Origin of the sequence: Bradyrhizobium sp. CCBAU 25360 (assembly GCF_028128695.1) — a bacterium.
GTDB classification, from domain to species: Bacteria; Pseudomonadota; Alphaproteobacteria; order Rhizobiales; family Xanthobacteraceae; genus Bradyrhizobium; species Bradyrhizobium ottawaense.
In genome coordinates this window covers 519,044-631,108 of the sequence record NZ_LBJA01000044.1, presented here as the reverse complement: position 1 = coordinate 631,108, position 112,065 = coordinate 519,044, and the positions used below count along the sequence as shown (strand labels likewise).

109 protein-coding genes, 1 other RNA gene and 1 riboswitch (2 of these 111 only partly in view) are annotated in these 112,065 nt (G+C 65.5%); of the genes, 60 read left to right on the top strand and 50 right to left on the bottom strand.

Features of this window, described 5'->3' with window-relative positions:
* The 3 genes from XH81_RS33250 to XH81_RS33240 all read left to right on the top strand — a co-directional run.
* Positions 1-1,558, top strand: the 3' portion of a protein-coding gene (locus XH81_RS33250) for a GMC family oxidoreductase (RefSeq protein ID WP_028145615.1). 89 nt of this gene lie to the left of the window's left edge; only the last 1,558 of its 1,647 coding nucleotides appear in the window; the start codon falls outside the window, past its left edge; it ends in the stop codon at positions 1,556-1,558.
* A 181-nt stretch (positions 1,559-1,739) separates the two neighbouring features.
* Positions 1,740-2,000, top strand: coding sequence for a BrnT family toxin (locus XH81_RS33245; RefSeq protein ID WP_028145614.1), 261 nt, complete (start codon positions 1,740-1,742; stop codon positions 1,998-2,000).
* A complete protein-coding gene (locus XH81_RS33240) occupies positions 1,987-2,280 on the top strand; it encodes a BrnA antitoxin family protein (protein WP_028145613.1) in 294 nt (97 codons plus the stop codon). Before XH81_RS33245 ends, XH81_RS33240 begins: the two co-directional genes overlap by 14 nt.
* Before the next feature lie 1,003 nt (positions 2,281-3,283).
* Here the strand turns inward: XH81_RS33240 and XH81_RS33235 are convergent.
* Together XH81_RS33235 and XH81_RS33230 are read right to left on the bottom strand one after the other, a co-directional pair.
* Positions 3,284-4,126, bottom strand: a complete 843-nt coding sequence (locus XH81_RS33235) for an AAA family ATPase (RefSeq protein ID WP_028145612.1) — start codon at positions 4,124-4,126, stop codon at positions 3,284-3,286.
* Between the two features lie 95 nt (positions 4,127-4,221).
* Positions 4,222-4,467 carry a GlsB/YeaQ/YmgE family stress response membrane protein gene (locus tag XH81_RS33230; RefSeq protein WP_018318587.1) on the bottom strand — a complete coding sequence of 82 codons (246 nt, stop codon included), beginning with the start codon at positions 4,465-4,467 and terminating at the stop codon, positions 4,222-4,224.
* Between the two features lie 123 nt (positions 4,468-4,590).
* Between XH81_RS33230 and XH81_RS33225 the strand changes: the two genes are divergently transcribed.
* The 3 genes from XH81_RS33225 (at position 4,591) to sseA (ending at position 7,308) form a co-directional block, all read left to right on the top strand.
* On the top strand, positions 4,591-5,766 hold the full coding sequence (locus XH81_RS33225) for a vWA domain-containing protein (protein ID WP_271596763.1): 1,176 nt from the start codon (positions 4,591-4,593) through the stop codon (positions 5,764-5,766).
* 126 nt (positions 5,767-5,892) lie between these two features.
* Positions 5,893-6,306, top strand: a complete 414-nt coding sequence (locus XH81_RS33220) for a rhodanese-like domain-containing protein (protein ID WP_028145610.1) — start codon at positions 5,893-5,895, stop codon at positions 6,304-6,306.
* Between the two features lie 141 nt (positions 6,307-6,447).
* Entirely contained in the window at positions 6,448-7,308 is an 861-nt protein-coding gene (gene sseA / locus XH81_RS33215; RefSeq protein WP_028145609.1) for a 3-mercaptopyruvate sulfurtransferase, read from the top strand.
* 105 nt (positions 7,309-7,413) lie between these two features.
* On the opposite strand, the gene XH81_RS33210 is transcribed toward sseA, so the two are convergent.
* The gene (locus XH81_RS33210; RefSeq protein ID WP_028145608.1) at positions 7,414-8,199 is read right to left on the bottom strand and encodes a hypothetical protein; all 786 of its coding nucleotides are present in this window, start codon (positions 8,197-8,199) and stop codon (positions 7,414-7,416) included.
* 369 nt (positions 8,200-8,568) lie between these two features.
* Here XH81_RS33210 and XH81_RS33205 point away from each other — a divergent pair, with 369 nt between their 5' ends.
* Entirely contained in the window at positions 8,569-9,774 is a 1,206-nt protein-coding gene (locus XH81_RS33205; RefSeq protein WP_028145607.1) for a L,D-transpeptidase family protein, read from the top strand.
* A 59-nt stretch (positions 9,775-9,833) separates the two neighbouring features.
* Here XH81_RS33205 and XH81_RS33200 read toward each other — a convergent pair whose 3' ends face one another.
* Both XH81_RS33200 and XH81_RS33195 read right to left on the bottom strand, forming a co-directional pair.
* Positions 9,834-10,796 (bottom strand): D-2-hydroxyacid dehydrogenase family protein, encoded by a 963-nt coding sequence (locus XH81_RS33200; protein WP_028145606.1) that lies wholly within the window; start codon positions 10,794-10,796, stop codon positions 9,834-9,836.
* A 143-nt stretch (positions 10,797-10,939) separates the two neighbouring features.
* Positions 10,940-11,155 (bottom strand): hypothetical protein, encoded by a 216-nt coding sequence (locus XH81_RS33195; protein WP_028145605.1) that lies wholly within the window; start codon positions 11,153-11,155, stop codon positions 10,940-10,942.
* Positions 11,156-11,389: 234 nt separating this feature from the next.
* On the opposite strand from XH81_RS33195, the gene ettA reads away from it, so the two are divergent.
* Positions 11,390-13,039 (top strand): energy-dependent translational throttle protein EttA, encoded by a 1,650-nt coding sequence (ettA, locus tag XH81_RS33190; protein WP_028145604.1) that lies wholly within the window; start codon positions 11,390-11,392, stop codon positions 13,037-13,039.
* Between the two features lie 7 nt (positions 13,040-13,046).
* On the top strand, positions 13,047-14,273 hold the full coding sequence (locus tag XH81_RS33185) for a lytic murein transglycosylase (protein WP_028145603.1): 1,227 nt from the start codon (positions 13,047-13,049) through the stop codon (positions 14,271-14,273).
* 80 nt (positions 14,274-14,353) lie between these two features.
* Here the strand turns inward: XH81_RS33185 and XH81_RS33180 are convergent, their stop codons facing one another.
* Together XH81_RS33180 and XH81_RS33175 are read right to left on the bottom strand one after the other, a co-directional pair.
* Positions 14,354-14,638, bottom strand: a complete 285-nt coding sequence (locus tag XH81_RS33180; protein ID WP_028145602.1) for a hypothetical protein — start codon at positions 14,636-14,638, stop codon at positions 14,354-14,356.
* A 238-nt stretch (positions 14,639-14,876) separates the two neighbouring features.
* Entirely contained in the window at positions 14,877-15,200 is a 324-nt protein-coding gene (locus tag XH81_RS33175; protein WP_028145601.1) for a hypothetical protein, read from the bottom strand.
* 136 nt (positions 15,201-15,336) lie between these two features.
* On the opposite strand from XH81_RS33175, the gene XH81_RS33170 reads away from it, so the two are divergent.
* From XH81_RS33170 to bfr, 3 genes are all read left to right on the top strand, one after another.
* Positions 15,337-15,642 carry a hypothetical protein gene (locus XH81_RS33170; protein ID WP_028145600.1) on the top strand — a complete coding sequence of 102 codons (306 nt, stop codon included), beginning with the start codon at positions 15,337-15,339 and terminating at the stop codon, positions 15,640-15,642.
* A 161-nt stretch (positions 15,643-15,803) separates the two neighbouring features.
* Entirely contained in the window at positions 15,804-16,076 is a 273-nt protein-coding gene (locus tag XH81_RS33165; RefSeq protein ID WP_018318601.1) for a (2Fe-2S)-binding protein, read from the top strand.
* Between the two features lie 132 nt (positions 16,077-16,208).
* Positions 16,209-16,697: a bacterioferritin gene (gene bfr / locus XH81_RS33160; RefSeq protein WP_011089420.1), complete on the top strand. Its 489-nt coding sequence runs from the start codon at positions 16,209-16,211 to the stop codon at positions 16,695-16,697.
* Positions 16,698-16,893: 196 nt separating this feature from the next.
* Here the strand turns inward: bfr and XH81_RS33155 are convergent, their stop codons facing one another.
* The 3 genes from XH81_RS33155 to XH81_RS33145 form a co-directional block, all read right to left on the bottom strand.
* Entirely contained in the window at positions 16,894-17,496 is a 603-nt protein-coding gene (locus tag XH81_RS33155; protein WP_028145599.1) for a pyridoxamine 5'-phosphate oxidase family protein, read from the bottom strand.
* Between the two features lie 77 nt (positions 17,497-17,573).
* Complete coding sequence (locus tag XH81_RS33150; RefSeq protein WP_028145598.1) at positions 17,574-17,927, bottom strand: hypothetical protein; 354 nt, start codon at positions 17,925-17,927, stop codon at positions 17,574-17,576.
* A 148-nt stretch (positions 17,928-18,075) separates the two neighbouring features.
* A complete protein-coding gene (locus XH81_RS33145) occupies positions 18,076-19,152 on the bottom strand; it encodes an alpha/beta fold hydrolase (protein ID WP_028145597.1) in 1,077 nt (358 codons plus the stop codon).
* Positions 19,153-19,281: 129 nt separating this feature from the next.
* Here XH81_RS33145 and XH81_RS33140 point away from each other — a divergent pair, with 129 nt between their 5' ends.
* Positions 19,282-19,548, top strand: a complete 267-nt coding sequence (locus tag XH81_RS33140; RefSeq protein WP_028145596.1) for a DUF2277 domain-containing protein — start codon at positions 19,282-19,284, stop codon at positions 19,546-19,548.
* A 97-nt stretch (positions 19,549-19,645) separates the two neighbouring features.
* The gene (locus XH81_RS33135) at positions 19,646-19,867 is read left to right on the top strand and encodes a hypothetical protein (protein WP_028145595.1); all 222 of its coding nucleotides are present in this window, start codon (positions 19,646-19,648) and stop codon (positions 19,865-19,867) included.
* Between the two features lie 148 nt (positions 19,868-20,015).
* Here XH81_RS33135 and XH81_RS33130 read toward each other — a convergent pair whose 3' ends face one another.
* Positions 20,016-20,528, bottom strand: a complete 513-nt coding sequence (locus XH81_RS33130) for a collagen-like protein (protein WP_028145594.1) — start codon at positions 20,526-20,528, stop codon at positions 20,016-20,018.
* An 81-nt stretch (positions 20,529-20,609) separates the two neighbouring features.
* Here XH81_RS33130 and XH81_RS33125 point away from each other — a divergent pair, with 81 nt between their 5' ends.
* On the top strand, positions 20,610-20,927 hold the full coding sequence (locus XH81_RS33125; RefSeq protein ID WP_240536316.1) for a hypothetical protein: 318 nt from the start codon (positions 20,610-20,612) through the stop codon (positions 20,925-20,927).
* Here the strand turns inward: XH81_RS33125 and XH81_RS33120 are convergent.
* Complete coding sequence (locus XH81_RS33120; RefSeq protein ID WP_028145592.1) at positions 20,924-21,172, bottom strand: helix-turn-helix domain-containing protein; 249 nt, start codon at positions 21,170-21,172, stop codon at positions 20,924-20,926. The two genes, XH81_RS33125 and XH81_RS33120, sit on opposite strands and share 4 nt — an antisense overlap.
* Positions 21,173-21,458: 286 nt before the next feature.
* Positions 21,459-22,226: an SDR family NAD(P)-dependent oxidoreductase gene (locus XH81_RS33115; RefSeq protein ID WP_028145591.1), complete on the bottom strand. Its 768-nt coding sequence runs from the start codon at positions 22,224-22,226 to the stop codon at positions 21,459-21,461.
* Positions 22,227-22,337: 111 nt separating this feature from the next.
* On the opposite strand from XH81_RS33115, the gene XH81_RS33110 reads away from it, so the two are divergent.
* Entirely contained in the window at positions 22,338-22,835 is a 498-nt protein-coding gene (locus XH81_RS33110) for a molecular chaperone DnaJ (protein ID WP_028145590.1), read from the top strand.
* Between the two features lie 178 nt (positions 22,836-23,013).
* On the opposite strand, the gene XH81_RS33105 is transcribed toward XH81_RS33110, so the two are convergent.
* From XH81_RS33105 to XH81_RS33095, 3 genes are all read right to left on the bottom strand, one after another.
* Positions 23,014-23,265 (bottom strand): hypothetical protein, encoded by a 252-nt coding sequence (locus tag XH81_RS33105; protein ID WP_028145589.1) that lies wholly within the window; start codon positions 23,263-23,265, stop codon positions 23,014-23,016.
* 232 nt (positions 23,266-23,497) lie between these two features.
* Positions 23,498-23,758, bottom strand: a complete 261-nt coding sequence (locus XH81_RS33100; protein ID WP_028145588.1) for a hypothetical protein — start codon at positions 23,756-23,758, stop codon at positions 23,498-23,500.
* 151 nt (positions 23,759-23,909) lie between these two features.
* Positions 23,910-24,293, bottom strand: a complete 384-nt coding sequence (locus XH81_RS33095) for a RidA family protein (protein ID WP_028145587.1) — start codon at positions 24,291-24,293, stop codon at positions 23,910-23,912.
* Between the two features lie 485 nt (positions 24,294-24,778).
* Here XH81_RS33095 and XH81_RS33090 point away from each other — a divergent pair, with 485 nt between their 5' ends.
* Positions 24,779-25,213: a hypothetical protein gene (locus XH81_RS33090; protein WP_028145586.1), complete on the top strand. Its 435-nt coding sequence runs from the start codon at positions 24,779-24,781 to the stop codon at positions 25,211-25,213.
* 126 nt (positions 25,214-25,339) lie between these two features.
* On the opposite strand, the gene XH81_RS33085 is transcribed toward XH81_RS33090, so the two are convergent.
* Positions 25,340-26,035, bottom strand: coding sequence for a glutathione S-transferase family protein (locus XH81_RS33085; protein ID WP_028145585.1), 696 nt, complete (start codon positions 26,033-26,035; stop codon positions 25,340-25,342).
* 181 nt (positions 26,036-26,216) lie between these two features.
* On the opposite strand from XH81_RS33085, the gene XH81_RS33080 reads away from it, so the two are divergent.
* Positions 26,217-27,773 carry an outer membrane protein gene (locus XH81_RS33080; protein WP_049824295.1) on the top strand — a complete coding sequence of 519 codons (1,557 nt, stop codon included), beginning with the start codon at positions 26,217-26,219 and terminating at the stop codon, positions 27,771-27,773.
* Between the two features lie 64 nt (positions 27,774-27,837).
* On the opposite strand, the gene XH81_RS33075 is transcribed toward XH81_RS33080, so the two are convergent.
* The 8 genes from XH81_RS33075 to XH81_RS33040 form a co-directional block, all read right to left on the bottom strand.
* Entirely contained in the window at positions 27,838-28,488 is a 651-nt protein-coding gene (locus XH81_RS33075) for a glutathione S-transferase family protein (RefSeq protein ID WP_028145583.1), read from the bottom strand.
* 250 nt (positions 28,489-28,738) lie between these two features.
* Complete coding sequence (locus XH81_RS33070; RefSeq protein WP_028145582.1) at positions 28,739-29,260, bottom strand: mismatch-specific DNA-glycosylase; 522 nt, start codon at positions 29,258-29,260, stop codon at positions 28,739-28,741.
* A 364-nt stretch (positions 29,261-29,624) separates the two neighbouring features.
* Entirely contained in the window at positions 29,625-31,523 is a 1,899-nt protein-coding gene (thiC, locus tag XH81_RS33065) for a phosphomethylpyrimidine synthase ThiC (protein WP_028145581.1), read from the bottom strand.
* A gap of 183 nt (positions 31,524-31,706) precedes the next feature.
* The gene (locus XH81_RS33060) at positions 31,707-32,315 is read right to left on the bottom strand and encodes a thiamine phosphate synthase (protein WP_028145580.1); all 609 of its coding nucleotides are present in this window, start codon (positions 32,313-32,315) and stop codon (positions 31,707-31,709) included.
* Complete coding sequence (locus XH81_RS33055; RefSeq protein ID WP_028145579.1) at positions 32,302-33,084, bottom strand: thiazole synthase; 783 nt, start codon at positions 33,082-33,084, stop codon at positions 32,302-32,304. Before XH81_RS33055 ends, XH81_RS33060 begins: the two co-directional genes overlap by 14 nt.
* Positions 33,085-33,255: 171 nt before the next feature.
* Positions 33,256-33,453 (bottom strand): sulfur carrier protein ThiS, encoded by a 198-nt coding sequence (gene thiS / locus XH81_RS33050; protein WP_028145578.1) that lies wholly within the window; start codon positions 33,451-33,453, stop codon positions 33,256-33,258.
* Positions 33,444-34,454, bottom strand: coding sequence for an FAD-dependent oxidoreductase (locus XH81_RS33045; protein WP_028145577.1), 1,011 nt, complete (start codon positions 34,452-34,454; stop codon positions 33,444-33,446). Before XH81_RS33045 ends, thiS begins: the two co-directional genes overlap by 10 nt.
* Positions 34,442-34,570, bottom strand: a riboswitch (TPP riboswitch). (Overlaps the previous gene by 13 nt.)
* Before the next feature lie 181 nt (positions 34,571-34,751).
* Entirely contained in the window at positions 34,752-35,309 is a 558-nt protein-coding gene (locus XH81_RS33040; protein ID WP_028145576.1) for a lytic transglycosylase domain-containing protein, read from the bottom strand.
* Positions 35,310-35,552: 243 nt separating this feature from the next.
* Between XH81_RS33040 and XH81_RS33035 the strand changes: the two genes are divergently transcribed.
* Positions 35,553-35,768: a hypothetical protein gene (locus XH81_RS33035; protein WP_028145575.1), complete on the top strand. Its 216-nt coding sequence runs from the start codon at positions 35,553-35,555 to the stop codon at positions 35,766-35,768.
* 1 nt (position 35,769) lies between these two features.
* Here XH81_RS33035 and XH81_RS33030 read toward each other — a convergent pair whose 3' ends face one another.
* Positions 35,770-37,092, bottom strand: a complete 1,323-nt coding sequence (locus XH81_RS33030) for an ATP-binding protein (RefSeq protein WP_028145574.1) — start codon at positions 37,090-37,092, stop codon at positions 35,770-35,772.
* A 14-nt stretch (positions 37,093-37,106) separates the two neighbouring features.
* Positions 37,107-37,892, bottom strand: a complete 786-nt coding sequence (locus XH81_RS33025) for a response regulator (RefSeq protein ID WP_028145573.1) — start codon at positions 37,890-37,892, stop codon at positions 37,107-37,109.
* A gap of 181 nt (positions 37,893-38,073) precedes the next feature.
* On the opposite strand from XH81_RS33025, the gene XH81_RS33020 reads away from it, so the two are divergent.
* Complete coding sequence (locus XH81_RS33020; RefSeq protein WP_028145572.1) at positions 38,074-38,646, top strand: hypothetical protein; 573 nt, start codon at positions 38,074-38,076, stop codon at positions 38,644-38,646.
* Between the two features lie 230 nt (positions 38,647-38,876).
* Positions 38,877-39,407 (top strand): PRC-barrel domain-containing protein, encoded by a 531-nt coding sequence (locus XH81_RS33015; RefSeq protein ID WP_018318630.1) that lies wholly within the window; start codon positions 38,877-38,879, stop codon positions 39,405-39,407.
* A gap of 105 nt (positions 39,408-39,512) precedes the next feature.
* Here the strand turns inward: XH81_RS33015 and XH81_RS33010 are convergent, their stop codons facing one another.
* The 8 genes from XH81_RS33010 to XH81_RS32975 form a co-directional block, all read right to left on the bottom strand.
* On the bottom strand, positions 39,513-40,724 hold the full coding sequence (locus tag XH81_RS33010) for an ABC transporter substrate-binding protein (protein ID WP_028145571.1): 1,212 nt from the start codon (positions 40,722-40,724) through the stop codon (positions 39,513-39,515).
* A gap of 313 nt (positions 40,725-41,037) precedes the next feature.
* Positions 41,038-41,865 (bottom strand): ABC transporter permease, encoded by an 828-nt coding sequence (locus XH81_RS33005; protein ID WP_028145570.1) that lies wholly within the window; start codon positions 41,863-41,865, stop codon positions 41,038-41,040.
* Entirely contained in the window at positions 41,862-43,124 is a 1,263-nt protein-coding gene (locus tag XH81_RS33000) for an ABC transporter permease (RefSeq protein ID WP_028145569.1), read from the bottom strand. The genes XH81_RS33005 and XH81_RS33000 overlap by 4 nt, the downstream gene beginning before the upstream one ends.
* A 22-nt stretch (positions 43,125-43,146) precedes the next feature.
* A complete protein-coding gene (locus tag XH81_RS32995; RefSeq protein WP_028145568.1) occupies positions 43,147-44,205 on the bottom strand; it encodes an ABC transporter substrate-binding protein in 1,059 nt (352 codons plus the stop codon).
* A 48-nt stretch (positions 44,206-44,253) separates the two neighbouring features.
* Entirely contained in the window at positions 44,254-45,363 is a 1,110-nt protein-coding gene (locus XH81_RS32990) for an ABC transporter ATP-binding protein (RefSeq protein ID WP_028145567.1), read from the bottom strand.
* A gap of 136 nt (positions 45,364-45,499) precedes the next feature.
* The gene (locus XH81_RS32985) at positions 45,500-47,068 is read right to left on the bottom strand and encodes a DUF4403 family protein (protein WP_271596762.1); all 1,569 of its coding nucleotides are present in this window, start codon (positions 47,066-47,068) and stop codon (positions 45,500-45,502) included.
* A gap of 122 nt (positions 47,069-47,190) precedes the next feature.
* Complete coding sequence (locus XH81_RS32980) at positions 47,191-47,832, bottom strand: Vgb family protein (protein ID WP_028145565.1); 642 nt, start codon at positions 47,830-47,832, stop codon at positions 47,191-47,193.
* 29 nt (positions 47,833-47,861) lie between these two features.
* Complete coding sequence (locus XH81_RS32975; RefSeq protein ID WP_271596761.1) at positions 47,862-49,082, bottom strand: helix-turn-helix domain-containing protein; 1,221 nt, start codon at positions 49,080-49,082, stop codon at positions 47,862-47,864.
* A gap of 153 nt (positions 49,083-49,235) precedes the next feature.
* Between XH81_RS32975 and XH81_RS32970 the strand changes: the two genes are divergently transcribed.
* Both XH81_RS32970 and XH81_RS32965 read left to right on the top strand, forming a co-directional pair.
* Positions 49,236-50,027, top strand: a complete 792-nt coding sequence (locus tag XH81_RS32970) for a DUF899 domain-containing protein (RefSeq protein WP_370125096.1) — start codon at positions 49,236-49,238, stop codon at positions 50,025-50,027.
* Positions 50,020-50,244: a hypothetical protein gene (locus XH81_RS32965; RefSeq protein WP_212475183.1), complete on the top strand. Its 225-nt coding sequence runs from the start codon at positions 50,020-50,022 to the stop codon at positions 50,242-50,244. Before XH81_RS32970 ends, XH81_RS32965 begins: the two co-directional genes overlap by 8 nt.
* Before the next feature lie 215 nt (positions 50,245-50,459).
* On the opposite strand, the gene XH81_RS32960 is transcribed toward XH81_RS32965, so the two are convergent.
* Both XH81_RS32960 and XH81_RS32955 read right to left on the bottom strand, forming a co-directional pair.
* The gene (locus XH81_RS32960) at positions 50,460-50,879 is read right to left on the bottom strand and encodes a c-type cytochrome (RefSeq protein WP_370125885.1); all 420 of its coding nucleotides are present in this window, start codon (positions 50,877-50,879) and stop codon (positions 50,460-50,462) included.
* A 114-nt stretch (positions 50,880-50,993) separates the two neighbouring features.
* Complete coding sequence (locus tag XH81_RS32955; protein WP_212475185.1) at positions 50,994-51,710, bottom strand: L,D-transpeptidase; 717 nt, start codon at positions 51,708-51,710, stop codon at positions 50,994-50,996.
* Positions 51,711-51,984: 274 nt separating this feature from the next.
* On the opposite strand from XH81_RS32955, the gene XH81_RS32950 reads away from it, so the two are divergent.
* The 3 genes from XH81_RS32950 (at position 51,985) to XH81_RS32940 (ending at position 54,547) form a co-directional block, all read left to right on the top strand.
* Entirely contained in the window at positions 51,985-53,037 is a 1,053-nt protein-coding gene (locus XH81_RS32950) for a glycosyltransferase family 4 protein (RefSeq protein ID WP_212475186.1), read from the top strand.
* A gap of 35 nt (positions 53,038-53,072) precedes the next feature.
* Positions 53,073-53,762 (top strand): class I SAM-dependent methyltransferase, encoded by a 690-nt coding sequence (locus XH81_RS32945; RefSeq protein WP_271596760.1) that lies wholly within the window; start codon positions 53,073-53,075, stop codon positions 53,760-53,762.
* Between the two features lie 125 nt (positions 53,763-53,887).
* Positions 53,888-54,547: a hypothetical protein gene (locus tag XH81_RS32940; protein ID WP_095426050.1), complete on the top strand. Its 660-nt coding sequence runs from the start codon at positions 53,888-53,890 to the stop codon at positions 54,545-54,547.
* A 302-nt stretch (positions 54,548-54,849) separates the two neighbouring features.
* On the opposite strand, the gene XH81_RS32935 is transcribed toward XH81_RS32940, so the two are convergent.
* Positions 54,850-56,514 (bottom strand): aminotransferase class III-fold pyridoxal phosphate-dependent enzyme, encoded by a 1,665-nt coding sequence (locus XH81_RS32935; protein ID WP_271596759.1) that lies wholly within the window; start codon positions 56,512-56,514, stop codon positions 54,850-54,852.
* Positions 56,515-56,549: 35 nt separating this feature from the next.
* Between XH81_RS32935 and asd the strand changes: the two genes are divergently transcribed.
* Both asd and XH81_RS32925 read left to right on the top strand, forming a co-directional pair.
* Positions 56,550-57,413, top strand: a complete 864-nt coding sequence (asd, locus tag XH81_RS32930) for an archaetidylserine decarboxylase (protein ID WP_028145556.1) — start codon at positions 56,550-56,552, stop codon at positions 57,411-57,413.
* A 69-nt stretch (positions 57,414-57,482) separates the two neighbouring features.
* Positions 57,483-58,052, top strand: coding sequence for an NUDIX hydrolase (locus XH81_RS32925; protein WP_038947705.1), 570 nt, complete (start codon positions 57,483-57,485; stop codon positions 58,050-58,052).
* Between the two features lie 184 nt (positions 58,053-58,236).
* Here the strand turns inward: XH81_RS32925 and XH81_RS32920 are convergent, their stop codons facing one another.
* Positions 58,237-59,691: a FecR domain-containing protein gene (locus XH81_RS32920; RefSeq protein ID WP_271596787.1), complete on the bottom strand. Its 1,455-nt coding sequence runs from the start codon at positions 59,689-59,691 to the stop codon at positions 58,237-58,239.
* Between the two features lie 308 nt (positions 59,692-59,999).
* Entirely contained in the window at positions 60,000-60,758 is a 759-nt protein-coding gene (locus tag XH81_RS32915) for a DUF2147 domain-containing protein (RefSeq protein WP_271596758.1), read from the bottom strand.
* 194 nt (positions 60,759-60,952) lie between these two features.
* Here XH81_RS32915 and XH81_RS32910 point away from each other — a divergent pair, with 194 nt between their 5' ends.
* Both XH81_RS32910 and XH81_RS32905 read left to right on the top strand, forming a co-directional pair.
* Complete coding sequence (locus XH81_RS32910) at positions 60,953-61,828, top strand: DUF2147 domain-containing protein (RefSeq protein ID WP_028145552.1); 876 nt, start codon at positions 60,953-60,955, stop codon at positions 61,826-61,828.
* A gap of 326 nt (positions 61,829-62,154) precedes the next feature.
* Positions 62,155-63,360 (top strand): extensin family protein, encoded by a 1,206-nt coding sequence (locus XH81_RS32905; RefSeq protein ID WP_028145551.1) that lies wholly within the window; start codon positions 62,155-62,157, stop codon positions 63,358-63,360.
* Between the two features lie 126 nt (positions 63,361-63,486).
* Here XH81_RS32905 and XH81_RS32900 read toward each other — a convergent pair whose 3' ends face one another.
* The gene (locus XH81_RS32900; protein ID WP_038947698.1) at positions 63,487-63,822 is read right to left on the bottom strand and encodes a DUF6665 family protein; all 336 of its coding nucleotides are present in this window, start codon (positions 63,820-63,822) and stop codon (positions 63,487-63,489) included.
* A 44-nt stretch (positions 63,823-63,866) separates the two neighbouring features.
* A complete protein-coding gene (locus tag XH81_RS32895) occupies positions 63,867-64,502 on the bottom strand; it encodes a TetR/AcrR family transcriptional regulator (RefSeq protein ID WP_028145550.1) in 636 nt (211 codons plus the stop codon).
* A 196-nt stretch (positions 64,503-64,698) separates the two neighbouring features.
* Between XH81_RS32895 and XH81_RS32890 the strand changes: the two genes are divergently transcribed.
* From XH81_RS32890 to XH81_RS32870, 5 genes are all read left to right on the top strand, one after another.
* A complete protein-coding gene (locus tag XH81_RS32890) occupies positions 64,699-66,012 on the top strand; it encodes an HlyD family secretion protein (protein ID WP_028145549.1) in 1,314 nt (437 codons plus the stop codon).
* A 29-nt stretch (positions 66,013-66,041) separates the two neighbouring features.
* Positions 66,042-67,625, top strand: a complete 1,584-nt coding sequence (locus XH81_RS32885) for a DHA2 family efflux MFS transporter permease subunit (protein WP_028145548.1) — start codon at positions 66,042-66,044, stop codon at positions 67,623-67,625.
* 520 nt (positions 67,626-68,145) lie between these two features.
* The gene (locus tag XH81_RS32880; protein ID WP_028145547.1) at positions 68,146-69,945 is read left to right on the top strand and encodes an ABC transporter ATP-binding protein; all 1,800 of its coding nucleotides are present in this window, start codon (positions 68,146-68,148) and stop codon (positions 69,943-69,945) included.
* Between the two features lie 67 nt (positions 69,946-70,012).
* On the top strand, positions 70,013-71,419 hold the full coding sequence (locus tag XH81_RS32875) for an MATE family efflux transporter (protein ID WP_028145546.1): 1,407 nt from the start codon (positions 70,013-70,015) through the stop codon (positions 71,417-71,419).
* Positions 71,420-71,492: 73 nt separating this feature from the next.
* Complete coding sequence (locus XH81_RS32870) at positions 71,493-72,815, top strand: O-antigen ligase family protein (RefSeq protein ID WP_271596757.1); 1,323 nt, start codon at positions 71,493-71,495, stop codon at positions 72,813-72,815.
* 47 nt (positions 72,816-72,862) lie between these two features.
* Here the strand turns inward: XH81_RS32870 and XH81_RS32865 are convergent, their stop codons facing one another.
* Complete coding sequence (locus tag XH81_RS32865) at positions 72,863-73,606, bottom strand: sulfite exporter TauE/SafE family protein (RefSeq protein WP_028145545.1); 744 nt, start codon at positions 73,604-73,606, stop codon at positions 72,863-72,865.
* A gap of 227 nt (positions 73,607-73,833) precedes the next feature.
* Here XH81_RS32865 and XH81_RS32860 point away from each other — a divergent pair, with 227 nt between their 5' ends.
* The gene (locus XH81_RS32860; RefSeq protein ID WP_038971261.1) at positions 73,834-74,097 is read left to right on the top strand and encodes a hypothetical protein; all 264 of its coding nucleotides are present in this window, start codon (positions 73,834-73,836) and stop codon (positions 74,095-74,097) included.
* Between the two features lies 1 nt (position 74,098).
* On the opposite strand, the gene XH81_RS32855 is transcribed toward XH81_RS32860, so the two are convergent.
* On the bottom strand, positions 74,099-75,469 hold the full coding sequence (locus tag XH81_RS32855; protein ID WP_028145543.1) for an aminotransferase-like domain-containing protein: 1,371 nt from the start codon (positions 75,467-75,469) through the stop codon (positions 74,099-74,101).
* 49 nt (positions 75,470-75,518) lie between these two features.
* On the opposite strand from XH81_RS32855, the gene XH81_RS32850 reads away from it, so the two are divergent.
* Positions 75,519-75,977, top strand: a complete 459-nt coding sequence (locus tag XH81_RS32850; RefSeq protein ID WP_080670328.1) for a DUF983 domain-containing protein — start codon at positions 75,519-75,521, stop codon at positions 75,975-75,977.
* A gap of 188 nt (positions 75,978-76,165) precedes the next feature.
* On the opposite strand, the gene rnpB is transcribed toward XH81_RS32850, so the two are convergent.
* Positions 76,166-76,592: RNase P RNA component class A (gene rnpB / locus XH81_RS32845), an RNA gene on the bottom strand.
* A 150-nt stretch (positions 76,593-76,742) separates the two neighbouring features.
* Between rnpB and XH81_RS32840 the strand changes: the two genes are divergently transcribed.
* Both XH81_RS32840 and XH81_RS32835 read left to right on the top strand, forming a co-directional pair.
* The gene (locus XH81_RS32840; RefSeq protein WP_026202052.1) at positions 76,743-77,096 is read left to right on the top strand and encodes a YciI family protein; all 354 of its coding nucleotides are present in this window, start codon (positions 76,743-76,745) and stop codon (positions 77,094-77,096) included.
* A gap of 22 nt (positions 77,097-77,118) precedes the next feature.
* Positions 77,119-78,351 (top strand): RNA polymerase sigma factor, encoded by a 1,233-nt coding sequence (locus tag XH81_RS32835; RefSeq protein ID WP_028145541.1) that lies wholly within the window; start codon positions 77,119-77,121, stop codon positions 78,349-78,351.
* Between the two features lie 149 nt (positions 78,352-78,500).
* Here XH81_RS32835 and XH81_RS32830 read toward each other — a convergent pair whose 3' ends face one another.
* On the bottom strand, positions 78,501-79,283 hold the full coding sequence (locus XH81_RS32830) for an N-acetylmuramoyl-L-alanine amidase (protein WP_038971256.1): 783 nt from the start codon (positions 79,281-79,283) through the stop codon (positions 78,501-78,503).
* A 523-nt stretch (positions 79,284-79,806) separates the two neighbouring features.
* On the opposite strand from XH81_RS32830, the gene rsmH reads away from it, so the two are divergent.
* The 19 genes from rsmH (at position 79,807) to ligA (ending at position 106,055) form a co-directional block, all read left to right on the top strand.
* Positions 79,807-80,796, top strand: a complete 990-nt coding sequence (rsmH, locus tag XH81_RS32825; RefSeq protein ID WP_038947685.1) for a 16S rRNA (cytosine(1402)-N(4))-methyltransferase RsmH — start codon at positions 79,807-79,809, stop codon at positions 80,794-80,796.
* Positions 80,797-80,799: 3 nt separating this feature from the next.
* Entirely contained in the window at positions 80,800-81,192 is a 393-nt protein-coding gene (ftsL, locus tag XH81_RS32820; protein WP_271596756.1) for a cell division protein FtsL, read from the top strand.
* Positions 81,189-82,931, top strand: coding sequence for a peptidoglycan D,D-transpeptidase FtsI family protein (locus XH81_RS32815; protein WP_028145537.1), 1,743 nt, complete (start codon positions 81,189-81,191; stop codon positions 82,929-82,931). Before ftsL ends, XH81_RS32815 begins: the two co-directional genes overlap by 4 nt.
* 84 nt (positions 82,932-83,015) lie before the next feature.
* Positions 83,016-84,485, top strand: a complete 1,470-nt coding sequence (locus XH81_RS32810; protein WP_028145536.1) for a UDP-N-acetylmuramoyl-L-alanyl-D-glutamate--2,6-diaminopimelate ligase — start codon at positions 83,016-83,018, stop codon at positions 84,483-84,485.
* Positions 84,482-85,861, top strand: a complete 1,380-nt coding sequence (locus tag XH81_RS32805) for a UDP-N-acetylmuramoyl-tripeptide--D-alanyl-D-alanine ligase (RefSeq protein ID WP_028145535.1) — start codon at positions 84,482-84,484, stop codon at positions 85,859-85,861. Before XH81_RS32810 ends, XH81_RS32805 begins: the two co-directional genes overlap by 4 nt.
* 178 nt (positions 85,862-86,039) lie before the next feature.
* On the top strand, positions 86,040-87,143 hold the full coding sequence (mraY, locus tag XH81_RS32800) for a phospho-N-acetylmuramoyl-pentapeptide-transferase (protein ID WP_018318673.1): 1,104 nt from the start codon (positions 86,040-86,042) through the stop codon (positions 87,141-87,143).
* Positions 87,144-87,153: 10 nt separating this feature from the next.
* On the top strand, positions 87,154-88,551 hold the full coding sequence (murD, locus tag XH81_RS32795) for a UDP-N-acetylmuramoyl-L-alanine--D-glutamate ligase (RefSeq protein WP_028145534.1): 1,398 nt from the start codon (positions 87,154-87,156) through the stop codon (positions 88,549-88,551).
* A 229-nt stretch (positions 88,552-88,780) separates the two neighbouring features.
* Positions 88,781-89,932: a putative lipid II flippase FtsW gene (gene ftsW / locus XH81_RS32790; RefSeq protein ID WP_028145532.1), complete on the top strand. Its 1,152-nt coding sequence runs from the start codon at positions 88,781-88,783 to the stop codon at positions 89,930-89,932.
* A gap of 208 nt (positions 89,933-90,140) precedes the next feature.
* Complete coding sequence (gene murG, locus XH81_RS32785; protein WP_028145531.1) at positions 90,141-91,241, top strand: undecaprenyldiphospho-muramoylpentapeptide beta-N-acetylglucosaminyltransferase; 1,101 nt, start codon at positions 90,141-90,143, stop codon at positions 91,239-91,241.
* A 121-nt stretch (positions 91,242-91,362) separates the two neighbouring features.
* Positions 91,363-92,766 carry a UDP-N-acetylmuramate--L-alanine ligase gene (gene murC / locus XH81_RS32780; protein WP_028145530.1) on the top strand — a complete coding sequence of 468 codons (1,404 nt, stop codon included), beginning with the start codon at positions 91,363-91,365 and terminating at the stop codon, positions 92,764-92,766.
* A gap of 210 nt (positions 92,767-92,976) precedes the next feature.
* Positions 92,977-93,897 (top strand): UDP-N-acetylmuramate dehydrogenase, encoded by a 921-nt coding sequence (gene murB / locus XH81_RS32775; RefSeq protein ID WP_028145529.1) that lies wholly within the window; start codon positions 92,977-92,979, stop codon positions 93,895-93,897.
* A 132-nt stretch (positions 93,898-94,029) separates the two neighbouring features.
* Complete coding sequence (locus tag XH81_RS32770; RefSeq protein ID WP_028145528.1) at positions 94,030-95,016, top strand: D-alanine--D-alanine ligase family protein; 987 nt, start codon at positions 94,030-94,032, stop codon at positions 95,014-95,016.
* Positions 95,017-95,365: 349 nt separating this feature from the next.
* On the top strand, positions 95,366-96,388 hold the full coding sequence (locus XH81_RS32765) for a cell division protein FtsQ/DivIB (protein WP_028145527.1): 1,023 nt from the start codon (positions 95,366-95,368) through the stop codon (positions 96,386-96,388).
* Positions 96,385-97,707, top strand: coding sequence for a cell division protein FtsA (gene ftsA, locus XH81_RS32760; RefSeq protein ID WP_028145526.1), 1,323 nt, complete (start codon positions 96,385-96,387; stop codon positions 97,705-97,707). Before XH81_RS32765 ends, ftsA begins: the two co-directional genes overlap by 4 nt.
* Before the next feature lie 87 nt (positions 97,708-97,794).
* A complete protein-coding gene (gene ftsZ / locus XH81_RS32755; protein ID WP_028145525.1) occupies positions 97,795-99,594 on the top strand; it encodes a cell division protein FtsZ in 1,800 nt (599 codons plus the stop codon).
* A 363-nt stretch (positions 99,595-99,957) separates the two neighbouring features.
* Complete coding sequence (gene lpxC, locus XH81_RS32750; protein ID WP_028145524.1) at positions 99,958-100,920, top strand: UDP-3-O-acyl-N-acetylglucosamine deacetylase; 963 nt, start codon at positions 99,958-99,960, stop codon at positions 100,918-100,920.
* Between the two features lie 245 nt (positions 100,921-101,165).
* Positions 101,166-102,056: an outer membrane protein assembly factor BamD gene (locus XH81_RS32745; RefSeq protein ID WP_028145523.1), complete on the top strand. Its 891-nt coding sequence runs from the start codon at positions 101,166-101,168 to the stop codon at positions 102,054-102,056.
* A gap of 13 nt (positions 102,057-102,069) precedes the next feature.
* Positions 102,070-103,740, top strand: a complete 1,671-nt coding sequence (gene recN, locus XH81_RS32740; RefSeq protein WP_028145522.1) for a DNA repair protein RecN — start codon at positions 102,070-102,072, stop codon at positions 103,738-103,740.
* 161 nt (positions 103,741-103,901) lie between these two features.
* Positions 103,902-106,055 (top strand): NAD-dependent DNA ligase LigA, encoded by a 2,154-nt coding sequence (gene ligA / locus XH81_RS32735; protein ID WP_028145521.1) that lies wholly within the window; start codon positions 103,902-103,904, stop codon positions 106,053-106,055.
* A gap of 167 nt (positions 106,056-106,222) precedes the next feature.
* Here ligA and XH81_RS32730 read toward each other — a convergent pair whose 3' ends face one another.
* Together XH81_RS32730 and XH81_RS32725 are read right to left on the bottom strand one after the other, a co-directional pair.
* Positions 106,223-107,497, bottom strand: a complete 1,275-nt coding sequence (locus tag XH81_RS32730) for a multidrug effflux MFS transporter (protein WP_028145520.1) — start codon at positions 107,495-107,497, stop codon at positions 106,223-106,225.
* Between the two features lie 187 nt (positions 107,498-107,684).
* Entirely contained in the window at positions 107,685-109,514 is a 1,830-nt protein-coding gene (locus tag XH81_RS32725) for an aminopeptidase P family protein (protein WP_038971243.1), read from the bottom strand.
* 186 nt (positions 109,515-109,700) lie between these two features.
* Here XH81_RS32725 and XH81_RS32720 point away from each other — a divergent pair, with 186 nt between their 5' ends.
* Positions 109,701-109,880, top strand: coding sequence for a hypothetical protein (locus tag XH81_RS32720; protein WP_028145518.1), 180 nt, complete (start codon positions 109,701-109,703; stop codon positions 109,878-109,880).
* A 116-nt stretch (positions 109,881-109,996) separates the two neighbouring features.
* Here the strand turns inward: XH81_RS32720 and XH81_RS32715 are convergent, their stop codons facing one another.
* On the bottom strand, positions 109,997-110,884 hold the full coding sequence (locus XH81_RS32715; RefSeq protein WP_028145517.1) for a 50S ribosomal protein L11 methyltransferase: 888 nt from the start codon (positions 110,882-110,884) through the stop codon (positions 109,997-109,999).
* Positions 110,885-111,047: 163 nt separating this feature from the next.
* Here XH81_RS32715 and XH81_RS32710 point away from each other — a divergent pair, with 163 nt between their 5' ends.
* Positions 111,048-111,203: a Flp family type IVb pilin gene (locus tag XH81_RS32710; RefSeq protein WP_018322539.1), complete on the top strand. Its 156-nt coding sequence runs from the start codon at positions 111,048-111,050 to the stop codon at positions 111,201-111,203.
* A gap of 273 nt (positions 111,204-111,476) precedes the next feature.
* On the opposite strand, the gene XH81_RS32705 is transcribed toward XH81_RS32710, so the two are convergent.
* On the bottom strand, positions 111,477-112,065 hold the 3' end of the coding sequence (locus XH81_RS32705; RefSeq protein WP_028145516.1) for a phytoene desaturase family protein. 1,022 nt of this gene lie beyond the right edge of the window; the window shows 589 of its 1,611 coding nt (coding positions 1,023-1,611); its start codon lies off the right edge, out of view — the gene reads right to left on this strand; its stop codon occupies positions 111,477-111,479.

Genomic DNA, 112,065 nt, shown 5'->3' with positions numbered 1-112,065 from the left:
CTGCGTGCTGGAAGCCGGCCCGTCCGACTGGCATCCCTACATCCATCTGCCGGCGGGCTTCATCAAGACCTTCCACATGAAGAGCATCAACTGGGCCTATCAGCAGGAGCCGGGGCCCTGGACCGGCGGGCGCAGCATCTATGCGCCGCGTGGCAAGACGCTCGGCGGCTCCTCCTCGATCAACGGCCACATCTACAACCGCGGCCAGCGCATGGATTTTGACACCTGGGCGCAGATGGGCAATCGCGGCTGGGGCTATGCCGACGTGCTGCCTTACTTCAAGCGGCTGGAGAAGCGGGTCGGCGAGGGCGACAGCACCTTCCGCGGCCGCGACGGCAAGCTCACGGTCACGACCATGGAGTGGCGCGACCCGCTCTGCGAGGCCTTCATGGAAGGCGCGGTCTCGCTCGGCATCCCGCGCAACCCCGACTATAACGGCGCCAAGCAAGAGGGCGTCTCGTACTGCCAGCGCACCATCGACAAGGGCCTGCGCGTCTCCGGCTCGACCGCCTTCCTCAAGCCCGCGATGAAGCGGCCCAACGTGCATGTGCATACGCACGCGCATGCCACCGAGATCATCTTCGAGGGCAAGCGCGCCGTCGGCGTGCGCTACACCAAGGGCGGCCGGGGCGGCACGCCGGTGGAGGTGCGCGCCAACAAGGAAGTCATCCTGTCGGGCGGCACCTATAACTCGCCGCAGCTCTTGCAGCTCTCCGGCGTCGGCTCGCCGGACCTGCTGGCCGCGCACGGCATCGCAGTGCGTCACGCGCTGCCGGTCGGTGAAGGCCTGCAGGACCACTACGCCCCCCGCACGGTGGCGCGCGTCAAGGACATCAAGACCATCAACGAGCTCCGCCGCGGTGTCTCGCTGTGGATCGAGGCGTTGAAATGGGCGACCGCGCGCCGCGGCCTGCTCTCGCTGTCGCCGACCATGGTTTATTGCTTCTGGCACTCCGGCGAGAGTGCCGACTCATCCGACCTCCAGCTCACCTTCACGCCGGCGTCCTACAAGGAAGGCGTGCAGGGCCAGCTCGAAGACGAGCCCGGCATGACGGTCGCCTCCTGGCAGCAGCGCCCGGAGAGCCGCGGCTATGTCCGCATCCGCTCCAATGATCCCTTCGCGCCGCCGATCATCCAGACCAACTATCTCGACGCCGAGCTCGACCGCCGCGTCATCGTCGGCGGCATGAAGCTCGCGCGGCGCCTGCTCAAGAGTGCGCCGCTCTCGCCTTATTACGCCTACGAGGATTTCCCCGGTCCCAACATCAACACCGACGACGAGTTTTTGGCGGCCGCCACCGAGCGTGGCACCACCACATTCCACCCCGGCTGCACCTGCCGCATGGGCCCGGCGGATTCGACCTGGGCGGTGGTCGACGACCAGCTCCGCGTCCACGGCCTCGAAGGTCTCCGCGTCATCGACGCCTCCGTGATGCCGCGCATGATCTCGGCCAACTTGAATGCGTCGACGATGATGATCGCGGATCGTGCCTCGGACCTGATCCGTGGCAAGGCGCCGATGGAAGCCGCAAGGATTCCGGACGCCGCGGTGGCGTGAGGATCTGCGTAGGGTGGGTTAGCTAGCGGGCTGCGCGAAGCGCAGTTCGCTGGCGTAACCCACCACTTCTGCCGATGCGGAAACGGAAGAGGTGGGTTACGCTGACGCTAACCCACCCTACGAGCTATTTTGTAGCTACAAGATATTGACAGACGGCTAAATCGTAGCTACATTAAAGGCAATGAAGATCGTCTGGGACGAACCGAAGCGGCTCGCCAACTTCGACAAGCACGGGCTGGACTTTGCCGATCTCAACGAAGCGTTCTTCGACACCGCGCTGGTCATTCCCTCGCACAACAAGAGCAAGCGCTGGATCGCGGTCGGCGTGAGCATCCGTGGCGTCATTGTTGTCGTATTCGCCCGGCTCGGCCGCGAGGGCGTCAGCATCATCAGCATGCGACCGGCAAGCCGCAGCGAAAGGAAACTCTATGCCGAACGCTAGGAAGAAGTCAGGCTACACAAAGAGGGACCTGCGCGCAGTCAGCGATAATCCGGAGCTGACAAAGGCGGACTTTGCCAAGGCGCGACCGTTTGCCGAGGTCTTCCCAGATCTCGGCGCATCCATCCGGAAGGGCCGCGGCCCGAACAAGGCGCCGACGAAGAAGCTCGTCTCGTTGCGCCTCAGCCCGGAGGTGGTCGAGCATTTCAAGTCGACCGGGCCGGGCTGGCAATCGCGGATCGACGAGACCTTGCGCAAGGCGGTCAAGCGCAAGGCGCCGTGATGGCCGAGATGGGCGATGCGGAGGGATGTTGCCCCGCGATCTTCGGGGGAAGCCTGAACAATCCATCTTTCGTGTCCCGTCGGGCAAAACACCCGCAACCCGTCAACCCCTTCTCGCAAAAATATTCCACTTTACCGAAATTCGGAATTGCGGCATACATCGAAGCAGCCCGGCCCGACGAAGAGGGGCGGTTCGCGAGTCGTTCGAAACGCGGGCCGGGTTGCGGTGGACGCGGCAGCGTCGTGCGCGAGAGGCGTGGGCAGGGCGGGTAGTCCCTGTGAGCCCGAGGCTTCGTGCGGACGAGCGGCGCTGAAGTCCGGCGAAGCCTCTTGGCGAAGCCGGATGAGCTGCGTACGGCAAAACCGTGTGGTCCTGGCCGTCGTTGCTACGGTCAAGCCTGTCGCGGAGATGTGCGCGAGCCCAACCGGGCAGACGGCATCATCCAATTCGCGGGGCGAGGGAGGCCAGAGGGAAAGTTCGGCTCCCGGGAGATCACGGCATAAGCCGTCCGACCATCGCGCAGGGAAGGCCGTGTGTTCGGCCGCACCTGTATGCCGCTGTGCAGTCCTTTTGCGCTATCTGCGCACAGCGGACCGCGGGTGCCAAGCCGGCACCCGGCCTTCCCTGCGCCCTCTTTCCTTGGGGGCGACGGAGAGAGCAAAGCTCGGGCGAGATGCGTCGCGAGGCTGCGAAGGTGTGTCTGCGATTCAAAATGCGAGTCGGAAGGGCAACTGCTGCCTCATACTCCGTCATTGCGAGCGCAGCTAAGCAATCCAGACTGTCACCGCGGAGGGATTCCGGATTGCTTCGCTGCGCTCGCAATGACGGTGTGGAGAAAGCGGCGCACCGAACTCTACTCTCGTGCCCCGGACGCAGCGCAGCGTCTCTTGACGGTGCGCTGCAGAGCCGGGGCCCATGTCGCCGCATTGTACCGTGTCGCCTACTGGGTCCCGGCTCTGCGCAGCAGCGTTGCACGCTGCAGCGCGTCCGGGACACGGGAAGGTCACACTTCCCGTCTGCTCAAAAATGCCAGCCGCTCGAACAGATGCACGTCCTGCTCGTTCTTCAGCAGCGCGCCGTGCAGCGGCGGGATCAGCTTGCGCGGGTCGCGCTCGCGCAGCTGCTCGACGCTCATGTCCTCGTTGAGCAGCAGCTTGAGCCAGTCCAGAAGCTCCGACGTGGACGGCTTCTTCTTCAGGCCGGGCACCTCGCGCACCTCGAAGAAGATGCGCAGCGCTTCCTCGACCAGGCGCTTCTTGATGCCGGGGAAGTGGACGTCGACGATGCGGCCCATCGTGTCGGCGTCGGGGAACTTGATGTAGTGGAAGAAGCAGCGGCGCAGGAACGCGTCCGGCAGCTCCTTCTCGTTGTTGGAGGTGATCATCATGATCGGGCGCTGCTTGGCCTTGATCGTCTCGCCGGTCTCGTAGACATGGAATTCCATGCGGTCGAGCTCGAGCAGGAGGTCGTTCGGGAATTCGATGTCGGCCTTGTCGATCTCGTCGATCAAGAGCACCGGCCGCTGCTCGGCGGTGAAGGCGTCCCACAGCTTGCCGCGCTTGATGTAGTTCTTGATGTCAGACACCCTGCTATCACCGAGCTGGCTGTCGCGCAGGCGCGACACCGCGTCGTATTCGTAGAGGCCCTGCTGCGCCTTGGTGGTGGACTTGATGTGCCAGGTCAGCAGCGGCGCGTTCAGAGCCTTCGCGACTTCCTCCGCCAGCACCGTCTTGCCGGTGCCGGGCTCACCCTTGATGAGGAGCGGGCGCTCGAGCACGATCGAGGCATTGACGGCGACCTTGAGATCGTCGGTCGCAACATAGTCCTTGGTGCCGGTAAATTTCATCGCGTGTCCTTGGGTCATCGTCGGCGAGAGGCGTCGGCCCCGTCGCGACAAGCGAACGGCCGCTCGCGGCGGCTGTTCCTGGTTCGGTCAGGCTTTCAGACCCGTTTTATCAGCGAAAGGATGACGAGCACAATCACCGCGCCGATCGTGGCGTCCACGATGGCGCCGACCGTGCCCGTTGCCAGCTGGATGTGCAGCTGGGGCAACACCCAGCTTGCGACCAGCGCACCGATGATGCCGACGACGATGTTGCCGATCAGTCCAAATCCCGCCCCGTGGACAATCTTGCCCGCAAGCCAGCCCGCGATCGCACCGATGATGAGTGCTGCGACAATTCCCATTGCAAACGTCCCCAAAACAACCCCGTGAGGGCCCCAATTCTAGAGCAAAAAGCTTCGCGGTCCAGCACCCCGCGGCGGTCTCCGCCCCTTGACGTCAGCCACCCGACGGGCAATCTGTCACCCATGTTCCTGCAATTCTTCACTTCTCTGCGCGATGCGCAGGTCCCCGTGACGCTGCGCGAATACCTCACGCTGATGGAGGCGCTCGACGCTGACCTGTCGGATTATTCGGTGGAGAATTTCTACTACCTGTCGCGCACCTCGCTGGTGAAGGACGAGCGCAACCTCGACAAGTTCGACCGCGTCTTCGGCACGGTGTTCAAGGGGCTGGAAAACCTGCTCGACGCCATGGAGAAGGCGGAGATCCCCGAGGAGTGGCTGAAGAAGCTCGCCGAAAAATACCTGACTGACGAAGAGAAGAAGCAGATCGAGGCCATGGGCTGGGACAAGCTCATGGAGACCCTGAAGAAGCGCCTCGAAGAGCAGAAGGGGCGGCACCAGGGGGGCTCGAAGTGGATCGGCACCGCCGGCACCTCGCCGTTCGGCGCCCACGGTTACAATCCCGAGGGCGTGCGCATCGGCCAGGAGAAGAACCGCAACAACCACGCCGTGAAGGTGTGGGACAAGCGCGAGTTCAAGGACCTCGACGGCAATGTCGAGCTCGGCATCCGCAACATCAAGGTGGCGCTGCGCCGCCTGCGCAAATTCGCGCGCACCGGCGCACCCGACGAGCTCGATCTCGACACCACCATCCGCGAGACCGCCAATCACGGCTATCTCGACGTCCACATGCGCCCCGAGCGGCGCAATGCGGTGAAGCTTTTGGTGTTCTTCGACATCGGCGGCTCCATGGACGCGCATATCGAGCAGGTCGAGGAGCTGTTCTCGGCGGCGAAGAGCGAGTTCAAGCACATGGAGTATTTCTACTTCCACAACTGCCTCTATGAGGGCGTGTGGAAGCAGAACAAGCGCCGCTTCACCGACCGCACGCCGACCTGGGACGTGCTGCACAAATACCCGCACGACTACAAGATCGTGTTCGTCGGCGATGCGTCGATGAGCCCGTACGAGATCATGGTGCCCGGCGGCTCGGTCGAGCATGTCAACGAGGAGCCGGGCTCGGTCTGGCTCGACCGCATCATCCGCACCTATCCGCATGCGGTGTGGCTCAATCCGGTCGCTCAGAAGCATTGGGACTATTCGGAATCGACCACCATCATCAAACGCATTTTTGCGAACCGCATGTACCCGATCACGATCGAGGGGCTTGAGGGTGCGATGAAGGAATTGACGCACTAGCTTCCGCCGTCATTCCGGGGCGCCCGAAGGGCGAGCCCGGAATCCATCGGGCCGCAGTGCGTGTAGAGGAATGGATTCCGGGCTCGCGCTGCGCGCGCCCCGGAATGACAACAAGAGGGAAGACCCATGCCCCAAAACATCACCCGCGGCATCAAGGCGCTGATCGACGAGGCCAATGCCGAGATCGAGACGCTCAACGCCAAGGACGCCATCGAGATCTCCAAGAATGGCGACGTCGTCATCGTCGACATCCGCGACCCTCGCGAGATCGAGCGCGACGGTCGCATCCCCGGCGCGTTCGCCTGCACGCGCGGCATGCTGGAATTCTGGATCGACCCGCAGAGCCCCTACGCCAAGCCGGTCTTCCAGGAGGACAAGAAGTTCGTCTTCCACTGCGCCGGGGGCCTGCGCTCCGCACTCGCGGCCAAGACCGCGCAGGACATGGGCCTGAAGCCCGTCGCCCACATCGCCGGCGGCTACGCCGCCTGGCGCGATGCCGGTGGGCCGACGGAAGCGTGGGAACCGAAGAAGAAGGGGTGAATTGGATACCGCGCGTACCACACACTCCGTCATGGCCGGGCCTGTCCCGGCCATCCACGTTCTTGCTCGCGCGCCGAAAGACGTGGATGCCCGGGACAAGCCCGGGCATGACGACCGACAAAGTTGCCAGAGAGTACATCAATGACTGACACCCCCACCGACCCCCTCGTCTCCACCGAATGGCTCGCCGCGCACATCAACGATTCCAACGTCAAAGTGCTCGACGCCAGCTTCAAGCTGCCGGGCGTGCTGCCGCTGCCCAAGGACGATTATCTCGCCGCGCACCTGCCCGGCGCCGTGTTCTTCGACGTCGATGCGGTGTCGGATCATTCCAACCCGCTGCCGCACATGTATCCGAGCGCCGAGCAGTTCGGCCGTGACATCGGCAATCTCGGCATCTCCAACGCCGACACCGTCGTGCTCTACGATGCCGGCGGCTGGGTCGCCGCGCCCCGCGCCTGGTGGATGTTCCTGGCCTTCGGCCATAGCAACGTGCGCATCCTCAATGGCGGCCTGAAGAAGTGGCGCGCCGAGGGGCGAGCGGTCGAGAGCGGCGAGGTGAAGCCGAAGCCAGCGACGTTCAAGGCGAGCTACGATTCAAATCGCGTGCGCAGCATGCAGCAGCTGATCGCCAATGTGGAAAGCCGTGCCGAGCAGGTGATCGACGCGCGCGCCGGCGACCGCTTCGAGGGCCGCGCCCCCGAGCCGCGCGCCGGCATCCGCTCCGGCCACATCCCCGGCGCGCGCAACGTGCCCTACAATCAGCTGTTCGATGCCGCGACCGGCACGATGAAGCCGCTCGAGGACTTGCGCGCCGCCTTCACGAGCGCCGGCGTCAAGCTCGATGCGCCGATCGTGACGAGCTGCGGCTCGGGCGTCTCAGCCGGGGTGCTGACGCTCGCGCTCTATCGCCTTGGGATCACCGACACCGCGCTCTATGACGGCTCGTGGTCGGAATGGGGCCAGGAGGGCGGCCCGGCCATCGCGACCGGGCCGGCGTGAGCGTCACGATGACGGTGCGCGCCCTCGCGCTCTCGACGCCTTGAGCGCGCGCCTCGAAGGATGGCCACAAGCGAAATCGCTCCCGCAAGCGGGGCGCGGTGAAGATCACCGCGTGCGCGTTGTCGTCGTCGCAAACGTCTGCGGCTGGCCGAACGGATCGAGCTGCTGCTGCAACTGCTGAGGCGGCGGACGACGCACCACGCGATGCCGCTTCTTGGCCTTCGCCTTGCGCTTGGTCGCCTTGTCGTCGGCCTTGGTATCTGCCTTGCTCTCGGTCTTGGCCTTCGCCGGCGCATCCTTCACGGCCGTCGTCGCCGGCTCGTTCAAAGCGGCCAGCTTGGCCGAGGCGGCATCGAGTGCGGAGGAGGCCACGGCCGCGCTGGGATCGACCGGCGCTGGCTCGCTGGCGGTCGCGGCAGGCTCGGCCGCGGGGATCGACGCCGTGGTGTCGGCCGGGGTGAGCGTGTCGGCGGGCGCCGGCGCTGCGGCCTCCGTCGTCGTCTCGGCCTTCGTTGTCTCGGCCTTGGCCGGTTCTGCGACCGGGACGTCAGCCGGAGGTGCCGCGACCTGGGACTGGGCCTCGGTCTCGGTCGTCAGCACGGCGACCTGGTCGGGCTCGCTTTCGGGTAGTCCAATGGTCGGCACCTTGTCGCGCAGCGACGGCTCGGGCTCGGCGGTCGGCTCCGGCTCCGCGCGGAGGACCGCGAGCACCGGCTGGGCCGGCTCGGGAGCCTGCGCGAACACCTGCTCCTGCGGGCCGTTCCGCCAGGAGGGGTTGCTGACATACTGCTCGTGGCTCGCCCGCAGCAGTGCGGCGGCGCCCAGGCCGAACACCAGGATGGAGACTGACAGCAGGATCGCGGCAAACAGGAAGCGAAAGCCGGGAAGCATCGAGCGATTGCGAATTTCCGCCCCGGCGGCGAAGAGGCCAGGGCCCAAGAGCCATCTGAACGCGGTGACGGTACTGTTTGCCGCGTTCGCCACGCGGGGATCGGGAGCTCAAATGGGCGGCGAATCAGGCTGATTCGAACATACCGCAACGATTCCGACCCGTTCCGCAAAAAACGGGGCCGAAGACTCCGGCAATTGACGCCATGAGCTGATTTCCGCCCCGTGATGCAACGGGGCAACGGTAGTCTTGCGGATCACAAATCGGCAGGTCCCGCGCAAATAAGCCTGATATGTCTTGAATGTGCCGCTATCTTCGGCCATCTGGCCGTTAACGGTCCGATCGGGCTTGGGGACTATACAAGAGCGATGATGATCAAACATTTTCTGACGATATGCGCTGCCGCAACAGTCGCTGCGGCGGGAACCTCGCTCGCGCAGGCTCAGAGCTATCCGGTTCAGCAGGCGCCGAGCTACGGCGCCCCGGCCGAATATCGGCCCGGCGACCGCACGCCGAATTTCGACGCGCTGGAAGATGACGACGACGCGATGCCGCAGGCATCGTTGCCGCCGCCCGGCCCAGCCGACGATCCGCGCTATGGCCGTCCGGTCGGTGCTCCCCCGGTCTACTCGGCCGCGCCGCCGCAGGGTCCGGTGATGTCGCCGGATGATCCGCGTTATGGCCGCCCGACTGGGGCGCCGGTCTATTCGGCCGCACCGTCGCAGGGCCCCGTGATGTCGCCCGACGATCCCCGCTACGGCCGCCCCGCGGGTCCGCCGCCAGTGATCTATGCCAATCGTCCGGGCCAGCAGGGGCAGGCTCCCGCCGGTGACGGCATGCGTCCGCCGGAGGCCGTTGGTGGTCCCGCCGCGACCGGAACGGTCCAGGCCGGGCAGCCGCCGGTCGGCGCTGACGGAAGGCCGATGACGATGGCCGCGCTGCCGCCTGAGGAGCAGCCCGATGCTGCGCCGGTGCAGCTGCCGCAGAACCTGCGCCGCCAGGAGGTCTCGTTCCAGACCAAGGAGCCCGCGGGCACCCTCGTGGTCGATACCCCCAACACCTACCTCTATTACGTGCTCGGTGGCGGCCGAGCGATCCGCTACGGCGTCCGCGTCGGCCGCGACGGCTTCACCTGGACCGGCGTGCAGAAGATCACCCGCAAGGCCGAGTGGCCGGATTGGCATCCGCCGACCGAGATGATCGAGCGCCAGCCCTATCTGCCGCGTTTCATGGCCGGCGGCCCCGGCAATCCGCTCGGCGCCCGCGCGATGTATCTCGGCTCGACCGTCTACCGCATCCACGGCACCAACCAGCCCTCGACCATCGGCAAGTTCGTCTCGTCCGGCTGCATCGGCATGCTGAACGAGGACGTCTCCGACCTGTTCGATCGCGTCAAGGTCGGCACCCGCGTGGTGGTGATGCCGGGTGGTCCGCCGCCGGGAACCGCGACGGCGTCCGCCGCGCCGGCGCCCGGTCCTGCCGCAGGTCCGGCTCCGATGGCCGCGCAGGCCGGTCCGGTCCCGGGCACGCAGCCGACCGTGGTGCCGCCGCTACCCGCGCCGGTCACCGTGCGCTAAGCGCGCCGCGAGGCAATTCAGATTGCGAAGGGCGTGCCATCGGCGCGCCCTTCATCGTTTCAGGCCAGCTTCCGCGGCAGCTCGCGGCCCCCAGTGAAGGCGTCGATCGCCTCGACCATCTGGCCGTAATGGATGCGCAGGCCGTCTGAGGTCGCGTAGCCGAGATGCGGCGTCAGCACGAGGTTGTCGAGCTTGCGGAAGGGATGGTCGACCGGCAACGGCTCGACCGCGAACACGTCGATGCCGGCGCCCGCGATCTTGCGCTGCTGCAAGGCCTCGAGCAGCGCCGCCTCATCGACAATTGGCCCGCGCGCGGTGTTGACGAGGAAGGCCGTCGGCTTCATCCGCGCGAGATCGTCGCGGCTCACCAGCCCGCGCGAGCGCTCGCTCAGCACCACATGGATGGTGACGATATCGGCCTTGGCGAACAGCTCCTCCTTGGTGGCGTAGCCGACGCCGGCCGCCGCGCATTTCTCCGGCGTCAGGTTCGGGCTCCAGGCAATCACGTTCATGCCGAACGCCTTGGCGATCCCGGCCATCCTGCTGCCGAGCTTGCCGAGCCCGACAATGCCGAGCGTCATGCCCTCGATCTCGACGCCGGCAAAGGTCTGCCAGGGCTCGCCAGCATGCATGCGCGCGTTCTCGCGGCCGATGCCGCGGGTCAGCTCCAGGATCAGGCCCATGGTCAGCGGTGCGGTGGGATCGCGCGAATATTGCGTGCCTGCGACGGTGACGCCGCGCGCCTTCGCGGCTTCCATGTCGATCGCGGCGTTGCGCATGCCCGACGTGAGCAGCAGCTTCAGCTTCGGCAGGCTCTCGAACAGGCTCTTCGGGAAGGCCGTGCGCTCGCGCATCGCGCAGATGATCTCGAAATCGGCCAGCGCGCTGGCCGCAGCCCGCTCGGAGGCGAAGGGATGGCTGAACACGGTGACGTCGAGGCGGTCGGACAGTTTCTGCCAGTCGGCGACGTCGAGCGCGAGATTGAAATAGTCGTCGAGAATTGCACAGCGCAGCCGGCTCATCAGCGTTCATCCAGGGCCAGAGTTGATGGCGAGAGGTGAGGGCGCTGGGCGCGCGCCATCGTCGGAACCGGGCCATGGTTGCGCGCAATCAGGACGGCGCGCAAGCCGCTTGCGTCTTCAAAAGTCCGATAGGAAGGAGGCGCTCAGAGATCCCGGGGCTTCAGGCGGAACGGCGCATCCATGCCGTGCTTGGCGCGCCATGCCGGACCGGGGCCACGCATGTAGTGCAGTTCGGGCCGGTAGGGATTGAAGGCGGTGGCGAAGAAGCGCTTCCAGAATCCCTTGATCTCCGAGACGAAGCCGGAGACGTGGCCGGCTTCTGCCGGAACAGGAAGAGAATGGGTCTCGATCAGAGCCATGATGCGGCCTCGCTGTGCTCCCGTTCGTTCTGAGCGGGTGGCGCTGTTTCCGCGCGAAACCGAGCTTTCGGCCTGATTTATTAAAAGATGGTTTCAATTGTCCGGATCGGTGACCGGATGGTGTCCGTCCCGTATTCATCCGTGGTGAACGGACGGAAAACATTGCCCTTTGGGGGCGGGATCGCTACATCGCAGGCTAAGCAAATTTCCTCAAATCGAAGGTTTTCGGGACCGATGGCACGCCAGTTCATCTATTTCATGCAGGGCCTGACCAAGAGCTACCCGACCCGGAAGGTGCTCGATAACATCCATCTGTCGTTCTACCCGGACGCCAAGATCGGCGTGCTCGGCGTCAACGGCTCGGGCAAGTCGACGCTGCTCAAGATCATGGCTGGCCTCGACAAGGAGTATAACGGCGAGGCCTGGGTCGCGCAGGGCGCCCGTGTCGGCTATCTCGAGCAGGAGCCGCACCTCGATCCGGCACTCAGCGTGCGCGAGAACGTCATGCTGGGCGTCGCCAAGCAGAAGGCCATCCTCGATCGCTACAACGAGCTGGCGATGAACTACTCCGAGGAAACCGCCGACGAGATGACCAAGCTACAGGACGAGATCGAGGCCCAGGGCCTCTGGGATCTCGACAGCAAGGTCGACCAGGCCATGGACGCGCTGCGCTGCCCGCCCGACGATGCGGATGTCACGAAGCTCTCCGGCGGTGAGCGCCGCCGCGTCGCGCTGTGCAAGCTGCTGCTCGACCAGCCCGAGCTGCTGCTGCTGGACGAGCCGACCAACCATCTCGATGCCGAGTCGGTGTCCTGGCTCGAAGGCCATCTGCGCAACTATCCCGGCGCGATCCTGATCGTGACCCATGATCGCTACTTCCTCGACAACGTCACGAGCTGGATTCTCGAGCTCGATCGCGGCAAGGGCATTCCCTACGAGGGCAATTACTCGTCCTGGCTGGTGCAGAAGCAGAAGCGGCTGGAGCAGGAGGGACGCGAGGACGCAGCGCATCAGAAGACGCTCGCGCGCGAGCAGGAATGGGTCGCCTCGTCACCGAAGGCACGCCAAGCCAAGTCCAAGGCGCGCTATCAGCGCTACGAGGATCTGCTCAAGCAGGCGAGCGAGAAGCAGACCCAGACCGCGCAGATCATCATTCCGGTCGCCGAGCGGCTTGGCGCCAACGTCGTCGACTTCGAAGGTCTCAGCAAAGGCTTCGGCGACCGCCTGCTGATCGACGATCTCACCTTCAAGCTGCCGCCCGGCGGCATCGTCGGTGTGATCGGCCCCAACGGCGCCGGCAAGACCACGCTGTTCAAGATGATCACCAAGCAGGAACAGCCGGACAACGGCACCATCACGGTCGGCGAGACCGTGCATCTCGGTTATGTCGACCAGTCGCGCGACGCGCTCGACGGCAGCAAGAACGTGTGGGAGGAGATCTCCGGCGGCAACGAGCTGATCCTGCTCGGCAAGAAGGAAGTCAACTCGCGTGGCTATTGCTCGGCGTTCAACTTCAAGGGTGCCGACCAGCAGAAGAAGGTCGGCGCGCTGTCCGGCGGTGAACGCAATCGCGTGCATCTCGCCAAGATGCTGAAGTCCGGCGCCAACGTGCTGCTGCTGGACGAGCCGACCAACGACCTCGACGTCGACACGCTGCGCGCGCTCGAAGAGGCGCTGGAGGATTTCGCAGGCTGCGCCGTCATCATCAGCCATGACCGCTGGTTCCTCGACCGTATCGCGACCCACATCCTGGCCTTCGAAGGCGACAGCCATGTCGAATGGTTCGAAGGCAACTTCCAGGATTACGAGAAGGACAAGATGCGCCGGCTCGGCCAGGACAGCATCATTCCGCACCGCGTGAAGTACAAGAAGCTGACGCGGTGATTTCGGCATGATGCGGCGGGCGCTCATCGCTGCGGTGATCGTGGTCACCTGCGGCTGGACGTCCGCGCGCGCCGCCGATGCCGCCTTCACCCAGTTCATCGCCTCGCTGTGGCCGGAGGCGCAGGCAGAAGGCGTCTCGCGCAAGACGTTCGACGAGCAGACGCGCGGGCTCGAGCCCGACTACAAGCTGCCCGATCTGATCCTGCCCGGACGGCCCGCGCTAGGTGCGCCGTCGCAGGCCGAGTTCGTGCAGGTGCCGGCCGACTACGTCAAGGAAGCCTCGATCGCGCGGCTTGCGGGCGAAGGACAGCGGCTGCTGCAGAAATATCGCGCCTCGCTGAGCGAGATCGAGAAGAAGTCCGGCGTGCCGGCAACCGTGATGCTCGCGATCTGGGGCCGCGAGACCGATTACGGCCGCTACACGCTGCCTTACGATCTCGTCCGCGTGCTGGCGACGCAGGCCTATGTCGGGCGACGCAAGGATCAATACCGCACCGAGTTCATCCTTGCGCTGAAGATCCTCGGCGAAGGCGTGGTGACGCGCAAGGACATGCGCTCGTCCTGGGCCGGCGCCACCGGGCTGACGCAGTTCCTGCCGTCCGAATATTACAAGCACGGTGTCGATTTCGACGGCGACGGCCGCATCGACATCTGGCATTCGGTGCCGGATGCGCTGGCCTCAGCCGCGCAGCAACTCGTCAACAAGGGCTGGCAGAGCGGCGTGCGCTGGGCCTACGAGGTGCAGGCGCCGGCCAAGGTCGATTGCACCACCGGTGTGCCCGAGGTGACGAAGCCGCTGGGCCAGTGGTTGCGCGAAGGCCTTGTGCCGGTGCGCGGGCAGAAGCTTAGTGCCACCGAGCAGGCGCAGCCGGCTTCGCTGTTGCAGCCGGAAGGCATCTATGGCCCGTCATTCCTGACCACGAAGAACTACTTCGTCATCAAGGAATACAATTTCTCCGACCTCTATGTGCTGTTCGTCGGTCATCTGGCCGACCGCATGACGAGCCCGCTTCCGTTCGCAACGCCATGGGCGGCCTCGAAGCAATTGCGCACCAGGGATGTCGAGACCATGCAGCGTGGGCTTACGCGCGTCGGGCTCTACAAGGACAAGATCGACGGCAAGGCCGGCATGCAGACGCGCGCCGCGCTCGGTGCCTATCAGAAGTCGGCGGGCCTCAAGGTCGATTGCTGGCCCAGCGAAGAGGTGCTGCGCTCGATCCAGGCGGCGCGATAGCGCGCGACCAAAGAAAAAGCCCGGCCGATGGTCTCGGCCGGGCTTCGATCGCGGCGCTCACGAGCGCCGGTGCGATCAGATCAGTAGCAGACGCGAACCGGACGAACGACCCAGCCGTAACCGTCCCAATAACGCTGACGCTGCCAGTAGCAGGGCGGGGGCGGCGGGCCGGGCTCGGCGACGTAAACGGGGCCGCCATAGGCCGGACGGCTCGACGCGATGGCGCCGCCGACGATGGCGCCGCCGATCAGGCCGGCCGCGATGCCGGCGCCAACGCCGTCATGGGCCTTGGCGGACGGAGTGGCGGTCACCAGCGAACCGGCGACCGTCGCAACCGTGAGGGCGGCAACTAAAGTCTTCTTCATGCTCTTGGCTCTCCTGGGAGATGGGTTCCTCTTGTTAGAGGCGCCCGGGTTTCAAAGGTTCACGCACACGCTGATGGAATTGGCCGTGCAGCTAGGAAGCGCGCAATTGGTCAACCCACGGTAAACGCACACGGAGCTGTGACGAGAAAAAGCGGTCTTTTTCAGGCCCGGAGATGAACGGCGAATCCGTAGTGAACCGGTCAGCCGATGTGGTCGCGATGGACCGGTTCGAGTCGCCTCAGCCGCAGACTCTGACGCGGCGGACGCGCCAGGCATAGCCGTCCCAGAAGCGCTGCTTCTGCCAGACGCAGCCGCCGCCGTAATAGTCGTCAGAGACATAGCCCGGGCCCGGCGCATAGTAGCGGGGCGGGTAATAGCCGGGTTCGTAATAGCCGGGTCCGGGTCCGTAATAATACGGAGAGGCCAGCGCGCCGCCGACAATGGCGCCGCCGATGATGCCGGCCGCTACGCCCGCCGCGACGCCGCGCTGTGCATGGGCCGGGGTTCCGGCCGCAACGGCCAGGGAGGCGACGGCGGCGACCGTCAGGAGCAACTTCTTCATCGGCTTGACCTTTCGTACGAACACGCGGGAACCCTTTGGGAGCAGAGTTCCATACTTCGTTTGAATGATCAATGAACGGCACCTTGGTGGCGGGCGACCAATTGATGTGAACCGCAGGCTCGGCCAGGAGGCGACGATGGGCAACGCGATGATCAATGCATTGATTGCTGCCGGGGTCGTGTCCGCGATCGGTTACGGCTGGCTCACCCATCTCCAGAACCGCGGCCAGCGGCGCTCCCGCGCCGGGGCGGGTGGCGATGGCAGCAGCAGCGGCGACACCTATTCGGGCAGCAATAACGGCTTCTCGCTGGGAAGCTGGTTTTCCAGCGACAGTTCGGGCAGCTCGGCCGACAGCGGCAGCTGTTCCAGCAGCGACAGCGGCAGCAGTGGTGGCGATTGCGGAGGCGGCGGCGATGGTGGGGGAGGCGGAGGCGGCGATTAGATCCGCTCCAATCTTGATCCAGCGCAACGCTGAAATTTAGGGCCGTTCTAGGCTGCTTTTGGGCCAGTTTGGAATAGCTTCAAATACCGCTTTTTCCTTTTGCATCCGGCGGGCTCGTTAAATATCGATGATGACGCATCACCGAAGGGCCTGCCGCTTCCATGATCGTTTGTTCCTGTAACGTGCTGAGCGATGACGACATCCGTGCCGCCGTCGCCGAGTCCGACGACGCCGTGCGCCATGCCAAGCAGGTCTATGGATGCCTCGGCTGCAGCGCCGAATGCGGTCGCTGCGCCCGGACGATCAAGACCATCATCGACGAAGCCCTTGGCCCCTGCGCCCAGTCCTGCTGTGCCGGCTGTCCGCACAACCACACTGTGGCTGCCAATGACGAAGCGGCTGAGCCCGCCCAGTTCGCCCTCGCGGCCTGCTGAAAGCCTTCGCAGCTCGGTTGAGCATTTCCCCGGCCGCGCCGCCGTAGCCAGTTGCCCTCATTCGTAAACTGACTTAGAAGCGTTCTAAATTCGGTTTTGGGCCGATTTGGACTGCAAGAGCTGGAGTGAACCATGCAGGGCGACGCAAAAGTCATCGACTATCTCAACAAGGCACTGCGTCACGAACTGACTGCGATCAACCAGTACTGGCTGCACTACCGCTTCCTCGACAATTGGGGCCTCCTCGACATGGCCAAGGTCTGGCGCAAGGAGTCCATCGAGGAGATGGAGCACGCCGACAAGCTCACCGCGCGCATCCTGTTCTTCGACGGCTTTCCGAACATGCAGGTGCTCGATCCCTTGCGCATCGGCCAGAACGTCAAGGAGATCATCGAGTGCGACCTCGCTGCCGAGATGAGCGCGCGTGCGCTCTACCAGGAAGCGGCGACCTACTGCCACGGCGTCAAGGACTACGTCACGCGTGACTTGTTCGAGAAGCTGATGAGCGACGAGGAGCACCACATCGACTTCCTCGAAACCCAGCTCGACCTGATCGGCCGCATCGGCCTCGAGCTCTACACCCAGAAGCACGTCGGTGGGCTCGAGGGTGAGGGGCACTAAGCTTCGGCTCTGGCGCATACTCGGTGTCGTCCCGGCGAAAGCCGGGACCCATACCGCGTGATCTATCTGGATGCGCCGGTATGAGTACCGTGGGACGAGTTCTTCACTGCGAGTCTTCGCAAAACCACTCCCTGTGGCTATGGATCCCGGATCTGCGCTGCGCTTGTCCGGGACGACACCGTGATTGTCGCCCCACCTACAACTGCGTCTTGTAGATCTCTTCCACGGTCTCCTGGCTCGCCGGTTCGCCGAGGCCGGTCTGGTCGTGGATGACCGTGACGATGCTGGGCATCACCGAGCGCTGCACTTTCTCCGGCGACCACAGCTTCGAGCGCATCAGCGCCTTGCCGCAATGGAAATAGACTTCGCTGACGGCGACGTTCAGCACCGCCCGCGGTGGCTTGCCGAATTCCACCATGGAAGCGAGCAGATCCGGATCGGCCGACAGCGTGCCGCGTCCGCCGACGCGTAGCGTCTCGTCGATGCCGGGCACGAAGAACAACAGATGCACGAAGCCCGAGCCTTCGACGACGTTGCGGAAACTGTCGATCCGGTTGTTGCCGGAGCGGTCAGGCATCAATAGCTGGTTCGGACCGGCGACGTGGACGAAGCCGGTGCCGCCGCCGCGTGGCGAGGCATCGACGCTGCCGTCCGCGCCCGACGTCGCGAGCACGCAGAACGGCGACATCTCGATGAACTTCCTCGCATGCGCGTCGATCGCGGGACGCGCTTTCGCGATCACGCGCGGGCTCGGCTTGGCGTAGATGGTGGTGAGGTCTTCGGCGCAAAGATCGGTCAATGGCGTGCCTCCGCTTCAGCTTGGCGGCAAGCTACCCAATCGGGCCGCCTCCAGCCAATGGAATCGATCAAGACGTTTTACACGGCATCGGCCGGCACGAAGCAGCTGATGATGATGGCGCCGCGGTGGCGAACGTACCACACCACGGCCTGGCCGACCGGATTGCCCCGGTCGCGGATGATGGCGCGCTCGGGCACCTCCATCCATTGCCCTTCGATCGGCACCCAATAAGCGCCGCTGCGCACATCGTAGTCGGTGCGATGGCCGTCCGAGACATCGCAGCAGGGCACGCCGTTCGGCGCGATCACGCTCTTGAACCAGGCGCGGATATCGGGCGGGATGTGGTCATATTGCCCGTTGTCGAATGCGAGTGCGGCGCTGGTCAGCGCCGTCATCGCGACCAGCCAAACGCACAGTGCGAGCCTGTGCATGCGATCCCTCCTCGTCGCGTTCCGCTATTCGCGCGCGAGTCTTGCTCGCGTCGATTCCATCGGTGACGCGATTAAGCCCGAGCTGTCAGCGCATTGCATGCCCAAATAATATGCGGCTCCGAAGTGCCGCACATGATGCGCTGCAAAATCAGCGACGCGCCGATTCGATCGTTTGTTGCGGCGTGCTCTCCAGCAATTGCCGCACCTGCTCGCTGTAGAATTTCGCATTGCCGGTGGTGCCGTGGCCGCGCGTCTCGGCGCTCGCCGGGATCAGATAGAGGCGGCCGTTTTTGACCCGCTTCATGGCCGCGTCCGTGATGCCGGTCTCGGGCGGGTTGCGCTCGTCGTCGGCGGAATTGATCAGCAGCAGCGATGCTTCGATGGCTTCCAGCTTCTCGCCGGCATTATAGTCGTGCGAGGACTCCCACTGGTAGACGAAGTCGTTGGCATCCGCCGTGATCGGCGTCGCCAACCGGTCGTTGACGATCTTGTCGGCCTTGGCCGCGGTCGGCGCCTGCGATTGGTAGGCCAGGGTGCCGCCGATGCTGGCGATGCCGTAGGCGGTGATGGCATATCTCATCATGCGCGGCTGGCTGGTGTAATTGCCGCCATTGTAGTCCGGGTCGTTGCGGATGGTGTCGAGCATGATCCGCCGCAGCATCCAGTTGCGCGACGCCATCTCGGTCGGCTGCGAGGCCATCGGGATCAGCGCGTCCATCGCGTTCGGATATTTCTCGCCCCACAGCCAGGTGTGCATGCCGCCCATCGAATTGCCGATGACGAGCCGCAGATGCTTGACGCCGAGTCCTTCCGTCACCAGGCGATGCTGCGCCTCGACCATGTCGTCATAATCGTATTTCGGGAAGCTCGTCTTCATGCCGTCCGAGGGTTTTGACGATTTGCCATGACCGATGCCGTCGGGAAGGATGATGTAATATTTGGAGGCGTCGAGCGGTTGCCCCGCGCCGAACAGCTCCCCGGCGAAGGCGGGTGACAGCATGCTTGTGCCCGAGCCGCCCGTGCCGTGCAGCACGAGCACCGGTTGGCCTGAGGGCTCGCCGATTGTGGTGTAGTGCAGCTTCAGCTCCGGCATGGTCTCACCGGTGTGGAACTTGAAGTCCCTGGCGATCCAGTCGCCCTGCTTGGGTGCCGGATAATCGGCGGCCAGGACCGGCATTGAAAAGGACAGCAGGACAGCCGACAGCGCGGCGCAGGAAGCCTTCATGTTTCTCTCCCCATTGCGGCTCATGGTCGGCGGCCGCGTTGGAGCGGAACTTAGCAGAAGTGCGCGGAAGGATGTAGGATTTCGGCTCCGCCGATCGTCTTCAAGGAAACATCCGGAAGAGGCCCCTGCATGTGCCGCAACATCAAGACGCTGTTCAACTTCGAGCCGCCGGCGACGGAGGATGAGATCCACGCCAGTGCGCTCCAGTTCGTGCGAAAACTGTCCGGCTTCAACAAGCCGTCGCAGGCCAACGAGGCGGCGTTCGACCGTGCAGTGGCCGAGGTCTCGCAGGCTGCGCGAAATCTCCTGACCTCGCTGCACACCCATGCGCCGGCGCGGGACCGCGAGGTCGAGGCGGAAAGGGCGAAGGAGCGCTCGCGGCTGCGCTTCGGTTAGAGGGCTGCAGCTTCGCATTCCGTGATCTGGCTCACGGTATGGGGCGCCTCGTCCTGCAATGATGTCCGCCGGGATTTTGACAGCCCGGAGCAGGATCATGAGCCGCCCCCTTCTTCCGCTGAAAGCAGGTGCCATCGTCTTCACGCTGCTGTGGACTGCGTGGATGATGTGGTGGAGCGGCTCGTTCTCGAGCGCCAACGTGATCATCCTGGCCCTGTGCGGCGCGGCAGTGGGCTATCTCTGGTATCGCGCCATGCGCTGGCAGTTCGAGCGCATGGGCATGCTGCCGCGCAAGGATGACGCTTCCGGCGCGTCTTGATTTGGCTCGTGTCCCGGACGCGGTGCGGCGCGAAGTGCCGCTCCGCAGAGCCGGGACCCAGTCATCGTCAGCGCAGCTCCCGGCGATAAGGGCCTCGGCTCAGCAGCGCAGCATTGCATGCCGCGCTGCGTCCGGGGCACCGGCATCGCTAATCCCGGTGCTTCTTCTTTTTCTTCTTCTTCCTGTGCTCGTCGCTTTCGCCTTCGTCGCTCTCGTCGTCGACGATGGCCTCATCTGGCTCCTGCACGGCGGCCTCCAGCGCCTCGCGCTCGGCGGCGTCGCGCTCGCGTTGGCGGCGGCGCTCGTCCCAGGCGTCGAACAGTTGCTCGAGCCACGGCAGCACCTGTTCGATCGAGGGCAATTGACCGGCAGGCCCAGCCTCGCCGCGCGGGCCTTGCGGCCCCGCCGGCCCCTGCGGTCCGGCAGGTCCCTGCGCGCCGGCGGCCCCACGCGGGCCAGCCTCGCCCTGCTTGCCTTGCGGACCGAGCTTGCCCTGAGGTCCCGCCCTTCCGATCGGCCCCGGCTTGCCTTGCGGACCCGGCTTGCCGCGCGCGCCGTCGGGACCGCGCCGGCCCGGATGACCCTGCGGTCCCGGCCGTCCCGGCTCGCCCTGCCGTCCGCGCGGCCCTTGAGATCCCTGCCGTTTCTGTTCGTCTGCCACGCCGCTGCTCCCTTGACCGGAAGCAAGCTACTTAGCGGCGTTTGACGACAGCAGCAATTCCGCCGGGACAGCTCACCACGCTTGATCAACATCAATCGGCGGCACGCGCTGCTGTGTCATCGATCGCACGGCCACATCTCTTGCGAGGAGCGACCGATTCGCGCAGCGTGGAAGATCCTTTGGCTGTTCGCTGCCGTCCTTGCAGCAGCGCTTGGCCTCGCGCACCAACTGGTACCCGACGTCGTGCCGGTCGCGTTCGCCGAGGAGCCGCAGCCGTCATGGGCTGTCATGACGGCCTTCTTCCTCCGCGCGATCGAGATGATCGCAGCCTCGGTCGTGATGATCGCGCTTGCGGTCATCATCGGCGGATTGATTCAGCGGCGCGTCCTCGGACGCTAATCCTGATAGGCGGGCACGTCGATGCCGGACGCCGCGTAGATCCTGATCTTGTTGCGCAGCGTGCGCACCGACAGGCCGAGCACGCGCGATGCGCGGGTGCGGTTGCCGTCGCAGCGCGCAAGCGTCTGAAGCACGAGCTCGCGCTCGACTTCGTCGACGGTGGCGCCGATCAGAAGCGGAACGATCTGGTTGGGAGCAAGGAATTGCGCGCCCGACTCGGACGCAGCGACATGAACAGTGGTCATCAACACACCTCCCGATCAACGCCCGCTGCCATCTTTGGAAGCGGATCGAGAACCAACGACCCCCAAGCCGTAGATGTACGGTGGGCGGGTTTGGTTAATGAAAGGTTAATCGCGAACGAACGCACCAATTGACCCCAGGAATGCCGCTAAGCCGCCGCGATTGGCGCCAGATGCATCGTGATGCGGGACTATCTCTTCCACACATGCGGTGTCATCGTCCGGTCCAGTGGCGCAATTGCCGACAAGGCGGACGATGATCCCGTGCGCGGGGATAGTGAGTCGCGCCTCACACCGTCCGGTAGCCGCCGTCCACCATCACGATCGTTCCCGTGACATAGGCCGACAGATCCGACGCGAGGAAGATCGCGGGCCCGACGATATCCTCGGGCTTGCCGGTGCGCGCCAGCGGGGTGTGGTCGACGAAGGCCTGCACCAGCGCCGGATTGGTCGCGCGCACATTGGCGTTGATGTTGGTCTCGATGAAGCCCGGCCCGATCGCGTTGACGCGCACGCCTTCCTTGCCGAGCTCGACCGCGAGCGCCTTGGTGAAGCCGAGCACGCCGTGTTTCGAGGTCGTGTAGGCAGCCGAGCTCGGCGTGCGCAGATGCACGAAGGACTGGATCGAGCCGATATTGACGATGCGGCCTTTGCTCGCGCGCAAGGGTGCGAGGAAGGCCTGCGTCATGTTGAAGACGCCGTTGAGGTTGAGCGAGATGATGTCGTTCCAGTCCTTCGCCACCGTCTCGGTCTCCGCGGTGAAGGCGTTGCGGCGAGTAATGCCGGCATTGTTGACGAGGATCGAGACCTGCCCGACCTTGTCGGCGATCTGCTTGGCGAGCGCAAAACAGTCCTCGCGCCGGGTCACGTCGAGCGCAAAACTCTCGACCCTGCCGCCCGCTTTGCTGATCTCCTGGGCGGCCTCCGCGACCGTGTCGGCATTGACGTCGAGCAGCACCACTTGCGCGCCCTCGCGAGCGTAGCCGGCCGCGATGGCCCGGCCGATGCCGGAGCCGGCGCCGGTAATGACGGCGATGTGGTTTGCGAGCAATGCCATGACATTTTTCTCCCGATTTCGTTTCGAAGTTTCACGAAACGCTAACTCGAAATTAAGGGGACGGAAACGGCAGCCTTGGCATACTGATCTTCATTGCTAAACGTTGCGCGCATGATGGAACGGCTCGACACACGGCTCGACTCCTGGAAACTCGCCCTTGAACGCCTGCGGTCGGCGCAATCGGCCGATTGGGCCGAGGCGGGCCGGCTCGTGGCCGAGATCGCGCGGACGAGCGTCGATGCCACGCTGCGCCAGGCCGCCGAGCAGGCGCTTCCGGTGCTGCGCCAGGCGGTCGAGAATGACGATCACGGCGTCACGCTGGCGGCCCAGCGCCGCATCGGCGTCGTTCTCGAAGTCGTTCATGATCTGACCGCGCCGCGCTTCGGCCGGCGCAACGCCACGCCGAAACAGCTGTCCAGCGAGGATCGTGCCCGCAAGATGCTCGGCCTGCCGCTCGCGGTGCAGCTCACCTGCGAGGACATCAACCAGGCCTATCGCCGCGCCGCCAAGGGCATGCATCCCGACCACGGCGGCAGCACGCAAGCCTTCATCGACCTCGCCGCCGCGCGCGACGTCCTGATCCATCCCGGCGCGCACAAGGACGCGTGAGGTGCTCGACGATATCTCGTAGGGTGGACAAAGGCGCCAAGCGCCGTGCCCACCATCTTCGTGGTGGATGGAAACGGTGGGCACGCTTGCGCTTTGCCCACCCTGCGACATCTCGAAGAGAAACGGGCAAGAACGCATGCCCGCGTCCTTGCCCGCTCTTCGTCCGCCGATCGAAATCTTACCAGGTGCACTGGCCGTTCTTCAGCGCTGCGTCCTTCACGGCGAGTGCGTCGATGAACGTCGGCACGGTTGCGCTGGCGCGATGATAGCCGGCCGGCCACGGCGTGGTCGGGATGCTCTCGTCCCAGATCTGGCAGAGGCCGGTGTCCTGCCAGCGGATCAGGTGATAGCTGGCTTCCGCTGGGTTCGCCGCGACGAAGGCGGTGACGGCAAGACCGGCGGCAGCGCACAGCACGGAAATACGACGCATGATCAGCTCCTCAAATGAATGATGTGATGCGCCTCCCGGCAATGCGGGGAGGGCTGGTGCCGGACGCTGGGGATGCGCCCCGGACAAGATGTGAGTAGTTCCGCAGGCCGGTCAGGTTCAAAGCGCGCGAGCGGGACATGGCTGATTTCGGCCGGAAAACGCGCGGTCCCGCAAAAGAAGAAGGCGGATCGCTCGCGCGACCCGCCCTCCAAATCCGGTCCGTTGCAAAAGCTCAGAGCGTGCAGCGGCGCTCGGCGCGCATCTTGATCTGGACGTCGGAAGCGGCCTGGAAGGTCGGGAGCGGCTTGCTGACGACCTTGTAGGTCGACACGCCCCATTGGAACGGCTTGTACTTCAGGTCCTCGTTCCAGACCTGGCAGATGCCGGTGTTGTCCCAGCGGATCACGTAATAGCCGACCGCCGCCGAGGCCGGCACGGCGAACACGGAGGTGGCGATGCCGGCAACGGCACAGAGGGCGAGAACGCGACGCATGAAATATCTCCTTGTGGGGAAGTGGGACGCAAAAATTCGTGCGGTAAAAGCAGGTCCTTTGCAAGCCGGGGAGCTGCCGTTCACGGACATGTCAGCTGTTCCCCAAGCATTTGGTTCGGCCGCGTGCCCGGCAAGCCACACGCTCAGTGGCTCACTTCGCCAGCGACGCCACCGCCTCGATCTCGATCAGCATGCTCGGGTCGGGCAGGGCGTGAACCACGCAGGTGGTGCGCGCCGGATAGGGCGGCGGGCCGAAGGCGCCGGCATAGAGCGCATTCATGGCGGCGACGTCGGAGGCGCGGGTCAAGAGGACGTTGACCTTGACGAGGTCGCGGACACCGGCGCCGGCCTCGCCCAGCACGCGCTTGATGTTGACGACGACATTGGCGAACTGCGCCTCGAAACCGTCGGGCAGCGCACCATTGGCATCGAAGCCGGGAATGCCGGAGACGAACAGGAGATCACCGACGCGCGTCGCAAAGGACAGCGGCGGCGCCTTCACGTGCGGCGGGGGCGCGAAATGCTGGATCGGCATGGCATCACCTCGAATGCAGGAACGGGCGCGTAGCCCGCATGAGCGTAGCGACATGCGGGAGACTTGCAATCGGGTTGCGGAGACCGGCAAGAACAAAAACGCGAAAACAACCCCATGCACAGTAGAGATCATGTGGAGATCATTGAGTTTTTACAATTCGGTAAAGGCTAAACCTCCAAGTTGCTCCGTCGGGCAAGACAGGGGCGGAATGGGATGATGGCGATGCGCGACTTTGTGCCCGAACCTCCGCCGTCAGGCCCCGGCTTGACCGGGGCATCCATTGCGCCGCGGCCTCTCGGCTCAGTCACCGCCGCCTCTGGAATACTGGATCGCCCGGTTGGATGTTTGGACCGGGCGATGACGGTTGAGTGCGACGCCGCGCCTTGCGTCATGGCAGCCCCATCATTTTGCCGCCGCGATCCATCGGATAGATTCGCTGCGTCTGATTCGAATCCCTCCTTGAAAAATAGCCCCCGGAGATATCCATGAAGATCGCATCCACCTTCCGCGCCGCGCTGGTCGCCATTGCCGCCCTGGCCGGGCTCTCGACCTCGGCGATGGCCGACGGCGGCACCGTGGTGCTGACGATCTACAAGGCGGGCTGGATCATCGGCGGCTCCGGCGGTTCCGGCGTGCTCAACTTCCGCGGCCGCTCCTATGGGCTGTCCACCGGCGGGCTCGACTACGGTCTCGTCTTCGGCGGTTCCAAGACGGTGCTGCGCGGCCGCGTCTCCAACATCAATCGTCCCTCCGATGTCGCCGGCGTTTACGGCGCCGCCGGTGCCGGCCTTGCCGTCGGCCGCGGCGCCCGCGCCATCGTGCTCACCAACCAGAAGGGCGCCGTGCTGGAATTGACCGGCACCCAGGTGGGATTGATGGCGAATGCGGATCTCAGCGGCCTCGCGATCACGATGCGGTAGAGCAGGGTGCCGCCGTAGGGTGGGTTAGACCCTTGGCGTAACCCACCACTTCTGTCACCGCGGAAGGAGAAGAGGTGGGTTACGCGCATCGGCCCGCGCTTCGCGCAGCCGCTGCGCTAACCCACCCTACGATTTTCCGATCGCCGCATGAATCCGCTCGCAATGCGCGACGAGATTCTTCTGCGCATCGACGAACGCCTTCAGCGGCGTCGGGATCGGAAAATAATAGATGTTCGCGACGAAGCCGTAGATGCCGGCATCGACGCTCGTTGGCGCGGCGCCGTGCACGAAGCCCGCGGCGGGCACGATTTCGGCCAGCACCTGCAAATCGGCGAGCCCGCGCGCGTAAGCCTGCTCCGGCGTGTAGCGGCCGATGCCCTGGTAATGATAGCGCTGCGCATTATACGCCTTCGCCTTCTCGAATCCTTCTGCACTCACTTGCGGATGTTGCGCGATGAAGCCGTCGCGGAACGCCGGATAATAGCGCTCGTCCTTCCAGCGCGAATACGACATCACCCAATAGAGATCGTCGAGCATGCGCGTGACGAGGAGATTGGTGCGGCGCTGCTCGCTCGAGAGCGCGGCATCGATCGTCAGGCGATATTTCGCGATCACATGCGCGATGATCGCCTCGCTGTCGCCGATGGCCTCACCGTCGTCGACGATGTAGGGCAGCTGCCCGCGCGGCGCGGCGGAGGCGTCGAAGATGTGCTCGTGCACGAGCGGCACGCCCGCGAGCTTGAGGAAGGCGTAGACCTTGAGGCCATAGCCGTTGTTGTCGGCAACGCCGAACAGTTGCGGGTAGGAATAGAGGGTCAGCATGGGCGGGCTCCCTTCCACCCGGAGTCGTATCGCCGCAGTGACAGGCTTGCAACAGTCCGGCGCCTTGTGGGCGGTGTCGTTCGATCGGAGGACGCGAGGTATCGCCCGTTCGCAGTATGGATTCGGCCTGAAATTATTGCGCCAGGGCCCCGACATGCGATGCTCACTGACCCGCCGAAACATGCCGGCATTGTCTTTCGGCGGCGCGCTTCTGGTCGGGCTCGCCTTTGCAGCATCGGCACAGGCTGCGGATATCGCGGTAAAGCCCCTCACCAAGGCGCCGCCGGTCGCGATCTCGTCGTGGACCGGCTTCTATGCCGGCCTCGGCCTCGGCTTCCGATCGACCGCCGCCGACCTCACCACCACATCGGTATTCGAGGACGGCATTCCCCGTGACATCAGCGATGCCGTCGTCAGTCAGCCGTTCGACGGCCCGGGCCTTCGCGTCAATCCCTATGCCGGCTTCAATTGGCAGGTGGCGCCGAGCTGGGTCCTCGGCGTCGAAGGCGATGTGGGTTTTGGTCGCCAGACCACCATCCTCCAGGGGTTTCGCGCCTCGCCGCGGGCCGGCTCGTCCAGCTTCCTCGTCGACAGCCTCGCACTCACGGCCGGCTGGGATGCGAGCCTGCGCGGCCGCGCCGGCTATCTCCTGACGCCCGCGACAATGGCTTATGTGACGGGCGGACTTGCCTGGCAGCAATTCGACGTCACCTCGGTCTGTGTTGGCGCCACCTGCAACAATGCGCTGCCTGCCGTGGTGTCGAACTCCGCCACCAGAACCGGGTGGACGCTCGGGGGCGGCCTCGAGACCGCGCTGTGGGGCAACTGGCTGCTGCGCGCCGACTATCGCTACGCCGATTTCGGCACCACGCCGTTCACCATGGCACGCACCAGAAGCGGCGCGGGGCCCGCGCTGACGGTCGACAATTTCGACACCAGGCTGCGGACCCACACGGCGAGCGTCGGCCTCGCCTACAAGTTCGGTGCTCCCGTCACCAGCGCCGGTTCGCATCCGCTGCAAGCGCAGGCCGCCATGCTGCCGTCCTGGACCGGTGCGTATCTCGGCCTTGGTCTCGGTGCGCGCGCCACGCGCACCGACCTGACCGCTACATCGGAGACGATCGGCGGCTTTGCGTTCGACCTCGCAGAGCGCGCCAACAACCGGCCGATGGACAACACCGCGTTCCGCGCCAGCCCTTATGCCGGTTATCTCTGGCAGCTCGCCTCGCAATGGACCGCCGGCGTGGAGGGCGATTTTGGTTTTGCCGACCGCACCACCACGCGCGAAGGTTTTACCAGCGTCCATCTCGCCGACTCCCAGGCGCGCGGCGAGAGCCTGTCGATCCGCAGCCGCTGGGACGCATCCTTGCGCGCGCGCGGCGGCTATCTCGTGAGCCCGCAGACCATGCTCTATGCCACCGCCGGCGCGGCCTGGCAGAACTTCGAGTTGACCTCGACCTGCACCAGCCGCAACTGCAGCGGCTTCTTCGCGCTGTCGTCGCCGATCATCAATTCGTCGACCACGAAGATGGGCTGGACGCTCGGTGGCGGCCTGGAGACAGTCGTGTGGGGCAACTGGCTCGCGCGCGCCGAATACCGCTATGCCGATTACGGCAAGTCCGGCTTCACCGTCGCACGGTCGAGCGGCCGGGCCGAGTTCGATCCGTCCGTCAACACCTACGACGTCGCGATGCGGGCGCATCTGGCGACGTTCGCCATGACGTATCGGTTTCAGTGAGGCGGCGCGAGACGGTTGCAGGATTATGCCGAGGGACATTCGCGCAGCCCGGGGCTAATCCACCCTACGACTGTGATGCAGCCTTGAACACCGCCAGCTGCGCGTCGAACGCGCGCCGGAACGCCGGCCGCGCTTCACCGCGCGCGACATAGGCGGCGATGTCAGGATATTCGTCCAGCAGGCCGGATGTGTTCAGCCGCCGCAGCACCGTCACCATCACGAGATCGCCGGCGCTGAAGGCGCCATCGAGCCAGTCGGCACCACTGATGTGGCGGGACAGTTCGCCGAGCCTGGTACGGACGCGCTCCTCGAGCATAGGCAGCCGCTCCGCGTACCAGCTCCTGTCGCGCTCGAACAGCATGGCCATGCCGAGCTCGACGATCGGCGGCTCCACCGTGCTCAGCGCGGCGAACATCCACGCGATCGCGCGGGCGCGGGCATTGGCGTCCTTCGGCAGCAGGCCGGCATGGCGCTCGGCGATATGCAGCACGATCGCGCCCGACTCGAACAGAGTGAGGTCGCCATCCTCATAAGTCGGGATCTGCCCGAACGGATGCCGCGCGCGATGCGCCGGCGCCTTCATCGGGGCGAACGAGAGGAGCCGAACGTCATAGGGCTGCCCGACCTCCTCGAACGCCCAGCGAACCCGCATGTCGCGCGCTTGGCCCCGGCCGCGGTCGGGGGAGCTTTCGAAGGCAGTGATGGTGGGGGGCATAAGTGGCTCCATGTGGCGCGCGTTTGGTTCGAGGACGAACGGGCAGCGCGGATTCCGACAACGGTTCGTTCCTTCTCCCGCGTGTAGCCAAACAAACGGTGTCGTCCCGGCGAACGCCGGGACCCATACCGCGTGATTTATCTGTTGCGGTTGGTCCCCTTCCCGAAACGAACAGTCTTCGCCAAACCCCTCCCTGTGGTTATGGGTCCCGGCGTTCGCCGGGACGACGGCGGAGTGTGACGCGCCGTTGTCAGCTCACCTCACGACCAATCCACGCCGCAAGCTCCCGCCACGGCTCCAGAGTCCAACTCCCCGACGCAGCACCGGACGGCGAGGGCAGCACAAAAATCTCCGGCCAGCTTGCATCCGACAGCTGCCGCCCCAGCGCAATCCCGCTCGACGGCCTGCCATAAAACAAGCTCGCCGCCTTCTTGCTCGTGAACGCAATCGTCCGCGGCCGATACTTGTCCATCTTCGCCCTGAAGCCCGATACGTCGATCGTCTCAGCCGCGATCTGGTGATCCATCCCGGCGCCCGACTTGGAGAGATCGGTGAAGCCGATGCCGAGCTCGATCAGCGATGCGAATTCGCTTGGCTGATACCGCCGCGGCGTGATCCCGGCCTCATGGATCGCGCGCCAGAAGCGGTTGCCGGGATGGGCGTAGTAGTGCCCGACCGCGGCCGAGCGCGTCGAGGCGGCGGTGCCGACGAAGACGAGGCGGAGGTTGGGGCGGAGTTGGTCGGGGAGGCGGTGGGGGGCGGACCCGGGCATGTCGCGTCTTGGTGATCGTTTGATGCAACGAAAACGAAGAAAAGGGGCATTTTTGTTTGCTGCGTCCCATGCTCGCCGCGCTAGTGCCTCAGCGCATCTGAAGGCTTGTTCGTATTCGTGAACGCAGCAATCAAGAGGGGATTTTGGTTGCGCCGAATTTTGGAATCCCGTTGAGCTGCGCTTCCTGCCGCGAGAGCCATTCCAGAGTAATTCCTAGTGACGAAATTCCTGCCATCGACAGCGGTTTGCGCGCAACTCTTGCAAAACGAACAAGAAAGATCGGATCGTGTCGCGTTCTGGTTGCGCCTATAATGGTCGGGAAGCGCGTCTCCCGACCATTTTTCGACCTTCGGTCGGGTAACCCTCACAACACCCGATTGCTCTCCTTCACCTTCTCCGCATCCAGATAAACGCTGCTCCCCATCTCCTTGAACTTCGCGCTCATCTTCGCCATGCCGTCCTCGGCCGTGCCGCTCAGCGACATGCCCACCGAGTTCGGATCATTCAGCGTCGCCGCATAGTCCCGCACGTCCTGCGTGATCTTCATCGAGCAGAACTTTGGTCCGCACATCGAGCAGAAATGCGCGACCTTGTGGGCTTCCTTCGGCAGGGTCTCGTCGTGGAAGTTTTTCGCGGTGTCGGGGTCGAGGCCGAGGTTGAACTGATCGCTCCAGCGGAAGTCGAACCTCGCGCGGGAGAGGGCGTCGTCGCGGAGTTGCGCCGCCGGGTGGCCCTTGGCGAGATCGGAGGCGTGAGCTGCGATCTTGTAGGTGATGACGCCGACCTTGACGTCGTTACGATCGGGCAGGCCGAGATGCTCCTTCGGCGTGACGTAGCAGAGCATGGCGCAGCCGAACCAGCCGATCATGGCCGCACCAATCCCTGACGTGATGTGGTCGTAGCCCGGCGCGATGTCGGTGGTCAGCGGTCCAAGCGTGTAGAACGGCGCCTCGCCGCACTCCTTGAGCTGCTTGTCCATGTTGATCTTGATCTTGTGCATCGGCACGTGGCCGGGACCTTCGATCATGACCTGGCAGCCCTTGTCCCACGCGATTTTTGTCAGTTCGCCGAGCGTTTCGAGTTCGGCAAACTGTGCGCGATCATTCGCGTCGGCGATCGAGCCCGGACGCAATCCATCGCCCAACGAGAAGGAGACGTCGTACTTGCGCATCAAGTCGCAAATTTCGTCGAAGTGGGTGTAAAGAAAACTCTCCTTGTGATGCGCCAGGCACCACTTCGCCATGATCGAGCCGCCACGCGAGACGATGCCGGTGACGCGGCTGGCGGTGAGGTGGATGTATTGCAGGCGCACGCCGGCGTGGATGGTGAAATAGTCGACGCCCTGCTCGCACTGCTCGATCAAGGTGTCCTTGTAGAGCTCCCAGGTCAGCTTGACCGGATCGCCGTTGCACTTCTCCAGCGCCTGGTAGATCGGCACGGTGCCGATCGGCACCGGCGAGTTGCGCAGGATCCATTCGCGGGTGGTGTGGATGTTGCGGCCGGTCGAGAGGTCCATCACGGTGTCGGCGCCCCAGCGGATCGCCCACACCATCTTCTCGACCTCTTCCTCGACCGACGACGTCACCGCGGAGTTGCCGATATTGGCGTTGATCTTGGTGAGGAAGTTGCGGCCGATGATCATCGGCTCGAGCTCGGAATGGTTGATGTTGGAGGGGATGATGGCGCGGCCGCGCGCGATCTCGTCGCGCACGAACTCCGGGGTAATGAAGGCAGGCACCGAGGCGCCGAAGCTTTCGCCGTCGGCGAGGGCGGCTTCCGCGCGCTCGAGCTGCTGCTTGCGGCCGAGGTTTTCGCGCGCGGCGACGTAGATCATCTCCTTGGTGATGATGCCGGCGCGGGCGAATTCGAGCTGCGTGATCTTGTGGCCGGGAAGGCCCCGCAGCGGCTGGTGATAGGCGCTGAAGGCGCGCGCGGCGTTGTCGGTGGAGACGCTGCCATTGTCCTCCGGCTTGATCTGCCGGCCCTGATATTCCTCGACGCCGCCACGCTCCAGCACCCAGGCTTTGCGGTTGCGGGCAAGGCCGGCGTTGACGTCGATGGTGACGCTCGGATCGGTGTAGGGGCCGGAGGTGTCGTAGACCGGCAGGTTCGGCTCGCCGGCGCCTTCCGACAGGATGATCTCGCGCAGCGGTACGCGCAGGTCGGGCGCGGCGTCGGGGGAGGCGAAGATCTTTCGCGAGGAGGGAAGGGGGCCGGTGGTGACGGCGGGGATGGCTTTTTCGGGGTTGGAGCGGATGTTCATGGGGATCCTCCGGTTTAATTCGTTGATGTCGCTGTGCGAGAGGCAATTACCGCTGTCATCCCCGCGAAGGCGGGGATCCAGTAGTCCGCGGCGGTGCGCTGGAGCCGAGAAGCCGCGGCGTACTGGATCGCCCGGTCAAGCCGGGCGATGACAGCGGAGTGTGGGGTGAGAGCGGAGCGCACATCACGCAGCCTCCGTGGACAGGCCAAGCCATTGCCGCACGCGGGCATCGGGGTCGGCGTTTTGCGTCACGTCGGACACCACCGCGATAGAATCCGCGCCCGCCGCAAAGATCTCCGCGGCTTGCTCGAACTTGATGCCGCCGATCGCGACCAGCGGAATGGTGCCGATGCGCTTCTTCCACTCCGTGATCCTCGGGATGCCCTGCGGCTCGAAACGCATCGATTTGAGCGTGGTGAAGAAGATCGGGCCGAGCGCGACGTAGTCGGGCTTTGCCTTGAGTGCGGTTTCAAGCTCGGCATCGTCATGGGTGGAGATGCCGAGCGAGAGGCCGGCCTCGCGGATGGACTTGAGGTCGGCTTCCACCAGATCCTCCTGACCGAGATGCAGGTACTTCGCGCCGGCGACGACGGCGGCGCGCCAATAGTCGTTCACGACCAGCTTGGCTTGCGTGTCCTTGGTGATCGCCAGCGCGTCGGTGACGATCTGCAGCGCGTCGGCGTCGTTGAGCTCCTTGGCGCGCAGCTGGATGGTGCCGACGCCAAGCTTTGTCAGCCGCTCGACCCATTTGAGGCTGTCGACGACGGGATAAAATCGATCAGGATACGGCATGCCAGAACGGAGTCCCAACGACAGGGGTGGAGGGGGAGGCGAAGTCGCGGGCGTTCATCAGCCCGGCTTCATAAGCGGTGCGGCCGGCATCGCAGCCGAGGCGGAAGGCTTTTGCCATCGCGACGGGATCGGCGGCTTTTGCAATTGCGGTGTTGAGCAGCACGGCGTCATAGCCGAGCTCGAGCGCCTGCGCCGCGTGGCTGGGAGCGCCGAGGCCGGCGTCGACCACCAGCGTGATATCGGGCAGGCGCTCGCGCAGCAGCTTCAACGCGTCGCGATTGGTGATGCCCTTGGCGCTGCCGATGGGAGCGGCCCACGGCATCACCACCTTGCAGCCGGCATCGACCAGGCGGTTGGCGACCGAGAGATCCTCGGTGCAATAGGGGAACACTTCAAAGCCGTCCTTGATCAGGATGCCGGCGGCTTCGACCAGGCCGACGACATCGGGCTGCAGCGTGTCGTTGTCGGCGATGACTTCGAGCTTGATCCAGCTCGTGCCGAACAATTCACGGGCGAGCTTTGCCGTGGTCACGGCCTCGCGCACGCTGCGGCATCCCGCGGTGTTCGGCAGCACCGTGACATCGAGCTCCCGGATCAGATTCCAGAACGCGTCCCCGGTCTTGCCGCCGGCGGATTCGCGCCGCAGCGACACCGTGACGATGTTCGAGCCGGAGGCGCGGATCGCTTCCTGCATGATCGCCGGCGAGGGGTAGAGCGCGCTGCCGATCAGCAGGCGGGAGGCGAAAGTCTTGCCGTAGAAGGTCACCATGTTGACGGTGTCTCCTCAAATGCAGTTGTCATCCCCGCGAAGGCGGGGATCCATACCGCGTGATTTCTCCTGGGGCACGCGGGGAGAGACTGAGCGCCATAACCGCTCCCTGGGGTTATGGGGCCCCGCCTTCGCGGGGACGACAAGTGGATAGAGCGTGCCACCATCACCTCACCCTCCCTGCCGCGGCGTGATGATCTCGATCTCGTCGCCGGCCTTCAGTGCCGTCTCGGCCCAGCGGCTTTTCGGCACGACGTCGTAGTTGAGCGCGATCGCGAAATGGGTGCCCTCGTAGTCGAGCTCCGAGAGCAGCGCATCGACGCTTCCCGAAGTCACCTCGCGCTGCTCGCCGTTGACGATCAAACGCATTGCATCACCTCGTTGTCGATCTGGCCGCGCTCGACATAGGCAAGCGTCAGCTCGGCGAGCGCCGGCGCGATCAGGAAGCCGTGACGATAGAGGCCGTTGACGCTGATCCTGCGGCCGCGAATGCCGATGCGCGGCAGATTGTCGGGATAGGCGGGACGAAGCCCGGAGCCGAATTCGACGATGCGGGCTTCGCCGAACGCCGGGTGCACGGCGTAAGCGGCGCCCAAGAGCTCCAGCGCGGAGCGGACGCTGACGCCGGTGTCCTCGGCTTCGATCGAGGTCGCGCCCAGCATGAACAGATTGTCCTCGCGCGGAATCACGTAGAGCGGCCAGCGCGGATGCATCAGCCGCACCGGGCGCGCAAGCTGCACTTCGCTGGTCTCGATCAGGATCATCTCGCCCTTGACGCCGCGAAGCTCGCTCTGCTCGTCGCGGGCGCCAAGGCCGCGGCAGTCGATCACGATGCCGTCGAGATCCCCGGCTGCGACGTCGCTGGAGAACTTGATGGTGCCGCCGGCGGCGCGGATGCGCTCGTGCAGCTGCGGCAGCACGCGGCGCGGCTCGACATGGCCCTCGGCCGGGAAGAACAGCGCGTCGCGGAAGCGGCCTTCCAGCGATGGCTCGAGCGCGGCGAGGCCTGAGGCATCGAGCCGGCGGTGGTCCTCGGTCATGCGCGCAAAGCGCTCGAAGTCGCTGCGTTCGCGCGGATGGGCGACGACCAGCGAGCCGTTGAACGGCGTATCGGGCAGCTCGCGCCGCCAGAGGTCGAGCGAGCGCAGCCCCAGGCGGCTGATGATGGGTTCGGCGACCTCGGCCTCGCAATAGGGCGCGAGCATGCCGCCGGCCCAATGGCTGGTGGCGTCCGTCATCGCCTCGTCACCGCGCTCGTGCAAGGTCACGGCATGGCCGGCCTGCGCGAACAGCAGGGCTTGCCAGGCACCCGCGATGCCTGCGCCGATGATGGATACCGGTGAATCCTGTCGCTTGGTCGTTTGCAACATCCCTGTCCCTTCGCCGGCATGACCCGGATCAGGTTCAAAGGGTCACCGCGGTCCTGGGCGGTATTGCCCATTTAGCGGTATCTCAGCTCCTCCTCGGAGCACCCCTCGGAACGGCTCTAATGTAGGACAGTGGGGCGGGGTGGTCAACGCGTGTTGACGGGAACTGCAGCCGTGCCCCGGACGCAGCGCATCACGCAGGGGTGCGCTGCTGAGCCGGGGCCCATGCTGATGCAGGGATGCGGGGTCCCGGCTCTGCGCAGCAACGCTTCGCGTCGCAGCGCGTCCGGGACATGGGAGTTATTTCAGCGCCTGCGCCCGCGCGTTGCGGACGCGCTGGGCCAGCTTCTTATGCGGGACGCTGTCGAACATCGGCTGCGGGTTGCCATTCGGCTCGAGCCAGGGTTGGCCCATATTGCCCATATTGGTAACGCCCATATTGGCGATCTGCACGGTCTCCTGCCGCTGCCGCTTGGCGGCGTAGTAATAGCCGCCGGCGAAATAACGCACGGCCCGGGCGTGGTCGCCATTGGCGGCGCGATAGGCGCCGGCGAGATATTTCACGGCATAGGTGAGGTTGGTGTCGGGATCGCGCAGACCGGCGGCGTCGCCGGTGTAGCCGACCCCGCGGGCGGTCGCGAGCTTGATCTGCATCAGCCCGATGGTGCCGCCGCGGCCGACGAGGTGTGGCTGGTAGCGGCTCTCGCGCATGATCACGCGATGCACCAGCGCTTCCGGCACGCCGTTGGCGCGGGCATGAGCCGCGACCATCTCGGCATATTCAGCTTCACCCGCGATTGCGGCCTGCGGCAATGTCAATCCGGCCGCGAGCAGCGCGGCAATGCGTACAATTTTCATCAGATATCCCTGAGGTCCCCTAGAGTGACCTGCGCCCAGTCGTCGTTAGGCCTTCCGAACGCGGCGATGATGTGACCAAACGCCGCCATCGCCCGATTTTGCGGTGCCGAGCCGCTGTTACGACTCAAAGCTGGCGCAAGAGAGCTTCGGGGGCGGACGACCCCCGCTCGCGGCAGCACGCCTGTCTATTCGCGCGTGCCAGCGAAAGCGAGTAAGAAGACGCTGCAAATCGGGAGAGGTGCCATGACAAAATCAAACATGGCCAGGCTGTATGCCGGCGACATCCCCAGACAAAACCCCTGTGCCCAATGCGGCACGCCGATCCCGCAGCCTGACTGGATCGAGCCGGGTGAGGGGCGCGTCTCCTATCTCTGGAATTGCCACGCCTGCAATTATCGTTTCGAGGCCGTGGCCATCTTCGACGAGACCGCCATCGAGCACCCGCCGCTCGCGGCTTGAGTCAGGCGGCGAGCCGCGGCTGCTGCCAGAGCGGCAATTGCATCCGTACGATTAGTCCATGTGGGTTGCGGTCGTGCAGCGACAGCTCGCCGCCATGGGCGAGCGCGATAGCGCGCGCGATCGACAGGCCGAGCCCGAAGCCGGTGGATTCGTCCATGGTGCGCGCATCGTCGCCGCGCACGAACGGCTCGAGCATCTCCTGCTTGCGCGAATCTGAAATGCCGGGGCCGTCGTCCTCGACGTCGATGACGAGCGTGGTGCCCGAGATGTCGAGGCGGATCGTCACCTCGGCGCCAAAGCGCACGGCGTTCTCGACCAGGTTGGTGACGCCGCGATGCAGATCGTCGGGCCGCGCGGCGGCGGTCATGGACGCCGGCCCGTCATAATGCACGACATGGCCCATGTCGCCGAACTGGTCGGCGACGAGCTGGAGCGTGCTGGCGATGTCGACCAGCGTCACGGCTTCGACCTTGCGGTCGTTGCGCAGCAGCGACAGCACCGATTCCAGCATCGCGCGCATCTGGTCGAGATCGACCAGCATGCGCTTGCGGTTGCCCTCGTCCTCGATGAATTCGGCGCGCAGGCGCAGCCGCGTGATCGGCGTGCGCAGATCGTGGCTGATCGCAGCGAGCATCCTGGTGCGATCCGACATCAGGCGGGCGATCCGTTCATGCATGCGGTTGAGCGCGCGCGCCACCGAGCGGATCTCTTCCGGGCCGCGCTCCGGCAGCGGCTCCGCCCCGCCATCGAGGCTGAAATTCTCGGCGGCCTTGGCGAAGGACGACAGCGGAGCGGCCAGCGCGCGCACCGCCCACAGCCCGAGCACGCTGACGCAGATGAAAGCCGACATCAGCGCCATCAGCCACGGCGCGCCCCAGAACCATGGCCGCGGCCCGCCCTCGACATGCCCGGCGATCATGGTGCCGTCGGGCAACGCGACGCCGACGCGGGATACTGTGCCGTCCGAGGTCAGCTGGACCGCCCGGTAGCCGCGCCCGAGATGACGGCGCATCCCGCGCAGGTGCTGATTGTCGTTCTCCTCGACGCTTGCGGTGCCGGGCGCGAGCATTTCGATGCCGAGCTTGGGGAAGGCGCGCGCGAGATCGGCGACGAGGCGCGGACGCTCGCCGGCCTCGGCCGAGCCGAGCAGCAGCGCGGCATCGGTCAACTGATGCGCGCCGTCCGGCGGCGTGTCGGGGCGGTCGGGCCGGCTGATCAGGAAGGCGGTGGTGACGACGAGATGGAGCGCGACCGTCGAAGCCAGCACCAGCGCGGCGATCTGCCCGCCGATCCCCTTGAGGTGGAAGAATCCGAACGGCTTCATCCTCGGCGCCCGCTTCAACTGCTCAGGGGCGCCGCAACCGCTTCAGTGCTCGCTGCTTGAGGGCTTGCTGCTTGAGGGCCTGCAACCTGCGTTCGCGGCGTGAACAGATAGCCGCCGGAGCGCACCGTCTTGATGAGGGTGGGATCGGCCGGATTGGGCTCGATCTTGCGGCGGATGCGGCTGACCAGCACGTCGATGGAGCGTTCGAACGATCCGGTGTTGCGGCCCTGCGTGAGGTCGAGCAGGCTGTCGCGTGACAGCACGCGGCCGGGCCGTTCGCAGAACGTGCGCAGGAGATCGAATTCGGCGCTGGTCACCGCGACGCGCGCGCCTTCCGGATTGCGCAGCTCGCGCAGCCGCAGGTCGATGTGCCAACCCTCGAAGGTGAGCGTGCTCGCGCCTTCGATCGAGCTTGCCGCTTGAGCCGCGGCCTGGCGGCGCAGCACGGCGTTGATGCGGGCGAGCAGCTCGCGCGGGTTGAATGGTTTCGGCAGATAGTCGTCCGCGCCCATCTCGAGGCCGACGATGCGGTCGACGTCCTCGCCGCGCGCGGTCAGCATGATGATCGGCGTCTGCGCCTCGGCACGCACCTTGCGGCACAGGCTGAGGCCGTCCTCGCCGGGCAGCATGACGTCGAGGATGATGAGGTCGACGCGGTGATCGGCCATGGCGCGCGACATCTCGCGGCCGTCGCTCACGGCGGTGACGTTGCAGGCGTTGTTGCGCAGGTACTTCGCAATCAACGTCCGGGTTTCGCGGTCGTCTTCGACGACCAGGATGTTGGGATTGGGAATGGCCATGCGCTTTGTTTGTCCAGGATTCGGGCCAAATGGCGAAGATTTTTGTTTCGGATTGTTTCTGGTTGGCTTCCCGCAACAGGCGGCAATCGCGCCGTCGCGAAAGGGCAAGGTCTCGTTAAGGCCGTTAACCATAGCGTGGCGTGGTCCGCGACGAAACCCCCGCAAAATCCAAGGAGCCATCATGACCTCGATTTCGGCGGCCTCCGCCGGCAACCACCAGTCGCCGCTTCAGCGGCTGCAGCAGGAATTGCAATCGGAAGTGTCCGCCGGCACGATCTCGTCTTCGGACCAGTCGGCGCTCTCGACGGCGCTGACCGACATCGACACGGCACTCCAGCAGAGCCGGTCGAGCGACCAGTCCAGCGGCACGCGCCCCTCCAAGGACGAGATGCAGTCGAAGATCGACGACCTCATCTCGAAAGAGGTGTCGAACGGCACGCTGACCTCGGACCAGGCCGAGGAGCTGAAGAACGTGTTTCAGTCCGCCTTCGCGAACGGTCCGGGCGGGGCGGGCGGCCTCGGTGGTGCAGGCGGACCTCCGCCCGGTCCGCCGCCGGACGACAGCTCCACGGATTCGGCGTCGTCCACGGATTCGACCAGCAGTACCTCCAGCGACCAGACCACCGCCGAGATCCTCCAGCAGTTCCTGCAGGCGCTGCAGCAGTCGCAATCATCGAGCCCGTCCTACGGCGCCAACGGCGGCTCGTCCGGCAATTCCGACTTCTCCGCGCTTCTGATCGACTACAAGAGCTGACCCTGAGCGACGCGGGTCGGCGCGGGTCCTCGCCGCGATCATGCTTCACCCAGGGCGCATGATCGTCGGCGGGGAACCGTGCGCCGCAAAATGTTCCTGGGTGACGCAGGAACAGTCCCTGCGAGGTTTGCGCGCTCGCGCATAGCGCGACGAAATTGCGGCGCGCACGGAACTGCGTGTGATCAGCGCTGTTTTCTCTACACGAGTTTTTCTGTGAAGGAGAGGACAACATGCTGACGAAATCCATCGCCGCCGGCCTCGCCGGCACCGCACTGCTTGCGACCGTGGCGTTCGCGCAATCGCCGACCGCCACCACCGACAAGGCGCCGACCGCGGCCACCGCGACGACGGCCACCACGACCGCTTCCGGCGAGTGGCGTACGTCGAAAATGTCGGGCCTGAAGGTCTATAACGAGGCCAACGAGAACATCGGCTCGATCAACGAGCTGCTGATGGACAAGAGCGGCAACGTCAAGATTGCCGTGATCGGCGTCGGCGGCTTCCTCGGCATGGGCGAGCATCTGGTCGCCGTGCCCTATGAGAAATTGAAGTTCGTCAACGAGGCCGTCGCCTATACCGGCACCGGCACGAACCCGGGCGCCAAGCCCGCCGCGTCCACCACGACAGGCGCTGCGACCGGCACCGACAGGCCGGCTGCGACCACGACGTCGTCCACCTCGAAGTGGTATCCGGACCATGCCGTGTTCAATGCCAGCAAGGACGAGCTGAAGAACATGCCGGAGTTCAAGTACGCGGAGTAATGCAGCCCGCGTAACTGCCTAAACGAAGCGCGCCTGGTTTTCGCCGGGCGCGCTGTCGTGTCTATTTCTTACCTCGTCCCGCTAGCGGGGCGAGGGAGACGGCTCTCAGTGCGTCACCAGCGGGCAGCCGCCCTTGTCGAGCGGGCGGAAGGCCTCGTCGCCGGGCACGGTGGCGATCAGCTTGTAGAGGTCCCACTCGCCCTTGGATTCCTCGGGCTTCTTGACCTCGAACAGATACATGTCGTGGACCATGCGGCCGTCGATGCGGATCTTGCCGTTCCTGGCGAAGAAGTCGTTGACCGGCGTCTTGCGCATCTGCTCCATCACCTTCGGCGCCTCGTCGCTCTTGATGGCGTCGATCGCCTTCAGATAGTGCATGGTCGCCGAGTAGAGCCCGGCCTGGATCATGGTCGGCATGTGGCCGACCTTCTCGTTGAAGCGCTTGGAGAAGGCGCGAGTCTCCTCGTTCATGTCCCAGTAGAAGGCGTCGGTGACGATCAGGCCTTGCGTCGCCTTGATGCCGAGCGAATGCGTGTCGGTGATCTCCTGCAAGAGCGCGATCATCTTCTGGCCGCCCTGCGTCAGGCCGAACTCGGACGCCTGCTTCAGTGCATTGGTGGTGTCGCCGCCGGCATTGGCCAATGCGACCACCTTGGCCTTGGAGGCCTGGGCCTGGAGCAGGAAGGAGGAGAAGTCCGACGAGTTGAGCGGATGGCGGACTTCGCCGAGCACCTTGCCGCCGCTCTCCTTGACGACGTTGGCGGCGTCGCGCTGCAGCGCCATGCCGAAGGCGTAGTCGGCGGTGACGAAGAACCAGCTGTCCTCGCCGCGTTTCACCATCGCCTTGCCGGCGACGTTTGATAGCGCATAGGTGTCGTAGGTCCAGTGCACGGTGTTGGGCGAGCAGGCGGTGCCGGTGATGTCGGACGAGCCGCCCCCCGAATTGATGTGGATCTTGTTCTTCTCGCGCGTCAGGGCCGAGACCGGCAGCGCCACCGACGACGTCGGAACGTCGAAGATCGCGTCGACCTTGTCGTTGTCATACCAGTTGCGGGCGATGTTGACGCCGACGTCGGGCTTGTTCTGGTGATCGGCCGCGACCACGGCGACCGGCTTGCCGGCGGCCTTGGCGCCGTAATCGGCGACCGCCATCTCGACCGCGGCGAGCGAGCCCTTGCCGGTCGCGTCGGCATAGAGGCTCGACATGTCCGTGAGCACGCCGATCTTGACGACGTCGTCGGAAATCTGCGCCTGCGCCGTGCCGGACGTTGCGGCGAGAGCGAGACCGGCCGCGACGGCGGCGATGAGTTTTTGCATGGTTGTTCTTCTCCCTGTGTGTTGTTATTCGGGCTTTTGTTGCGGGGACTGTTCTAGCGACAATCAGTCACGGCAGCTAAGCGGTGTGCGCCATAGCGGAATGCAAAAAGAGAAGGGGCGGGCGGTGTTCCCCTTCGCCTCTCTCCGCGAAGCAGGATCAGCGGGATCAGGATCGTAGGGTGGGCAAAGGCGCACTTGCGCCGTGCCCACCATCTCACCAACATTGCGATAGAAGCGTGGGCACGCTTCGCTTTGCCCACCCTACGATACTGCCGCCGTCCTTGCTGGGAAGGAGAGAAGTCACGCCCGGCTCTCAGCCGCCACCCTTGAGCCGTTCATTGCGGCGGCGCAGGCCTTCGAGGGTGGCGAGGAGGATCACCGAGACCGTCGTCAAAATGACCGCCGCTGCCGTGATCGTCGGGCTGATGTTCTCGCGGATGCCGCTGAACATTTCGCGCGGCAGGGTGCGCTGTTCCGGACCTGCCATGAACAGAACGATTACCACCTCGTCGAAGCTGGTCGCGAAGGCGAACAGTGCGCCCGAAGCGAGGCCGGGCAGGATCAGCGGCAGGATCACGCGGCGGAACGCCTCGAGCGGCGAGGCGCCGAGCGAGGCGGCGGCGCGGGCCAGATTGGTGTCGAAGCTCTGCAGCGTCGCGCCGACCGTGATCACCACGAAAGGCGTCGCCAGCGCGGTGTGGGCCAGGATCAAGCCGAGATAGCTGCCGGTCAGTCCGATCGGCGCGAAGAAGAAATACAGGCCGACCGCGGTGATGACACCGGGGACGACGACCGGCGACAGCACGAAGGCCAGCACGAGCGGTTTGAACCGGCTCTTCCACTGCGCCAGACCGAGCGCGGCCAGCGTGCCGAGCACCATGGACAGCAGCGTCGAGGCGACGCCGATGATCATGCTGTTCTTCAGCGAATTCATCCAGCGCGGCGAATTGAGGAAGTCGTCGTACCAACGCAACGACAGGCCCGGCAGCGGATAGGTCAGGTACGAGCCCGAGCTGAAGGACAACGGCATGATCGCCAGGATCGGCGCGATCAGGAAGATGAACACCAGCGTGGAGACAATGATGGTCGCGGTCCACGCGATGCGCTGGCTGGGCGTGCGGAGGGGAGCATTGTCGCTCAATTCTTCATCCCTCCCGTGACCTGCTGGCCCTGCACCAGCTTGCCGTAGACCAGTGCCAGCAGAAGGGTGGCCAGCAGCAGCACCGCACCGAGCGCCGAAGCAAGGCCCCAATTGGCGGTTTCGGTGGTGTAGAGCGCGATGAAGTAGCTGATCATCTGATCGGCGGCGCCGCCGACGAGCGCAGGTGTGATGTAATAGCCGAGCGCCAGGATGAACACGAGCAGGCTTCCCGCGCCGATGCCGGGCAGGGTCTGCGGCAGGTAGATTCGCAGGAAGGCGGTGACCGGTGGCGCGCCGAGCGAGGCCGCGGCACGCATGTAAGCCGGCGAGATCGCCTTCATGCTGCTGTAGAGCGGCAGGATCATGAATGGCAGGAGAACGTGGGTCATCGCCACGCAGACACCGAAGCGGTTGTAGATCAGGCGCAACGGCTCGTCGATGATGCCGAGCCAGTGCAGGCTGTCGTTCACGACGCCCTTGCTCTGCAGCAGCACGATCCAGGCGCAGGTGCGGACCAGGAGCGAGGTCCAGAACGGCAGCAGGACGAAGATCATCAGCAGGTTCGAGCGGCTCGGCGGCAGCGTCGCCAAGAGGTAGGCGACCGGGAAGCCGAGGATCAGGCAGAGTACGGTGACGCTGAGGCTGATGATGAAGGTGCGGGTGAACAGGCTGCGATAGATGGCCTGGTCCGGCGGGGCCGCGACGATCACGCCGTCGACGTTCCTGACAAGGTCGAGCGCCGCCAGAAGGTAGAAGCCCGTGACCGGGCCACTGGCATCCCGGATTGTCGTCCAGGTCGTGCGTTCGCGCCAGGCCGGATTGATCTTGCCCAGCGTCTCCTTGGCCGTGCCGGGCTCGGGCATCGTCTTCAGATTGCGTGCCGTGCTGGTCAGGATCGTGCGAAAACCGTTGAGTGCGTAGTTCAGCCGCTTGGCCGCAATCGCAATGGTGCCGGAGGCGCGCGCCGCCATGATGTCGCTTGCCAGCGCAGCAAAGGCTTCTTCGGCCGGCAGGTCCTTGCCGTCCCAGCTGGCGAGAGCGGCGATCGTCTGGGGCAGAACCTGACGCACTTCCCGGTCATCGACCGCGCGCCACAGCATGCCGGCGATGGGGCCTGCGAAGGTGAAGAGCAGGAAGACGAGAAGCGGCGCGACCAGCGCCAATGCCTTGACCTGGCGTGCCCGCTCTGCGCGCCGCAATCGGCGCTTGAGCGGCACCTCGGTCGACGCATTGGCGCCGGACAGGAGCGCATCCGTCATTCGTCGAGCCTTGCCGGGCGCGCTATTTCGCGGCCCATTTGTTGAAGCGTTCGGTCAGGCGGTCGATGTTCTCGAGCCAGAACGCAACGTTGATCTCGACCGCATTCTTGATGTTGTCAGGCGCGGTCGGCAGGTCCTTCAGAACGGCCGGCGCGAGCCGCCCGGCTGCGTCCTTGTTCGAGGTGCCATAGGAGATATTCTCCGACAGTTTCGACTGGTTCTCCGCCTTGCCTGCGAAGTCCAGGAACTTGTAGGCGGCGTCCTTGTTCGGGCTGCCCTTCAGGATGACCCAGCTGTCGAGGGTGAACAGCGCGCCGTCCCAGACCATGCCGAAGTTCTTCTTCTCATTCTTGTTCGCGGTGTCGATGCGGCCATTATAGACCGAGGTCATCGCGACTTCGCCGGAGGCGAGCAGTTGCGGCGGCTGGGCACCGGCCTTCCACCACACGATGTCGCCCTTGATGGTGTCGAGCTTCTTGAACGCGCGCTCGACGCCTTCGTCGGTCGCCAGCACCTTGTAGACGTCCTTCGGCGCGACGCCGTCGGCCATCAGAGCGATCTCCAGCGTGGTCTTCGGGCCCTGACGCAGGGCGCGCTTGCCCGGAATCTTCTTGGTGTCGAAGAAGTCGGCCCAGCCCTTGGGCGCTTCCTTCAGCTTGTCCTTGTCATAGCCGAGAACAAAGTCATAGAGGATGGCGCCGACGCCGCACGGATTGACCGACGGCGGGATGTAGGCGGCCTCGCCGCCGATCTTGGAATAGTCCAGCTTCTCGAACAGGCCTTCCTCGCAGCCGACCGCGAGTTCGTCGCTCTCGACCTGGACGACGTCCCAGGTGGCGGCGCCGCCCTGCACCTTGGCACGCAGCACGCCGACGCCGCCGTCCCAGGATTCATCGTTCATGGCAATTCCGGCCGCCTTCCTGAACGGCTCGAAATAGGCCTTCTTCTGGGCATCCTGATACGCGCCGCCCCACGACACGACGGTGAGGTCGCGCGCCTGCCCGACCGTGGCCAGCGCGGCGCTAGCGGTGAAGGCCGCGGCGAAACCCAGAGCAATCTTGCCAATCTTGCGCTTCAGCATGGTCATGGTTCCTTCTTCATGTGCGTTGCGTTGAGTTCGATCGCTGGATCAGACGGGATCGAGGGCGAGGCAGTCCTCGGGGTGAAAGGTGACGAACACGTTTGCACCGTGTGTCAGGCTGTCATGTGCGCCGGGCTGAAGCTTGACCATGAACTCGGCATTTCCCGAGACATCGAGCACGGCCAGCGCGTGGTCGCCGAGATAGATGGTGTTCTGCACCCTGGCCGGCAGCCGGTTCGGTCCGTCGCTGGAGGTGCCGTCCGGGATAATGGTGATCCGCTCCGGCCGCACCGACAGCGAGGTCGATGCGCCCGCGCCTGATACATTGACCGCCCGTGCGGTGACAGTGCCGCCGCCAGCCAGCGCGACGCGGCAATAGTCCTTGTCGACCGTCTCGACGGTGCCGGCCAGCACATTGTTCTCGCCGATGAAATGGGCGACGAAGCTGTTCACCGGATGCTCATACAGCGCGTCGGGCTTGTCGATCTGCTGCACGATGCCGTCGTTGAACACGGCGATGCGGTCCGACATGGTGAGCGCTTCACTCTGATCGTGGGTGACGTAAACGACGGTGATGCCCATCGTCTCGTGCAGTTGCTTGATCTCCAGCTGCATCTGCTCCCGCAGGCGCTTGTCGAGAGCGCCCAGAGGCTCGTCCATCAGCACGAGCTGCGGATTGAAGACCAGCGCGCGGGCCAGCGCCACGCGCTGCTGCTGACCGCCGGACAGCTGTCCGGGCCGCCGGTGCGCCAGGTTTTCCATCTTGATCATGCGTAACGCCGATCCAACGCGTTCCTGCACGTCCGCCTTGTTCGTCTTGCGAACGGATAGCGGGAAGGCAATATTCTCCGCGATCGTCAGGTGCGGAAACAAGGCATAGTTCTGGAACACCATGCCGATGTCGCGCTTGTGCGGCGGCATGTTCTTGATCGGCCGGCCCGCGAGGTAGATCTCGCCTTGGGTCGGAACCTCGAAGCCGGCCAGCATCATCAGCGTGGTCGTCTTGCCCGAGCCCGACGGGCCGAGCAGGGTGATGAACTCGCCCTTCCTGATGTCGAGATCGAGGTTCTTCACCACGAGATGCTCGCCATCATAGGTCTTCTGAATGCCGGAAAAGCGCACCAGTGCCGGCGCAGGCGTGACCATGCCGGCTTCCATGTTGACCTCGCGTTTACCCACTACAGTGCCGTCGGCACCTCATTCGAGGTTGCGAGGAACAGCTTAGCATCCTCCGATCAGAATGCCAGCGGCGCAACCGATCAAGAGGCGTCCAAGCGCGGCGAATGAAGGCGAGCTACATCCCCGACAGCTTCGTCACCGACACATTCAGCGTGCCGCCGGCTTCCGCGACCACGCGCAGCGTCTTGGAATCGAAGGCGATGTCGGCGAGCGTCAGGCTGTCGATCTTGGCGTCGACCTTGACGCCATCCTCGCTTTTCTGGAAGTCGGCGATGACGCCAGCGATCTTCTCGCGCGCGTTGGCGGCGATCGGCTTCAGGTCGAGCGTCGCCCTCTGCAGCAGTGCTTGCTGCATCTGCGGCACCACCGCGCGCGCCGCGGCACCCAGCAGGCCGAAGGCGGCTTCCGATTCCACAGCAAGCTGGATGTCGGTGAGCCGCAGCGTCTGCTGCCCCTGGTCGAGCACCGGCCGGCCCCAGATGTGCACGGTCGCCTCGGCGCCGAGACCGAGCCAGCTCTTCTTTTCCTTGGCGCGCACCAAAAGCGAGATCAGCAGGCGCTCGCCCGACGGGACCACGTTGACGCTCTTGACGGTCACGTCGACCGGGCCGGAGCCGTCCTCGGGATAGGTGTGGCCGACCATCTGCGCGGCGATCAGCTTGTTGATCTCGGTGAAGGGCACGTCGATGGGCACGCCGATGCTCACGCCGGTGCCGGTCGGCGGCACGATCGAGATCTTGTCGGGGAACGGGCAGTCCGGCTTGGTCTGCGTCGACGTCACGCGCGTCTCCGCTTCCAGCCCCATCAGCAGCGTCACGGCCTGGGCATCGACGCGCGGCTGCGCGGCAATGGCGCGGATCGGCTTCATCTCCAGCCAGAGCGGCGGAAGCGCGGCCGAGGAGCCCGAGCCCTGCAGCGGGATCGAGCGGCAGGCCTTGGCCCATTGCAGCTTCGCATTCTCCCGCAGGCTCGGATCGTTGCGGATGCGTTCGGAGATGATGTTGATCTGCTCGCCGACATTCTTGTCGATCAGCGGCTTGACCTGCGCCGGCACGTTGACCTTGGCGCCGGCGACGTTGAGGTTGGTGTCGCCGAGATTGACCTGGGCGCCGAGATTGGGCTCGATATGCCAGTTGGCCGCGAGCTTTGGCCGCGAAGTGACGATCACGTTGCCCTTGATCTCAGCGCTGGCGTTGAGATTCTTGATGTTGACCGCGCCGATCCGTTTCGCTGCGTCACCGCCGAGCACGCCGCTGAGCGCATCGCCGAGCGCGCCGGTGGCTTTCGAGGACAGCGAGCCCGTCACGTTCAGCTTGCCGCTGAGCGGTGTCGAGATCGTCAGCACGTCCTTGTCGCCGGCAGCTGCCATCGGCCCGCGCACGGCGGTCCAGCCGATGTCGGCGTTCTCCAGGATTTGCGAGATCGGGTTGTCGGCCTTCCCTGCGAAATTGCGCGGGGCAGCCTTCTCGGCCTGGTCGCGGATCGCCGACAGCGCGATGGCGACTGGTGCCACGACGATCGAGCTCTTCGCGACCGGCGGCAACGGCGGCAGTTGCGCCACCGGCGGCGCGGAATTCGTCGCACGCGGCGACAGCCAGTCCATGGCCTTCAAGCTGATGAAGAACGACGCCGCGAGCACTACGACGGCGATCGTGATGGTCTTCAGATTCAACGTCAGTCGCATCGATCCCCCAAGCCGCCCCGGCAGGGATTCTACAGGGCAGGCGAGGAGGGCGCTAGAGCGCACCGATGGGGTGGAATTGGGGCGAATGGGCTAACGGCAGCGACCGCATCGCTGCCGTGCATTCAGGCCCCGCGCCGGGGACGGCGGACCGCTCTCACATTGCCGTTAGCGCCACCGCCGCAGAAGAAGCGGTCGCCGCCGTCGGACTCCAGTCCTGACACCATCGTCCCCGCCGGCAGGTCGAGCTGTTCGAGTACCTTGCCCGTGTCAGGATCGATCCGCCTGATATCGCTATCCTCGCCCTCCCAGGTGCCGTGCCAGAGCTCGCCGTCGACCCAGGTCACCCCGGTCACGAACCGCTTGCTCTCGATGGTGCGAAGGACCTTGCCCGTGTCCGGATCGACCTGATGGATCTTGCGCTCGCGATATTGCCCGACCCACAGCGAGCCCTCGGCCCAGGCCAGGCCGGAATCGCCACCGCCACCCGGCGCAGGAATGCTGGCGAGCACCTTGCCCGAGGTCGCATCGATCTTCTGGATGCGATCCTCGGCGATCTGGAACAGGTGCCGGCCGTCGAACGCCGTTCCCGCATGGGCTGCGACATCGAGGGAGCGCGCGACCTTGCCGCTATCAGGATCGATCGCATTCAACTTGTCGCCGGATGCGAACCAGACATGGCTGCCGTCATAGGTGACGCCATGCACGGCCTCGACGCCGGCAAAAGGTCCGTACTCCCTGATGATCTCGGCGGCTGAACGCTTCATGTGATCGCTCCCTGTGATGTGCTCCTACCTTACGTCTTCAGGAGCGGTCCCGGGAGTAACAAGCCTGTCGGGAAACCCGGGACAGGCGGCGTCATCCAGCGCCGCGCCCGCCCATGTCCGAACGACTGCACCTTGTTCGATCGCGCCAGCTCGTCGAGCGCGCGTTGAACCGTGCGCGCACTGGTTCCCAGTGCCAGCGCGAGCGCCGAGCTCGACCACGGCTCGCCGTCGGAGAGGAAGGCGAGGACAGCGGCGTGCTTCTCCTCGACGGGCCGCGCCAGTACCATGACGTGCCGCGTCTTGCGCGGCGTCAGTGCAAAACCCTGCTTCGTCGCAGTGACATCGGCCACAGGCTTGAGCTTGGCGCGGAGGCGGCCGATCTCCACGCGCAGGCGCGCGCGGTGCGATTCATCGACGTGCCTCGCCTGAAACGCCCCAGCCATCAGCGCCTCTCGCGAGACGTCCGCGGGCCAGGCCTGCGCCAGGACGCGGGCGAGTGCGAACAGCACCTGGCGGGTTCCGAGCGAGACGATCGTGCCCCGCCTGCGCACCGAATGATGGAACGTGTCTACGACCAGCGCGTCCGAAGCCGCGAGCTCCTCGACCTGCTCCAGCAGCAACGGACGTTCGTTGCCATGCGTGATCAGGCGTGCCGCGGGCGTATCGAGCACGCGGTTCGTGCTCTCGACCTCGGCTGTCAGCCCTGGGATGCCCGCCAGGCTCGCTGCGTGGGTTGCCCGGGCAAGCGCCGCGCGCGCGTCTTTGGTTCTGAGCCGCCGTATTGCGATGCCGGCGACCACGAGCTCGCGGACGACCTGCGGGGCAGGCGGCAGCGGGGAGGTGCCGAGCTCGGCGAGGATACGCTCGGCTTCGTCGAGCCGTCCGACGAGAAGAAGACGGCGTGCCTCGATGTGGCCTGCATGCGTGGCATTGGCGACATCGCCGTGCTTTTCGAGCGTCGTCCGTGCCGCCGCGAGCGTCTTCGTCGGCCAGCTCAGATCGCGCGAAACCAGCGCGATCTCGGCTTCGGCCACCACGCATCTCGCGCGCGCCACCGCCTCGCGCGGACCGAAGGCGCGCGCGGCGCTTCGCAGCAGCGTCTTCGCCTTTGCGAGATCGCCGAGCTGCGCCATCGCGATGCCGCGCAGCGCCAGCGACGGCGCATCGTTGCGCAACGCAACGCGGTTCAGCGCGCCGAGCGGATCGCCGGCCTCGAGCGCGCGCGCTGCGGCCGTGATCAGCGACTCCATGTCAATCCCGCCACACTTGTTACTCCCACCGCGCAACCACGAGGTGCCAGAATTCGTTGACGGCCGACAAGGTGCGGTGAAGGGCGAGCGGTTCCACGAGACGCGGAATGATCGCCCAGGCAAGACGTCAGGCAAGAGATTCGGAGAGTCATGATGACATTAGCCCAAAACGAACGGAACAACGGACAGGCCGACATGCAAACACCGCCGGTGGTGTCGCCGCAGGACTGGGAGGCCGCCCGTCAGCAACTGCTCGTGAAGGAAAAGGCGCATACCCGTGCCCGCGACGCCCTGGCCGCCGAGCGCCGGCGCATGCCGTGGATGGAAGTGAGCAAAACCTATTCGTTCGAGGGGCCCGGCGGCAAGGTCAGCCTGCTCGACCTGTTCCAGGGCCGACGGCAGCTGATCGTCTACCGCGCCTTCTTCGAGCCCGGCGTGTTCGGCTGGCCCGATCACGCCTGCCGCGGCTGCTCCATGGTGGCCGACCAGGTCGCCCACGTCGCGCATCTCAACGCTCGCGACACCACGCTGGTGTTCGCCTCGCGGGCGCCGCAGGCCGCCATCATCAGGCTGAAGAAGCATATGGGCTGGACCATGCCGTGGGTCACCGTCACCGACAGCTTTGACGCCGATTTCGGCGTCGACGAGTGGCACGGGACGAACGTGTTCTACCGCGACGGCGACCGCATCTTCCGCACCTATTTCGTCAAGAGCCGCGGCGACGAGCAGATGGGCGGCACCTGGAATTATCTCGACATCACGCCGCTCGGCCGCCAGGAGGTCTGGGAAGACTCGCCAAAAGGCTATCCGCAGACGCCGACCTACAAATGGTGGAATTGGCACGACAGCTACACGGACGGCGGGGCGCCCGACAAGAAATGGGTCGAGATCTCGGACGCCGGCGAGAAGGCGTTTCGTCAGGAGGCGGCGGAAGGTCGTGACTAGTGCCGCCAGCCTTGCCAGATGGCTCGGCCTCGCGGCCACGCCGACCTTTGCGATCATGGCCGGGCTGACGGCCATGATCGGCGGCGGTCAGGCGGACATGCTGTGCGCCGCCGGGCGCGGGTCTTCGCTCGGCGAGATGGTGCCGATGTATCTGCTGATGAGCGCGTTTCATTCAGCGGCGTGGCTGCGATTGGTCTCTGAGAGGACCGGCGGATGAGCGAGTTCCGCCGGTGTGAACGCCTCATCCTTCGAGACGACCGCTTCGCGGTCTCCTCAGGATGAGGCTGACTGGCATTCGCGCCCTGGTGCAATAGCTGCGTGAGCACGAGCTGCCGCACACTCCGCCCTCATCCTGAGGGCCCGCCGCAGGCGGGCGTCTCGAAGGATGCGCTGAGATTTCGAATGCAAGCCTCACACGCGGCGCCCACGCGACTATTGCCCGCCCGCCGCCTGCAGATACGCCACCACCTTCGCCGCGTCCTCCGCCGAGACGCCGCCATAGGGCTGCATCTTATTGCCCGACACCACCTCGTCCGGCTTGACCATGAAGCGCGTGAGCTTGTCCTGGTCCCAGACGAAGCCGGCCTCTTTCATCGAGGACGAGTAGTTGTAGTCCGGCAGCGAGCCGGCCTTGCGTCCCACGATCTTGTTGAGATTGGGACCGAGGCGATTGTCGCCTTCCTTCACGGAATGGCAGGTGCGGCAGGAATTGTTGAAGGCCTGCTGAGCTGCCGCTTCGCTCGCCGGCTGCTGCGCGAGCGAGGAGGGTACGGACACGAGCAGCGTTAATGCTCCGGCACCGGCGACTGGGCGTAGCCACTGAAACGGCGAGGATTGCAGGCGTGGTTGCATTTGCGCCTCCATCGGGGACCCGCGCCGCAGCAAGCGCGCGCCGGAATGTCGAGGGCAAACGAAGGCGGCCCCGGGGATGTTCCGGGGCCGTTTGCGTCACAATGTCCTGTCGGTTCAGCGCGTCGCGGTTCCGAGCTCCGCTCTCCGTTCCGTCATCGGCAGCACAATCACCTTGGTGCCGACGTTGACGCGGGAGTAGAGGTCGGAAACGTCATCATTGGTCAGGCGGATGCAGCCGGAGGAGACGCGCTTGCCGATGGTGTCGGGGGCGTTGGTACCGTGGATGCGGTAGATGGTGCCGCCGAGATACATGGCGCGGGCGCCAAGCGGGTTGCCGGGGCCGCCGGCCATGTGGCGCGGCAGATAGGGCTGGCGGGCGATCATTTCCGGCGGCGGGGTCCAGGCCGGCCACTCGGCCTTCCTGGTGACGGACTGCGTGCCCGACCAGGTGAAGCCGTCGCGGCCGACGCCGATGCCGTAGCGCAGCGCCTGGCCGCCTCCGAGCACATAATAGAGATAGGTGTTGGGCGTGTCGATGATGATGGTGCCCGGCGCCTCACGCGTCGCGTAGGAGACGGTCTGGCGACGGAAGCGCGCCGGCATCTCCACGGCGTCCTGGTCCTCGGACGGCTCGGTCTGATAGGTCGGCGCCTGGTATGGCTGATAGGGCTGGATCGGCGGCGGCGCGGCGAACGGCGGCAGCGGCTGGAAGAACGGGAAGAGCTGCACCGGCGCGGCCTTGGCGCTACCCGCGAATGCGATCGCGGAGACCGCGACTGCGCTAAGCGCAACGGCGCGCGAAAACGTCTTGAACGTATCCAGATTGAACATGTGATCGCCCCTGTTTGCTCGGTGGTTTCGGCCACCGCGGCACCGTTGCGGTGCTCTGTTGCTGAGATCACTAACCGCAAAACGTTTCGGGACATTTGCGCGGAAAACCGAAAACGGTTTCACGGCGGCAAGGATTGTTTCATGACAGTTTCGTGGCCGCAGGCGCCCGTTAACGAACAAAACGGTGGGCCGACACTTCTGTGACGTCACACGCCTGAAATATCCTTCGTTGATGGTCGGAAACCGAGAATCATCAAACTCTCGGGATTTCCCCATGCGGGTATTAATCGCGACTGACGCCTGGCATCCCCAGGTTAACGGTGTGGTCCGCACCCTGACCTCGCTGGCGAATGCCGCCAAGGCCCTCGATGTCGAGATCGACTTCCTGACGCCGGACGGCTTTCCGTCCTGGCCGCTGCCGACCTATCCGGGCCTGCGCATCGCGCTGCCGAGTGGAAAGGAGATCGCGCGGCGGATCGAGAAGGCTGCGCCGGACGCGCTCCACATCGCGACCGAAGGTCCGATCGGCTGGGCCGCGCGAGCCTATTGCCGTCGCAACCGGCTTGCCTTCACCACGTCCTACACGACGCGCTTTCCCGAATATGTCTCGGTGCGGACCGGCATCCCCGCCGCCGTCGGTTATGCCGTGCTGCGCCACTTCCATGATGCCGCCGCGATGACGATGGTGGCGACGCCCTCGCTGCGGCAAGAGCTCTCCGAGCGCGGCTTCAAGCGGCTCGGCTTCTGGACGCGCGGCGTCAACACCGAGCTGTTTCATCCCGACTCGCCGGCACGGCTCGATCTGCCGGGGCCGATCTTCATGACCATGGGCCGGGTCGCGGTAGAAAAGAATCTCGAAGCGTTTCTCTCGCTCGATCTGCCCGGCACCAAGGTGGTCGTGGGCGACGGCCCGCAGAAGGCGGCGCTCCAGAAGAAATATCCGGAGGTGGTGTTCCGCGGCGAGAAGAAGGGCGCGGATCTCACCGCGCATCTCGCCGCCGCCGACGTGTTCGTGTTTCCGAGCCTGACCGATACGTTTGGCGTGGTGCAGCTGGAGGCGCTGGCCTGCGGCACGCCGGTTGCGGCGTTTCCCGTGACGGGTCCCAAGGACGTCATCGCCGATCATCCGATCGGCGCGATCGACCACGATTTGCGTACCGCGTGCATGCGCGCGCTCACCATGTCGCGCGAGACCTGCCGCAACTTCGCGCTGGAGCGTTCCTGGGAAAACAGCGCGCGCCAGTTCGTCGGCAATCTCACCTCACTTCAGCCCAGCCGCGCCTTGCGCGCCTCGCCTCGGATGGCGCGGCGGCCGGTGCGCGGTTGATCCCAAACGTCTGACCCACAGCGAGAACCTCATCGATGGCTAAGATCATGAACCTTGACGGCACCCAGCAGCTCGATCTCACCCGTGGCACGGTCGAGCAGGCCTATGACCGCTGGGCGCCCGTCTACGATCTCGTGTTCGGCGGCGTGTTCGCCAAGGGCCGGCAGGCGGCGATCGCGGCCACCAACAAGATCGGCGGCCGCGTGCTCGAGGTCGGCGTCGGCACCGGCATCTCGCTGCCGCTCTATGCACCGAACCTGCGCATCTTCGGCACCGACATCTCGGAAGCGATGCTCGACAAGGCGCGCCAGCGCGTCGCCGAGAGCAAGCTGAAGAACGTCGAGGGCCTCGCGGTGATGGACGCCGAGAAGCTCGAATTCCCCGACAATTCCTTCGACGTCGTGATGGCGCAATATGTCGTCACCGCCGTGCCGAACCCCGAGAAGGCGCTCGACGAATTCGCCCGCGTGCTGCGGCCCGGCGGCGAGCTGATCATCCTCACCCGCGTCAGCGCCGATGCCGGCATGCGCCGCTTCATCGAGCAGAAGCTGCAGCCGGTGGTGCGTCCGCTCGGCTTCCGCACCGCCGAGTTCGCCTGGTCGCGCTATGCCCAATGGCTGGCCGGCGCCCACGGCATCGAGCTCGCCGAGCGCCGCCTGATTCCGCCGCTCGGCCATTTCTCACTGGTGCGCTTCCGCAAGGTCGACGTCGCGAAAGCGGCGTGAGCTGAAGCTCACGCGTCGCGTGCGTCATCGCGCCGCTGCACATCGTCGCATGACAAAATGATGATGTCACACGGCCTACATCGAATCCCTGTAATCCCGTACCCGAAAGCATTTTGGGGGAGAGCATGATCAAGAATTATCTCGAGCAGCTGCGGATCCAGCGCTGGGACGACCATCGCTACTATCACCACAGCCGCATCAACCAGAGCCTGCACTTCATCAGCGCGCTGAGCTTTCTCTTCGCCTATGTCTGGCTGTTCATCGACCCTGTCGTCTCCGCGCTGGTCGGCTGGCTGGTCTCGATGACCTCGCGCCAGGCCGGTCACTTCTTCTTCGAGCCGCACGGCTACGACCACATCAACCAGGCCACCCACGAGCACAAGGAAGAGATCAAGGTCGGCTACAACCTTCAGCGCAAGGTGGTGCTGATGGCGATCTGGGCGGCTTCGCCCCTGGTGCTGTTCGCTGATCCCTCGCTGTTCGGCCTGTTCACCCCCTGGGCGTCCGCGACCGACTTCATGCGGCAGGTTGCCAAGATCTGGCTCGTGGTCGGCGGCGGCGGTCTGTTGTTCCGCACCGTGCACCTGTTCTTCATTCGCGACGTCGAGACCGGCCTCGTCTGGATGACCAAGATCCTGACCGATCCCTTCCACGATCTGATGCTCTATCGCAGCGCGCCGCTCGCCCTGATGCGAGGCGAGCTGATGGACCCCGGCCTGCACCTCAATCCCGAGCACACGCTGGGCCTCATCGGCGAGCCCACGCTCGAAGAGCAGCACGCCTGACACGGCCGTTGCCCGGATCGCGAATGTCCATGGTCTACGTCATGCCCGGGCTTGTCCCGGGCATCCACGTCTTGGGGGCTGCTTCCTCGCCTCTCCTCGCGTGCGGGGAGAGGCCGCAGCGCATCGAAGATGCGATGCGGGTGAGGGGGGCTCTCCGCGGGGGTGCCGCCAGATGGTCGCGCACTAACTCTCACCGACTGCGCGGAGAGTCCCCCTCACCCCAACCCTCTCCCCGCAGGCGGGGAGAGGGAGAGGAGAGACCTCGCCCCGGAATGACGGTGAATGTGGTCGGAGTGCCGGCCTCAGCGCCCGAAGCGCTTGGCCAGCATCTCTTTCAAGATCTGCCGCTTGATGTTCTTGTTGGTGAGCACGCCATCGTGCCACCAGAAGCCGTCGGCCTTCATCTTCCCGGCGGCGCGGACGAAGCGCTCGGCGACTTTGCTGAAGTCGGCGTCGGTGTAGTTCAGGCTGAAGATCAGCCGGCCGGTGCCGACCCAGCTCAAGGACAGGCCTTCGGCGCGCAGGTAATATTGCAGCATCCAGTTGTAGCGGGACGGGGTGGTGTATTTCACCGTCCAGATCGACGAGAAGTTGGCGAACCGTACTGGCAGGCCGGCGTCGGTCATCATCTGGTTGAGTATCTGCGCGCGGCCGTTCCAGGTCGCATCCAGCCCGTCATAGATGGCGCGGAAATTCGGGGAGGCGAGGCGGATCAAAAACTCGTCCATCGCCGTCATGACGTACGGATGCGAGTTGAAGGTGCCGCGGGCGAAGCAGACGTCGGCGGGGCGGTCGTCGCGGAAGCGGCGCATCAATTCCTTCTTGCCGCAGACCACGCCGACCGGCAGGCCGCCGGCGAGGCTCTTGCCGTAGGTCACCATGTCGGCGCGCACGCCGAAATATTCCTGGGCACCGCCGGCGGCGAGACGGAAGCCGACGAAGACCTCGTCGAAGATCAGCACGATGCCGCGCTCGGTGCAGACCTCGCGCAGCCTCGCGAGCCATTCAGTGTAGGCCGCGCGGTCGAAATTGCCGCCGCGAGACGAGTCGACCAGCGAGGAATCGCCGGGCGCGTTGGCGTTGGGATGCAGGCCCTGCAGCGGGTTGACCAGCACGCAGGCGATGTCCTTGCGCGTGCGCAGGACGTGCAGCGTCTTCTCCGACATCTCGGTGAGGGTGTAGGTCTCGTGCGCCGGAATCGGGTTGCCGACGCCGGGCTGCACGTCGCCCCACCAGCCGTGATAGGCGCCGGCGAAACGAACCAGATGCGTGCGCTTGGTGTGGTAGCGCGCCAGCCGCACCGCCTGCATCACGGCCTCGGTGCCGGACATGTGGAACGAGACTTCGTCGAGGCCGGAGATCTGGCGGAGCCGCTGCACGTTCTCGAGGATGACGGGATGGTAGGGGCCGAGCACGGGGCCGAGTGCATGCGCCCGCTTCTCGGCGCCCTCGATGCACTCCTTGTAGAAGTCGTTGCCGAAGATGTTGACGCCGTAGGAGCCCGTGAGGTCGTAGGAGGTGTTGCCGTCGACGTCCGTGACGGTGACGCCGCTCGAGGACTCCATGAAGGTCGAGGTGCCCAGATGCTCGCGGACGAGACGCGAGAACTGGAACGGCACGCGGTAGCTCTCGGTGAAGTTCAGGTCGGAGATGGTTTCCGCCGCTTCCTTCGTCATCGCGCGACCCCTGGGGTAGCGCTCGGCGTAAAGCTTGGCGAGGCGGAAGAAGGCGTCCTTACGCTGCGCCACCACGTTATCAGGCGCGCCGTCGCAGCCGAAATATTTGTCGCCCTCGAATTCGTAGAACGGGAGCAGCTTTGCCACCCGGCGCGACATCTTGGAGTGCCCGGCGAGCGACCGGTGCTTGGCGCGGGACAGTTCGACCCGCGCCTTGAGCTTCGGGAGGACGGCGGCAGCAGACGCTGCGGCGGCCACGGACATCGAGAGAATCGGGAGTGTCGTTTCCATGACAACAAGCGCTAATACTGTGAGCTGACAGATTCATGACAGTCAAAGCCCTCATCGCCTCTTTCACCCAGCAGGAAGACCTCAACTTCCTGTTGACCAACCGCATCCCCCGCGCCGCGCTAACCCGCTTCATGGGCTGGTTCTCCAAGATCGAGAATCCGCTTGTGCGGGACTTCTCGATCGCTCTGTGGAAGCTGTTCTCCGACCTCGATCTGTCGGAGGCGCGCAAGACTCATTTCAAGAGCCTGCACGACTGCTTCACCCGGGAGCTCAAGCCGGGCCTGCGGCCTTTTGATCCCGACCCCTCCATTGTCGCCAGCCCCTCCGACGGCATCGTCGGTGCCCACGGGAAGATCGCCGACACCGAGCTGTTTCAGGTCAAGGGCGCGCCCTATTCGCTGCTCGACCTGCTCGGCGATTCCGCGCTGGTCGACCAGCACCGCAACGGCTCCTTCGTCACGCTGCGGCTGACCTCGAGCATGTATCACCGCTTCCATGCACCCTATGACGCGCATATCGAGCGCGTCACGCTGATCCACGGCGATGTCTGGAACGTCAACCCGATCGCCTTGAAGCGGGTCGAGCGTCTGTTCTGCAAGAACGAGCGCGCCGTGATCCGGACGCGTCTAGCGACCGGCGAGGCCGTGACGCTGGTGCCGGTTGCCGCGATCCTGGTCGCGAGCATCCGCCTGCACTTCCTCGACATGGTGCTGAACGCGCAGACCCGCGGCCCGGTCAATTTCCCCTGCGACGTCAACGTGGCCAAGGGCGAGGAGCTCGGCTGGTTCGAGCACGGCTCGACCATCATCATCCTCGCGCCCGGCGATTTCACCTTCTGCGACGGCATCGCCGAGGGCACGCGCATTCGCGCCGGTCAGGCGCTGTTGAGGAGAGGATAGCCTTCAATCCGCCGCGTCCGACGCCTATATCGTCCTGCGGGGATGCATAGATCGACACGGATGTGAGTGATGGCGCGAGCGCCGGTCATGGCGGCGGGTGGTATTGTGCTGCGGCGTGGAGCTGTGCCGCTGATCGCGGTCGTGCGCCAGCGCAAGCGCAACGAATGGGTTTTGCCCAAGGGAAAGCTCGACGACGGCGAAACGCCGAAACAGGCCGCGCACCGCGAGGTGCTCGAGGAAACGGGACACGACGTCGCCATCCACGAATTCCTGGGCACGCTCGTCTATCAGTCCGGCGGGCGTTCCAAGGTCGTGCATTTCTGGCGCATGGAAGCTGAGGGCGGTCCGGTCCGCAAGCTGATGAACGACATCAAGGCGGTCGACTGGCTGCCGCTGGACGACGCGCTTGCGCGCCTGTCGCGCGAATATGAGCGCGCCTTTCTGACCCAGATCGGCCCGATCGCGCTTGCGGCAGCGGGGCTGGCGTCGCCGCCCGCGCCCCAGCCGACGCCGCCGCTCGCGGCCGACGATATCGATGCAACGCTGCAGACGCTGACGCCGGCCGAAGCCGCATCCGTCGAGGAGCTGCGGCATGGTCTCCTGCAGAAGGTGAAGGCCTGGCTGCGCGGCGAGGCGTGAGTTGTCTTCACCTCGCCCCGCTTGCGGGGAGAGGTCGGATTGCATCGTAGATGCAATCCGGGTGAGGGGGACTCTCCGCGAGTCTCACTGCCACTATTTCTGCGAAAGCAGCCCCTCACCCCAACCCTCTCCCCGCAAGTGCGGGGCGAGGGAGCGCACCGAGCGCGCTCATGCACGCCGAAATTTACCGCCGCTCCTTCTCCTTCGGAGCCGGCGCCGGTCTGCGCGGCGCTACGGGGCGTTGCGCGGCAGGGAGGCGCTGCTGGAAGCCGCCGGGTCGCTGCATGCCCGGCGGTTGGACTGCGGGCGGCTGGGCCGGCTGCATGCCGGTGCGCGGCAGTTGCGGCTGCGGATGAGTCCCGCCCGGCTGTGACGGCACGACTCCTCCGGGTTGAATTTGCCCACCACGCTGCGGCTGTGTTTGCGGCGTGGCGTTCGGCGGGGTGGCTTGTCCAGGGCGCGTTGGACGCCCTGCGCCTTGCTGCTCGCCGCGCTGCGGCTGGCCTTGTTGCTGTTGTCCTCGCGGCAGTTGCCCCTGGCCCGCACGCGGCGTGCCTGGTTGCACGGCGCCGCCTTGTCCTTGTTGTCCTTGCCGCTGCGGCTGCTGCGTTCCTTGCCGGCCCGGCGTGCCCGGCTGCTGCTGACCCGGACGGTTGTTCTGACCGGGCTGGCCGTTCGGCCGCTGCAACTGTTGGCCAGGTGCGGTCGTCGGCCGCAATTGTTGTTGCTGCGGCGCCTGGGCCGGCCGCGGAATGCGGCTGAGCGCGGTCGGATTGGCGCGGCGGAAGTCACGCTGCTCGGTGACGATCTGGCGGCCCGTGGTTTGCGCCAGATGCACCTGGCCGACGAAACCGCGGTCGCGTGCGATCTGTTGCGCGGGAATCGTGATCGGCACCGCGGCGAAGCGCATGATTCCGGCAGTGGCCGCGCCGGGCCGGATCGCAAAGCCGCTCGCGCCTTGCGTCAGCGCGCCGAGCCGCGTGCCGCTGGTGCGGTCGTCGACGTCGATGTGGCCGACGCGGCCGTCGGCGTCGGGATAGAGCTTGATGTTGACGTTGCGCGCGCTGCTCGCTGCCGCGCCTTCAGGCACCTCGACGACGCCGGTGGTGCCGCGGATGCCGAGCGTCGCGGTCGGCGTCGTGATTTTCATGTTACCGGTCTTCGCCACCGCAGCTGCAACGAAGGCCACTGTGCCCTTTCCGACGTCGAATATCCCTGAGTTCTGCCTGCCGCCGTCCTCATAGACGTAATTGTCGATGGTGATCTTCGAGCTGGCTGAAAGATTGAACGTGGTGGCGTCGTCGAAAGTGATGCCGACCGTGGAGTTCGACGAGGTCTGCACCACGTCGTTGAGATAGATGTCGTCGCGCACGCGCAGCGGATAGGAATTCTTGTCGCGGATCACGGTCGCGATGCCCGTGACGGTCGCAACGTTGCCGATCGGCTCGACGGCGGCGGGTTGTGCGTCCGCGGCCGGTGTCGGTGAAGCCGATGGCGTTGGGGAGGGCGCTGGCGCCGGCTGCGCTTGTGGCTGGGCCTGGGCGACTTCGATCGCATCGGATGCGATCGCAACGCTCGCGCCTGCCAGCGGCAATGCCGGCAGCACGAGCGCGAACACGAAGCGGCGCCAGGCCAGCATTGATGTCACGAGGAAGTCCCGGTGAGAACGCGAGGCGAGATCGGTTGATATCAGCCGGGGGGACCTGAATGGCGGATGAACGTGTGTGGTAGGAGGAGGGCCGAACATAAAAACGGAGCTCTCTCCCCTCATGGTGAGGAGCGCGCCCCTTTGCGCGCGTCTCGAACCATGCAGGCCCCGCTGTCGATCCAGGCCTCGCCCTTCGAGGCGCCTGCTATGCAGGCTCCTCAGGGTGAGGGGATAGAGTGAGGCTGTCGCGCGAGATCCCGGGTCGATGCTTCGCATCGCCCGGGATGACGGAGATAATGTCAGCTCACGCGCTTCCAGGTCTGGCCGCCGCAGAACATGCCGCCGAAGGCGCAACCCTGCACGCGCATCGCATTCGGACCCTTCATCGCGATGGTCGAGTCGTAATTGCGGCCGGAGTCGGGATCGTGGATGCGGCCGCTCCACTTCGAGCCCTCTGGCTTCATGTTGATCAGGATGCGCGCATTGGTCTTTTCGGCATAGCCGCAGAGATTGGCGCCGCACTGCTCGACGCGGACATTGCCCTTGTTCTCTTCGGTGGCCCAGACGCCGATCGGCGTGTTGGCAACCACCACAGGCGCCGGAGCAACCGCGACCGGCGCGGGAGCAGGAGCCGCGACGGGCGCCTGCTGCGTATTGGCGTCAAAGCCGACCGACGGCGCGGCAGCAGCCGTCGCGGCCGGAGCGGCGGGAGCCGTGACCGCGGGCGCGGCCGGCGCGGTCGCCTGCGCCGGCGCCTGCTGCACCGGCTGCTGCTGCACCGGAGCCGGCGCGGGCTGCGCAGTCGCCGTGCTTGGCGTGGTGTCGTCATCGTCCTTGGAGCCGCCAAGGCCCTTCAGGTTGATGTTGTTCAGCTTGATCGGCTTGTCCGACAGGCCCGGTGCCACGATGGTCACGCAGTTGAGCGAGGCGCAGTTGCGCGGCGTCTCGATGCGGATGTGCTGGCCTTCGATCTGGAACGAGATCGTGTTGCCGCCGGCATGGGCGGCGGCGGTCGACGCCAGAAAGAGCGCGGTGGCGACGATGGTGAGCTTGTTCATGACAGCCTCCGAAAATGGCGTGGTCCCGATGGACTGAAGTCGCTGGTGGATGAAGCGTGGTTCGACCCTACGCCGGACTGGCCGGGGCGTTCTGTGATGGGGGTCACAACGGTGCCGCGCCGTCTGGGTGAGGCAGCGCACATTCAGCCGTGCCGCCTCTGTGTAAGCTCGCGGCGGCACTCAAGGAGGTGTGGATGAAACGGCTTGCGACTTCGCTTGGCACCTTGATCGCACTGATGGCGATCACGCCCGCGGCCGTGGCCGGTTCCTATTCCTTCTCGATCGGCGGTCACCGGTTCCATGTCGAGTCGCCGCGCAATTGCCGGTCGGCCTCTTGTGTGTCGGTCTCCAGCCGCAGCCTTCGATCGACAGACGATGTCGACACGACATCAGCCGCGCCGCCTGCGGTCGCACCGCTGCAGCCGGCCTATCCCGCAGCTCCCGTCCGACCGGCGCAAGCAACCATCGTCGTGCCGCCACCGGCGCCGACCGGCCCTGTCGTCACCGCGACGACGTCGCAGCCCGTTGTCCTGCCGCCGCCAAGGGTCGAGGCGCCGACACTCGTCACGCCGAGCCTCAATCCGCCACGGATCGACCCGCCGCGAATGGATCCGCCGAAGATCGTTACGCTCGATCCGCCGCGCATGGAGCCGCCGCCCTTCCCAAGTCCCGAGATCAAGCAGACCGCAACGGTCGCACAGCGCAGCGACGATGAGCCGGCTTATATGCCACTGGGCGAATGGGAGAGCCCCGGCGCCAAGGGCACGGTTCGCATCGAACGCTGTGGCCCCGCACTGTGCGGTTACGCGCTGACGGAGGCGTCGAGCCGCGGCGAGAGCGTGCTCGTCAACATGAAGCCGAAGTCGCACGACGTCTGGACCGGCAACATCTACAGCCGCTCCAGCGGCAACACCTATTACGCGACCATGACGCTGAAGAGCTCCGGCCGGCTCCACGTCGAAGCCTGCGCGCTCGGCCGCTTCTGGTGCTCCGGCAACGACTGGACGCGGATCGAGGCGCCGCGAGAGCAAATGCTCACGACGTCGCGGCAATGGAGCGCGCGGTCGTAGTTTTTCTCCCCCTCTCCCCTTGCGGGAGAAGGGACGAAGAGCGTGTATCGGAGCGATAAGCCGCTAAATCATGCCGAGCACGATGGCGCCGACGAAGGCCATGGCGAGGTATGCGGCGACAACGCTCAGTCTCCCGGCGAACGTCATGAGGTCGCTCCCTCCATGCGCGCCGCTTTGCGCGCAGGCATCATGGTTAACAGAGAGTCTCCTTGCGAAAAAGTCAGGCTTGCTGTCGCTCAGCCTGCCGGCTCCGGGCCCGTATGGTTAAAGAACTCTGAAATCAACGTGTTGAAGAGTCTTTAAGTAAATTCACCGAACGTGCGTGCATGACGCGCGGAGTTCGTTTGTATCTCGTCGGCTCCATCGTCCTTGTTTCGCTAGCGGGTTGCGGACGCGGCTTCTTCCAGGCCGAACGCGAACCGTGGCGAGCCGAGGCCGAAGCCGCATGCCTGAAATCGGGCGCGGTGAAAGAGGGGCCGGATCTCGTCCGCATCGACCCGATCTCCGGGCCCGGCATGTGCGGCGCCGAGTTTCCGCTCAAGGTCGCCGCCATCGGCGAAGCCTCGAGCAGCTACGGCTTTGCCGACGAGGAACTGCGCCCGCCGGGCAGCATCGGCGGCCAACCGCGCTGGCCGGTGACGCAGCCGCGGTCGACTACGCCGCAGAGCCAGAACTATCCGGCATCGTCCTATCCGCAACGATCGAACTATCCCGAAAGCGCGGTGCGCCAACCCTCCGGCTATGGCAGCTCAAGCGGGCCGGTGTCACTGAACGCGCCCGGCGTGGCGGCGCAGGAGGACGAGATCGACCTGCCGCCCGACGGCACCGATGCCGCGGGCGCGGCGCGCTACATGAATTCGCCGAGCTATCCGGCGCGGCCGGCACCTTACTCGCAGGCGCCGGCGCAGCAGCCGCCGCCGCGCCTTGGCCCGGCGCAGGGCAATCCCGTCACGGCCGTCGGTCCGGTCGCGATCAAGCCGACCGCGACGCTCGCCTGTCCGATCGTGTCCGAGCTCGACCGCTGGCTCGCCGACACCGTGCAGCCTTCGGCGATGCGCTGGTTCGGCGTCCGCGTCGCCGAGATCAAGCAGATCTCCGCCTATTCCTGCCGCGGCATGAACGGCAATCCGCATTCTCACATCTCCGAACACGCCTTCGGCAACGCGCTCGACATTGCCGCCTTCGTGCTCGCCGACGGCCGCCGCGTCACCGTGAAGGACGGCTGGCGCGGCATGCCGGAGGAGCAGGGATTTTTGCGCGACGTACAGTCGGGCGCTTGCGCGCATTTCACCACCGTGCTCGCGCCGGGGTCGAACGTCTATCACTACGATCACATCCACGTCGATCTGATGCGCCGTGCCAGCCGCCGCCTGATCTGTCAGCCCGCCGCCGTCTCCGGTGAAGAGGTGGCCTCGCGCGCGCAGTCGCGCAGGCCGTACGCGAATGCGCGCGAGCCTTCCGTGACCGGCTCGCTCGGTGTGCGCAAGAGCACGGGGCACAAGCGCGAGGAAGACGATTACACCGACGATTAGACGGACGCAGCTGCTCTTGTCGCCCGGATGAGCCAACGGGTCGGCGCGAAGCGCCGCCCGATGACAGGCTCCGCGATATCCGGGGATAATGGTCCCGCATGTCGCTGCACTCACGCGGGCTACGATCTACGTCCGCTTCGCCGGTGCGGGGACCAACCCCATGCAGAGCTGCACCTCGCCCGGGACATTGTAGGTGCGCATGATATGGCGGCTGTCGCGCAGGCCGGTCGCCTCACGCTGCACCACGAACATCCAGAGCGCCTGACCGGCTTCCATCACCAGCTTGCGCCTGGCCGGTTGCATCGAGGCCGGCAGCTCCGAGAGCGCGTGGGCGGCGTCGAACTCGCGCAAGCGGGTTAGCGCCTGTTCGAGTGTGCGGCCCATCCGTCCAAGCGCCGAGGCCTGTTCCTGAACGATCTCGTAATGGAGGATATCGACGGGCGGGCGAAGATCACGGGACATGACCGCAAATATAGTGCCGCCTGACGGGCCTGCGCAACGCGCAGCTACTTCGCCTTGTATGCCGCCATAAACATCCGCGTCGCACTGTCGACGACCTCGGTCATGCGCTGTTCCGACGGCGCGGGCGCGGCCTGGAACACGAAGGGCAGAAAGAGGGACGCCTTGCACAGCTCCATGAACTGGGAGGCGGCAAGGTTGCAATCGTCGATCTTGAGATGGCCCGAGGCGACATGGGCTTTGAGATAGTCGGAGAGGCGGTTGATCGACTTGTCCAGCACCCGCGCATAATAGCGGCGGCCGACATCGGGCATGCGCTCGGCGATCGCCATCACGGTGCGGATCGCCGATCCGCCGCCGGGCCGGCAGAGCAGATGGATGTAGGCCCGGCCGAACTCCTTCAGCGTGGTCTCGGCATCGCGCGCCGGATCGAAATTGAACACGACCTGGCCGAACTGGAGCGCCTCCTGCTCGAGGATGGCTTCGAACAGCGCGCTTTTGTCGGCGAAGTAGACGTAGAGGGTGCCCTTGGAGACCTGCGCGGCGCGCGCGATCTCGCCCATGCTGGCGCCGTCGAAGCCGAGATCCATGAACACTTTGCGGGCGCCGTCCAGGATCTGGCGACGCTTGGAGCCGTCCTCCTCCTGGATGACGTGCAGATGATCGCGGCCGGCTACAACCATTGGTTCAGGGTCTCGGCAGGTTTTTGAGTCGGGTCTGCGGCCATGAAACCCGAATAAAGGATTCTCGTCAGTAGGGTCCGGCCGGGATTATTATGTATATTGACCGAACCGTTCGGTCAATGGTATTTGGATTAGCGAGAGGGAACAGTCCGCACGCCGGCTGTCTCTTTGATCGCGCTTTTTTGGGGAGGCCTTTATGGCCGTATCGAGAGACCAGGCTGCGCGCGTCCTTCGCCAGGAAACGGTGGAGGAGCACGCGGACGGTGATGCTGCGATCGAGAACGCTGCACCCCTTGCCGAGCAATTGCGCTCTCACGTGGCCGAGGAAGCCAGGCGCCGCACCGCCGAGGCGCCGGAGAAGCCCGTGACCGACAAGCCGGCCGCGCCAGCGCCGGAGGCACCCGCCGCCGGCGCTCCCAAATCCGGCAAGCGCAAGTTCGTCCTGATGGGCGTCGGCCTCGTGCTGGCGCTCGCGGCCGCGAGCTATGCCGGCTACTACACGCTGGTTGGCCGCTTCTACATCTCCACCGATGACGCCTATGTCCGCGCCAACAACACCATGCTGGGCGCGCGCGTCTCCGGCCACATCGCCTCGATCCTTGCCGGCGACAACACGACCGTGAAAGCAGGCGACATTGTCTTCCGCATCGACGACGGTGATTACAAGATCGCGGTCGATGCCGCCGCGACCAGGATCGCGACCCAGCAGGCCACCATCGATCGCATCGGCCGCCAGGTCGCCGCGCTCGACAGCCAGGTGGCGCAGGCCAAGGCGCAACTCGTCTCGGCTGAAGCGGGCCTCAAGCGCGCCGATCTCGACTATGAGCGCCAGCAGGCCCTGAGCAACAAGGGGTTTGCCTCGCGCGCCACCTTCGAGAGCTCGGAAGCCGGACGCGACCAGGGCGCCGCCGCAGTCAAGGCCGCGCAGGCCGCCTACGACGTTGCAATCAGCAATGTCGACGTCGCCAAGGCGCAGCAGGCCGAAGCGCAGGCCCAGCTCGCCGAGCTCAAGACCACGCTCGCCAAGGCCGAGCGCGATCTCAGCTTCACCGCGGTGCGCGCGCCGGTCGACGGTACGTTCTCCAATCGCCTGGTCAACGCGGGCGACTTCGTTGCGGTCGGCCAGCGCCTCGGCAACATCGTGCCGCTGGACGCCGTCTATATCGACGCCAATTTCAAGGAAACGCAGCTCAAGCGCATCCGTCCCGGCCAGTCGGTGACGATCAAGGTCGATGCCTACGGCATGCGCAAGTTCTCCGGTGTCGTCGACAGCATCGCGGCGGGCGCGGGCTCGGTGTTCACGCTGCTGCCGCCCGACAACGCCACCGGCAACTTCACCAAGATCGTGCAGCGCGTGCCGGTCCGCATTCGCGTGCCAAAGTCGGTAGCGAAGCAGAACCTGCTCCGTGCCGGCATGTCGGTCTATGCGACCGTCGACACCAACAAGGGCGCGGCCGACGCCGACAGCGAGGTCGACCTCGACGATCCCACCGCGATCCACCCGCAGTAGCCACAGCCTCAGCGCTGCGAGGTCAGACCATGGCCAACGCCACCACCGCTTCACCCGCCATGATGGCGGACGCCGCTTCGGAGCGCATCGCGCCGAAGCGGCTGTTCGCTTTCATCATCATGGTGTTCGGGATGTTCATGTCGATCCTGGACATCCAGATCGTCTCGGCCTCCCTGAGCGAAATCCAGGCCGGATTGTCAGCGAGCTCCAGCGAGGTCTCCTGGGTCCAGACCGCCTATCTGATTGCGGAGGTCATTGCGATCCCGCTGTCCGGATTCCTGTCGCGCGCCTTCGGCACGCGGCTGTTGTTCGCGATCTCTGCGGCTGGCTTCACCGCCTCGAGCCTGCTCTGCGGCTTCGCCACAACCATCGAGGAGATGATCCTCTGGCGCGCGCTGCAGGGCTTTCTCGGCGCCGGCATGATCCCGACGGTGTTCGCCTCGGCCTATACCGTTTTTCCGCGCTCCAAATTCCACATCGTCGGCCCCATCATCGGGCTGGTCGCGACGCTGGCGCCGACCATCGGACCGACGGTCGGCGGCTACATCACCGATCTGATGTCGTGGAACTGGCTGTTCTTCATCAACGTCGTGCCCGGCATCGGCATCACCCTGGGCGTGCTGGCGCTGGTCGATTTCGACGAGCCGCATTTCGAGCTGCTCGACCGCTTCGACTGGTGGGGTCTGTTGTTCATGGCGGGCTTCCTCGGCACGCTGGAATATGTGCTGGAGGAGGGGCCGCAATATGAATGGATGCAGGATACCTCGGTCGCGATCTGCGCCTGGATCTGCGCGATCTCGGCGATCGCCTTCTTCTGGCGCGTCTTCACGGCGGCCGAGCCGATCGTCAACCTGCGCACCTTCTCCAACCGCAATTTCGCGATCGGCTGCGTGCTGCAGTTCTGCATCGGCATCGGCCTCTACGGCCTGACCTACATCTATCCGCGCTATCTCGCCGAAGTGCGCGGCTACAGCGCGCTGATGATCGGCGAGACCATGTTCGTCTCGGGGATCACCATGTTCCTGGTCGCGCCGCTGGTCGGCCGCCTCATGGTGAAAGTCGACATGCGCTACATGATCGCATTCGGCCTCGTCGTGTTCGCGATCGGCTCCTACCAGATGACATGGATCACGCGCGACTACGATTTCTACGAGCTGCTGGTGCCGCAGATCCTGCGCGGCATCGGCATGATGTTCGCGATGGTGCCCACCAACAACATCGCGCTCGGCACGCTGGCGCCTGATAGGGTGAAGAACGCTTCGGGTCTGTTCAACCTGATGCGCAATCTCGGCGGCGCCGTGGGCCTCGCCGTCATCAACACCGTGCTCAACGACCGCACCGATTTGCACATCACTCGCCTCCAGGAGCGCGTGACCTGGGGCAATGCGACCGCGAGCGAAACCCTGACCATGTTCATGCAGAAGTTCCAGGGCCTCGGCGATTCCACGTTGATGGCGATGAAGCAGCTCTCCCAGCTCGTGCACCGCCAGGCCGTCGTGATGAGCTTCGGCGATGCCTTCTTCGTGCTGACGCTGTTCTATCTCGGCCTCACCCTGCTGGTGACGCTGCTGAGCAAGCCGGCCCCACTGACCGGGGGCGGCGACGCGCATTGAGCCCGCCACACACGCGGTGTCATCGTCCGGCTTGACCGGACGATTCAGTATTCCAGAGGCCGGCGTTGGTGAACTCGCTCTTCACCACATCCGCCGCGGCGTACTGGATGCCCCGCTTTCGCGGAGCATGACGGCGGAGGGCGGGGCGGCTGTGGAGCGCACCAAGGCCGCGCGCACCAAATTGCAACACTCATCCGTGATCTCGCGCGAGCCCCGTTGCAAGTCGCGAACGACACATCTATAAAGCGCACCTCATTCGCTCGAACCGGGGAGAGATTTGCATGATTTCGTCGCATTCGCAGATCGTACGCCCGCGCTCGATGATGTTCTGGTTCGGTATGTACGCGGCCTGTTAGAGGCCTCCTCCGCCAGTTTCGATTGGGCCAAGTTTCCGACCAAGCGTCCCGATCGCTTTCTTTCCCAAGTCAAAGCCAACCTTAAGTGACGCCGTCTCGGCCCTCGCGGCCGGCCTGCGTCCATCGATGGAGCCGGCCCGCGCCAAAGGCGGCCGGATGATGTCATGACCGCTCTGTCAAAAAAGCCCGCGGCGATCCGCCTGGTGCTGCCCTTCGTGTTCCGGCACTGGCTGAAGCAGCCGGGACGGGGGCTCATCGTGGCCGGCGGCCTGCTGGGTGCGACCATCGCCGACCTGTTCATGCCGGTCTTCTCGGGCCGGCTGGTCGATGCGCTGACGCGCGGCCCGTCGGATCCCGATGCGCGGCATGCCGCTCTGGTTGCCTTCGGCGCCATCGTGGGGCTGGGCGCGGCCTCCGTGGTGCTGCGGCTGGCCGGCCTGCAGGCGATCGTGCCGTTCACGCTCAAGACCATGTCGGACGTCGCACAGGAGGCCTTCACCCGTGTGCAGCGCTTCTCCACGGACTGGCACGCTAACTCCTTCGCGGGCTCGACCGTGCGCAAGATCACGCGCGGCATGTGGGCGCTCGACCTGCTCAACGACACCATCCTGATGGCGCTAGCGCCCTCGCTGCTGGTGTTGATCGGCTCGATGGTCCTGATCGGGATGCACTGGGCCTCGCTCGGCGTGGTGATCGCGGTCGGCGCGTTCTTCTACGTCACCATCACCGTCGTGTTCTCGACGCGCTACATCGCGCCGGCCGCCCGAGTCTCCAATGCCTGGGACACCAAGGTCGGCGGCACGCTTGCGGATGCCCTGACGTGCAACGCGGTGGTGAAGTCGTTTGGCGCGGAAGCGCGCGAGGATACGCGGCTCGGCCGCGTCATCAACCGATGGCGCGTGCGGGTGCGGCGGACCTGGCTGCGCTACAACTACACGTCCATGGCGCAGCTGTCGCTGCTGCTCTGCCTCCGCACGTCCGTGATCGGCGGCGCGGTGCTGTTGTGGATGTCGGGACATGCCTCGCCTGGCGACGTGACTTATGTGCTGACCAGCTACTACATCATCCACGCCTATTTGCGTGACGTCGGCATGCACATCAACAACCTCCAGCGCTCGGTCAACGACATGGACGAACTGGTTGCGATCCATGCCGAGCCCATCGGCATCGCCGATGCGGCCGGTGCGCGGCCGATCGCGATCGAGGGCGGCGCGATCGTGTTCGACGACGTGACGTTCCACTATGGCGGCCATCGCGCGCCGCTCTATGACGGGTTGTCGGTGACGATCCGGGGCGGTGAACGTGTCGGCCTCGTCGGACGCTCCGGCTCCGGCAAGACCACCTTCGTCAAGCTGGTGCAGCGGCTCTACGACGTCACCGGCGGCCGTGTGCTGATCGACGGGCAGGACATCGCATTGGCCACACAGCAATCGCTGCGCAGCCAGATCGCGATCGTGCAGCAGGACCCGATCCTGTTTCACCGCTCGCTCGCCGAGAACATCGCCTATGGCCGGCCCGGCGCCAGCCTCGAGGCGATCGAGCAGGCGGCGCGGCTTGCGAATGCGCACGACTTCATCCTGCGCCTGCCGAAGGGCTACGGCACGCTGGTCGGCGAGCGCGGCGTGAAGCTGTCGGGCGGTGAGCGGCAGCGCGTGGCGCTGGCGCGCGCGTTCCTGGCGGATGCGCCGGTGCTGATCCTGGACGAGGCGACCTCGAGCCTGGATTCGGAATCGGAGGCGCTGATCCAGGAGGCGATGGAGCGGCTGATGAAGGGCCGCACCTCGATCGTGATCGCGCACCGGCTGTCGACGGTGAGGAGCCTCGATCGCATCCTGGTGTTCGACCGCGGCGAGATCGTCGAGCAGGGCACCCACGCCACGCTCGCGGCCAGACCCGGCGGCATTTATCGCGGCTTGTTCGAGCGCCAGGTGGTGGAGCTCGGGCATATCGCTGCAGCGGAGTGAGGCGCGCGACTGCGGGACGAAAGTCCCGCAGTCGCGCCGCCAAGGAATGCGTCAAGGATGGAATGAGATGAAAGACCTGACCAACGGCTCCATCGTGAGACACATCCTGGCCATGGCACCTCCGATCATGGCCGGCATGATATCGATCATGGTCTGCCAACTGGTCGATCTGTACTTCGTGTCGGGCCTGGGCGATGCCGCCGTGGCGGGCGTCGCCGCGGCCGGCAATGCTGGCTTTCTCGTCAACGGGCTGATGCAGGTGCTCGGTGTCGGCGCTGGGGCACTGATCGCGCATGCCGTGGGACGCAAGGACCGGTCGGATGCGAACCTGATCTTCAACCAGGCGATCGTGCTGTCGGTGCTGTTCGGACTGTTGACCCTGCTCGCAGGTGCCGCGCTGTCGCGCGCCTACATGCGCTCGATCGCAGCGGACCAGGCCACGATCGAGGCCGGGACCACTTACCTGCTGTGGTTCATGCCGGCGCTCGCGCTGCAGTTCGCCACCCAAGTCATGGGGGCTGCGCTGCGCGCGACCGGTATCGTGCGTCCCACCATGCTGGTGCAGGCGTTTGCTGTGGCCATCAATATCGCGCTGGCGCCGGTCCTGATCACGGGCTGGGGTACCGGCCATGCGCTCGGGGTCGTCGGTGCGGGGCTGGCGAGCTCGATCGCGGTCGCCATCGGCGTGCTGGTGCTGCTGGCGTATTTCCGCAAGGTCGAGCGCTATGTCGCCTTCAATCCGGCGCAGTGGCGCCCGCAGCCGCACCATTTGAAGCGCATTCTCAATGTCGGCCTGCCGGCCGGCGGCGAGTTCGCGATGATGTTCATCTTCATGGCGGTGGTCTATTACGTGCTGCGCGATTTCGGCGCGGCGGCGCAGGCCGGCTTCGGCATCGGGCAGCGCGTGCTCGGCCTGATCAACATGCCGGCGCTTGCGGTCGGGCTGGCGGCCGGGCCGATCGCCGGCCAGAACGTCGGCGCAGCCAACGCTGCGCGCGTGCGGGAAACTTTCCTCAAGGCCGCCTTGATCGTCACGATCGTGATGACCGGCTTCATGACCCTTGCGCAAGTGAAGCCGGAGCTGCTGCTCGCCGGATTCTCGAACGACCGCGAGACCATGGACATCGCCTATCTGTTCCTGCGGATCATCTCGCTCAACATGGTCGCACAGGGGCTGATCTTCACCTGCTCGAGCATGTTCCAGGCCCTTGGCAACACCAGGCCGGTGCTCTTGAGCTCGGCGACGCGCGTGTTCACCTACTCACTGCCGGCGATCTGGCTGTCGACGCGGCCGGGCTTTCGCATGGAGTATGTCTGGTATTTGTCGGTCGCGGCGACAATATTGCAGGCGGGCTTGAGCCTGTGGTTGCTGCGCCGCGAGTTCAGGAAGCGCCTGATTTCGGCGCCGAAGGAGAAGGACCCAGAGCAGGAGAGCGCCGAGCCCATTGCGCCTCTCGCCCGCGAGCCTGCGTAACGGTGGCTTGTTCCATCCTGGCTGCTCCGGCTAACTTGCCGGGCGGGGTGGATGGTGGGCTGCAGAAGGGCCAATGACCGGAGTGACGAACGAGCCGCGGGCGGCGTCATGGCTCGCCGCGATCTGGGCGGCGCGCTATCGCACGCCGGCCCGCTTCGTCGCGCTGATCGCTCTGCTGCTGCCGTGGACCACGACCGGGCTGACCTTCGCGCTCATACCCTGGCTGATCGCCTTCGCGTTTGTCGATCTGCGCGCGTTTCCGCGTTCGCTGCTTCGCCCGATCTGCCTGCTGCCCATCGCGCTGGTCGCGCTCGCCGCCGTGGGCACGCTCTGGTCGGATGCGCCATGGCCGGAGCGAATCCACGCGATCGGGCCGGCGGCGAAGCTGCTGGTCATTCCGCTCATGATCTACCAGTTCGAGCGTTGGCCGTACGGCCATTGGGTGTTTTTCGCCTTCCTGGCGTCCTGCACGGGGTTGATGCTCTATTCCTTCGCCGTCGCAATCGACCCCGCACTCTCGCTGAAGCTCTATCTGTCGCGCGGGCCCTACAAGGTCGAAAGCGGGATCGCGGTGCGCAACTATATCGACCAGAGCCAGGAGTTCGCGCTCTGTGTGCTCGCGCTGGTCTATCCGATCGTGGCGCTGCTGCGGCAACGCCGCGTCGGCATCGCGGCGCTGTTCGCGACGCTCGCGATCGGATTCCTCGCCAACATGATCTTCGTCGTGGTGTCGCGCACGGCGCTGGTGACGCTGCCGATCCTGGTGGTGCTGTTCGCGTTGCTGTATCTGCGCCTGCGTGCGGCGCTGCTTGCCGCCGGCGCGATGGCGCTGTCGGCGGTGCTGCTCTTCGGCGTGTCGCCGCATCTGCGGACGACGGTTGCGAAATTTCAGGCCGACTATCAGACGAGCGTGCAGGACAGTCAGGTCAGCGGCATGGGTTCACGTCTGGAATATTGGCGGAAGTCCCTTCGCTTCATCGCCGATGCACCGCTGGTCGGTCACGGCACCGGCTCGATCCGCGGCCTGTTCGCAAGCGTGGCCGCCGATGCGAAGATCGATCCGCTGCGTGGCGAGATCGTCAGCAACCCACACAATCAGACCCTCAGCGTGGCCGTGCAGTGGGGAATCGTCGGTGTCCTGATCCTCTACGCGCTCTGGTTTGCGCATCTCTCGCTGTTTCGCGCCGAGGGCCTGGCCTCTTGGATCGGCCTGCTGGTCGTGGTGCAGAACATGTTGACCTCGCTGCTCAACACGCATTTGTTCGACTTCACGCCGGGCTGGGTCTACGTCCTCGGCGTCGGTGTCGCCGGCGGCATGGCGCTCGCGAAGAGGGCGCGAGAGCTAGAGCATGATCCGGAAAAGTGCGCAGCGGCTTTCCGAGAAGATCATGCTTAAACAACAACCTAAAGCGCGATGACGATTCATCCTGATCGCATCGCTCTCTAGAGCGCGCCGAGACTGTTCCAGACCAGGGTCAGGCCAGACAGGAACAACAGGCCGAGCACGACATCGCCGAAATGCTTGTCGTTGAGGGCGTGATAGACGCGGGCGCCGGCCCAGGCGCCGATCAGGGTGCCCGGAAACGCGACCAGCGCGAGCCAGACCACTTTGATCTCGACGAGACCCGATGCGGTCTGCAGCACCAGTGCTGTCGCGAGAACCGTGAAATTGAAGAGCTGAAAGATGCCGCGCCGCTCATGCTTGTTCCAGCCGCGGATGTTAGCCCACAGGATCGGCAGCGGCCCGGACAACCCGGCGAGGCCGCCAAGAATACCGCCGGCAAAGCCGATCGCGCCGTCGGCGAGGCGGCCGCCGAATTTGATCGCGAGCGGCCTCTTGTTCAGATAGAGCGCGCTCGAGAACATCAGAATTAAAATGCCGACGCTCAGCTTGAACACTTTTGGATCGGCCGAGGCGATCAGCATGGTGCCGATCGGTACGCCGATCAGACCGCCGATCAGGAACGGCCAGACCAGCGAGAGGTCGAAGATCTTCCACATCGAGGGCAAGGTCGAGGTCTGCGCGATCACCGAGCAGATCAGCACCAGCGGCACTGCGAGCGAGGGCGGCAGTACGTAGAGCCAGATGCCGAGCGCCATCAGCGCCGTGCCGAACCCGGCCAGGCCCGAGACGAAGCCGCCGGCCAATGCGCCGAGCAGCAGCAGCGCGTAGGTGAGCGTTTCCAACAGAATGTCCTCGTCGCCGGGGCGATCTCGAACTGTTGATCGCCGTCGCCCGCATAGCATGCTTGCTGCCGTGCAAGTCAATCCGCCCTGCACGCAAGCGTGATCTGCGGCGCCGGGCGTTCGCGAAAGACATGCCTACATGACGGTCGTACTTTAATCCCGGGGCCCCCCCACCGCCATCCTGCACTCGGATCGGTCGGACCCGAATGCGATGATGGAGAATGACCATGACCCGCACCAAGATCGCCGCTGCAGCCGCGCTGTTGGCGGCGACGCTGATGCCGACGATGGCCCAGGCGCAGCTTTCCGAGCCTGCAGCGTATCAGGCGGCTCATCCCGACCGCGACGTGCTGAACGGCGGCCAGCTCACGCCTGCGGCGCGTGCGGCTCTCGGCCAGCAGGGCACGCCCAGCGATGCATATGCTTTGCAGGCCTATCCGTCGCCTGGGGCGCCGGTCGTGCGCTCGACCCATCGCCGTCATCGTCGATGATCTAGACGATTTGTCTGGTGTCGGCGGGCTTCTGCAGCGCGCCGACCAGGATGCGTAGCGCTTCCGTCAATTCTGACCTGTTGCGTGCCGCGCCCAGCGAGACGCGCGCCGCGTGCGGCGGTGTCCCATCGACCGTGAAGGCCTCGCCGGCGACGACCGCAAGTCCGTTTCGCAACAGATGCGCCGCGACATCGGGCCGGTCCTCAGGCAGCCGCAGCCACAGATGATGCGCCGCGGGCTTGGCCAGGAACTGGAAGCCTTTCAATGCGCGCTGCGCGAGCTGCTGACGGCCGACCGCCTCGCTGCGGATGGCGGTGATGATACGATCGGCAATGCCGCTTTCGATCCAATGCGTCACCAGCGCGACCATCAGCGGCGCCGGCATCTGCACGGTCGCCTGCAAATATGTCCGCATGTCCCGCTGCGCCTCGCTGTCGGGCGTCGCCAGATAGGCAACGCGGAGCGCCGGCGAGATGCATTTTGACAGCGTGGTCGCAAGATAAGTCCGCTCGGGAATGAGATTGGCGATTGGCGATGCCGAGCGGTCGAGCAGGCCGTAGGCGTCGTCCTCGATCAGGATCGTGTCGGTATCGCCGATGATCTTTGCGATCGCACTGCGCCGCTCGGAGGCAAGCGTCGCCGTGGTCGGATTGTGCAGCGTCGGAATGAGATAGACGGCCTTCGGCTTGTGCGTGCGGCACGCCTTTGCCAGCGCGTCGGGCAGGATGCCGCCATCATCCATGGCGACGCCGACGAGCTTGATGCCGAGCCGCACTGCTGCGGCCTTGATGCCGGGGAATGTCAGCGCCTCCGTCAGCACGATGTCGCCGGGCCGCGCCAGATGGGCGAGCAGGTTGAACAGGATCGTCTGGGTGCCGGGAAAGACCACGAGCTTGTCGGCATGCGCGTGCGGCACCCGCGCACGCATCCAGCGCGCGGCGACGTCGCGCTCATGCGCGCTGCCGCCGGGCGGCTGATAATTGAGATACGCCGTCAGGCCCGATTGCGCGCGGATCGCTTCCATCCCGGCGATGATGCGCTCGTCGAGTTGCGCCTCCAGCGGATGCGGCGGCACGTTCATCGAAAGATCGATCGCGACGGGATGCGGCAGATCGACCGCGCGGCGCGCGCTGGTCTCCGACACGAACGAGCCCTGTCCGACCCGCGCCTCCATGATCCCGCGTCGCCGCGCCTCGGTGTAGGCGCGCGTCACCGTGGTGAGATCGACGCCGAGCGCCTTTGCAAGCGCGCGCTGCGTCGGCAGTTGCTGGCCACGCACCAGCCGGCCGGCGGCGATGTCGACCTCCATGGCCTCGACGATGCGCTGGTAGCGCGGCCCTGATAGCTCCGAGATTGTCGGGCTCCAATCCATGCAATTTAAGCCCATTTCCTTTGAATGTATGGATGCAAGATATTATTGTATGGATCGTCGAAAAGGAAGAGGTGGGGTCATGGCGGCAGGTTCAGTCTCTCTGGCGAAGGCGATGTGGCGCGGCTTTCGCGGCAAGTGCCCGAACTGCGGCGAAGGCCATTTGTTCAGCCGTTTCCTGAAGGTCGCAAACAGCTGTGATCGTTGCGGTGAGGAGCTGTTCCACCAGCGCGCCGATGACTTCCCCGCCTATCTCGTGATCGTCGTAGTCGGCCATCTCGTTGTGCCGGCGATCCTCGCGGTCGAGACCGCCTATGCACCGGCGGTCTGGCTGCAACTGGCGGTGTGGTTGCCGGTGACGCTGTTCGCCTCGCTCGCGCTGCTGCAGCCGACCAAGGGCGCCATCGTCGGGCTGCAATGGCAGGTCGGCATGCACGGTTTCGAGGCGAGCAAGCAGCGGCGCGAGGCGGACGAGCTTGCGCCGGTGCTGGTGAAGGCAAGACAACGCTAACCGGGCGTCATTCCGGGGCGTTCGCAGCACGAACCCGGAATCGATTCATCCACCAACTTTGCCGCCCGATGGATTCTCAGATGCGCAATTGCGCATCATAGCTCCCGCTGCGCAAGCCCCGGAATGACAGCGGGCCAAGCCAAAATGGTGAGGGGCCCGATGCGCTAGCATCGAACCCCTCGTTGCAAGATATCAGCCGGCCTGTAAGCCGGGTTCTGTAAGGCACCGTCCACTTGCGCGAACGATACGTGACGGCCATTCCTCTGGGACCATGTTTGCACATGGCCTCGAGCAACCTACCCGGACGGCGGGCCTGACATCGCCCCGCGGCGTTATCGCTTTCGCGAACAGCCCGCTACGCCGTCCCTATTCGGTTTTGCTCCCCGGTGGGGTTTGCCATGCCGGCTCCGTTGCCGGACCCGCGGTGCGCTCTTACCGCACCTTTTCACCCTTACCCCGCGAAGCCGAAGGCGAAGCGGGGCGGTTCGTTCTCTGTGGCACTTTCCCTGGGGTCGCCCCCGCCGGACGTTATCCGGCACCGTATGTCAAGGGAGCCCGGACTTTCCTCCCCGGCGGCCTTTCGGCACCTGCCGGAGCGGCCGTCCGGCCGACTGACTGACAACGCATGGGGCATTTGTGACGGTTTCGTCAAGCCGATATCGCGGCCCACGATCCGCCCGAAATAATTTATCCTGAAGATGTCGTTTGCTGCGTGCTCCGTTCGACTGGATGTCGGCGACACAGCCGAACAACAGGAGTGAAGCGATGCAATATCTGCTGATGATCTACCAGAACGAGGCCGAGTACGCGAAGATTGACACGGGAACCAGCCAGAAGATGTCGGCGGAGTATGAAGCCTTCACGCAATCCATCATCCGGAACGGCAATTTCAAGGCCGGCGATCGACTGCGGCCGACCACGACCGCGACGACGGTGCGTGTGCGCGACGGCAAGATGCTGACGACCGATGGACCGTTTGCGGAGACCCGCGAGCAGCTCGGCGGCTACTATCTGATCGAGGCCAAGGATCTCGACGCCGCGATCGAGATCGCGGCGCGGATTCCGAGCGCGCGCGTCGGTTCGATCGAGGTGCGGCCGATCTGGGTCTACGACAAGTGACGGCCGAGCCGCGCGTCGCCGCATGACCCCTGGCGAGATCGACAAGATCTTCCGCGACGAGGCGGGGCGGGCGCTGGCCACGCTGATCCGCCTCGTCGGCGATTTCGATCTCGCCGAGGACGCGCTTCAGGATGCTTTTGCCGTCGCGCTGGAACGCTGGGCCGCGTGCGAGGTCCCCGACAATCCGCGCGCCTGGCTGGTCAATGTCGCCAGGCACAAGGCGATCGATCGTGTCAGGCGCCAGGCTGTCTTCCGCGGCAAGCAGCAGGCGCTCCTGCACGAGATCGAGCTCAACGCGCAAACGGTCGACGAGCCGCCGGCAACACTCGACGACGACATGCTGCGGCTGATCTTCACCTGTTGCCATCCGGCGTTCGCGCCAGAGGTCCAAGTCGCGCTGACGCTGCGCACCGTCTGCGGGCTGTCGACCACGCAGGTCGCGCGCGCCTTTCTCGTGGGCGAGGAGGCAATGGCGCAGCGGCTGGTCCGCGCCAAGCAGAAGATCAGGCTCGCCGGCATCCCCTACGAGGTGCCCGAGCGCGACACGCTGGCGCCGCGGCTCGATGGCGTGCTCGCCGTGATCTATCTGGTCTTCACCGAGGGCTATGTCGCGACCGAGGGCGCGGATCTGATGCGGCCTGATCTTGCAACTGAAGCGATCCGGCTCGGCCGCTTGCTCGATCGGCTGATGCCGGATCGCGGCGGCATCAAGGGCCTGCTGGCCCTGATGCTGCTCCACGATGCGCGCCGCGCCGGACGCGAGACCGCGGCCGGCGATATCGTGCTGCTCGAGGAGCAGGACCGCATGCTGTGGGATCGCGCGCAGATCGAGGAGGGCCTGGGCCTGGTCGAGGATGCGCTACGCGTGCCGGGACGGCCGCAGCCTTATGCTGTGCAGGCCGCGATCGCCGCGCTGCATGCCCGTGCGCCGAGCTTTGCGCAGACCGACTGGCGTCAGATCGCCGGGCTCTACGAGGTGTTGCTGCGCATCTCTCCCTCTCCGGTGATCGAGCTCAACCACGCTGCCGCCGTGTCGATGGTCGATGGGCCGGCACGTGCGCTCGATCTCGTCGATGCGATCAGCGCCCGAGGCGGGCTGCGCGGCTATGAGCTGTTGCCCGCAGTGCGTGCGGATCTGTTGCGAAGGCTCGGCCGCAAGGATGAAGCGTGCGAGGCGTATCAGACAGCGACCGCGGCGACACAGCTCGAGCCGTTGCGGCGGCTCTATGCGCGGCGGATGAGGGAGATGGGGTAGGGGCTCGTGCCCCGGACGCAGCGCAGCGTCTCTTCGACGGTGCGCTGCAGAGCCGGGGCCCATCCTATCGAAGCGTGACGTGTCGCCGACTGGGTCCCGGCTCGCGCTTTGCGCGTCCGGGACGAGAGCGAACTGCGCGGCCATCGCCGTCACTTCGACGCGACGGTCGTCCCCTCTGCCGGCAGGCTCGCCAGCAGCGCCTGCAATGTCGACAGCGTCGAGTGGTCCGCGACACCGTCCAGCCGCGCGGGGCGGAAGTGGCGCTGAAAGGCGGTGACGACTTCCATGGTCGCGGCATCGTATTTGCCGGTCAGCGGCACGCCGTAGCCGTATCTGGCGAGCGCCTGCTGCAGGCTAAGCACTTCGTCGCTGATGGTGCCGAGCATCAGGGTCTCGCCGCGCACGACCGGGGCCGGCGTCACCCAGTGACCGACGCCGGAATTGGCCAGCGAGTGCCACGGAAACTTTTCGCCGGGGTCTTTCTTGCGCGCGGGCGCGACGTCGGAATGGCCGAGCACCCGGTGGGCCGGCACCTTGCGGCGAAGCATGATGCCGCGGCACAGCGCGATCACGGCGGCGATCTGGCGCAGCGGATATTCCGGATAGCCCCAGTCGTGGCCGCGATTGATGATCTCGATGCCGATCGAGCAGGAGTTGATGTCGTCCTCGCCCGCCCAGGACGAGACGCCGGCGTGCCAGGCGCGCCTGGTTTCGGGCACGCATTGCACGATGCGGCCGTCTTCCAGCACGACGTAATGCGCCGAGACTTCGGTTCCCGCCGTGCACAGCCGCGCCAGCGCGCCCTCGACATCGGGCATCCCGGTGTAGTGCAGCACGATCATGTCGGGCTGCCGTGCCTTGTTGCGCTCGCCATAGTTCGGCGAGGGGATGATGTCGGACACGATCGAGGAATCCGGCTCGAACGCCCTCATGCTCGCCGCGGCCTTGGGAACCGGGAGAACGCGTTGACGCTTCGAATCAGATCCAGACGGTGTGGACGAACCGGACGGCGGCATAGACAAACCAAGGTCGGACGGAGAGTGGGCCAAGCCCTTCTCTTTACTATTCCTTTACCCTCCACCGTGCGCAATCGCGCGTCGCGGTTAACGCATGCATTTTGGCGAAGTGTGTGGATGAAGCATCACCGCCTCACCAGCTTTTCGACTTGTCACGAGCCGAGCAACGCTTTCTTAACGCTAAGGGCCGTTACTGAGGGATGAAGAGCCGACCCGCGTCCGGAGGCGGCCAAAGCGTATTTTGGCTCGAAATCCCATGGCTGCCCGACAAATTCCGCTGGGAACACTGGGTTTGCCGCCCGGGACGACCGGGCTTGGTAACCATGCTGGGCGGTGCGGTCGTGGAACCGCCGCGATACGGAGTCATTCGAGGCGTCATGGGCTTGTTCGTCCCCAATCTCGCTTGGACGTCAGGCTGGGCCTCCAGCAGGTCTGGCGCATGAGCTCGGCTCCGCACATTCCCGTTCTTGGCCGTGAGGCCATCGCCCATCTCGCCCCGCGCGATGGCGGTATCTACGTCGATGCCACCTTCGGCGCCGGCGGCTATAGCCGCGCCATCCTCGACGTGCCGGGAACCCGGCTCATCGCCATTGACCGCGACCGCACCGCGGTCGCGGGCGGTGCGGAACTGGTCGAACGTTCCGCGGGCCGGTTGACGCTGGTCGAGGACCGATTCTCCAACCTCGGTGAGGTCTGCGCGGCGCAGGGCGTCGAGGCCGTGGACGGCGTCGTGATGGATGTCGGGGTGTCCTCGATGCAGCTCGACCAGGCCGGCCGCGGTTTCTCTTTCCGCCTCGACGGTCCGCTCGACATGCGGATGGGGCAGGCTGGGCCGACCGCGGCCGACGTCGTTGCCCGCGCTTCGGAAGGCGATCTCGCCGACATCATCTATCTCCTCGGCGAGGAGCGGCATTCGCGCCGCGTCGCCCGCGCCATCGTCGCGGACCGTCAGGAGGCGCCGTTCACGACCACGCGCGCGCTCGCCGACCTCATCGGCAGGGTGGTGCGCTCGAAGCCCGGCGATATTCATCCGGCGACGCGGACATTCCAGGCCCTGCGCATCTTCGTCAATGAAGAGCTCGAGGAACTGCAGACCGCGCTCGCTGCGGCCGAGCGCGTGCTCAAGCCGGGCGGACGCCTCGTCGTGGTCTCCTTCCATTCGCTGGAAGACCGCATCGTCAAGAATTTCCTCTCCGAGCGTTCGAAAACCGGCGGCGGCTCGCGGCACCTGCCGGAGGTGGCGCAAGTTCCGCCGAGCTTCCAGCTTCTGACGCGGCGGCCCGTAGTCGCCGGTGAGGACGAAGTCGCGCATAACCCGCGCGCGCGTTCCGCAAAGCTTCGCGCCGCCGAGCGCACCTCGGCGCCCGCGCATGACGATGGCGAGCCATCGTCATGGCCAAAACTCTCCGACGTGATGAGGGGAGGCTAGGGCATGCGCATCATCCACCTCTTCGTCATCGGCGCGCTGGTCTTCGCGGCGGCCTATGTCTACAGGATCAAGATGGACTCCACGGCGCGCACCGAGAGGGTGCTGCGGCTGCATGCGGAGATCCGCGAGCAGCGCGACGCGATCGCTTCGCTGCGATCCGAATGGGCCAAGCTCGATGCGCCCCACCGATTGCAGGGCCTGTCCGACCGGCATCTGCAGCTCAAGCCGGTCAACGGCACGCAATATGATTCGCTGAAGAACCTGCCGGAGCGTCCGCCGCGGATGTTCAGGCCTGGCGAGCCCGATCCGATCGGAGCCATGCTCAACACCATCGAAGCCGCGAGCGATCCCGACAATGTGACGGGCTCCGTGCCTCAGCCCGAGGACAAGCAATGAGCGCTGCGACTCCGGCCAAACCTACGGAACCCTGGCGCCAGCGGCTGATCCGCAGCCTGCTCTACGGGCGCAATGTCGACCGCGCCGCGAAGGCGCGCGCGCGCGTTGGTCTCGCCATGCTCGCCTTCGCCTCGGTCTACGCCCTGATCGGCGGCCGGCTCGTGATGTTCGCCATCGGCGCCGATGCCCACGGCGCGCGCCGCGCCGCGGCGCAGGAGGTGGTGGCAACCGCACGGCCCGACATCGTCGACCGCAACGGCGCAATCCTCGCCACCGACGTCAAGGCGGCGAGCCTGTTCGGCGAGCCGCGCCGCATCATCGACAAGGACGAGGCGATCGAGCTGCTCACGGCGACCGTGCCCGATCTCGACGAGGCCGAGGTGCGCGAGCGCCTGAGGACGCGTAAGGGCTTCGTCTGGCTCAAGCGCGAGGTCACGGCCAAGCAGCAGCAGGCGATTCACAAGCTCGGCATTCCCGGCATCGGCTTCCTGCGCGAGAACAAGCGCGTCTATCCGACCGGCAACGAGGTCGCCCACCTCATCGGTCTGGTCAACATCGACAACCAGGGCATCGCCGGCATGGAGAAGTGGCTCGACAATCAGGGCCTCGCCGATCTCCACCGTGCCGGCTTTGCCACCGACCGGCTGCAGAAGCCGATCGAGCTCTCGATCGATCTGCGCGTCGAGCACGCGCTGCGCGACGAGCTGTTGAAGGCCAAGGAGAAGTACCACACCAAGGCCGCCTCCGGCATCGTCTCCAACGTCAAGACCGGCGAGATCGTGGCAATGGTCTCGCTTCCGGATTTCGATCCCAACAATCCGAAGGAAGCGCACGACCCCGACCGCATCAATCGCCTGACCACCGGCGTCTACGAGATGGGCTCGACCTTCAAGGCGTTCACGCTGGCGATGGCGCTCGATTCCGGCAAGATCAATTTGAACACGTCGTGGGATGCCCGTGGAAACCTGCACTATGGCAAGTTCACCATCCACGACAGCCATCCGCTCGGGCGTTTCATCAACACCAAGGAAGTGTTCACCTTCTCGTCCAACATCGGCGCCGCGCGGATCGCGCTCGGCCAGGGTGTCGAGGCCCACAAGGCGTTCCTCGCCAAGATGGGCCAGCTGACGCGGCTGCGCACCGAGCTGCCGGAGAGCGCGGCTCCGCTGATCCCGCGCCGCTGGGGTGAGCTGAACACGGTCACCATCGCGTTCGGCCAGGGCATGTCGGTGGCGCCACTGCAGGCGGTGATGGGCATCAACGCGCTGGTGAACGGCGGCTATCTGATTCCGCCGACCTTCATGAAGCGCAGCGAATCCGAAGCAGCGGCGATGGCCAAGCGCGTAATCAAGACGGAGACCAGCGACAAGATGCGGTTCCTGATGCGGCTCAATGCCGAAATCGGCACCGCCAAGACCGCTGACGTCAAGGGCTACTATGTCGGCGGCAAGACCGGCACGTCCGAAAAGGTCATCAACGGCCGCTATGCCAAGAAGCGCGTGCTCAACTCCTTCACCGCCATCATGCCTTGCGACGATCCGAAATATCAGATCCTGATCATGCTGGACGAGCCGCAGGCGATTCCTGAAACGAAGGGCTTCATCACCTCGGGCTGGAACACGGTACCGACCGGCGGCAAGGTGATCGAGCGGATCGCGCCGCTTCTGGGCGTCGAGCCGCGGTTCGACCTGCCGCCTGCGGAGCGCCTTATTCTTGCAGCATCCAGGACAACCCAGTAATCAACGGGGTAGGCCTTCGCCGCGGCTGAGTCGGGATTTTCCGTGGGATTCGGCTTTCCGGCAGGGCATGTCGACTGGAAGACCATGAAGCTGCGCGACCTCTTAGGCCAAGATCTGTCAGGCAATGCCGCGATCGAGCCCGCTATCGCCGCGCTCGAGGTGACCGGGCTCGCGCTCGACAGCCGCGTCGTCAAGCCGGGCGATCTCTTCTTCGCACTCGCCGGCAGCAAGACCGACGGCGCGCGCTTCGTCGATGCCGCGGTCGCCGCAGGCGCCGTCGCTGTCGTGGGTGATCATGCGTCCGACGGTGGCAAGGTGCCGTTCATCAGCGTTGCCAATCCACGCCGCGCGCTGGCGCTGGCCGCGGCGAGTTTCTTTCCCGCCCAGCCGGCGACCATCGCGGCCGTGACCGGCACCAGCGGCAAGACCTCGGTCGCCGCGTTCACGCGCCAGATCTGGGAGCGACTGGGGCATGCCTCCGCCAGCATCGGCACCATCGGCCTCGTCTCGCCCAAGCGCACGGTCTACGGCTCGATGACGACGCCGGATCCAATCGCGCTGCACCGACAGATCGATGAGATCGCGCGCGAGGGCGTGACGCATCTCGCTTTCGAAGCGTCCTCGCACGGGCTCGATCAGTATCGCCTCGACGGCGTACGCGTCTCCGCCGGCGGTTTCACCAATCTCTCGCGCGACCACATGGACTACCATCCGACCGTTGCGCATTACCTCGCGGCGAAACTCCGCCTGTTCCGCGAACTGGTGCCGCCCGATGGCGCCGCGGTGATCTCGGCCGATCATGATTGCTCGGCGGAAGCGATCGATGCCGCGAAGTCGCGCGGCCTGCGCGTGATGGCGGTCGGTCGCAACGGCGACGGGGCAGGCGAGGGCATTCGTCTCACTGAGGCCGTGGTCGAGGGCTTCTCGCAAAGGCTGACAGTCGAACATCGCGGCAAGCGCTATGCGATCCGGTTGCCGCTGGTCGGCGAATTCCAGATCGAGAACGCGCTGGTATCGGCCGGACTTGCGATCGGTACCGGCAGCGATGCCGCCAACGTGTTCGCAAGCCTGGAGCGTCTCGAAGGCGCCAAGGGACGGCTCGAGCGCGTCGGCGAGCGCAACGGTGCGCCGATCTTCGTCGACTACGCGCACAAGCCCGATGCGCTGGCGAAGGCGCTGCAGGCGCTGCGGCCCTATGCGAAACGAAAGCTGGTCGTCGTGTTCGGCGCCGGAGGCGATCGCGATGCCGGCAAACGTCCGATCATGGGCGAGATCGCGGCCGAGAACGCCGACGGAATCATCATCACCGACGACAATCCGCGCAGCGAGAAGCCCGAAACCATTCGCGCCGAAATCCTCGCAACCGCAAAGGGCGCCCGCGAGATCGGCGACCGTGCCGCGGCAATCCGAACCGCGATCGAGGAACTCCAGGAAGGCGATGCCCTACTCGTCGCCGGCAAGGGCCACGAGACCGGGCAGATCGTCGGCGGAGAGGTTTTGCCCTTCAGTGATCACGAGGCGGTCGCCGCCGCATTAGCGTCGAGGGTTGCATGAGCGCGCCGATATGGACAGTTGCCGACGTCGCGCGCGCGCTGGGCGCTGCCGGTTCGTTCCCGGACACGCCGATCGACTTCGTCACCCAGGACAGCCGGCTGGTGAAGCCGGGCAGCCTGTTCGTCGCGCTGAGCGGCACGCCGAGCGGCGGCTTCATCTCGGCCTTCGCCAGCGCGCGCGACGGTTGGGAGTTCGCGGACAAGGCAGAAGCTTCCGGCGCAGTCGCGATGATCGTGCCGCACGAGATCGCGGGCATCCGCATTCCGCAGATCGTCGTCAAGGACACGCTGATCGACGGCCTCTGGGGCCTCGCGCGCGCCGCTCGCGCCCGCTTCCGCGGGCCTGTGATCGGGCTGACCGGCAGCGCGGGCAAGACGAGCACCAAGGAATTTCTGGCGGCCTATCCGAACGCCTATGCAAGTCCGTCCAGCTTCAACAATTTCTGGGGCGTGCCGCTGACTCTGTGCAATGCCAGACCCGATGCAAGTCTCTGGGTCGTCGAGATGGGCATGAACCAGCAAGGCGAGATCGCGCGGCTCAGCGAACTGACGCGGCCCACCGTCGCACTCGTCGTCAATGTCCAGCCCGTGCATCTGGAGAAGCTCGGCTCGCTCGAAGCCATCCGCCGCGAGAAGGTGTCGATCGCGCTCGGCCTGCCCGAGGACGGGGTGCTGGTCCTGCCGGCCGGGCTAAAGGCATCCGAATGGAAGGGCAAGGTGGTGCGCTTTGGCGAACATGCCGAGGTGCATGAGGTCACGCACGCGCCGCATGGCGAGAGCTGGCAGGTCGTGGCCATGATCGGCAAGAAGCAGATCGCCTTCAGCCTGACGCCGGGCGCGCCGCACCGCGTGCAGAATGCGCTGGCCGCGCTCGCCGCCATCCGCGCCGCGAGTCTCGATGCGGCGACGCTGGCGATCAAGCTCGATCGGGTCGGCATCATGACTGGCCGCGGCGTCGAGCAGGCGGTCGGCGGTATCACCGTGATCGACGACAGTTTCAACGGCAATCCGGCCAGCGTGGCCGCTGCGCTGCAAAGCCTCCAGGCGCGCAATGTGACCGGCGGCCGCCGCGTTGCCGTGCTCGGTGACATGCTGGAGCTGGGCGATGATGCACCAGGCTATCACACCGGCCTTGCCAAGCATCTCGACGGGATTGACGGAATCTACTGCGTCGGCCCTCTGATGCGCCACCTCTACGATGTGCTCCCGGCCGGCAAGGGCCTCGGCTGGCACGGCGATCCCGCCACGCTGAAGCCGAGTGAGGTCGCGAACCTGCTGAAGGCAGGCGACGTCGTGGTTGTCAAGGGCAGCAAGAAGATGTTCTGGGTCAACAAGTTTGTGCCGGGCCTGGTGGCCGCCTTGCAGGCAAAGGCGTAAACTGCTTGGAAGGCGCCGTTCCCGAATCCCACCCTTTGCGGCGCGAAGCCGTCCGGTTTCCCGGAGGTCGCGACCCATGATGAAGACCAGCGAATGCGCGTGAGGCACGTTGAGGCCAAGGTAAAGACCAAGATCAAGGCCGAGACCGCGTGTGCAAAGGCGCCATAGGACCGTCTGAATGTTTTACTGGCTGATCGAGCTCTCCAACACATTTCCGGGCTTCGGTGCCGTTCGCACCTTCCTGAACGTCTTCCGCTACATCACCTTCCGTACCGGCGGCGCCGTCGTCACCGGCGCGCTGTTCGTGTTCCTGTTCGGGCCCTGGATCATCGATCACTTGCGCATCCGTCAGGGCAAGGGTCAGCCGATCCGGACCGACGGTCCGCAATCGCACCTCGCCAAGAAGGGCACGCCCACCATGGGCGGGCTGATGATCCTGTCCGGCCTCACGGTCGGCACCGTGCTGTGGGCCAATCCGCTCAATCCCTACGTCTGGATCGTGCTGGCGGTGACGCTCGGCTTCGGCTTCGTCGGCTTCTATGACGATTACCTCAAGGTGACCAAGCAGACCACGACCGGGTTCGGCAGCAAGCTTCGCCTGCTGATCGAGGCGGCGATCGCGCTGGTGGCCTGCTATGCGCTGGTGCGGCTGAACCGCGATCCCGCATCGACCGCGCTGACGATTCCGTTCCTCAAGGACACCGTGCTGCATTTCGGCTGGTTCTTCGTCATCTTCGGTGCCTTCGTCATCGTCGGCTCCGGCAACGCGGTGAACCTCACCGACGGTCTCGACGGCCTCGCCATCGTTCCCGTGATGATCGCGACCGCGAGCTTCGCGATGATCGCCTATCTCGCCGGCAACGCGGTGTTCGCCGAATATCTGCAGATCAAATATGTCGCCGGCACCGGCGAGCTCGCGGTGCTCTGCGGCGCGCTGCTCGGCGCCGGCCTCGGCTTCCTCTGGTTCAACGCGCCGCCGGCCTCGATCTTCATGGGCGACACCGGCTCGCTCGCGCTCGGCGGCATGCTCGGCGCCATCGCGGTCGCGGTGAAGCACGAGATCGTGCTCGCGGTGATCGGTGGCCTGTTCGTGCTGGAGGCGGTGTCGGTCATCGTGCAGGTGGTGTCGTTCAAGCTGACTGGCAAGCGCATCTTCCGGATGGCGCCGATCCATCACCATTTCGAGCAGCTCGGCTGGACCGAGCCGCAGATCGTGATCCGCTTCTGGATCATCTCGGTGATGCTGGCGCTGGCCGGTCTCTCCACCCTGAAGCTGCGGTGATGGTACCGCGATGATCCCGGTCACATCCTTCGCCGGCAAGACCGTCGCGGTGTTCGGCCTCGGCGGCTCGGGGCTTGCCTCCTGCCACGCCTTGAAGGCCGGCGGCGCCGAGGTGATCGCCGCCGACGACAATGCCGAGAATGTCGCCAAGGCCGCGCAGGCCGGCTTCATCACCGCGAATCTGCGCAACGTGTCCTGGGCGAATTTTGCCGCGCTCGTGCTCGCGCCCGGCGTGCCGCTGACCCATCCGGTGCCGCACTGGAGCGTGCTGAAGGCGCGCGAGGCAGGTTGCGAGGTGATCGGCGACATCGAGCTGTTCTGCCGCGAGCGGCGCCGCCATGCACCGGATGCGCCGTTCGTCGCCATCACCGGCACCAACGGCAAATCGACCACGACGGCGCTGATCGCGCATCTGACCAAAGTCGCCGGCTACGACACCCAGATGGGCGGCAATATCGGCACCGCGATCCTGTCGCTGGAGCCGCCGCGCATGGGCCGCGTCCACGTCATCGAGATGTCGTCCTACCAGATCGACCTCACGCCCTCGCTCGATCCCTCCGTCGGCATTTTGCTCAATGTCAGCGAGGACCACATCGATCGCCACGGCACCATCGCGCACTACGCTGCGGTGAAGGAGCGCCTCGTTGCCGGCGTGCAAGCTGGCGGCACCGCGATCGTCGGCGTCGACGACCGCTTCTGCCGCGACATCGCCGACCGGCTCGACCGCGCCGGCAAGACCGTGGTGCGGATCTCCGTCAAGAACCCGCTGGCTTCAGGCATTCATGTCGAGCACGGCAATATCGTGCGCACCGCGGGCGGCGCCCGCAGCGAGATCGCAAAGCTCGGCGGCATCGGTTCGCTGCGCGGCCAGCATAATGCCCAGAACGCGGCCTGCGCCGCCGCCGCCGCGCTCGCGATGGGCATCAGCCAGGACGTGCTGCAGAATGGCCTGCGCAGCTTTCCAGGCCTTGCGCACCGCATGGAGCAGGTCGGCCGCCGCGGCAACGTGCTGTTCGTCAATGACTCCAAGGGTACCAACGCCGACGCCACCGCGCATGCGCTGTCGTCTTTCGCCGACATCTTCTGGATAGCCGGCGGCAAGCCGAAGGCCGGCGGCATCACTGGCCTGACCGGCTACTTCCCGCGCATCCGAAAAGCCTATCTGATCGGCGAAGCCGCGCACGAGTTTTCGGGAACGCTGGGCCCAGTCGCGCACGAGATCAGCCAGACGCTGGACGTCGCCGTCGAGCACGCCGCGCGCGATGCGGAAGCCTCAGGGCTCGCTGATGCCGTCGTGCTGCTCTCGCCCGCCTGTGCCTCCTTCGACCAGTACCGCAACTTCGAGATCCGCGGGACCAAGTTCCGCGAGCTGGTGCAGGCGCTGCCGGGCGTGAAGCCGGTGGTGTAGCGAGTTCTCGTGTCCCGGACGCGCGTAGCGCGAGCCGGGACCCAGAAGCTGCTAGGCCTCCGGCTCTGCAGCGCACCGCAATAGCGTGTCGAAGACGCGCGTAAACGCGCTTATGGCGCTGCGCTGCGTCCGGGGCACGAGACTGTGCACAACTTCATCCACTTCCTTAACCCCCCGGTAACCAACCTCGGCGACCAATGGACGGACCTCTGTCCGAAAGCGGCCGCCCATGCTCTCCCGTGAAGAACGCACCCCCTTTTCCGAGTGGTGGTGGACCGTCGACAAGCCGCTGATGGGCGCCATCCTGGCGCTGATGCTGACCGGGGTGATCCTGTCGCTGGCGGCGAGCCCGCCGGTTGCGACCCGTATCGGGCTTGATCCCTTCCACTTCTTCAGCCGCCACGTGATGTTCCTTCTCCCGTCCTGCCTGGTGCTGCTCGGGGTCTCCTTCCTGTCGCCGCGCGCGATCCGCCGCTCGGCGCTGATCATCTTCGCGGCCAGCATCATCCTGATCGTGCTGACACTCGCGATCGGGCCCGAAGTGAAGGGCTCGCGGCGCTGGATCACGCTGCTCGGCGTCAACATCCAAGCCTCTGAAATCGCAAAGCCGTCGTTCGTCGTCATCGCCGCCTGGTTGTTCGCGGAATCGACCAAGCGCCCGGAGATGCCCGCGACCTCGATGGCGCTGGTGCTTCTCATGATGCTGGTCGCGCTGCTGGTGATGGAGCCGGATTTCGGCCAAACCATGCTGATCCTGATGGTGTGGGGCTCGCTGTTCTTCATCGCGGGCATGCGCATGATCTGGGTGTTCGGCCTCGCGGGTCTCGGTGCGGCCGGTCTGTTCAGCGCCTATTTGTTCGTCCCGCATGTCGCGGGCCGCATCAAGCGCTTCATGAACCCGGCCTCGGGCGACACCTTCCAGGTCGATACCGCCATGGAAGCCTTCTACAACGGCGGCTGGTTCGGGCTCGGACCGGGCGAGGGCATCGCCAAGCGCAGCCTGCCGGACAGTCACACCGACTTCGTGTTCGCGGTCGCGGCCGAAGAGTTCGGCATCATCCTGTGCCTAGCGATGCTGACGCTGTTCGCCTTCGTCGTCATCCGCACGCTGTCGCGCGCCTATGCCAATGAGGACATGTTCTCGCGCTTCGCGGCTTCCGGCCTTGCCATCCTGTTCGGCGTGCAGGCGGCGATCAATATGTCAGTGAACCTCCAGCTGATCCCCGCCAAGGGCATGACGCTGCCGTTCATCTCCTATGGCGGCTCCTCGATCGTGTCGCTCGCCTATGGCGTCGGCATGATGCTGGCGCTGACGCGCCTGCGCCCACGCACCGAGGTCGAGGCCAGCGGCCACGCCGACGCGATGCGGAGTTACGCCTGACCGCTCTCGTGTCCCGGACCAGTTCCGCGAAGCGGAGCGCAGAGCCGGGACCCAGAATGCCGCACCAATCGCCCCGGTTCAGCAGCGCACCACGCTGAACTGGACGATGCTTCGCATCGCCAGGAGCGCGCTGCGCTGCGCCCCGGGGAACGAACACCTTCGTAGCCGGCTCGCAATGACGGAAAACTCCCGGTAAAACTCCCCCACCATGAACAATTCCCCCCTGATTCTTCTCGCCGCGGGCGGCACTGGCGGCCATCTGTTTCCGGCCGAGGCACTCGGCGTCGAATTGATCCGGCGTGGCTTTCGCGTCCGCCTCGTCACGGATGAACGCGCGCTGCGTTACAGCGGGCTGTTCACCAAGGACATGATCGACGTTGTCGCGAGCGAGACCGCACGCGGCCGCAATCCGCTCCAGCTCGCCTATGCCGGCCTCACGCTCGCCGCCGGCACGCTGTCGGCCTACGCCCTGATCAAGCGCTTGAAGCCCGTCGCCGTCGTCGGCTTCGGCGGCTATCCGACGCTGCCGCCGCTGGTCGCTGCGAAATTCGCCGGCGTGCCCGGCATCATCCACGACGCCAACGCCGTGCTCGGCCGCGCCAACCGGTTCCTCTCGAGCCGCGTGCGCGCGATCGCGACGTCATTGCCCGGCGTGCTCGACCGCGATCCGGCACTCTCCGGCAAGACCACGACGGTCGGCACGCCGATGCGGCCCGCGGTGCTTGCCGCGGCTGCCGTGCCTTACGCCGCGCCCGACGTGAACGGCCCGTTGCGCCTGCTCGTCGTCGGCGGCAGCCAGGGCGCGCGCATTATGGCCGACATCGTGCCCGGCGCGATCGAGCGGCTCGAGCCTGCGCTGTGGGGCCGTCTTGTCCTCACCCAGCAGGTGCGGGACGAGGACATGGCGCGTGTGCGCGCAGTCTATGACAAGCTCAAGATCAAGGTCGAGCTGGCGCCGTTCTTCACCGATTTGCCGGCACGGCTTGCCTCCAATCATCTCGTGGTATCGCGCTCCGGCGCCGGGACAGTGGCAGAACTCGCGGCGATCGGCCGGCCCTCGATCCTGGTGCCGCTGCCCGGCTCGATCGACCAGGACCAGTTCGCCAATGCCGGCGTGCTGGTCAAGGTGGATGGCGCGATCCGCATCCCGCAGGCCGAGTTCAGCTCCGACCGGCTGGCCTCCGAAATCTCCGCCTTCGCCGCCGAGCCCGCGCGCCTTGCCGCCATGGCGCAGGCCGCCCGCGGCGCCGGCCGGCTCGACGCCGCCGAGCGACTGGCCGATCTGGTGGTCAAAGTCGCGGGAATCTGACGCGAAAAAGCCCTTGTCTTCGCCTTCTAAAGCGGGGCATCCAGTAAGAACGGCGCGGCTGATTTGGCCGTGACCTTCGCCAGATACCGCCGTTTCAGGCGGCGAGGTCAGGGAACAGAGCATGAGACTGCCGCGCGAGATCGGACCCATCCACTTCGTCGGGATCGGCGGAATCGGCATGAGCGGGATCGCCGAGGTGCTGGTCAATCTCGGTTATGCCGTGCAGGGCTCGGACGCCTCCGACAATTACAATCTCGATCGTCTGCGCAAGAAGGGCGCAAAGGTCTCGGTCGGCCACAGGGCCGAGAATGTCGATGGCGCCGAGGTCGTCGTGGTCTCGACCGCGATCAAGCGTGACAATCCGGAACTGATGGCGGCGCGCGAGCGGCGCATTCCCGTGGTGCGCCGCGCCGAGATGCTGGCCGAGCTGATGCGGCTGAAGAGCTGCGTCGCGATCGCCGGCACCCACGGCAAGACCACGACGACCACGATGGTCGCAACGCTGCTCGACGCCGGCGGTCTCGATCCCACCGTCATCAACGGCGGCATCATCAATGCCTATGGCTCCAATGCGCGCCTTGGCGCGGGCGACTGGATGGTGGTGGAAGCCGACGAGAGCGACGGCACGTTCCTGAAGCTGCCGACGGATGTCGCGATCGTCACCAATGTCGACCCCGAGCATCTCGATCACTTCAAGACCTTCGAGGCCGTGCAGGACGCGTTCCGCCATTTCGTCGAGAACCTGCCGTTCTACGGCTTCGCGGTGATGTGCATCGATCACCCGGTCGTGCAGAGTCTCGTTGGCAAGATCGAGGACCGCCGCATCGTCACGTACGGCGAAAATCCGCAGGCCGATGTGCGGCTGGTCGATCTGACCCCGATGGGCGGCGGATCGAAATTCAAGGTCGCGTTCCGCGATCGCAAGACCGGCGCCGTGCACGAGATCGCCGACCTCATGCTGCCGATGCCGGGACGCCACAACGCCTCCAACGCGACGGCCGCGATTGCGGTCGCGCGCGAGCTCTGCGTGTCCGACGAAGCGATCCGCAAGGCGATCGCCGGCTTCGGCGGCGTCAAGCGCCGCTTCACCAAGACCGGCGAATGGAACGGCGTCACCGTGATCGACGATTACGGTCATCACCCCGTGGAAATCGCGGCGGTGCTGAGGGCGGCGCGCGATTCCTTCACTGGCAAGATCATCGCCGTGGTGCAGCCGCATCGCTACACCCGCCTGCAATCGTTGTTCGAGGAATTCTGCACCTGCTTCAACGATGCCGATGCGGTTGTCGTCGCCGACGTCTATGCCGCCGGCGAAGCGCCGATCGACGGCATCGACCGCGATCATTTCGTGACGGGCCTGCGCGCGCATGGCCATCGCGAGGTGATTCCACTGCCGGCATCCTCCGAGCTCGCGGGCATCGTCAAGGGATTGGCGAAGTCCGGCGATCTCGTCGTGTGCTTAGGGGCCGGCAACATCACGCAATGGGCGTATGCGCTGCCGGACCAACTGAAGGCGCTGGGATAGGGCGGTGATTTTGATTTCACTATTCGCCACGGAGCACACTGCGCTCCCTCCCCCCTTGCGGGGGAGGGCGGGGGAGAGGGGTGGCCCCGGGCGAGCTCTGAGTTCGTGGCTACCCCCCTCCCTGACCTCGAGAGCGAGCTTCGCTCGCCTCGGACCCCGCAAGGGGGGAGGGAACGGAGAGATTGTGCCTTCTTCACTTGAGGAAGTGGCATGAGCTTTCCCGACATCACGCCCGAGCTCAAAGCCGCGATGCCGGAGCTGCGCGGGCGGCTGCTGGCCAACCAGTCGCTGGCCGAGCTGACCTGGTTTCGCGTCGGCGGCCCTGCCCAGGTGCTGTTCACGCCGGCGGATGAGGACGATCTCGCTTACTTCCTCGCGCATCTTGCGCCCGACATTCCCGTCTACGTCGTCGGTGTTGGCTCCAATCTGATCGTGCGCGACGGCGGCATTGCGGGCGTCGTGATCCGGCTGGCGCCGCGCGCCTTCGGCGAGGCCAGCGCCAGCGGCGATATCGTCACTGCCGGTGCTGCCACGCTCGACAAGCGCGTGGCGGAGGTGGCCGCGTCGGCCAATATCGGCGGGCTCGAATTCTACTTCGGCATTCCCGGCACGATCGGCGGCGCGCTGCGCATGAATGCCGGCGCCAATGGCGGTGAGACCAAGGACGTGCTGGTCGAAGCGCGCGGCGTCGGTCGCGACGGCAGCAAGCACACCTTCTCCAATGCCGACATGAAGTTCGTCTACCGCAACAGCGGCGTCGATCCCTCCATCATCTTCACCTCTGCGCGCTTTCGGGGCGAGATCAAGGATGCCGATGCGATCCGCGCGCGCATGGCGGAGGTGCAGAGCCATCGCGAGACCGCACAGCCGGTCCGCGAGAAGACCGGCGGCTCGACCTTCAAGAACCCGCCCGGCCATTCCGCCTGGAAGCTGGTCGATGCCGCCGGCTGCCGCGGCTTGCGTGTCGGCGGCGCGCAGGTCTCCGAGATGCACTGCAATTTCCTGATCAACACGGGCGATGCCACCGCACACGACATCGAGACGCTGGGCGAGACCGTGCGCGAACGCGTGAAGGCAAATTCCGGAATTGAGCTACACTGGGAAATCAAGCGGATCGGGGTTTCCGTGTGAGTGTCATTCCGGGGCGCGACGCAGTCGCGAGCCCGGAATCCATAACCCCGGCTCGTGGTTATGGATTCCGGGCCTGCGCCTTACGGCGCATCCCGGAATGACGACGACTGGCTAGGATAGGTAACAAAAGACATGCGCACCACCATCCTCTTCGGCGGCTCCAACCGCGAGCGTCTGGTTTCGGTCGCCTCGGCCCAGGCCCTGCATCAGGCATTGCCCGAGGCCGATCTGTGGTGGTGGGATGTCGAGGACAAGGTGCATGTGGTGCAGTCGAAGCAACTGCTCGAACATGCCCGCCCCTTCGAGGACGAGTTCAAGCCCGGAACGCGCGGCATCCCGCTGGAGCAGGCACTCGACCGGGCGAAGGCGGAAGGTCGCGTCCTGGTGCTCGGCCTGCATGGCGGGCGCGCCGAGAACGGCGAATTGCAGGTGATGTGCGAAGCGCGCGGCGTGCCTTTCACCGGCTCTGGCTCGGCCTCCTCGCATCTGGCCTTCGACAAGATCGCGGCCAAGCATTTCGCCGCGCTCGGCGGCGTGACGTCACCGGCAAACATAGCGCTCGACGAGATCGACGAGGCATTTGCCGAATACGGCAGGCTGATCGCAAAGCCGGCGCGCGACGGATCGAGCTACGGCCTGATCTTCGTCAACGCCAAGCAGGATCTCGTCGCCGTCCGCAACGCGGCCAAGCACGAAGAGTACGTCATCGAGCCCTACATCGCCGGCGTCGAGGCGACCTGCGGCGTGCTGGAGCGCACCGATGGTTCGATCATGTCGCTGCCGCCGATCGAGATCATTCCGGGCGAGGGCAGCTTCGACTACGCCGCAAAATATCTCCTGAAGTCGACCCAGGAGATCTGCCCCGGTCGTTTCGCACCCGAGATCACCGCGGCGCTGAAGGCCCAGGCGATGCTGGCGCACCGCGCGATGTCCTGCGCCGGCTATTCCCGGTCGGACTTCATCGTCTCGGACAAGGGCCTCATCTATCTCGAGACCAACACGCTGCCCGGGCTGACCAAGTCCTCGCTCTACCCCAAGGCGCTGAAAGCCGAGGGCATCGAATTCGTCGACTTCCTGCGCGGCCTGGTGGAGCTCGCCGGGCAGCGCGTGCGGAAATAATTAGGACTGGTTAACGGCCGAATCGGCGAAACGGGCCGGTTTGGGGTCCAAAACCGGTAAAATGCCGGACATCGCGGCACAAATGCCTCACATCGCGGGGCAAAATGCGCCGGACGTTAACGAACTTTACCTTTTGTTTACCAGGACGTCCGAAGGTTAACGCTGGCGGCGCATATGGCGCTTTGGCTGCCGGCGCGTGAGCTCTCGGGGGTGACGTCACCTCCAGCGAACGCTTTGAAGGGGAGAGGCTTCTTCTGCTGAAGACCAGCACCCGGCCCGGCACGTCGAAGACGTCATGTTCGCCAGGATCCGCGCGATGTCGCGGGCAAACTGTTGACGAGCTCGTGCAATGGATGGAGCAGGAAGCCTCACCCGGTCGCTTTTCAGATCGCTGAGGCCCCAAGCCGACCTGAAGGCGGCCGCTGTCGGAGCGGTCGTGCTTCTGCGCGAGTGGCTGCAGGACAAGCGCCAGCAAAGACTTCACGCCGCCCGTGCTGCCGCCAAGATCAAGGCCAAGGCCATCGTCGAGCGTGAGCCGCCGCCGCGCGTGGTCGCGCTGATCGAGCGCTATCTGCCGCGCCGGGTCGGGATCAGCATGACCGTGCTGCTGCTGATCGGAAGCTGCGGTTTCGGCATCGTCAAGGGCGGCCATCTCCAGGATTTCATCACCGCGGTCAGCGATGCCCGCAACGCGCTGGCCAATTCCGCCGGCTTCCGCATCACCTCCGTCGTGATCAATGGCCGCAAGCAGCTCACCCAGGACGAGATCCTGGCGATCGGCGGCGTCAGCGGCCGTTCCTCGCTGCTGTTCCTCGATGCTGACGCGGTGCGCGACAAGCTCAAGGGCAATCCGTGGATCGCCGATGCGACCGTGCTGAAGCTCTATCCGGGCCAGCTGATGATCGAGCTCACCGAGCGCAAGCCATTCGCGCTGTGGCAGGAGGCCGGCCGGCTCTCGGTGATCGCCGATGACGGCGCCGTGCTGGAACCCTATGTCTCCCGCCGCTTCCTGTCGCTGCCGCTCGTGGTCGGCAAGGGCGCCGAGAGCCAGGCCCGCGATTTCCTCGCGCTGCTGGCGCGCTATCCGCAGGTCAACTCGATCACCAAGGCCGCGATCTTCGTCGGCGAGCGGCGCTGGAACCTGAGGCTCAAGGACGGTCTCGACATCCGCCTGCCCGAGCAGGACGTCGGCAACGCGCTGGCGGTGCTGTCCAAGCTCGACAAGGAGGACAGGCTGTTCTCGCGCGACATCGTCGCCGTCGACATGCGCCTGCCTGATCGTCTGGTGGTGCAGCTGTCCGAGGACGCCGCCAAGGCGCGCGAGGAGCTGTTCAAGGACAAGAAGAAAAAGAAGGCCGGGGACGCCGCATGACCGGTCTCGATCGCACCCAGACGCCGAAGACGCGCCCGATGCCGCACAAGCGCGGCGGCCTCGTCGCCTGTCTCGACATCGGCACCAGCAAGATCGCCTGCATGATCGCGCGGCTGAAGCCGTCACCGCCGAGCGAGGCGCTGCGCGGCCGCACCCATGCGGTGGAACTGATCGGTTACAGCCAGATCCAGTCGCGCGGCATGAAGGCCGGGGCGGTGATCGACCTTACCGAATGCGAGCAGGCCGTGCGCCAGGCCGTCGCGCTCGCGGAGAAAATGGCCAAGGTGCGGGTCGAGTCCGTGCTGCTCTCGGTCTCCGGCGGCCGGCTTTCCGGCCAACTGGTCGAGGCCGCCGCCGACATCCGTGGTGGCGCCGTGACGCAGGCCGATGTCAGCCGCGTCACCTCGACCGGCATGCGTCACGCCACCGGCGAAGGCCGCACCGTGCTGCACGCGCTGCCGGTCGGCTACACGCTCGACGGCGTCAAGGGTATCCGCGACGCCCGCGGCATGGTCGCCCATCAATTCGGCGTCGACATGAACGTCGTCACCTGCGACGCCACCGTGGCGCGGAACCTGATGCTGGCGGTCGAACGCTGCCACATCAATGTCGAAGCCATGGCGGCGAGCCCATATGTCGCCGGATTGTCGGTGCTGACCGACGACGAGGCCGATCTCGGCGCAGCGGTCGTCGAGATGGGCGCCGGCACCACAACGATTGCCGTTTATTCGGGCGGCCGTTTCGTGCATGCGGCGGGTTTTGCGGTCGGCGGGCAACACATCACGATGGATCTGGCGCGGGGGCTCTCCGCGACCATTGCCGATGCCGAGCGAATCAAGACGTTATACGGGACCGTCATCACCGGCGGATCGGACTCGCGTGAGCTGATGTCTGTGCCGACAGCCGGTGACGAGCAGGATCTGCCGCAGATCGTCTCTCGCGCCACCATCGCCAACATCGTCAAGCACCGTGCCGAGGAAGTCTTCGAAATGGTTCGGGACAAGCTGAAGGATTCGCCCTTCGCCTCAGAGCCCAACGGCCGGGTCGTACTCTCGGGCGGCGCCTCGCAGCTGACCGGCCTCGTCGAACTCGGCACCCAGATTCTCGGCCGGCCCGTGCGGGTCGGACGTCCGCTCGGCTTCGGCCGGCTGCCCAACGAGGCGAAGAACGCCGCGTTCGCGGTGCCCGCCGGACTCCTCGTCTACCCGCAATATGTTCACCACGAACATGTCGAACCGCGGCATACGCGGCAGCAGGTCAGGACAGGGACCGGCGGTTATTTCGGAAAGGTCGGACGATGGCTACGCGAGGGCTTCTGATGATTCATTTCCGCAATTCCCGACTTTCACCAACTCCCGCGGCCGCCGGCCGGGGCGAACCCACGCGCACGTGATCGAGAGGCAAACATGACCATCAGCATCAACGTTCCTGATATTCACGAGTTGAAGCCCCGGATCACCGTGTTCGGCGTCGGCGGCGCCGGTGGCAACGCCGTCAACAACATGATCACGGCGGGCCTCCAGGGCGTCGACTTCGTGGTCGCCAACACCGACGCGCAGGCGCTGACGATGTCGAAGGCGCAGCGCATCGTGCAGATGGGCACGGCGGTCACGCAAGGCCTCGGCGCCGGCTCGCAGCCGAACGTCGGCGCGGCGGCGGCGGAAGAGGTGATCGACGAGCTGCGCGACCATCTCTCGGGCGCCAACATGGTGTTCGTCACCGCGGGCATGGGCGGCGGCACCGGTACCGGTGCAGCTCCCGTGATCGCCAAGACCGCGCGCGATATGGGCATCCTCACCGTCGGCGTCGTGACCAAGCCCTTCCACTTCGAGGGCGGCCGCCGCATGCGCACGGCGGAAGCCGGCATCAACGAGCTTCACAAGGTCGTGGATACGCTGCTGATCATCCCGAACCAGAACCTGTTCCGGGTCGCCAACGAGAAGACCACCTTCGCCGACGCCTTCGCGATGGCCGACCAGGTGCTGTACTCGGGCGTTGCCTGCATCACCGACCTGATGGTCAAGGAAGGCCTGATCAACCTCGACTTCGCCGATGTGAGGGCGGTGATGAGGGAAATGGGCAAGGCGATGATGGGCACCGGCGAAGCCTCCGGCGACAAGCGGGCGCTGACCGCCGCCGAAGCCGCGATCGCCAACCCGCTGATCGACGATAGCTCGATGAAGGGTGCCAAGGGCCTCCTCATCTCCATCACCGGCGGCAAGGACCTCACCCTGTTCGAGGTCGACGAAGCCGCGACCCGTATCCGCGAGGAAGTCGACCAGGACGCCAACATCATCGTCGGCGCCACCTTCGACGAAGCGCTCGACGGCCTGATCCGCGTCTCCGTCGTTGCCACCGGCATCGAGCAGGCCGCGATCGCCCGCAACAGCCAGGCGACCTCCGCCCCGGTTGCGAACGCGGCGCCGCAGGCGCAGCAGGCGCCCGCAGTTCCGGCCGTCGCCGCCGAGAGCCGTCTTGCCGACCTGACCGCGCGGCTCCGCGCCGACAATCAGCGTATGGCTGAGCGCGCCCAGAAGCTGGAAGGCCAGATTCCGGCCGCAGCCCCGGTCGCTGCCGCGCCGATGGCGCCCCGTCCGAATGTCGAGCGCGCCGCGCTGGCCGCCATCGCCGCCGCCGTTGCGGAGGTCCCGCAGGCGCCCGCGCCGATGCAGACCTATGGCGACGTCACCGTGCGCCCGATCGCGCAGAAGCCGACGCTGTTTCCGGAGCCCGACATGGCCCCGGTCGCGATGCAGGAGCCGATGACGCCGGAAAACTTCATCCCGCCGCAGGCCGAGCGTGCGCCGGTCCGTGCGCCGCGTATGCCGCGCCTCGATGAGCTGCCGATGCCGGCCCAGGCCGAGATTCGCCAGGCCCGCGGCGAGGTCGAGGAGGAGACCCCGCAGAAGACCCGCCTGTCGCTGCTGCAGCGCCTCGCCAATGTTGGCCTCGGCCGTCGCGACGAGGAAAGCGAGCCGCCGGTCGCGGCCCGCACCGCCGGTCCCGCGATGCCGCCGCTGCCCGAGCGCCGGCAGCAGAAGACCGTGGCGCAGCAGATCGCGTCGAGCGAGCCGGTATCCGAGTATGCCCGCCGTCCCGCGCCGCAGGGGCTGGACATGCACGGCCGTCCGGCGCCTGTTGCGCCGGCGCCACAGGGCGACGACCATCTTGATATCCCGGCCTTCCTGCGGCGGCAGGCGACCTGAGGATTGTTACAATAAGGCAGACGAAAAAAGGTCCCGGCAACAAGCTTGCCGGGACCTTTCCTTTTGTCCCGTGCATATCCGGATTGCGCAGACAAGCAACTGATTTTAAATAATTAATTACGTGTTTGGGTGTTCAGTCAAACTGCCGGAAGCGACCCGAAACCTCGGCGCAATTTGGTTAAGCCTTGGCGCGAATACGGCAGGTTTGGGGTAACAATCGGTAAAAAAGCGTGAGTTGGCGCTGTTTGAGGCAGTGACTATGGTTTGCCGTGACTTGGGGATACGGATTCGCAGGAGGTCGGCACTGGCCGGCCAAGTGGGTCTCGTATAAGTCGCAGTGGGTCGTAGTGGGGCGGGTTCCTGATGAAATTTAGCCGGCAAACAACGCTTCGTGCGCAAGCCTCCGTGGCAGGCGTGGGCGTTCATTCCGGTCTTCCCGTCACTCTCACCCTTGGGCCTGCGCCTGTCGACGCGGGTTTTATTTTTGTCCGCACCGGCCTCGAGGGAAGTGATCGCGAAGTTCAGGCGACCGCCGAGCAGGTGATCGCGACCGACTTCGCTACCGTCCTCGGCGATCGCAACGGTCCGCTGGTGTCCACCGCCGAGCACGTGCTTGCTGCACTGCGGGGTATGGGTGTCGACAACGCCACCATCGAGATCGACGGTCCCGAAGTGCCGATCATGGACGGCAGCGCGGCGGCCTTCATTGCGGCGATCGACCAGGCCGGCATCGTTACCCAGCCGGCACAGCGCCGCTTCATTCAGGTTTTGAAGCCGATCTCGGTCAAGATCGGCGACTCCTTCGGCGAGATCAGGCCCTTTGCCAACGGGTTCTGCGTCGAGGTCGAGATCGATTTCACCAATCCTGTCATCGGCCAGCAGAGCTACGCCTTCGACCTCAATCCGGAGCGTTTCCGCCGCGAAGTCGGCCGGGCCCGGACCTTCGGTCTGATGAGCGACGTCGCGCGGCTTTGGAGCGCGGGCTATGCCCTCGGCGCTTCCTTCGACAACACCGTCGTGTTCGACGACGAGCGGCTGCTCAACACCGAGGGCCTGCGCTACGCCGACGAATGCGCCCGCCACAAGGTGCTGGACGTGATCGGCGACCTGTCGCTGGCCGGCCTGCCGCTGCTTGGCGCCTACCGCTCGGTGCGTGGCGGCCACAAGCTCAACCACGCTGTCCTGACCGCGCTGCTCGCCGACCGTACCGCCTGGCGGGTGGTCGAGGGCGAGGCGGCCCGCCGCACCACGCGTCCTGTGGGCGAGGTCGGTCGCGGTATCGTCGGCGGCCGGATCGCTGCGGCCTACGGGCCGGACGTGTCCTGAACAGAGTTGTTGCCGCCGGCCTCAGGCAGCGGCTTACCCCGGGAAACTCCTGGTAACCATGATCGGCTAGGATTGCGGCACGTTCGCCTTAATCCGGGCGGAATGCCTGCCTATCCGGTTGGTTAAAGATCGCTTTTCGGATACATCGGCGTGGTCGCATGGCAGGCACCACGGTTACATTTCGCGCCCATGACGGGGTTCATGGGCTGGCGGCACCGCATCACAGGGCGTCAGGGCTTAAACTCATGTCGGCACAGCGTACGACGCGCGGATATTTCTCGGTCTCGTCGCGGGCCCGTGGGCTGCTGCAGGCCGTGACCTTCATGTTGCTCGCGCTGCCGCTGGCCGGCTGCGGCACCGGCTCGCTCTGGGACAAGTTCACCGCCAAGGACGACACCTTCGTCGAGGAGCCCGCCGACAAGATCTACAATGAGGGCCTGTACCTCATGAACGAGAAGAAGGACATGAAGGCGGCGAACAAGAAGTTCGAAGAGGTCGACCGCCAGCATCCTTATTCCGACTGGGCCCGCAAATCGCTGCTGATGTCGGCTTATGCGTCCTACCAGGGCGGCGACTTCGACGGCTGCATCGGCGCCGCCACCCGCTATGTCACACTGCATCCCGGCAGCCCGGATGCGGCCTATGCGCAATATCTGATCGCTGCTTCCCATTACGACCAGATTCCGGACATCAGCCGCGACCAGGCCCGCACCGAGAAGGCGATCGCCGCCCTCGAAGAGGTGGTGCGCAAATATCCGAACTCGGAATACGCCACGTCCGCCAAGGCCAAGATCGAGGGTGCGCGCGACCAGCTTGCCGGCAAGGAAATGAATGTCGGCCGCTATTACGCGCAGAAGCGCGACTACACGGCGGCGATCAACCGCTACAAGACCGTCGTCACGCAGTACCAGACCACCCGCCATGTCGAGGAAGCGCTGTTCCGGCTGACCGAGGCCTATATGGCGATCGGCATCGTCGGGGAGGCGCAGACCGCGGCGGCCGTGCTTGGGCACAATTTTCCTGACAGCCGCTGGTACAAGGACGCCTATAATCTTGTAAAATCCGGCGGTCTCGAACCGAGCGAGAATCAGGGGTCTTGGATCAGCCGGACCTTCAAGAAGATGGGTCTCGGCTAGGAAATTTGGTTCCATGCTGGCGCGTCTGTCGATCCGTGACATCGTCCTGATCGAACGGCTCGATATCGAATTCGCCACCGGCCTCGCGGTTTTGACCGGCGAAACCGGTGCGGGCAAATCCATCCTGCTCGATGCCTTTGCGCTCGCACTCGGCGGCCGCGGCGACGCCGGCCTCGTGCGCCACGGCGTGGAGCAGGGGCAGGTGACCGCCGTGTTCGATGTCCCCAAGAATCACCCCGCGACGAAGATCCTTGCCGAGAACGGCCTGGATGACACCGGCGAGATGATCTTGCGCCGCGTGCAACTCGCCGACGGCCGCACCCGGGCCTTCATCAACGACCAGTCGATCAGCGTGCAGACCCTGAAGGCGGTCGGCGCCGCCCTGGTCGAGATCCACGGCCAGCATGACGAGCGCGCGCTGGTCGACGCCGCCACCCACCGCCGCCTGCTCGACGCGTTCGCCGGCCTGGAGAAGGACGTTGCCGCGGTCGAATCGCTCTGGGACGCACGCCGGACTGCCAATACCGCGCTGGAGGAGCATCGCGCCGGCATGGAGCGCGCCGCGCGCGAGGCCGACTATCTACGCCACGCCTCCGCCGAGCTGAAGCAGCTCGCGCCCAAGGACGGCGAGGAGACCTCGCTCGCCAACCGCCGCACCACCATGATGCAGGGCGAGAAGATCGCCTCCGATTTGCGCGAGGCGCAGGAGGCTGTCGGTGGCCACCATTCGCCGGTCTCGACGCTGTCGGCGGCGGTACGCCGACTGGAACGCCGCGGCGTCAATTCGCCGGCGCTGGTCGAGCCCGCCGTGAAGGCGATCGACATGGCGATCAACGCGCTGGAGGAAGCCGACCAGCATCTGCAGGCGGCACTCGCGGCGACCGATTTCGATCCGACCGAGCTCGAACGTATCGAGGAGCGCCTGTTCGCGCTGAGGGCCGCCTCGCGCAAATATTCGACGCCGGTCGACGGGCTCGCCGCGCTGGCCGCCAAATATGCCGCCGACGTCGTGCTGATCGATGCCGGCGCCTCGCGGCTGAAAAAGCTGGAGCAGGCCGCGATCGAGGCAGATAGCCGCTATGCCGCCGCCGCCAAGAAACTGTCGCTGGTGCGGCAGAAATCGGCGGAAAAGCTCAACAAGGCGGTCAACGCCGAGCTGGCGCCGCTCAAGCTCGAACGCGCAAAGTTCATGACCCAGGTCGCGACCGATGAGGCAGCTCCGGGACCGCAAGGCTTCGACCGCGTCGAGTTCTGGGTGCAGACCAATCCGGGCACCAAGCCGGGACCGATGATGAAGGTTGCCTCGGGCGGCGAGCTGTCGCGCTTCCTGCTGGCGCTCAAGGTCGTGCTGTCCGACCGCGGCTCGGCGCCGACGCTGGTGTTCGACGAAATCGACACCGGCGTGGGCGGTGCGGTCGCCGACGCCATCGGTGGGCGCCTGGCGCGGCTTGCCGGCAAGGTGCAGGTGATGGCCGTGACCCACGCCCCGCAGGTCGCCGCCCGCGCCGACCAGCACCTCCTGATCTCCAAGGACGCCCTCGACAAGGGCAAGCGCGTCGCCACCCGGGTCAATGCGCTGGCCGCCGACCACCGCCGCGAGGAAATCGCCCGCATGCTGGCCGGCGCCGAGATCACGGCCGAGGCGAGGGCGGCGGCCGAGAGGCTGCTCAAGGCGGCAAGTTAGACCTCGTGTCCCGGACGCGCATAGCGCGAGCCGGGACCCAGAATGCCGCCGCATGGGCCCCGGCTCTGCAGTGCACCGCTGAAGAAGCGCAGCACTGCGTCCGGGGAACAAGTCCTCCGCCCATCTTTACCCTTCCGCCCGCTCCGTCGTATCCAAGCACCATGGCCAGAGCAGCAAGATCCAAAGCAACACCGCTTCGCGACGTCGCCGACCTCACCAAGGCCCAGGCCAAGGTCGAGCACATGCGGCTGGCGCTTGAAATCGAGGGGCACAACGAGCGCTACTATCAAGAGGACGCGCCCACCGTCACCGACGCCGAGTACGACGCGCTGCGCCAGCGCTTCAACGCGATCGAGAAGCGCTTTCCTGAATTCGTCACCTCGGACTCGCCCTCGCAGAAGGTCGGCGCGGCGCCGTCAGGCCGCTTCAAGAAGGTCCGGCACTCCGTTCCGATGCTGTCGCTCGACAACGCCTTTGCAGAAGAGGACGTGCGCGACTTCGTCGGCCGCATCGTGCGCTTCCTGAAGCTCGACGACGACAAGGTCAATTTCTCCGCCGAGCCGAAGATCGACGGCCTCTCGATGTCGTTGCGCTACGAGGGCGGCGAGCTCGTCACCGCGGCGACGCGCGGCGACGGTGCGGTCGGCGAGGATGTCACCGCCAACATCCGCACGCTCGAAGACGTGCCGCAGAAGCTGAAAGGGCGCAACGTGCCCGACATCTGCGAGGTCCGCGGCGAGGTCTACATGACCAAAAAGGCGTTCCTCGCGCTCAACGAGCGGCAGAAGGCGGCCGGCGACACCATCTTTGCCAACCCGCGCAATTCGGCCGCCGGTTCGCTCCGGCAGAAGGACCCGACCATCACCGCCTCGCGCCCCCTCGGCTTCTTCGCCTATGCGTGGGGGCAGATGAGCGCGATGCCGGAAGGCACGCAGAGCGGCATGATCGGCTGGTTCGAGCGCTGCGGCTTCAAGACCAATCCGCTGACCAGGCTGTGCCACTCCGTCGAGGAGCTGGTCGCGTTCCACCAGAGCATCGAGGAAGAGCGCGCCGAGCTCGACTACGATATCGATGGCGTCGTCTACAAGGTCGATCGCATCGACTGGCAGGAGCGGCTCGGCTTCGTCTCGCGCACGCCGCGCTGGGGCATCGCGCATAAATTCCCGGCCGAGCGGGCCATGACTGTGCTGCGCGACATCGAGATTCAGGTTGGTCGCACCGGCTCGTTCACGCCGGTCGGCAAGCTCGAACCGGTCGGCGTCGGCGGTGTGATCGTGCAGAACGTCACGCTGCACAACGAGGACTATATCAAGGGCATCGGCAACAAGGGCGAGGTGCTGCGCGAGGGGCGCGACATCAGGATCGGCGACACCGTGGTGGTCCAGCGCGCCGGCGATGTGATCCCGCAGATCGTCGACGTCGTCCTCGACAAGCGGCCGAAAGGCGCCAGGGAATTCTCTTTCCCGAAGAAGTGCCCGTGCCCGCTCCACACCGACGTCGTCCGCGGCGCAACCGCCGCCGGCGAAGAGGAATCCCGCGCCCGCTGCAGCGGCGAGTTCGCCTGCCCCTATCAGAAGATCGAACACCTGAAGCTGTTCGTCTCGCGCCGTGCTTTCGACATCGACGGTTTAGGGGAGAAGCAGCTGCAGTATTTCTTCGACGAGGGATGGGTCAAGGAGCCCGCCGACATCTTCACGCTGGAGAAGCGCAACGCGAAGCTGAAGCTCGAGGAGATCGAAGGCTACGGCGCGACCTCGGTGCGCAACCTGTTCGGCGCCATCGAGTCTCGGCGCACAATCGCGCTCGAGCGCTTCATTTATGCGCTCGGCATGCGTCATGTCGGCGAGACCACTGCGCTGGCGCTGGCACGCGGCTACGGCTCGTGGGACGCCTTCCACGATGCCTGCCTCAAGGTCGCCAAGGGCGACGAGGAGGCGATGGCCGAGATGGACGCGCTCGACCAGATCGGCGACACCGTGATCAAGAGCATCGCCGATTATTTCGGCGAGAGCCACAACCGCGGCATCGTCGAGCGGCTGACCAAGGAAGTCGAGATCGTCGACGCCGAGAAGCCGAAGAGCAACTCGGCCGTCGCCGGCAAGACGGTGGTGTTCACGGGCTCGCTGGAGAAGATGACGCGCGACGAGGCCAAGGCCACAGCGGAGCGGTTGGGCGCCAAGGTCTCAGGCTCGGTGTCGAAGAAGACCGATCTCGTCGTCGCCGGCCCCGGCGCGGGCTCGAAGCTGGCCGAGGCCAACAAGCACGGCGTCAAGGTGCTGACCGAGGACGAGTGGCTGACCCTGATCGGGGAGTGAGGGTTCGCGCTTTGCGCCACACACTCCGCCGTCATTCCCCGCGAAGGCGGGGAATCCAGTACGCCGCAGCCTATCCGCATCCCCGCAGCGTCTCTGGAATACTGGATCCCCCGCCTTCGCGGAGGATGACACCGAGCGTGTCGTGAAAGCCGTCGCATAGCGAAAGCTCACATCATCCCGCTCTCTTCCTCTTCCGCCTGCTCGATCAGTGCCTCGCTCACCACCACTTCGCGGCGGGGGACGACGAAGATCATCACGCAGGCACAGAGCAGCGAGATCGCGAGGACTGCGCCGGTGAGCGGCAGCGTCGTTGCGGAGTGGCCGCCGAGATAGGCGCCGAATTGCGACATCAGCGCGCCGATGCCCTGCTGGAGAAAGCCCATCGTGCCGGAGGCGGTGCCGGCGGCCTCGGGGCGGATGCTGATGGCGCCGGCGGCCGAATTCGCCATCACGAAGGCATTGCCGGCCATCACGATCATCTGCGTGCCGAACAGCCAGGCCGGGGCCTCGTTCCAGCCGATGATACTCCACAGCAGGTTCGCAAGGCTGCCGGCGAGTTGGAGGGCGAGCCCGAACCAGATCAGTTTTTCCAGCGAATGCCGCGGCGCAAAGCGTACGCAGAGCAGGTTTCCGACGAGAAACGCAAAGCCCGAGGTCGCGAACCAGGCGCCGTATTCGGCGCTGCTGCGGCCCATCTGCGTCACCACGATGTAGGGGCCGCCGCCTGCGAAGGTGAAGATGATCTGCGAGGCCAGCACCTGGCACATCACATAGCCGACGAAGGCGCGGTTGCGGATCAGGATGCCGACGTCGCCACGGAAGCCGCTGCCGGCGCCGCGACTGCGCCGCGTTTCGGGCAGCGCCACCGCGATGCCGACGGCGACAATGATCGCGGCGATGGTGATGGCGTAGAAGATCGCGCGCCAGCCGAACGCGGTCTCGATCAGGCCGCCGGTGAGCGGGGAAACCATCTGCCCGATCATCAGCGCCGCGACCACGAGGCTGATCATCGAGGCGACGCGGTCGCGCTCGTAGATGTCGCGGATGATGGCACGGCTGATCACCATGCCGGAGGCGCCGCCGAGCGCCTGGAAAAAGCGTGCGGCGATCAATTGCGGCAAGGTCTCGGCGAAGATGCACGCGACGCTGGCCACGACCATCAGCGCCAGCCCTCCGAGCAGCACCGGACGCCGTCCGAATCGGTCCGACAGCGGTCCCATGATCAGCTGCGACAGCGCGATGCCGACCATGTAGAGCGACACCGTCATCTGCGCGATCGAGATGTCGCTGCCGAAATTCGTCGCCAGCACCGGCAGTGCCGGAACCAGGATGTAGAGCGAGATCGGCGCGACCCCGGTCATCACGACCAGCAACAGCAGCACCAGGCGCGACGTCGCGAGGTTCGCCGCCGCTCCCGGCGGCTTGCTGATCATGCCGTGCATTGTGTCCGTCTTTCGAGTTCGGATCGACTGTAGCGCGCTCGCGCAAGACGGATATCGGCGTTTCGGAATGCGGCTATACGGATTCCGGGATGGTTATGCTGAAGGCCCGATATTCGCTTTAGCCTCCGTGTCGGGAAACAGCGTTGCGCATACGGCGTAGCGCCATGCGCGCTGCGGCAGGGTGACCCTACGCCTTCAGCTCCGCCGTCGCCTGATCGAGCCAGGCCTGCGTCGCCTCGTCCAGCGCGGGCCGCACCTCGGTCCGGACGCGCGCGTGGTAGGCATTGAGCCAGCCGAGTTCGTCGCGGCTCAGCATCGCGACATCGATGAGGCGGCGGTCGATCGGCGCTAGCGTCAGCGTCTCGAACGCGTTCATCGGCTTCTCGGCGCCCTTGATGTCGGCGGCCACCACCAGCTCCAGGTTCTCGATGCGGATGCCGAAACCGTCGGTCTTGTAATAGCCGGGCTCGTTGGAGAGGATCATGCCGCGCTTCAGCGGCGTGGTACCGAGCTTCGAGATCCGCGCCGGCCCTTCGTGCACCGAGAGATAGCTGCCGACGCCGTGACCGGTGCCGTGCTCGAAATCGACGCCGGCGGCCCAGAGATATTGCCGCGCCAGCGTATCGAGCTGCGCGCCCGTGGTGCCGTCCGGAAAGACGGCGCGCGCGATCGCGATATGGCCGCGCAGCACGCGGGTGAAGCGGTCGCGCATCTCAGCGGTGGGTTCGCCCACCGCCATGGTGCGCGTGACGTCGGTGGTGCCGTCTTCGTACTGCGCGCCGGAATCGATCAGCAGCAGGTCGCCGGGTGCGATCCGCCGATTGCTCTTGCGGGTGACGCGGTAGTGCACGATGGCGCCGTTCGGGCCGGTGCCGGAGATGGTCGGGAACGAGACGTCCTTCAACGCGCCGGTGTCGCGGCGGAACGTCTCCAGCGCCTCGACCGCGTCGATCTCCGTGAGCTTGCCGCTTGCGGCCTCGCGGTCGATGAAGGCGAGGAAGCGCGCCAGCGCCACGGCGTCGCGCCGATGCGCCGTCTGCGTGCCTTTGATCTCGGTGGCGTTCTTGATCGCCTTGAGCAGTGCAATCGGATCGCTACCGCGCACCGGCTTGCCGCCGGCCCCCGCGATCAGCCGGCTGAGTGCGTCGGCCGCGGTGGCGCTGTCGAGCGCAATCGATCCGCCGCTCTTGGCGAGCGCCATCAGCGTCGGCGCCATCGCATCGGGCTCGCGCACGTCGGCGGACTGCTCGAGATGGTCGCGCGTCAGGTTGGAGAGTTTTCGGTGGTCGATGAAGATGGTGGGACGGCCGTCCTTCGGCACCAGCGCATAGGACAGCGGCAGCGGGGTGTGGGCGACGTCGGCCCCGCGGATGTTGAAGGTCCAGGCCACCGCGTGGCTGTCCGACAGCACCAATGCGTCGGCGCCGAGCTTGCCGATCTCGTTTCGGATCTGCGTCAGCTTCTCGGCTTCAGTGACGCCGGCATTCTGCAGGCTGTGCACGGCGACGGGGGCGAGTGGTGGCTGCGGGCGGTCCTGCCAGATTGCGTCGATTGGATTGCTGTCGACCGCGACGAGCTCGGCGCCGGCCCTGGCGCATGCGGCGGACAGGCGCTCGGCTGCCGCAAAAGTGTGCAGCCACGGATCAAATCCGAGGCGGTCACCGGCTTTCAGATGCGCGGACACCCAGCTCTCCGGCGGCGGGTCGATCAGCGATTCCACGGCCCAGGCCTTTGCGTCGACCTGCTTGGCGGCCTGAAGCGTGTAGCGGCCGTCGACGAACAATGCGGCCTCCTGGGTCAGCGCCACCGCGAGGCCCGCCGAGCCCGTGAAACCGGTCAGCCAGGCCAGCCGCTCTTCCGACGGCGGCACATATTCGTTCTGCTGCTGATCGGCGCGCGGGATCACGAAGCCGGTCAGCTTGCGGCGGGCGAGTTCTTCGCGAAGTGCGGCGAGCCGTGCCGTCAATGCGACGCCGGCCTCCGGCTCCTCGAATGTCTGGAAGTGTGCTTCGAACATGGTGGATCACTTTAGGATCATGGGGACGAGTCCGCAATCTGGACGCATTCGCGTCGCATCTGGCATGGACTGTGCTTGAATGGTTCCATTCGAATTGAGTGGAGTAAAGGATGCGGCAGTTGCGCTTCGTCCGGATGACAGGGAAATTCGAGCAGGTGGTTCATCTCAATGGCGAGGGGACACACGATGCCAGCGTTCACGTTTGAGAAGATTACGCCGCCGGTGCGTCGCACCCCGACTGCGGCGGCTCCGAAGAAGCCGCGCGGCGTCATGCGCCAGATGATTGATCGTATCGCCGAGCGCCGCGCGAAGCGTACCTTGCAGGATGAGCGCGCGCTGCAGCGGGATGAGAAGGCAGCAGAGTAGCGGCATCGATGATGCCGTAGGGTGGGGCAAAGGCGCGTAGCGCCGTGCCCACCATCTTCTATTCGAGGGCGAGATGGTGGGCACGCTTGCGCTTTGCCCACCCTACGGCGCTTCGCTCAATCCACCTTCCGCAGCAACAGGCTGCTCCACCCCTCGATCCGCAGATGCTTCAACGGCACGAGGCCGCGCGCGCGGTAAGCGGCGATCACGGCGGGGGCCTGGTGTGTCAACAGGCCGGAGAGGATGACGCGTCCGCCGGGCGCGAGATGCCGCGCCATCGGGCCCGCCAATTGCCTGAGCGGGTTGGCGAGGATGTTGGCCAGCACCAGGTCGAACGGACCGGCCTTTCCGAAATCCGGGGCGGCGAAGCCGGTCGCGCGGATGACCCGGACCTGGTTGCCGACCTCGTTCATTACCGCGTTCTCGGCCGCCACCCGCACCGACGGCGGGTCGATGTCGGAGGCGAGCACCGCGCGATGCAGGGCCTTGGCGGCCGCGATGCCGAGTACGCCGGTTCCGGTGCCGAGGTCGAGCAGGTTCCTCGGACGGGAACTCTTAAGGACATGGTCAAGCAGCAGTAAACAGCCACGGGTGGTGCCGTGGTGGCCAGTGCCGAAGGCAAGCGCCGCCTCGATCTCGATCGCGAGCTTGTTCGGCGCCACACGATCGCGGTCATGGCTGCCGTGCACGACGAAGCGCCCGGCCGGGACCGGGACGAGATCTTCCAGGCTGGCCTTGACCCAGTCCTTGGCCTCGACGGTGTCGAAGAGAAGCGTCGCGGCGATCGCATTTCCTGCTGAAGTTGCAACGAGTTCGCGCAGCCAAGCCTGGTCGGGCGCCTCGGCGAAATGGAGCGTGACGTCCCATGGTCCGTCCGGCCGCTCGAAGGCGGCAACCGCCGCATCGCCGTCGAAAAACACCTCGGTGAGCACGTCGACGACGCGCCTGGCGTCGGCCTCGCTGCCGATCGAAAAGCTGGCGCGATGGGTGGGAGAAGGCTGCATTCAGGGTTCCGTTGAGTTCAATTTTTGGAACTTTCGTCGCCAATTTTCCGCATAAGTTGCGGTTCCCCGGTTAACCGGGCTGTAGGTTGCGCCCCGTATCTTTGCGGATGTCGAAGCCAACCAACACAGCTTGGAATTGAAACGGAGACGAGTCTTGAAGCGCATGGTTCAAAAGTTCTGGTCGGACGAGTCCGGTGCAACCGCGATCGAGTACGGCCTGATTGCCGCAGGTATCGCTCTGGCGATCATCACCGTGGTGAACAGCCTGGGCGTCACCCTGAACGACAAGTTCACTTCGATTAGCAGCTCCTTGAAGTAATATCCGCCTCCATTTCCCAGCGGGGGCTATTTTTCTTTGAGGCTATTCCTGATCATCGCCCGCGAGGGGATACCCCTGGCGGGCGAGGTCGTTTCCGGACGAGCGTTCTCAGTGCTCTTCACAAATTGTCCACCGCCTGCCGGGACGCCGTCCACCCGCTTGTCCCACGATTGTCCACCGGCTTTCCCCAAGTTCGGTCCCGACGTTCTGGCCCATGTATCCTCTGTCTGACCACAGGCCATTCAGCAGCCAGTCCACAGCTCATCCACAGACCTATCCACGGCTTCCGAACAGCGACCTGTGATCTCTCAAGATCGCCTGCGCGGCGTTATGGCCGGGAGCACCGGTGACGCCGCCGCCGGGGTGGGCGCCGGAGCCGCAATGATAGAGGCCCTTCAACGGCCCGCGATAATCGGCATGGCCAAGCATCGGCCGCGCCGAGAACAACTGGTTCAAGGTCAGCGCGCCATGGAAGATATCGCCGCCGAGGAGGCCGAACTGCCGTTCGAGATCGAGCGGGGACAGGATCTGGCGGCCCAGCACGCTCGCCGCAAAACCAGGCGCGTATTTGTCCACCGTCGCGATCATGAGATCGGCGACCTCGTCGCGATGGTCGTCCCACGACTTTCCATCGGGAAGCTCCGGTGCGACGTGCTGGCAGAACAGGCTGGCGACGTGCTTTCCAGCTGGGGCCAACGTGTCGTCGAGGGTCGAGGGGATCAGCATCTCCACGACTGGTTCCCGGCTCCAGCCCTGCGCCCGCGCATCGAGCCAGGCGCGGTCCATGTAGCCGAGGCTTGGCGCCAGGATGATGCCGGAGCTGAGATGATCGCCCTCGCCGGGCAGCGCCGTGAAGGAGGGC

Coding starts and splice junctions, on each gene's coding strand:
- XH81_RS33235 (WP_028145612.1), bottom strand. CDS start 4,126: ATGAAATTTACCGGCACCAAGGACTATGTTGCGACCGACGATCTCAAG.
- XH81_RS33025 (WP_028145573.1), bottom strand. CDS start 37,892: ATGGCCATTCCCAATCCCAACATCCTGGTCGTCGAAGACGACCGCGAA.
- XH81_RS32920 (WP_271596787.1), bottom strand. CDS start 59,691: ATGCTGGCCTGGCGCCGCTTCGTGTTCGCGCTCGTGCTGCCGGCATTG.
- XH81_RS33010 (WP_028145571.1), bottom strand. CDS start 40,724: ATGCAAAAACTCATCGCCGCCGTCGCGGCCGGTCTCGCTCTCGCCGCA.
- XH81_RS32960 (WP_370125885.1), bottom strand. CDS start 50,879: ATGCAACCACGCCTGCAATCCTCGCCGTTTCAGTGGCTACGCCCAGTC.
- murC (WP_028145530.1), top strand. CDS start 91,363: ATGAGACTGCCGCGCGAGATCGGACCCATCCACTTCGTCGGGATCGGC.
- XH81_RS32815 (WP_028145537.1), top strand. CDS start 81,189: ATGAGCGCTGCGACTCCGGCCAAACCTACGGAACCCTGGCGCCAGCGG.
- XH81_RS32720 (WP_028145518.1), top strand. CDS start 109,701: ATGCCAGCGTTCACGTTTGAGAAGATTACGCCGCCGGTGCGTCGCACC.
- XH81_RS32945 (WP_271596760.1), top strand. CDS start 53,073: ATGGCTAAGATCATGAACCTTGACGGCACCCAGCAGCTCGATCTCACC.
- XH81_RS33225 (WP_271596763.1), top strand. CDS start 4,591: ATGTTCCTGCAATTCTTCACTTCTCTGCGCGATGCGCAGGTCCCCGTG.
- ftsW (WP_028145532.1), top strand. CDS start 88,781: ATGCTCTCCCGTGAAGAACGCACCCCCTTTTCCGAGTGGTGGTGGACC.
- XH81_RS32890 (WP_028145549.1), top strand. CDS start 64,699: ATGGCCGTATCGAGAGACCAGGCTGCGCGCGTCCTTCGCCAGGAAACG.
- XH81_RS32710 (WP_018322539.1), top strand. CDS start 111,048: ATGGTTCAAAAGTTCTGGTCGGACGAGTCCGGTGCAACCGCGATCGAG.
- XH81_RS32885 (WP_028145548.1), top strand. CDS start 66,042: ATGGCCAACGCCACCACCGCTTCACCCGCCATGATGGCGGACGCCGCT.
- thiC (WP_028145581.1), bottom strand. CDS start 31,523: ATGAACATCCGCTCCAACCCCGAAAAAGCCATCCCCGCCGTCACCACC.
- XH81_RS33170 (WP_028145600.1), top strand. CDS start 15,337: ATGGGCAACGCGATGATCAATGCATTGATTGCTGCCGGGGTCGTGTCC.
- XH81_RS32855 (WP_028145543.1), bottom strand. CDS start 75,469: ATGGATTGGAGCCCGACAATCTCGGAGCTATCAGGGCCGCGCTACCAG.
- XH81_RS32990 (WP_028145567.1), bottom strand. CDS start 45,363: ATGGAAGCCGGCATGGTCACGCCTGCGCCGGCACTGGTGCGCTTTTCC.
- XH81_RS33030 (WP_028145574.1), bottom strand. CDS start 37,092: ATGAAGCCGTTCGGATTCTTCCACCTCAAGGGGATCGGCGGGCAGATC.
- XH81_RS33135 (WP_028145595.1), top strand. CDS start 19,646: ATGAGCCGCCCCCTTCTTCCGCTGAAAGCAGGTGCCATCGTCTTCACG.
- XH81_RS33140 (WP_028145596.1), top strand. CDS start 19,282: ATGTGCCGCAACATCAAGACGCTGTTCAACTTCGAGCCGCCGGCGACG.
- XH81_RS33165 (WP_018318601.1), top strand. CDS start 15,804: ATGATCGTTTGTTCCTGTAACGTGCTGAGCGATGACGACATCCGTGCC.
- XH81_RS33000 (WP_028145569.1), bottom strand. CDS start 43,124: ATGACGGATGCGCTCCTGTCCGGCGCCAATGCGTCGACCGAGGTGCCG.
- XH81_RS33220 (WP_028145610.1), top strand. CDS start 5,893: ATGCCCCAAAACATCACCCGCGGCATCAAGGCGCTGATCGACGAGGCC.
- XH81_RS33240 (WP_028145613.1), top strand. CDS start 1,987: ATGCCGAACGCTAGGAAGAAGTCAGGCTACACAAAGAGGGACCTGCGC.
- ftsL (WP_271596756.1), top strand. CDS start 80,800: ATGCGCATCATCCACCTCTTCGTCATCGGCGCGCTGGTCTTCGCGGCG.
- XH81_RS32955 (WP_212475185.1), bottom strand. CDS start 51,710: ATGTTCAATCTGGATACGTTCAAGACGTTTTCGCGCGCCGTTGCGCTT.
- XH81_RS33015 (WP_018318630.1), top strand. CDS start 38,877: ATGCTGACGAAATCCATCGCCGCCGGCCTCGCCGGCACCGCACTGCTT.
- XH81_RS33185 (WP_028145603.1), top strand. CDS start 13,047: ATGATGCGGCGGGCGCTCATCGCTGCGGTGATCGTGGTCACCTGCGGC.
- XH81_RS32905 (WP_028145551.1), top strand. CDS start 62,155: ATGACGCGCGGAGTTCGTTTGTATCTCGTCGGCTCCATCGTCCTTGTT.
- XH81_RS33110 (WP_028145590.1), top strand. CDS start 22,338: ATGATGGAACGGCTCGACACACGGCTCGACTCCTGGAAACTCGCCCTT.
- XH81_RS32770 (WP_028145528.1), top strand. CDS start 94,030: ATGCGCACCACCATCCTCTTCGGCGGCTCCAACCGCGAGCGTCTGGTT.
- XH81_RS32900 (WP_038947698.1), bottom strand. CDS start 63,822: ATGTCCCGTGATCTTCGCCCGCCCGTCGATATCCTCCATTACGAGATC.
- XH81_RS32730 (WP_028145520.1), bottom strand. CDS start 107,497: ATGCACGGCATGATCAGCAAGCCGCCGGGAGCGGCGGCGAACCTCGCG.
- XH81_RS32915 (WP_271596758.1), bottom strand. CDS start 60,758: ATGAACAAGCTCACCATCGTCGCCACCGCGCTCTTTCTGGCGTCGACC.
- XH81_RS33090 (WP_028145586.1), top strand. CDS start 24,779: ATGAAGATCGCATCCACCTTCCGCGCCGCGCTGGTCGCCATTGCCGCC.
- XH81_RS32935 (WP_271596759.1), bottom strand. CDS start 56,514: ATGGAAACGACACTCCCGATTCTCTCGATGTCCGTGGCCGCCGCAGCG.
- XH81_RS33230 (WP_018318587.1), bottom strand. CDS start 4,467: ATGGGAATTGTCGCAGCACTCATCATCGGTGCGATCGCGGGCTGGCTT.
- recN (WP_028145522.1), top strand. CDS start 102,070: ATGCTGGCGCGTCTGTCGATCCGTGACATCGTCCTGATCGAACGGCTC.
- XH81_RS33120 (WP_028145592.1), bottom strand. CDS start 21,172: ATGACCACTGTTCATGTCGCTGCGTCCGAGTCGGGCGCGCAATTCCTT.
- XH81_RS33245 (WP_028145614.1), top strand. CDS start 1,740: ATGAAGATCGTCTGGGACGAACCGAAGCGGCTCGCCAACTTCGACAAG.
- XH81_RS33210 (WP_028145608.1), bottom strand. CDS start 8,199: ATGCTTCCCGGCTTTCGCTTCCTGTTTGCCGCGATCCTGCTGTCAGTC.
- mraY (WP_018318673.1), top strand. CDS start 86,040: ATGTTTTACTGGCTGATCGAGCTCTCCAACACATTTCCGGGCTTCGGT.
- XH81_RS33085 (WP_028145585.1), bottom strand. CDS start 26,035: ATGCTGACCCTCTATTCCTACCCGCAACTGTTCGGCGTTGCCGACAAC.
- XH81_RS33195 (WP_028145605.1), bottom strand. CDS start 11,155: ATGGCTCTGATCGAGACCCATTCTCTTCCTGTTCCGGCAGAAGCCGGC.
- XH81_RS33020 (WP_028145572.1), top strand. CDS start 38,074: ATGACCTCGATTTCGGCGGCCTCCGCCGGCAACCACCAGTCGCCGCTT.
- XH81_RS33180 (WP_028145602.1), bottom strand. CDS start 14,638: ATGAAGAAGACTTTAGTTGCCGCCCTCACGGTTGCGACGGTCGCCGGT.
- XH81_RS33105 (WP_028145589.1), bottom strand. CDS start 23,265: ATGCGTCGTATTTCCGTGCTGTGCGCTGCCGCCGGTCTTGCCGTCACC.
- XH81_RS33100 (WP_028145588.1), bottom strand. CDS start 23,758: ATGCGTCGCGTTCTCGCCCTCTGTGCCGTTGCCGGCATCGCCACCTCC.
- XH81_RS32840 (WP_026202052.1), top strand. CDS start 76,743: ATGCAATATCTGCTGATGATCTACCAGAACGAGGCCGAGTACGCGAAG.
- XH81_RS32895 (WP_028145550.1), bottom strand. CDS start 64,502: ATGGTTGTAGCCGGCCGCGATCATCTGCACGTCATCCAGGAGGAGGAC.
- XH81_RS33205 (WP_028145607.1), top strand. CDS start 8,569: ATGATCAAACATTTTCTGACGATATGCGCTGCCGCAACAGTCGCTGCG.
- sseA (WP_028145609.1), top strand. CDS start 6,448: ATGACTGACACCCCCACCGACCCCCTCGTCTCCACCGAATGGCTCGCC.
- XH81_RS32950 (WP_212475186.1), top strand. CDS start 51,985: ATGCGGGTATTAATCGCGACTGACGCCTGGCATCCCCAGGTTAACGGT.
- murD (WP_028145534.1), top strand. CDS start 87,154: ATGATCCCGGTCACATCCTTCGCCGGCAAGACCGTCGCGGTGTTCGGC.
- XH81_RS33040 (WP_028145576.1), bottom strand. CDS start 35,309: ATGAAAATTGTACGCATTGCCGCGCTGCTCGCGGCCGGATTGACATTG.
- XH81_RS32725 (WP_038971243.1), bottom strand. CDS start 109,514: ATGTTCGAAGCACACTTCCAGACATTCGAGGAGCCGGAGGCCGGCGTC.
- ligA (WP_028145521.1), top strand. CDS start 103,902: ATGGCCAGAGCAGCAAGATCCAAAGCAACACCGCTTCGCGACGTCGCC.
- XH81_RS33060 (WP_028145580.1), bottom strand. CDS start 32,315: ATGCCGTATCCTGATCGATTTTATCCCGTCGTCGACAGCCTCAAATGG.
- XH81_RS33055 (WP_028145579.1), bottom strand. CDS start 33,084: ATGGTGACCTTCTACGGCAAGACTTTCGCCTCCCGCCTGCTGATCGGC.
- thiS (WP_028145578.1), bottom strand. CDS start 33,453: ATGCGTTTGATCGTCAACGGCGAGCAGCGCGAGGTGACTTCGGGAAGC.
- XH81_RS33145 (WP_028145597.1), bottom strand. CDS start 19,152: ATGAAGGCTTCCTGCGCCGCGCTGTCGGCTGTCCTGCTGTCCTTTTCA.
- ftsA (WP_028145526.1), top strand. CDS start 96,385: ATGACCGGTCTCGATCGCACCCAGACGCCGAAGACGCGCCCGATGCCG.
- XH81_RS32925 (WP_038947705.1), top strand. CDS start 57,483: ATGGCGCGAGCGCCGGTCATGGCGGCGGGTGGTATTGTGCTGCGGCGT.
- XH81_RS32975 (WP_271596761.1), bottom strand. CDS start 49,082: ATGGAGTCGCTGATCACGGCCGCAGCGCGCGCGCTCGAGGCCGGCGAT.
- murB (WP_028145529.1), top strand. CDS start 92,977: ATGAGCTTTCCCGACATCACGCCCGAGCTCAAAGCCGCGATGCCGGAG.
- rsmH (WP_038947685.1), top strand. CDS start 79,807: ATGAGCTCGGCTCCGCACATTCCCGTTCTTGGCCGTGAGGCCATCGCC.
- XH81_RS33035 (WP_028145575.1), top strand. CDS start 35,553: ATGACAAAATCAAACATGGCCAGGCTGTATGCCGGCGACATCCCCAGA.
- XH81_RS33175 (WP_028145601.1), bottom strand. CDS start 15,200: ATGAAGAAGTTGCTCCTGACGGTCGCCGCCGTCGCCTCCCTGGCCGTT.
- XH81_RS33200 (WP_028145606.1), bottom strand. CDS start 10,796: ATGAGCCGGCTGCGCTGTGCAATTCTCGACGACTATTTCAATCTCGCG.
- XH81_RS32850 (WP_080670328.1), top strand. CDS start 75,519: ATGGATCGTCGAAAAGGAAGAGGTGGGGTCATGGCGGCAGGTTCAGTC.
- XH81_RS32970 (WP_370125096.1), top strand. CDS start 49,236: ATGACATTAGCCCAAAACGAACGGAACAACGGACAGGCCGACATGCAA.
- XH81_RS32995 (WP_028145568.1), bottom strand. CDS start 44,205: ATGCTGAAGCGCAAGATTGGCAAGATTGCTCTGGGTTTCGCCGCGGCC.
- XH81_RS32745 (WP_028145523.1), top strand. CDS start 101,166: ATGTCGGCACAGCGTACGACGCGCGGATATTTCTCGGTCTCGTCGCGG.
- XH81_RS33070 (WP_028145582.1), bottom strand. CDS start 29,260: ATGCCCGGGTCCGCCCCCCACCGCCTCCCCGACCAACTCCGCCCCAAC.
- XH81_RS32940 (WP_095426050.1), top strand. CDS start 53,888: ATGATCAAGAATTATCTCGAGCAGCTGCGGATCCAGCGCTGGGACGAC.
- XH81_RS33080 (WP_049824295.1), top strand. CDS start 26,217: ATGCCGGCATTGTCTTTCGGCGGCGCGCTTCTGGTCGGGCTCGCCTTT.
- XH81_RS32880 (WP_028145547.1), top strand. CDS start 68,146: ATGACCGCTCTGTCAAAAAAGCCCGCGGCGATCCGCCTGGTGCTGCCC.
- bfr (WP_011089420.1), top strand. CDS start 16,209: ATGCAGGGCGACGCAAAAGTCATCGACTATCTCAACAAGGCACTGCGT.
- XH81_RS33045 (WP_028145577.1), bottom strand. CDS start 34,454: ATGTTGCAAACGACCAAGCGACAGGATTCACCGGTATCCATCATCGGC.
- XH81_RS33115 (WP_028145591.1), bottom strand. CDS start 22,226: ATGGCATTGCTCGCAAACCACATCGCCGTCATTACCGGCGCCGGCTCC.
- lpxC (WP_028145524.1), top strand. CDS start 99,958: ATGAAATTTAGCCGGCAAACAACGCTTCGTGCGCAAGCCTCCGTGGCA.
- XH81_RS32985 (WP_271596762.1), bottom strand. CDS start 47,068: ATGCGACTGACGTTGAATCTGAAGACCATCACGATCGCCGTCGTAGTG.
- XH81_RS32870 (WP_271596757.1), top strand. CDS start 71,493: ATGACCGGAGTGACGAACGAGCCGCGGGCGGCGTCATGGCTCGCCGCG.
- XH81_RS32875 (WP_028145546.1), top strand. CDS start 70,013: ATGAAAGACCTGACCAACGGCTCCATCGTGAGACACATCCTGGCCATG.
- XH81_RS32830 (WP_038971256.1), bottom strand. CDS start 79,283: ATGAGGGCGTTCGAGCCGGATTCCTCGATCGTGTCCGACATCATCCCC.
- XH81_RS33150 (WP_028145598.1), bottom strand. CDS start 17,927: ATGCACAGGCTCGCACTGTGCGTTTGGCTGGTCGCGATGACGGCGCTG.
- XH81_RS32765 (WP_028145527.1), top strand. CDS start 95,366: ATGGATGGAGCAGGAAGCCTCACCCGGTCGCTTTTCAGATCGCTGAGG.
- XH81_RS33095 (WP_028145587.1), bottom strand. CDS start 24,293: ATGCCGATCCAGCATTTCGCGCCCCCGCCGCACGTGAAGGCGCCGCCG.
- XH81_RS32805 (WP_028145535.1), top strand. CDS start 84,482: ATGAGCGCGCCGATATGGACAGTTGCCGACGTCGCGCGCGCGCTGGGC.
- asd (WP_028145556.1), top strand. CDS start 56,550: ATGACAGTCAAAGCCCTCATCGCCTCTTTCACCCAGCAGGAAGACCTC.
- XH81_RS32860 (WP_038971261.1), top strand. CDS start 73,834: ATGACCCGCACCAAGATCGCCGCTGCAGCCGCGCTGTTGGCGGCGACG.
- XH81_RS32835 (WP_028145541.1), top strand. CDS start 77,119: ATGACCCCTGGCGAGATCGACAAGATCTTCCGCGACGAGGCGGGGCGG.
- XH81_RS32810 (WP_028145536.1), top strand. CDS start 83,016: ATGAAGCTGCGCGACCTCTTAGGCCAAGATCTGTCAGGCAATGCCGCG.
- ettA (WP_028145604.1), top strand. CDS start 11,390: ATGGCACGCCAGTTCATCTATTTCATGCAGGGCCTGACCAAGAGCTAC.
- XH81_RS32715 (WP_028145517.1), bottom strand. CDS start 110,884: ATGCAGCCTTCTCCCACCCATCGCGCCAGCTTTTCGATCGGCAGCGAG.
- XH81_RS32980 (WP_028145565.1), bottom strand. CDS start 47,832: ATGAAGCGTTCAGCCGCCGAGATCATCAGGGAGTACGGACCTTTTGCC.
- murG (WP_028145531.1), top strand. CDS start 90,141: ATGAACAATTCCCCCCTGATTCTTCTCGCCGCGGGCGGCACTGGCGGC.
- ftsZ (WP_028145525.1), top strand. CDS start 97,795: ATGACCATCAGCATCAACGTTCCTGATATTCACGAGTTGAAGCCCCGG.
- XH81_RS33075 (WP_028145583.1), bottom strand. CDS start 28,488: ATGCCCCCCACCATCACTGCCTTCGAAAGCTCCCCCGACCGCGGCCGG.
- XH81_RS32910 (WP_028145552.1), top strand. CDS start 60,953: ATGAAACGGCTTGCGACTTCGCTTGGCACCTTGATCGCACTGATGGCG.